This window comes from Aurantiacibacter sp. MUD61 (genome assembly GCF_027912455.1).
Taxonomy (GTDB): Bacteria; Pseudomonadota; Alphaproteobacteria; order Sphingomonadales; family Sphingomonadaceae; genus Alteraurantiacibacter.
Window position 1 is genome coordinate 1645707 of the sequence record NZ_CP115446.1, and the last position, 115343, is coordinate 1761049.

102 protein-coding genes (2 of these 102 cut by a window edge) are annotated in these 115343 nt (G+C 60.4%); 71 read left to right on the top strand and 31 right to left on the bottom strand.

What is annotated here, in order from left to right:
* From O2N64_RS07875 to O2N64_RS07890, 4 genes are all read left to right on the top strand, one after another.
* Positions 1 to 2653, top strand: partial view of a TonB-dependent receptor domain-containing protein gene (locus tag O2N64_RS07875; RefSeq protein WP_271077065.1) — the 3' portion only. Its footprint begins 932 nt before the window's first position; 2653 of the gene's 3585 nt are visible here — the last part of the coding sequence; its start codon lies off the left edge, out of view; the stop codon is at positions 2651 to 2653.
* A gap of 184 nt (positions 2654 to 2837) precedes the next feature.
* Complete coding sequence (locus O2N64_RS07880) at positions 2838 to 3623, top strand: SDR family NAD(P)-dependent oxidoreductase (RefSeq protein ID WP_271077066.1); 786 nt, start codon at positions 2838 to 2840, stop codon at positions 3621 to 3623.
* A 30-nt stretch (positions 3624 to 3653) separates the two neighbouring features.
* Positions 3654 to 4541, top strand: a complete 888-nt coding sequence (gene mtnP, locus O2N64_RS07885; protein ID WP_271077067.1) for an S-methyl-5'-thioadenosine phosphorylase — start codon at positions 3654 to 3656, stop codon at positions 4539 to 4541.
* 70 nt (positions 4542 to 4611) lie between these two features.
* A complete protein-coding gene (locus tag O2N64_RS07890) occupies positions 4612 to 5091 on the top strand; it encodes a MarR family winged helix-turn-helix transcriptional regulator (protein ID WP_271077068.1) in 480 nt (159 codons plus the stop codon).
* Between the two features lie 103 nt (positions 5092 to 5194).
* Here O2N64_RS07890 and O2N64_RS07895 read toward each other — a convergent pair whose 3' ends face one another.
* The 7 genes from O2N64_RS07895 to O2N64_RS07925 all read right to left on the bottom strand — a co-directional run bounded on the left by O2N64_RS07895 (position 5195) and on the right by O2N64_RS07925 (position 12606).
* Positions 5195 to 6220 carry a type II secretion system F family protein gene (locus O2N64_RS07895; RefSeq protein WP_271077069.1) on the bottom strand — a complete coding sequence of 342 codons (1026 nt, stop codon included), beginning with the start codon at positions 6218 to 6220 and terminating at the stop codon, positions 5195 to 5197.
* Positions 6221 to 6234: 14 nt separating this feature from the next.
* A complete protein-coding gene (locus O2N64_RS07900; RefSeq protein ID WP_271077070.1) occupies positions 6235 to 7206 on the bottom strand; it encodes a type II secretion system F family protein in 972 nt (323 codons plus the stop codon).
* Positions 7207 to 7279: 73 nt separating this feature from the next.
* The gene (locus O2N64_RS07905) at positions 7280 to 8581 is read right to left on the bottom strand and encodes a pilus assembly protein CpaE (RefSeq protein WP_271077071.1); all 1302 of its coding nucleotides are present in this window, start codon (positions 8579 to 8581) and stop codon (positions 7280 to 7282) included.
* A gap of 4 nt (positions 8582 to 8585) precedes the next feature.
* Positions 8586 to 9245, bottom strand: a complete 660-nt coding sequence (locus tag O2N64_RS07910; RefSeq protein WP_271077072.1) for a CpaD family pilus assembly protein — start codon at positions 9243 to 9245, stop codon at positions 8586 to 8588.
* Between the two features lie 5 nt (positions 9246 to 9250).
* Positions 9251 to 10840: a type II and III secretion system protein family protein gene (locus tag O2N64_RS07915; protein ID WP_271077073.1), complete on the bottom strand. Its 1590-nt coding sequence runs from the start codon at positions 10838 to 10840 to the stop codon at positions 9251 to 9253.
* Positions 10841 to 10908: 68 nt separating this feature from the next.
* Complete coding sequence (gene cpaB / locus O2N64_RS07920) at positions 10909 to 12012, bottom strand: Flp pilus assembly protein CpaB (RefSeq protein ID WP_271077074.1); 1104 nt, start codon at positions 12010 to 12012, stop codon at positions 10909 to 10911.
* A 75-nt stretch (positions 12013 to 12087) separates the two neighbouring features.
* On the bottom strand, positions 12088 to 12606 hold the full coding sequence (locus O2N64_RS07925) for an A24 family peptidase (protein ID WP_271077075.1): 519 nt from the start codon (positions 12604 to 12606) through the stop codon (positions 12088 to 12090).
* Between the two features lie 149 nt (positions 12607 to 12755).
* Here O2N64_RS07925 and O2N64_RS07930 point away from each other — a divergent pair, with 149 nt between their 5' ends.
* The 3 genes from O2N64_RS07930 (at position 12756) to O2N64_RS07940 (ending at position 15020) form a co-directional block, all read left to right on the top strand.
* The gene (locus O2N64_RS07930) at positions 12756 to 13664 is read left to right on the top strand and encodes an alpha/beta fold hydrolase (protein WP_271077076.1); all 909 of its coding nucleotides are present in this window, start codon (positions 12756 to 12758) and stop codon (positions 13662 to 13664) included.
* Positions 13661 to 14770, top strand: a complete 1110-nt coding sequence (locus O2N64_RS07935) for an NAD(P)/FAD-dependent oxidoreductase (protein ID WP_271077077.1) — start codon at positions 13661 to 13663, stop codon at positions 14768 to 14770. Before O2N64_RS07930 ends, O2N64_RS07935 begins: the two co-directional genes overlap by 4 nt.
* 73 nt (positions 14771 to 14843) lie before the next feature.
* Positions 14844 to 15020, top strand: a complete 177-nt coding sequence (locus O2N64_RS07940) for a YegP family protein (RefSeq protein ID WP_197922139.1) — start codon at positions 14844 to 14846, stop codon at positions 15018 to 15020.
* 72 nt (positions 15021 to 15092) lie between these two features.
* Here the strand turns inward: O2N64_RS07940 and rnhA are convergent, their stop codons facing one another.
* Genes rnhA through ispH form a run of 3 tightly spaced genes read right to left on the bottom strand, consistent with a single transcriptional unit; the run spans position 15093 to position 17469 of the window.
* Positions 15093 to 15533 (bottom strand): ribonuclease HI, encoded by a 441-nt coding sequence (gene rnhA, locus O2N64_RS07945; RefSeq protein WP_271077078.1) that lies wholly within the window; start codon positions 15531 to 15533, stop codon positions 15093 to 15095.
* Positions 15530 to 16486 carry a homoserine kinase gene (gene thrB, locus O2N64_RS07950; protein ID WP_271077079.1) on the bottom strand — a complete coding sequence of 319 codons (957 nt, stop codon included), beginning with the start codon at positions 16484 to 16486 and terminating at the stop codon, positions 15530 to 15532. The genes rnhA and thrB overlap by 4 nt, the downstream gene beginning before the upstream one ends.
* An 8-nt stretch (positions 16487 to 16494) precedes the next feature.
* Positions 16495 to 17469, bottom strand: coding sequence for a 4-hydroxy-3-methylbut-2-enyl diphosphate reductase (gene ispH, locus O2N64_RS07955; protein ID WP_271077080.1), 975 nt, complete (start codon positions 17467 to 17469; stop codon positions 16495 to 16497).
* Positions 17470 to 17601: 132 nt separating this feature from the next.
* On the opposite strand from ispH, the gene O2N64_RS07960 reads away from it, so the two are divergent.
* The 9 genes from O2N64_RS07960 to tatC all read left to right on the top strand — a co-directional run bounded on the left by O2N64_RS07960 (position 17602) and on the right by tatC (position 25085).
* Positions 17602 to 18252, top strand: a complete 651-nt coding sequence (locus tag O2N64_RS07960; protein WP_271077081.1) for a hypothetical protein — start codon at positions 17602 to 17604, stop codon at positions 18250 to 18252.
* 81 nt (positions 18253 to 18333) lie between these two features.
* Complete coding sequence (argS, locus tag O2N64_RS07965) at positions 18334 to 20082, top strand: arginine--tRNA ligase (RefSeq protein WP_271077082.1); 1749 nt, start codon at positions 18334 to 18336, stop codon at positions 20080 to 20082.
* Positions 20083 to 20085: 3 nt separating this feature from the next.
* A complete protein-coding gene (locus O2N64_RS07970; protein ID WP_271077083.1) occupies positions 20086 to 20784 on the top strand; it encodes an SPOR domain-containing protein in 699 nt (232 codons plus the stop codon).
* 100 nt (positions 20785 to 20884) lie between these two features.
* The gene (gene nagZ / locus O2N64_RS07975; RefSeq protein WP_271077084.1) at positions 20885 to 21904 is read left to right on the top strand and encodes a beta-N-acetylhexosaminidase; all 1020 of its coding nucleotides are present in this window, start codon (positions 20885 to 20887) and stop codon (positions 21902 to 21904) included.
* Entirely contained in the window at positions 21901 to 22725 is an 825-nt protein-coding gene (locus tag O2N64_RS07980) for a segregation and condensation protein A (RefSeq protein WP_271077085.1), read from the top strand. Before nagZ ends, O2N64_RS07980 begins: the two co-directional genes overlap by 4 nt.
* The gene (gene scpB, locus O2N64_RS07985; RefSeq protein WP_271077086.1) at positions 22722 to 23417 is read left to right on the top strand and encodes an SMC-Scp complex subunit ScpB; all 696 of its coding nucleotides are present in this window, start codon (positions 22722 to 22724) and stop codon (positions 23415 to 23417) included. The genes O2N64_RS07980 and scpB overlap by 4 nt, the downstream gene beginning before the upstream one ends.
* 32 nt (positions 23418 to 23449) lie before the next feature.
* Positions 23450 to 23695, top strand: coding sequence for a twin-arginine translocase TatA/TatE family subunit (gene tatA / locus O2N64_RS07990; protein WP_271077087.1), 246 nt, complete (start codon positions 23450 to 23452; stop codon positions 23693 to 23695).
* 34 nt (positions 23696 to 23729) lie between these two features.
* Positions 23730 to 24233 carry a Sec-independent protein translocase protein TatB gene (gene tatB, locus O2N64_RS07995; protein ID WP_271077088.1) on the top strand — a complete coding sequence of 168 codons (504 nt, stop codon included), beginning with the start codon at positions 23730 to 23732 and terminating at the stop codon, positions 24231 to 24233.
* A gap of 3 nt (positions 24234 to 24236) precedes the next feature.
* Positions 24237 to 25085 (top strand): twin-arginine translocase subunit TatC, encoded by an 849-nt coding sequence (tatC, locus tag O2N64_RS08000; protein WP_271077089.1) that lies wholly within the window; start codon positions 24237 to 24239, stop codon positions 25083 to 25085.
* A gap of 155 nt (positions 25086 to 25240) precedes the next feature.
* Here tatC and O2N64_RS08005 read toward each other — a convergent pair whose 3' ends face one another.
* Positions 25241 to 25480 carry a hypothetical protein gene (locus tag O2N64_RS08005; RefSeq protein ID WP_271077090.1) on the bottom strand — a complete coding sequence of 80 codons (240 nt, stop codon included), beginning with the start codon at positions 25478 to 25480 and terminating at the stop codon, positions 25241 to 25243.
* An 83-nt stretch (positions 25481 to 25563) separates the two neighbouring features.
* Positions 25564 to 27255 carry an amidohydrolase gene (locus tag O2N64_RS08010; RefSeq protein WP_271077091.1) on the bottom strand — a complete coding sequence of 564 codons (1692 nt, stop codon included), beginning with the start codon at positions 27253 to 27255 and terminating at the stop codon, positions 25564 to 25566.
* Positions 27256 to 27420: 165 nt separating this feature from the next.
* Between O2N64_RS08010 and O2N64_RS08015 the strand changes: the two genes are divergently transcribed.
* The 4 genes from O2N64_RS08015 to O2N64_RS08030 all read left to right on the top strand — a co-directional run bounded on the left by O2N64_RS08015 (position 27421) and on the right by O2N64_RS08030 (position 36062).
* Positions 27421 to 28641 (top strand): threonine ammonia-lyase, encoded by a 1221-nt coding sequence (locus O2N64_RS08015; protein WP_271077092.1) that lies wholly within the window; start codon positions 27421 to 27423, stop codon positions 28639 to 28641.
* Positions 28642 to 28844: 203 nt separating this feature from the next.
* Positions 28845 to 29696 (top strand): arginyltransferase, encoded by an 852-nt coding sequence (locus O2N64_RS08020; protein ID WP_271077093.1) that lies wholly within the window; start codon positions 28845 to 28847, stop codon positions 29694 to 29696.
* A 46-nt stretch (positions 29697 to 29742) separates the two neighbouring features.
* Complete coding sequence (locus O2N64_RS08025) at positions 29743 to 31842, top strand: autotransporter assembly complex protein TamA (RefSeq protein ID WP_271077094.1); 2100 nt, start codon at positions 29743 to 29745, stop codon at positions 31840 to 31842.
* Positions 31842 to 36062 (top strand): translocation/assembly module TamB domain-containing protein, encoded by a 4221-nt coding sequence (locus O2N64_RS08030; RefSeq protein ID WP_271077095.1) that lies wholly within the window; start codon positions 31842 to 31844, stop codon positions 36060 to 36062. The genes O2N64_RS08025 and O2N64_RS08030 overlap by 1 nt, the downstream gene beginning before the upstream one ends.
* Before the next feature lie 30 nt (positions 36063 to 36092).
* Here the strand turns inward: O2N64_RS08030 and O2N64_RS08035 are convergent, their stop codons facing one another.
* From O2N64_RS08035 to O2N64_RS08050, 4 genes are all read right to left on the bottom strand, one after another.
* Positions 36093 to 36659, bottom strand: a complete 567-nt coding sequence (locus O2N64_RS08035) for a fasciclin domain-containing protein (RefSeq protein ID WP_271077096.1) — start codon at positions 36657 to 36659, stop codon at positions 36093 to 36095.
* A gap of 11 nt (positions 36660 to 36670) precedes the next feature.
* A complete protein-coding gene (locus O2N64_RS08040; RefSeq protein WP_271077097.1) occupies positions 36671 to 37702 on the bottom strand; it encodes a hypothetical protein in 1032 nt (343 codons plus the stop codon).
* Positions 37703 to 37788: 86 nt separating this feature from the next.
* On the bottom strand, positions 37789 to 38409 hold the full coding sequence (locus tag O2N64_RS08045; RefSeq protein ID WP_271077098.1) for a lysozyme: 621 nt from the start codon (positions 38407 to 38409) through the stop codon (positions 37789 to 37791).
* 66 nt (positions 38410 to 38475) lie between these two features.
* On the bottom strand, positions 38476 to 39075 hold the full coding sequence (locus tag O2N64_RS08050) for a lysozyme inhibitor LprI family protein (protein ID WP_271077099.1): 600 nt from the start codon (positions 39073 to 39075) through the stop codon (positions 38476 to 38478).
* 180 nt (positions 39076 to 39255) lie between these two features.
* On the opposite strand from O2N64_RS08050, the gene O2N64_RS08055 reads away from it, so the two are divergent.
* From O2N64_RS08055 to O2N64_RS08065, 3 genes are read left to right on the top strand one after another with little or no spacing between them, the layout of a single operon-like run.
* Positions 39256 to 39465 (top strand): helix-turn-helix transcriptional regulator, encoded by a 210-nt coding sequence (locus tag O2N64_RS08055; RefSeq protein WP_271077100.1) that lies wholly within the window; start codon positions 39256 to 39258, stop codon positions 39463 to 39465.
* A complete protein-coding gene (locus O2N64_RS08060) occupies positions 39458 to 40117 on the top strand; it encodes a hypothetical protein (protein WP_271077101.1) in 660 nt (219 codons plus the stop codon). Before O2N64_RS08055 ends, O2N64_RS08060 begins: the two co-directional genes overlap by 8 nt.
* A 31-nt stretch (positions 40118 to 40148) precedes the next feature.
* The gene (locus O2N64_RS08065) at positions 40149 to 40907 is read left to right on the top strand and encodes a hypothetical protein (protein ID WP_271077102.1); all 759 of its coding nucleotides are present in this window, start codon (positions 40149 to 40151) and stop codon (positions 40905 to 40907) included.
* A gap of 92 nt (positions 40908 to 40999) precedes the next feature.
* Here O2N64_RS08065 and glnA read toward each other — a convergent pair whose 3' ends face one another.
* The 5 genes from glnA to O2N64_RS08090 form a co-directional block, all read right to left on the bottom strand.
* On the bottom strand, positions 41000 to 42409 hold the full coding sequence (gene glnA, locus O2N64_RS08070) for a type I glutamate--ammonia ligase (protein WP_271077103.1): 1410 nt from the start codon (positions 42407 to 42409) through the stop codon (positions 41000 to 41002).
* A gap of 56 nt (positions 42410 to 42465) precedes the next feature.
* Positions 42466 to 42804: a P-II family nitrogen regulator gene (locus O2N64_RS08075; protein ID WP_271077104.1), complete on the bottom strand. Its 339-nt coding sequence runs from the start codon at positions 42802 to 42804 to the stop codon at positions 42466 to 42468.
* A 255-nt stretch (positions 42805 to 43059) separates the two neighbouring features.
* The gene (gene argC, locus O2N64_RS08080; RefSeq protein ID WP_271077105.1) at positions 43060 to 43986 is read right to left on the bottom strand and encodes an N-acetyl-gamma-glutamyl-phosphate reductase; all 927 of its coding nucleotides are present in this window, start codon (positions 43984 to 43986) and stop codon (positions 43060 to 43062) included.
* Positions 43986 to 44354 carry an SH3 domain-containing protein gene (locus O2N64_RS08085; protein ID WP_271077106.1) on the bottom strand — a complete coding sequence of 123 codons (369 nt, stop codon included), beginning with the start codon at positions 44352 to 44354 and terminating at the stop codon, positions 43986 to 43988. The genes argC and O2N64_RS08085 overlap by 1 nt, the downstream gene beginning before the upstream one ends.
* 74 nt (positions 44355 to 44428) lie before the next feature.
* Positions 44429 to 45811, bottom strand: a complete 1383-nt coding sequence (locus tag O2N64_RS08090) for a leucyl aminopeptidase family protein (protein ID WP_271077107.1) — start codon at positions 45809 to 45811, stop codon at positions 44429 to 44431.
* Positions 45812 to 45856: 45 nt separating this feature from the next.
* Here O2N64_RS08090 and O2N64_RS08095 point away from each other — a divergent pair, with 45 nt between their 5' ends.
* The 25 genes from O2N64_RS08095 to O2N64_RS08215 all read left to right on the top strand — a co-directional run bounded on the left by O2N64_RS08095 (position 45857) and on the right by O2N64_RS08215 (position 79784).
* Positions 45857 to 46684: a DUF4163 domain-containing protein gene (locus O2N64_RS08095; protein ID WP_271077108.1), complete on the top strand. Its 828-nt coding sequence runs from the start codon at positions 45857 to 45859 to the stop codon at positions 46682 to 46684.
* A gap of 43 nt (positions 46685 to 46727) precedes the next feature.
* Positions 46728 to 47552, top strand: coding sequence for a type I methionyl aminopeptidase (gene map / locus O2N64_RS08100; RefSeq protein ID WP_271077109.1), 825 nt, complete (start codon positions 46728 to 46730; stop codon positions 47550 to 47552).
* A 62-nt stretch (positions 47553 to 47614) separates the two neighbouring features.
* Positions 47615 to 47983 carry a c-type cytochrome gene (locus O2N64_RS08105; RefSeq protein WP_271077110.1) on the top strand — a complete coding sequence of 123 codons (369 nt, stop codon included), beginning with the start codon at positions 47615 to 47617 and terminating at the stop codon, positions 47981 to 47983.
* Positions 47984 to 48242: 259 nt separating this feature from the next.
* A complete protein-coding gene (locus O2N64_RS08110) occupies positions 48243 to 48887 on the top strand; it encodes a M23 family metallopeptidase (protein WP_271077111.1) in 645 nt (214 codons plus the stop codon).
* A 54-nt stretch (positions 48888 to 48941) separates the two neighbouring features.
* Positions 48942 to 49754 carry a hypothetical protein gene (locus tag O2N64_RS08115; protein ID WP_271077112.1) on the top strand — a complete coding sequence of 271 codons (813 nt, stop codon included), beginning with the start codon at positions 48942 to 48944 and terminating at the stop codon, positions 49752 to 49754.
* 88 nt (positions 49755 to 49842) lie between these two features.
* On the top strand, positions 49843 to 50088 hold the full coding sequence (locus O2N64_RS08120; protein WP_271077113.1) for a hypothetical protein: 246 nt from the start codon (positions 49843 to 49845) through the stop codon (positions 50086 to 50088).
* Positions 50089 to 50542: 454 nt separating this feature from the next.
* Entirely contained in the window at positions 50543 to 50785 is a 243-nt protein-coding gene (locus O2N64_RS08125; protein ID WP_271077114.1) for a Flp family type IVb pilin, read from the top strand.
* A 94-nt stretch (positions 50786 to 50879) separates the two neighbouring features.
* Entirely contained in the window at positions 50880 to 51815 is a 936-nt protein-coding gene (gene cpaB, locus O2N64_RS08130) for a Flp pilus assembly protein CpaB (protein ID WP_271077115.1), read from the top strand.
* A gap of 2 nt (positions 51816 to 51817) precedes the next feature.
* Positions 51818 to 53230: a type II and III secretion system protein family protein gene (locus O2N64_RS08135; RefSeq protein ID WP_271077116.1), complete on the top strand. Its 1413-nt coding sequence runs from the start codon at positions 51818 to 51820 to the stop codon at positions 53228 to 53230.
* On the top strand, positions 53220 to 53501 hold the full coding sequence (locus tag O2N64_RS08140) for a hypothetical protein (protein ID WP_271077117.1): 282 nt from the start codon (positions 53220 to 53222) through the stop codon (positions 53499 to 53501). Before O2N64_RS08135 ends, O2N64_RS08140 begins: the two co-directional genes overlap by 11 nt.
* A gap of 18 nt (positions 53502 to 53519) precedes the next feature.
* Positions 53520 to 55166, top strand: a complete 1647-nt coding sequence (locus O2N64_RS08145; protein WP_271077118.1) for a TadE/TadG family type IV pilus assembly protein — start codon at positions 53520 to 53522, stop codon at positions 55164 to 55166.
* Positions 55163 to 55687 carry a TadE family protein gene (locus O2N64_RS08150; RefSeq protein ID WP_271077119.1) on the top strand — a complete coding sequence of 175 codons (525 nt, stop codon included), beginning with the start codon at positions 55163 to 55165 and terminating at the stop codon, positions 55685 to 55687. The genes O2N64_RS08145 and O2N64_RS08150 overlap by 4 nt, the downstream gene beginning before the upstream one ends.
* On the top strand, positions 55684 to 56301 hold the full coding sequence (locus O2N64_RS08155; protein WP_271077120.1) for a TadE/TadG family type IV pilus assembly protein: 618 nt from the start codon (positions 55684 to 55686) through the stop codon (positions 56299 to 56301). The genes O2N64_RS08150 and O2N64_RS08155 overlap by 4 nt, the downstream gene beginning before the upstream one ends.
* Positions 56302 to 56312: 11 nt before the next feature.
* Positions 56313 to 57497: an AAA family ATPase gene (locus tag O2N64_RS08160; RefSeq protein WP_271077121.1), complete on the top strand. Its 1185-nt coding sequence runs from the start codon at positions 56313 to 56315 to the stop codon at positions 57495 to 57497.
* Between the two features lie 149 nt (positions 57498 to 57646).
* Positions 57647 to 58912, top strand: a complete 1266-nt coding sequence (locus O2N64_RS08165; protein WP_442866751.1) for a CpaF family protein — start codon at positions 57647 to 57649, stop codon at positions 58910 to 58912.
* Between the two features lie 71 nt (positions 58913 to 58983).
* Positions 58984 to 59916, top strand: coding sequence for a type II secretion system F family protein (locus O2N64_RS08170; protein WP_271077123.1), 933 nt, complete (start codon positions 58984 to 58986; stop codon positions 59914 to 59916).
* A 46-nt stretch (positions 59917 to 59962) separates the two neighbouring features.
* Positions 59963 to 60892, top strand: coding sequence for a type II secretion system F family protein (locus O2N64_RS08175; protein WP_271077124.1), 930 nt, complete (start codon positions 59963 to 59965; stop codon positions 60890 to 60892).
* A gap of 251 nt (positions 60893 to 61143) precedes the next feature.
* A complete protein-coding gene (locus O2N64_RS08180) occupies positions 61144 to 61737 on the top strand; it encodes a tetratricopeptide repeat protein (protein ID WP_271077125.1) in 594 nt (197 codons plus the stop codon).
* Positions 61738 to 61744: 7 nt separating this feature from the next.
* Positions 61745 to 62194, top strand: coding sequence for an A24 family peptidase (locus O2N64_RS08185; RefSeq protein WP_271077126.1), 450 nt, complete (start codon positions 61745 to 61747; stop codon positions 62192 to 62194).
* Positions 62195 to 62610: 416 nt separating this feature from the next.
* The gene (locus O2N64_RS08190) at positions 62611 to 73182 is read left to right on the top strand and encodes a beta strand repeat-containing protein (RefSeq protein WP_271077127.1); all 10572 of its coding nucleotides are present in this window, start codon (positions 62611 to 62613) and stop codon (positions 73180 to 73182) included.
* 4 nt (positions 73183 to 73186) lie between these two features.
* Complete coding sequence (locus tag O2N64_RS08195; protein WP_271077128.1) at positions 73187 to 73936, top strand: OmpA family protein; 750 nt, start codon at positions 73187 to 73189, stop codon at positions 73934 to 73936.
* A gap of 14 nt (positions 73937 to 73950) precedes the next feature.
* On the top strand, positions 73951 to 75348 hold the full coding sequence (locus tag O2N64_RS08200; protein ID WP_271077129.1) for a TolC family outer membrane protein: 1398 nt from the start codon (positions 73951 to 73953) through the stop codon (positions 75346 to 75348).
* Between the two features lie 31 nt (positions 75349 to 75379).
* The gene (locus O2N64_RS08205) at positions 75380 to 77509 is read left to right on the top strand and encodes a type I secretion system permease/ATPase (RefSeq protein ID WP_271077130.1); all 2130 of its coding nucleotides are present in this window, start codon (positions 75380 to 75382) and stop codon (positions 77507 to 77509) included.
* A gap of 152 nt (positions 77510 to 77661) precedes the next feature.
* Positions 77662 to 78516, top strand: a complete 855-nt coding sequence (locus tag O2N64_RS08210; protein WP_271077131.1) for a cell wall hydrolase — start codon at positions 77662 to 77664, stop codon at positions 78514 to 78516.
* A complete protein-coding gene (locus O2N64_RS08215; RefSeq protein WP_271077132.1) occupies positions 78513 to 79784 on the top strand; it encodes an HlyD family type I secretion periplasmic adaptor subunit in 1272 nt (423 codons plus the stop codon). Before O2N64_RS08210 ends, O2N64_RS08215 begins: the two co-directional genes overlap by 4 nt.
* On the opposite strand, the gene O2N64_RS08220 is transcribed toward O2N64_RS08215, so the two are convergent.
* Complete coding sequence (locus tag O2N64_RS08220; protein WP_271077133.1) at positions 79730 to 80728, bottom strand: transglutaminase-like cysteine peptidase; 999 nt, start codon at positions 80726 to 80728, stop codon at positions 79730 to 79732. The two genes, O2N64_RS08215 and O2N64_RS08220, sit on opposite strands and share 55 nt — an antisense overlap.
* 119 nt (positions 80729 to 80847) lie before the next feature.
* Here O2N64_RS08220 and O2N64_RS08225 point away from each other — a divergent pair, with 119 nt between their 5' ends.
* On the top strand, positions 80848 to 81531 hold the full coding sequence (locus O2N64_RS08225) for a hypothetical protein (protein ID WP_271077134.1): 684 nt from the start codon (positions 80848 to 80850) through the stop codon (positions 81529 to 81531).
* Positions 81532 to 81567: 36 nt separating this feature from the next.
* Here O2N64_RS08225 and O2N64_RS08230 read toward each other — a convergent pair whose 3' ends face one another.
* The 3 genes from O2N64_RS08230 to ccmA are packed head-to-tail and all read right to left on the bottom strand — an operon-like array spanning position 81568 to position 84692.
* Complete coding sequence (locus O2N64_RS08230; protein WP_271077135.1) at positions 81568 to 83382, bottom strand: DUF885 domain-containing protein; 1815 nt, start codon at positions 83380 to 83382, stop codon at positions 81568 to 81570.
* A gap of 60 nt (positions 83383 to 83442) precedes the next feature.
* Positions 83443 to 84102: a heme exporter protein CcmB gene (locus tag O2N64_RS08235; protein WP_271077136.1), complete on the bottom strand. Its 660-nt coding sequence runs from the start codon at positions 84100 to 84102 to the stop codon at positions 83443 to 83445.
* Positions 84099 to 84692, bottom strand: coding sequence for a heme ABC exporter ATP-binding protein CcmA (gene ccmA / locus O2N64_RS08240; protein ID WP_271077137.1), 594 nt, complete (start codon positions 84690 to 84692; stop codon positions 84099 to 84101). Before ccmA ends, O2N64_RS08235 begins: the two co-directional genes overlap by 4 nt.
* A 52-nt stretch (positions 84693 to 84744) precedes the next feature.
* On the opposite strand from ccmA, the gene O2N64_RS08245 reads away from it, so the two are divergent.
* Positions 84745 to 85038 (top strand): 4a-hydroxytetrahydrobiopterin dehydratase, encoded by a 294-nt coding sequence (locus tag O2N64_RS08245; protein ID WP_271077138.1) that lies wholly within the window; start codon positions 84745 to 84747, stop codon positions 85036 to 85038.
* Between the two features lie 121 nt (positions 85039 to 85159).
* Here O2N64_RS08245 and O2N64_RS08250 read toward each other — a convergent pair whose 3' ends face one another.
* The 6 genes from O2N64_RS08250 to O2N64_RS08275 all read right to left on the bottom strand — a co-directional run bounded on the left by O2N64_RS08250 (position 85160) and on the right by O2N64_RS08275 (position 92867).
* The gene (locus O2N64_RS08250) at positions 85160 to 86749 is read right to left on the bottom strand and encodes an outer membrane protein assembly factor BamB family protein (RefSeq protein WP_271077139.1); all 1590 of its coding nucleotides are present in this window, start codon (positions 86747 to 86749) and stop codon (positions 85160 to 85162) included.
* 317 nt (positions 86750 to 87066) lie between these two features.
* Positions 87067 to 88110, bottom strand: a complete 1044-nt coding sequence (locus tag O2N64_RS08255; protein WP_271077140.1) for an NAD(P)-dependent alcohol dehydrogenase — start codon at positions 88108 to 88110, stop codon at positions 87067 to 87069.
* A gap of 275 nt (positions 88111 to 88385) precedes the next feature.
* On the bottom strand, positions 88386 to 89216 hold the full coding sequence (locus O2N64_RS08260; protein ID WP_271077141.1) for an SDR family oxidoreductase: 831 nt from the start codon (positions 89214 to 89216) through the stop codon (positions 88386 to 88388).
* A gap of 47 nt (positions 89217 to 89263) precedes the next feature.
* Positions 89264 to 90079: an SDR family oxidoreductase gene (locus O2N64_RS08265; RefSeq protein WP_271077142.1), complete on the bottom strand. Its 816-nt coding sequence runs from the start codon at positions 90077 to 90079 to the stop codon at positions 89264 to 89266.
* Between the two features lie 148 nt (positions 90080 to 90227).
* The gene (locus O2N64_RS08270; RefSeq protein ID WP_271077143.1) at positions 90228 to 92192 is read right to left on the bottom strand and encodes a S9 family peptidase; all 1965 of its coding nucleotides are present in this window, start codon (positions 92190 to 92192) and stop codon (positions 90228 to 90230) included.
* A gap of 57 nt (positions 92193 to 92249) precedes the next feature.
* Positions 92250 to 92867 (bottom strand): DNA-3-methyladenine glycosylase family protein, encoded by a 618-nt coding sequence (locus tag O2N64_RS08275; RefSeq protein WP_271077144.1) that lies wholly within the window; start codon positions 92865 to 92867, stop codon positions 92250 to 92252.
* Positions 92868 to 92942: 75 nt separating this feature from the next.
* Between O2N64_RS08275 and O2N64_RS08280 the strand changes: the two genes are divergently transcribed.
* The 21 genes from O2N64_RS08280 to O2N64_RS08380 all read left to right on the top strand — a co-directional run.
* Positions 92943 to 93260, top strand: a complete 318-nt coding sequence (locus tag O2N64_RS08280; protein ID WP_271077145.1) for a 2Fe-2S iron-sulfur cluster-binding protein — start codon at positions 92943 to 92945, stop codon at positions 93258 to 93260.
* Positions 93261 to 93323: 63 nt separating this feature from the next.
* Complete coding sequence (locus O2N64_RS08285) at positions 93324 to 94337, top strand: cysteine synthase A (protein ID WP_271077146.1); 1014 nt, start codon at positions 93324 to 93326, stop codon at positions 94335 to 94337.
* A gap of 18 nt (positions 94338 to 94355) precedes the next feature.
* Positions 94356 to 94721 (top strand): hypothetical protein, encoded by a 366-nt coding sequence (locus O2N64_RS08290; RefSeq protein WP_271077147.1) that lies wholly within the window; start codon positions 94356 to 94358, stop codon positions 94719 to 94721.
* On the top strand, positions 94705 to 95574 hold the full coding sequence (locus O2N64_RS08295) for an ABC transporter (RefSeq protein ID WP_271077148.1): 870 nt from the start codon (positions 94705 to 94707) through the stop codon (positions 95572 to 95574). Before O2N64_RS08290 ends, O2N64_RS08295 begins: the two co-directional genes overlap by 17 nt.
* A 196-nt stretch (positions 95575 to 95770) precedes the next feature.
* Entirely contained in the window at positions 95771 to 96280 is a 510-nt protein-coding gene (locus tag O2N64_RS08300) for a division/cell wall cluster transcriptional repressor MraZ (RefSeq protein WP_271077149.1), read from the top strand.
* Positions 96277 to 97227: a 16S rRNA (cytosine(1402)-N(4))-methyltransferase RsmH gene (gene rsmH / locus O2N64_RS08305; protein ID WP_271077150.1), complete on the top strand. Its 951-nt coding sequence runs from the start codon at positions 96277 to 96279 to the stop codon at positions 97225 to 97227. Before O2N64_RS08300 ends, rsmH begins: the two co-directional genes overlap by 4 nt.
* On the top strand, positions 97224 to 97748 hold the full coding sequence (locus O2N64_RS08310) for a hypothetical protein (protein ID WP_271077151.1): 525 nt from the start codon (positions 97224 to 97226) through the stop codon (positions 97746 to 97748). The genes rsmH and O2N64_RS08310 overlap by 4 nt, the downstream gene beginning before the upstream one ends.
* Positions 97745 to 99508: a peptidoglycan D,D-transpeptidase FtsI family protein gene (locus O2N64_RS08315; protein ID WP_271077152.1), complete on the top strand. Its 1764-nt coding sequence runs from the start codon at positions 97745 to 97747 to the stop codon at positions 99506 to 99508. The genes O2N64_RS08310 and O2N64_RS08315 overlap by 4 nt, the downstream gene beginning before the upstream one ends.
* Positions 99508 to 100980, top strand: coding sequence for a UDP-N-acetylmuramoyl-L-alanyl-D-glutamate--2,6-diaminopimelate ligase (locus O2N64_RS08320; RefSeq protein ID WP_271077153.1), 1473 nt, complete (start codon positions 99508 to 99510; stop codon positions 100978 to 100980). Before O2N64_RS08315 ends, O2N64_RS08320 begins: the two co-directional genes overlap by 1 nt.
* Positions 100977 to 102437: a UDP-N-acetylmuramoyl-tripeptide--D-alanyl-D-alanine ligase gene (locus tag O2N64_RS08325; RefSeq protein ID WP_271077154.1), complete on the top strand. Its 1461-nt coding sequence runs from the start codon at positions 100977 to 100979 to the stop codon at positions 102435 to 102437. The genes O2N64_RS08320 and O2N64_RS08325 overlap by 4 nt, the downstream gene beginning before the upstream one ends.
* Positions 102438 to 102449: 12 nt before the next feature.
* Positions 102450 to 103520, top strand: coding sequence for a phospho-N-acetylmuramoyl-pentapeptide-transferase (gene mraY, locus O2N64_RS08330; protein WP_271077155.1), 1071 nt, complete (start codon positions 102450 to 102452; stop codon positions 103518 to 103520).
* Positions 103517 to 104890, top strand: coding sequence for a UDP-N-acetylmuramoyl-L-alanine--D-glutamate ligase (gene murD / locus O2N64_RS08335; protein WP_271077156.1), 1374 nt, complete (start codon positions 103517 to 103519; stop codon positions 104888 to 104890). The genes mraY and murD overlap by 4 nt, the downstream gene beginning before the upstream one ends.
* Positions 104887 to 106119: an FtsW/RodA/SpoVE family cell cycle protein gene (locus O2N64_RS08340; RefSeq protein ID WP_442866725.1), complete on the top strand. Its 1233-nt coding sequence runs from the start codon at positions 104887 to 104889 to the stop codon at positions 106117 to 106119. Before murD ends, O2N64_RS08340 begins: the two co-directional genes overlap by 4 nt.
* Positions 106116 to 107312, top strand: a complete 1197-nt coding sequence (gene murG, locus O2N64_RS08345) for an undecaprenyldiphospho-muramoylpentapeptide beta-N-acetylglucosaminyltransferase (protein ID WP_271077157.1) — start codon at positions 106116 to 106118, stop codon at positions 107310 to 107312. Before O2N64_RS08340 ends, murG begins: the two co-directional genes overlap by 4 nt.
* Positions 107309 to 108745 carry a UDP-N-acetylmuramate--L-alanine ligase gene (gene murC, locus O2N64_RS08350; RefSeq protein ID WP_271077158.1) on the top strand — a complete coding sequence of 479 codons (1437 nt, stop codon included), beginning with the start codon at positions 107309 to 107311 and terminating at the stop codon, positions 108743 to 108745. The genes murG and murC overlap by 4 nt, the downstream gene beginning before the upstream one ends.
* Positions 108742 to 109707 carry a UDP-N-acetylmuramate dehydrogenase gene (murB, locus tag O2N64_RS08355; RefSeq protein ID WP_271077159.1) on the top strand — a complete coding sequence of 322 codons (966 nt, stop codon included), beginning with the start codon at positions 108742 to 108744 and terminating at the stop codon, positions 109705 to 109707. Before murC ends, murB begins: the two co-directional genes overlap by 4 nt.
* Entirely contained in the window at positions 109677 to 110663 is a 987-nt protein-coding gene (locus tag O2N64_RS08360; protein WP_271077160.1) for a D-alanine--D-alanine ligase, read from the top strand. The genes murB and O2N64_RS08360 overlap by 31 nt, the downstream gene beginning before the upstream one ends.
* A complete protein-coding gene (locus O2N64_RS08365; RefSeq protein WP_271077161.1) occupies positions 110663 to 111574 on the top strand; it encodes a cell division protein FtsQ/DivIB in 912 nt (303 codons plus the stop codon). Before O2N64_RS08360 ends, O2N64_RS08365 begins: the two co-directional genes overlap by 1 nt.
* On the top strand, positions 111574 to 112869 hold the full coding sequence (ftsA, locus tag O2N64_RS08370) for a cell division protein FtsA (RefSeq protein WP_271077162.1): 1296 nt from the start codon (positions 111574 to 111576) through the stop codon (positions 112867 to 112869). The genes O2N64_RS08365 and ftsA overlap by 1 nt, the downstream gene beginning before the upstream one ends.
* A 108-nt stretch (positions 112870 to 112977) precedes the next feature.
* The gene (ftsZ, locus tag O2N64_RS08375; protein ID WP_271077163.1) at positions 112978 to 114672 is read left to right on the top strand and encodes a cell division protein FtsZ; all 1695 of its coding nucleotides are present in this window, start codon (positions 112978 to 112980) and stop codon (positions 114670 to 114672) included.
* A 107-nt stretch (positions 114673 to 114779) separates the two neighbouring features.
* Positions 114780 to 115343, top strand: partial view of a tetratricopeptide repeat protein gene (locus tag O2N64_RS08380; protein ID WP_271077164.1) — the 5' portion only. The gene runs 1035 nt beyond the window's last position; only the first 564 of its 1599 coding nucleotides appear in the window; the start codon lies at positions 114780 to 114782; its stop codon lies beyond the right edge, outside the window.

A 115343-nucleotide genomic window follows, 5' to 3' on the forward strand; every position in this document is an offset into this window, starting at 1 on the left:
CTTTGGCGGTTCGGCATATTATGTCGGTCCCGGCAATGGAAACTATCCGGGCTTCCCGGACTTCCCGTTCGCTGACTCGTCCAACGCGTTCGGTATCGACCTGGATCGTGATGGCGACGGCATCCGCGACATCGATTTCTACGACTTCAATACCAATGGTACGAACCTCGATCGCACATTCATTCCAGAGCAGAAGCTCTACAACGTGATGGCGTTCGGTGAGTATACGTTCGAAGGCGACATGAACCTCACGCCGTTCTTCGAACTGCTGTACAGCCGTGCTGAAATCCAGTCGGACAACACCGGTTCGCCGACGATCTTCCCGTCCGTGCCGGATCTCAACCCGTTCAACCCGTGTAACATCGACACGAACCCGAACGGTGTTGACTGTCGCTTGCTGGACAACTTCCAGGCCGATAGCTTCGGCGACCTAAACGGGGCCGCTCCTGGTTCGTTCTTTGTCTACGCACCTCCGGGCGTGCCCTTTTCGCGTGGTAACTACGGCTTCTCGCTGCCGGTTGATGCCAGCGCGCAGATCCGCGGTGACCGTGGCAATACGGACGTAACGCAGGAGCAGTACCGCGGCGTGCTCGGCTTGCGCGGCGATCTGCCGTTCATTGGCGATAGCTGGACATTCGAAATTTCGGGTGTCTACTCGCGTTCGGAAGGTCTTTCGGTCCGTCGCGGTATCCGTGAAGACCGTCTGGCATATTCGCTTGGTATCGACCCGACTGCCGACTTCGACGGTGACGGCGTTGCCGACAACAATGGCGACGGCATCGCTGACGATTACGACAACGATTACGAAGTCTTCGGACAGCCAACGATCAACATCGGTGATTCGCGTGCGGGCTCGCCGAATGCGAACTTCGTCGGTAACGATCCGCGTTATATCGGCCCGTGCGGCACCTTGTCGAACCCCGATCTGGCTGCTCCGGACCTCGTCCAGGGCTGTGTGCCGGTCAACCTCTTCGCTGACAGCATCTTCCAGCTGCCGTTCGGCGATTTCGCGACCCAGGCAGAGCGCGACTACTTGTTCGGTGAGCGTGTTGTCGACACGACCTACGAACAGACCGTCATCTCGGCCTATGCAACCGGTGACCTCTTCCAGCTTCCGGCTGGTCCGCTGGGCGTTGTGGTCGGTGCCGAATATCGTCACGACAGCATCACGACGACACCGGATGACAGTGCGTTTAACGGCCTGTTCTTCGGCTTCTTCCGTGACTTCGGTACGAATGGTGGCAAGTACATCTTCGAAGCATTCGGCGAAGTGAATGTCCCGGTCTTCGAATCCGACACCTTTGGTGATCTGGAAGTGAATGCTGCGGGTCGTTTCAGTGAAGAAGAGTTCTACGGCTCGGCCTTCACTTACTCTGGCCGTGTTGGCTGGCGTCCTATCCCGCAGGTTCTCCTGAAAGCCACCTATGGTACGTCTTTCCGTGCTCCGAACCTGCGTGAGAACTTCCTCGGCGGTATCACTGGCTTTACCACGGTTACCGACCCGTGTGCGGTCCCAAGTGCTGCCTTCCGGCCTCTTGCTGACCCGGCCTCGGGCCGTGACGCTGGCTACCAGGAAGATCTCGACACGCGTGATCCGGCGCTACTGGCAATCTGCCGCGCAGAAGGCCGTGACCCGACCCGTGTCGGTATCAACAACTCCGGCACGAACGTCGTTCAGGGCAGCAGCATCGAAGTTGCTAACCAGGGTACGCTGGATCTTGATCCGGAAACCTCGACCTCGTTCACCGCAGGCGTCAGTGTTACCGAAAGCTTCGGCGATTTTGATCTGTCGTTCAACTTCAACTACTACTCGATCCAGGTTGAAGATTCGATCGTTGAATTGTCCGCTCAGTTCACCGTGAACGATTGCTACGACACGGCTGATCTGAATGTCCTGCCGGGAGAAGGTCTGCCGGCGAACTACAATCGCAGCATCTACTGTGACCAGCTCGTATACTCGGGTGGTCGTCAGCTGATCACGGAAGCCTTCCCGCTGTTCCTTAACCAGGATCAGGAAAAGGTCCGCGGTATCGATCTCAACGCGTCCCTCGGTTATGAAATCCCGATGGGTAACGATGTGCTCGATCTCGGCCTTTTCGTTCAGGCAAACCACCTGATCGAACGTAGCACGCTGTTCCTGAACGATGGTGAGGAAGACTTTGACGACTTCACCGGCGAGTTCGGCTTCCCTTCCTGGACGGGCCGCGCAACCGGTACTGTGGGTTATGGTCCGGTGACATTCACCTGGCAGACCCGCTGGATTGGTCGTACCGAGCAGCAGGCTTCGGGTATCGACCCGCTGAGCGATGCTTTCGGTTACAATCCTGAAGGCGAATTCATCGGCGTTATCGGCGATACCTGCCTTGGCGGCGGTTCGCGCGATGCCAATGGCGTGCCGAATGGCATCGTCGAAGGTGACGGCGTGTATTGCCGCGACGTTGGCTTCGCCGACGATTACTTCGTGCACACTGCCTCGATCCGTTACGACTTCAACGATGACATCACGCTGCGTCTTGGTGTGTCGAACGTGTTCGATACGCAGCCGCCGCGTGTTGATGGAACGGAAGTCTTCCAGATCAACAACGTGCCCCCGGGCAACGGTTACGACCTGAACGGCCGCGAGTTCTTCGGAACGCTGTCGGTTCGCTTCTGATCCGATCCGGATTGGCTTAGCCTAAGGAAAGGCCCCGCAACTTCGGTTGCGGGGCCTTTCTCTTTGCGCGCGACGCAAGGTACGTCGCTTTTGGGAAATACTGCGCCTTGACCAAAGCCGCATGCGCTCTAGGACCCGTCAGCACACAATGCGGTTTTGGACCGCACGCAAATGGGGAGCTGCCATGAAGATCGACAATTCCATCGCCGCCATCGTAACCGGAGCGGCATCCGGCCTTGGCGAAGCCACTGCGCGTGCGTTCGCTGCAAAGGGCGCGAAGGTCGCGATCTTCGATATGAATGCCGAGCGCGGTGAAGACGTCGCAAAAGAGCTCGGCGGCGTATTCTGCCACGCCGATGTAACTGATGAAGCTTCGCTCGATGCCGCTTTCGCCAAGGCGCGTGAGGCGCATGGCCAGGAGCGCATCCTGGTGAATTGCGCAGGTATTGCGCCTGTTGGCAAGATCGTGAAACGGGACCGCGAAACAGGGGCGCTGAGCCATCTGCCGCTCGGCAAATTTGCAGGCGCTATCAATATCAATCTGGTCGGCACATTCCTTTGCTGTGCTAAATCGGCCGAAGGTATGATGGCCCTCGATTCGCTGGACGATGACGGGGAGCGCGGCTGCATCGTCAACACCGCATCGGTCGCTGCCGAAGACGGTCAGATCGGTCAGATCGCCTACGCTGCATCGAAGGCGGGCGTGAAGGGCATGACGCTGCCGATGGCGCGCGACCTGATGGGCGAGGGCATTCGCGTAAACGCCATTCTCCCGGGTATTTTCGGGACACCCATGCTCGCCGGCCTGCCTGAGAAAGCGCAAGCTGCGCTCGCTGAAGTGGTACCTTTTCCGAAGCGACTGGGTGATCCGGCGGAATATGCCTCACTTGCCTGCTTCATGGCCGAAACCGGCTATTTCAATGGCGAATGCGTCCGCTTGGACGGCGCCATCAGAATGCCGCCGAAGTGAGCCGGTTCGGACACAGGAGGAAAGCGCAACATGGCTGATTGGCACATCGGAGTAATCGGGGGATCGGGCCTCTATGAACCCGGGGCGCTGGAAGATGCGCAGGAAATTGCGGTGAATTCCGCCTTCGGAGATCCATCAGGCCCAGTCACAACCGGCAAGATCGGCGGCGTGCAATTCACCTTCATTGCGCGGCACGGTGCAGGCCATCGCCTGTCTCCGACGCACGTGAACTACCGCGCCAATGTCGATGTGCTGAAGCGCTGCGGTGTCACCGACCTGCTCGCCATTTCAGCCATCGGCAGCCTCAAGGAAGACTTCGAGCCGGGACATTTCGTCGTGGTGGAGCAATTGCTCGACCGGACCGTCCAGCGCGAACGCAGCTTCTTCGGCGACGGTATCGTTGCCCATGTCCCGCTTGCCGACCCGGTTTGCCCGCGCATGTCCAAAATGGCGGCGTCGGCGGCGGACAAGGCCGGGGCCAACGTCCATGAGGGCGGTACCTATGTCGCGATTGAAGGGCCGCAATTTTCGACCCGCGCCGAAAGCCATATGTTTCGCGATTGGGGCGCCGATGTGATCGGCATGACCGCCATGCCCGAAGCACGCCTCGCCCGCGAGGCTGAGCTTCCCTATGCACTGGTCGGCATGGTCACAGATTATGATTGCTGGCGAGAGCCCGATGGCGATGTCGATGTCGCCGATATTATGGCGCTAATGACCACCAATGCGGAGAACGCGCGCGCCATGCTTGCCGAATTTGCGGCTGCTCTGCCGAAAACGCGAAAGGCCAGCCCAATCGACACCATGTTGGATACAGCGATCGTCACTCCGCGCGATCTATGGGATGTCGGCGCTGCAGCACGGCTCGATGCGGTCGCCGGGCGGCTTGTGAATCTGTTCGCCGAGCCGGAGGAGTAGGCGGGCACCAAAGCTTTTGCCACCGTGCATCTTGCCAAGCGCGCGAGAGATCACTTACAGGTAGTTGCTTATGCAACCAGCCAGCCTTCTCTCGCGCTTCCTGCCCTATCAATTGTCGCTGGCTTCCAACGCCGTCAGCGGCCGGATCGCGATGGAATATCGCCAGCGCTGGGGCCTCAGCATTCCTGAATGGCGCGTGATGGCGGTGCTGGGCGATGCCGGCGCTATGACCCAGCGTGACCTCACCAAACGCACGCTGATGGACAAGGTCGCGGTCAATCGTGCGTGCAAAGTGCTCGAAGAGCGCGAGCTGGCGCAGCGCGCGCCCAATGAGCAGGACGGCAGGTCGCATTTGCTTGAACTAACCGAAGGCGGAAAAGCGATGCATGCCGAAATCATGCCGCTGGCGCTGCAAATGGAAGCGAAGCTGTTCGAAGGCTTTTCCCAGGATGAGCTCGAGCTGTTCCGTGCCCTGTTGGAGCGGGCGCGCAGCATGGCAGAGGAAATGTCCGGCGAGGATCTTTCCAGAGGCAATTTCGGCCTGAAATAGAGCAGGGGTTGCCTCGGCCTCCATCGCAAAAACGAAGAAACCCCGCACGGCTCGCACCGGCGGGGTTCCCTCTTGCCCACTGCCCACAAGGGGCAGTGAAAGTTTAGTCGCTGCCCGGTCCGCCTCCGGAGAAGGCGTCGCCGATGGAACAGGCTGCCGGACCCAGGATCACGATGAACAGCACCGGCAGGATGAACAGGATCAGCGGCACTGTCATGATCGCAGGCAGACGCGCGGCCTTTTCTTCGGCACGCATCATGCGCTCGTTACGGAATTCAGCCGACAGGACGCGCAGGGCGGAGGCCAGCGGCGTACCGTAGCGTTCGGTCTGGATCATCGTCGTCACCACGCCGCGCACGGCATCGAGGTCCACACGGTAAGCGAGGTTCTCGAAAGCCTGACGGCGTTCGGTGAGGAAGGACAGCTCAATCGCGGTGAGGGCGAATTCGTCACCCAGTTCGGGATAGGCGCGGCCCAATTCGCGTGCGACGCGGTTGAATGCGGCGTCCACCGTCAGACCGGCCTCGGCGCAGATCACTAGCAAGTCGAGCGCGTCTGGCAGACCTTTCTGGATTTCCTTCGTACGCTTGGTCGCGATGTTCTTGAGGTATGTTTCAGGACCCTTGTAGCCCGCAATGACCAAGCCAGCGAAGGCCAGGAACCGCTTGGTGCTGCCCCAATCGGGGAAGGTATCCGTCCAGTAGAACAGAACGACGCCGAGCAGGCCGAGAACCACCGGCAGGACCATCCGCGCAAAGATGATGACCACTGCCATCTCCTTGTTGCGGAAGCCCGCCTGCGCCAGCTTCTGCTGGACATCCTTGACCTGGTCTTCCTGCAGGACTTTCATGCCCTGCAGCGTATCTTTCATCTTCTCGGTCGTGTCGGTCTTGCGCACCAGGCTCTGCCGCTTTTTGGCAGAATTGGTCAGCATGCCGGTCTTCAGTTCTGCGCGGCGATTGTTCAGCGCTTTGACGCGCTTCGCCATCGGGTCCTTCACGGTGACCGCAGCGTAGATTGCCATCATGGTGGCAATCGCAGCGATCCCGACGAGGATCGATCCGACCAGAATCACGTCCACTCCCAGAAGAGTGGGTCCGCTTGAAGGGGCGAGGCTCAAAAGGTTCATTCTATCCTCCTCCCTTAGATCTCGAAGTTGACCATCTTGGCCATGATAAAGGCGCCGATGCTCATCCAGACGAGGCCGAACAGGCCGGTGACGATCAGGCGCTCATCTTCAAAGAAGCCGCCGATATAGGTTGGGTTGATCCAGTAGATCATGCCGAACACGATGAAGGGCAGGGCACCCACGATATAGGCAGAGGCCTTCGATTCAGAGCTCATCGCCTTGATCTTCAGCTTCATCTGCGCGCGCTTGCGCAGCACATCTGCAAGGTTGGACAGCGTCTCTGCGAGGTTACCGCCCGTCTCGCGCTGGATAGCGAGCGTGATGACGAAGAACTGGAATTCAGCAGTGCCGAGTTTGTCTGACGCTTCCTGCAGCGATTCTTCCATGGTGCGGCCAATCTTGATCCGCTCCACCGTCTGGCGGAATTCCACACCCACCGGGCCGGGAACTTCCTGTCCGACGACACCAAGAGTTTCCGCAACGGGAAGGCCCGATCGAAGACCGCGCACCAGCAATTCGATGGCGTCCGGGAATTTGGCGTTGAAGGCATTCGTCCTGCGCTTGATGAAACTGCTGACGACCATATGCGGCAGACCAGCCCCCACGACGAGGCCAATGCCAAGCGAAATGGCAGCGGCGCCGGACCGCAGATACACGAGAGCGGTCACGACAACAGCGAGGCCAAGCGATGCATACATATATTGCTGCAGGGTCCAGCCCATGCCGGTGCGGTTCAGGCGAACTTGAAGCGCTTCGACGCGGGATCCCGAACCTGCAGCCTTGAACTGCTTGGGCTTGCGCGCGGCAATGGCTTTCTTGAGCTGGCCTTCAACCTTGTCGGTCGTGCTTTCAGAATGGCGATACCGCACCGCCTGAAGACGACGCTGGCTCTCCTTGCCCGGGGTTTTCCCGTTCATCAGGACATAGCCAAGGATCAGCAATCCCATCAGGCCACCGGCCACCAGCAGGAGTTGGATGATACTCATTGTCCGCCTTCTCTTTGCATAGATTCAAATAGGGAGTGCGGCGGAGCGGGTATAATGACCCGCTCCGTCACGATCACTCTGCAGCTTCGACGGCTTCGGCGCCCTTATCCTTTTTGGACATGCTGCCCAGGAAGGATTTCAGGTCAAACTTGCCGAGACCGCCCGATTTCTTGCCGCTCTCCTCAAGGCTTGCGCCATCATCATCGGCCACGCCGACGATGGTCTTGCCGATGTCGCGCATCGGGCCGACAGTCTTGGAAGACTTGTTGGCCTCGATGAAGGTCTGGCCGAGCTTTGCAGCATTGGCAGCGGCCTTCTGATCCATCGAAATCTGGAAGTTGATCTTCCGTTCGATGGACGCTTCGAAGTCAGCCTTGCTGATTTCGGCAGCGCCGTTCTGCATCTTGTTGCAGACGATCATCGGATGCGCGCCCGGAGCGTTCTGCTTCAGCCACGACAGGATGCGGATCGTATCGCGGGCAGAGGCCAGCGTCAGCTCGGTCACCAGTGTCACGACATTCACATCCGTCAGCAGATGCGGGAAGTTGATCAGCATGTTGCGCGGCAGATCGATCACCGTCATGTCGAAAGCCTGGCGGAATTCTTCCTCCAGCTGGAGGAAGGCCGTACCATCGGTCATCAGCGGCGAATTGATCGGCGCTTCTGCAGACATGATCGCTAGATTATCGTTCGCGCGGATCATGGCACGTTCGATGAACAGGCCGTCGATGCGGCTCGGATTCTCGATCGCATCGGTCAGGCCGCGGCCCGGCTCAAGGTCGAGCGCGAGGGCACCGGTGCCGAAATGCACGTCGAGATCGAGCAGCGCAGTCGAACGTTCGTGCTCGACCGAGAACAGCCATGCCAGCGAGGTGGCGAGAGTGGAGGCGCCAACGCCGCCACGCGTGCCGACCACGGCAGTCGAGACATGGGAATGTTCCTGTTCGCCTTCACCACCGCGCGGCGAAGAGAAGACCGCCTGAGCCTGCGTAAGCGAGTCGCGCAGCTGGCTGGCAGAAAGCGGCTTCAGCAGGTAATCGTGAATGCCGCTTGCCAGCAGGTCACGATACAGGCGAACGTCGTTCACCTGACCGACCGCAATCACCACCGTGCCGGGTTCGCAAACCTCGGCGAGGGCGTTGATGTCGTTGAGCGGATCACCGCTTTCGGACAGATCGACCATCAGGATCGCCGGGCTGGCCGAGATGGACAGGGACTGGATTGCGTTGCGCAGACCGCCCTTGTTGCACTTCTCGGGCTGCCAGCCCATCTCGATCACTACGGGGCGCAGCGCATCCAGAGCGCCATCGTCGCAGATGAAGGCAGAGAACGGCTCGCGGTTGCCGAGCGGTCCAGGTTTCCAACTTGCACTCATCAGATTAACCCCCTTCGGAAGAAACTTGCGGCAGCGAGGTGCCACCAGCGCCGGACGGAGCCGCTTCACGATACGCATCGATGGCGCGGTTCGAACGCATGATTACAGTGTCGCCGGTGCCGCTTTCGCCATCGAGCAGATGCTCAGGATTGGCGACCATGGCAGCGATATTGCTATTGACCGCGCAGCCGAAGCCAGCCGAGGTTTGATTGCCCTGTTCGATGCCGTACTGGTCACGCCAGATAGGGCAGCCAGGAACGCTGGCCATCGACCGGGTCACGACCACACGGACATTGCCGGGATTGACATAGCCATTGGTGACAGGCGCATCCGCGCTCACCAACAGGCCGAAGCGGCTTGCGACTGCAGCCACATCCTCAAGCACAGCAGGGCTGGCTGTCGGATCGTCGAGAGCAATCCGGTCACCGTAGCCAAGGTCGAGCGTTTCGAACCAGTCGGCAAGGCGTGCCTGCTCCGGCACCGAGAGACCGCTGCCGCCGCTGGCGAGGTCGAATGTGTAGTTCTGGCGCTCGACGACCGGCTGATTGACGCTGTAGAGCGACATGTTCTGCGGGCCTTCGTTCAGCGTTCCGCAGGCGGAAAGACCGACACCGAGCGAGAGTGCCACGGCTGTCGCGGCAAAGCGTTTGTTACGATTAATCATGGCGATCACTCTCCATCGTCGAAGCTGAAGCCGGGCAGAGCTGCCGCGGCGGACTGGGGCGCAGCTGCGCCGGGGTTCTCACCGCGGGCAACAGCTGTTCCGTTCTGGTCGATCAGGCTGAGGTCCGGACCGGTCGGCGAAGGGTTCGCCGGGCGCGGCATGGGACGTGTCTGGCCCGTCGTTCCATCGGTTTCCTGACCCATCATGACCTGCGCAGCTGCATCGGGAACGGCAAAGCCGTCGGTCGGCAGGCGGATGTCACGATCGTTCACCGGCTCAACAAGATACGGCGTCACAACGATCACCAGTTCGGTTTCACCGCGACGGAATTCCGTGGAGCGGAAGAGGTTGCCGATGATCGGCATGTCGCCAACGCCGGGAACCTGGTCGATGGTGTTCTGCGCATTATTCTGCATCAGGCCAGCGATCATGAAGCTCTCACCCGAGCCAAGCTCGATCGAGGTTTCTGCACGGCGGACGGTCAGGGCAGGGATCTGGAAGCCGTTGAGGACGACCGAGCCCTGCGTCGACAGCTCGGAGACTTCCGGGCGGACACGCATCGAAATGCGGCCATTGGAAAGCACCGTCGGCGTGTAGGACAGGCTGACACCGAAGCTGCGATACTGCACCGTGGTGGTGCCGAGGCCTTGGCTCAGCGGGATCGGGAATTCACCACCGGCAACAAATTCTGCCGTTTCACCCGAAAGCGCGACCAGTGTCGGTTCGGAGAGAGTGGTGACCAGCCCGCGGCGTTCGCCAAGGTCCAGCGCACCGAGCAGATCAAGGCCCAGGAACTGACCCATGCCGGCAATCGTGCCGCCGGGTGAGATCGGATTGATCGTCGTGCCCGTGGAGTCGATGAACTGCCCGGGGTTGTTCGGATCGGGGATGAGGCCGGTCGGCGTATTGCCCACACCCAGCGCATTCAGTCCGTCTCCGCCCTGGAAGAAGCCTTCGCGGCCCGTGCCGACACCGAACTGGAAGCCACCACCACTGTCGATCGAAGTGAGGTTTGCACCAATATTGCGCACCATCGAACGGCTGACTTCGGCAAAGCGAACACGCAGCATGACCTGCAGCGGCGTTGCCATACGCAGGCGGGAAATGACATTGGCGTCTGTGCCGACGAAAGCCTGCACCAGGCGCTCTGCCTCGGCGGCATCTTCAGGAGCCGCAACCGTGCCAGTCAGCAGCACAGTATTGGTACCCATCGTGGCAACCGAAACGTTTGCTTCCGGCATGGCGAGACCGAGCATCTGATCGATGCTGTCGATGTTGGAGCCCACACGGACATTGGCAGACCAGATGATGTCACCGGCAGCATTGCTCGCGTAAATCGTGGTCTCGCCGCCGGACAGGCCGAAGATATACAGCTGACGCTGCGACTTCACCTGCACATCGGCGATAGCGTTATTGGCAACAAAGATGTCGGCCATATTGCCGGGCACCGTCACCAGCTCGCCGCGACCGATCGACAGGACAAGATCCTGTGCCGGTGCAACTGACTGGGCCTGGGCCGGAGCGGCCGGCAGCATCGCAAGCGGCGCGAGCGCTACAGCGGCACTCATGACGGTCTTGAACAGACGGCTGGTCATAGTCTTGCCTTTCGGAGAATTTCCGTGGGAAATTGAGCGGTTAAGTTGTTTCGTCTGGGTCATGGCGTTCACCGCAGCGTCGACATGCCGACCGGAGCGACGCGGGCACCCTGGCCCATGGCTCCAGCCTGGCGATCAAGCAGGGCGCCTGCGCCGCGGTTGACCGGTTCAACAGTAGTGTTCTGGCCACGAGTCACGCGGACCGAGGGGCCCATCGGCACTGCCGGAGCCACTGCGCCGCCAGGTGCCGGTGCAGGCTGGGCATTGCCAGGCTGCGGAGCCGGAGCACGCGAGGGCACCGAGCTGCGCTGGAAGCGCGAGACATCGCCGCCGGTCTGGTACGTGCTGGCACCTTCACCCGGACGTGCGGAGGCAGAACGAAGCAGAGCTTCTTCTTCTTCCGGCGTTGCGTCATCCGGCAGATCGATGTCGCCCGAGGCGATAGCACGCTCAAGTTCAGTCTGGTTGTCAGCGATCGAACGCAGTGCCAGGCTGATCGTACCGATCGTCTGTGCAACCGCGATCTGTTCAGCAATGCGCGGGGTAACTTCCAGCGTCACCGTGCGGAAAGCGCGAACCACAGTGCGGCCATCTTCGGTCTGAGTGGTTTCGGTGGACTGGTCGGTCGCGAGAACGCGCAGATTGGTCAGAATGGTTTCTGCAGCCTGCAGCGCCTGTCCGCCGCCACCTTCGCCCGTAACGGTTTGCGTCAGCATCATGTCGACGCGGTCACCCGGGAACACGAAGCCTGCCACACCGGTACGTGCCGAAACCGGAACGGTCACAGCGCGCATGCCCGGGCCGAGCGCCGCAGCAAGGAAGCCGCGATCGCCAGGCGATACGAGCGAACCCTGCGTTACCGGCTCACCTGCGGTCATCGGATTGCGCACAACCGTACCCAGCAGCTGTTCCATGTCGGCTTCGCCGTCGATGAAATAGGCGTCCTGCACCAGTTCCTGCGGCCAGAGCTGGTAGCCCACGGCATCTGCAGTAATGATCGTGCCGACCGGCAGGCTGCGTTTCGCAACCAGCACTTTCGGGCCTTGCGGCTCGGGTTCGGCAGCTTCGACTTCAGGAGCCGCCGCGCCGGCGAACATGCTCCGGGCAGCAAGGGCCGTACCGATCGCAATGACCAGTGCCCCTACCAGCAAAATGAGCTTCTTCTTGTCCATGGTGCGTCACGCCCCCTTAGTTGGATCTCGGATTACGATTGCTGTCGGATAGACCGACAATGGTTAAAATGAGGTTCACCCCGCCACTCCTGCGGCTGCAGATGCGGGAAGATAAAAGGTGCCAATGGCCCACAGGCCGGCGAGTGCGATGGCCACGCCATAAGGAATGGCGAGCTTGTTTTTCTGGCGCTTCATCACGTGCCAGGCGCCGAACACCAGCGTCAGCACGCCGCCCAGCAGCGCCATCATGATGAGCAGCTTCGCGTACACGATAGGTGCGATCCAAAGTGCGAGCGCGGTGAGCAGCTTCACATCGCCGCCGCCCATTGCGCGCAGCGCGAACAGGATCGACAGGCCAGCAAAGGTCACGAGTGCGAGGGCGATCTGCATCACGACGCTGGTCGGTTCGAACCAGCCATCGCCAGACGGCAGAAAGCTCATGCCCGAAGCGAACCAGAACAATGGCGCGCCAAGAGCAATCGCCGCATTGAGCTTGTTCGCAATGCGGCGGCTTTTGAGATCGGTGATAGCTGCGATAATCAGCGCAATTGCCAATGCCGCAAGCAGTCCGTACTTGATTGGATCGTCTAGCATGAAGCCCCCAAATGTCCTTGGAGGCTGGTGCTAGCGCGCATGGCTTACCAAATAGTAACCAAGGGCAGGAGGTTGAAATTAGCCAAACCATAAGCGCCACGACCGCAGCATTCGATCGCAGGGCCATTCCGACCGATGCGCGTGAGGCCATGTGGCTGGCGCCGGACGGGCATGAGATTCGCCATATCGACTGGCCGGATCCGCCTGCCAATGTCGCCTCCAAGGGCGCGATGCTGTTCATGGCAGGGCGCGGCGATGCCTATGAAAAATATATCGAAAGCTTTGAGCACTGGCGTTTGCAGGGGTGGCGCGTCTCTGCCGCGGATTGGCGCGGGCAGGGCGGATCGGGGCGCCTCGGCAATGACAAGGCGACGGGCCATATCGACGATTTCGATCTGTGGGTGGAAGACCTTGCCGCTTTCTGGAGCACATGGGCGGCGCGGCATGATGGACCGCGCGTGCTGGCGGGCCATTCAATGGGCGGCCACCTGACTTTGCGCGCGGTAATCGACAAGGCCTTGTCTCCAAAGCCCGACGCTTTGATTCTCTCGGCGCCCATGCTTGACACCATGCCCGAGCACCTGCCGCTGCCGGTCAAGCGCGGTTTTGCCAGCATGATGGCGCGCATCGGCGATCCCAAGCGGCCGGCCTGGAAGATGAGTGAGAAGCCCGGTGCCAAGCCCGGAATGCGCAATACGCTGCTCACACATGACGAAGATCGCTATGCCGACGAATTGTGGTGGCGCGAAAATCGCCCCGAACTGGAGCTCGGCCCGGGCAGCTGGGGCTGGGTCAATGCCGCCTATGACAGCACCGCGAAAATCTTTGCCAAGGGCGCGCTCGAAGGTGTCGATCTGCCCGTATTCGTTATCGCGACAAAGGCTGACAAGCTTGTGAGCCCTGCCGCGATTCGCAGTGCCATTGCTCGCCTACCCGATGTCGATAACCTGATTTTCGGTTCCGAAGCGCGGCATGAGATCTTGCGCGAAGAAGACGCGGTGCGTGACCGCGCGCTGGCCGCCATCGATGGCTTCTTGGAGCGGAAGCTGACGGGATGACCGAGGTTTTCGATTTTGCCGTAATCGGTGCGGGCATGGCGGGGGCAAGCATTGCCGCCGAACTGGCTCCGCATGGTAGGGTGTTACTTGCCGAGGCAGAGGATCGTCCGGGGTACCACACCACTGGCCGGTCTGCGGCCTTTCGCGAGGAATGCTACGGTGGCCCGGATATCGTGCCCCTGACGCTCGCTTCCGGCCCCTATCTTCAGGATGGGGGTTTCCTGACGCCGCGCGGCGGACTTTATGTGGCGCGCACTGGGCAGGAAGAGGAGATCGAGAGCTTCCTCGAACGCTTCGCCGACGCCGGTGTGACGATCAGACGATTGAACCGCGCGGGGCTGGAGCAAATGCTGCCCGGAGTGCTTCCCGGATGGGATCATGCGCTCAGCCAGCCCAATTGCGCGGATATCGATGTGGGCGGCTTGCACCAACATTACCTTTCGCTGGCCCGCCAAGGCGATGTCGAATTGCGGACCCGCCATCGTCTGGTTTCGGCGGAACGCGATGGAGCGGAATGGCGGCTCGATTTCGGTACGACGGGCGAGGTGCGCGCGGCTGTGGTGATCAACGCCGCAGGAGCCTGGGCAGACAGTGTCGCGCAATTGTGCGGCGCGCGGCCGATCGGCATCCAGCCGCTGCGGCGGACAGTGGCGCAATTGCGCGTTAACCCGGCAGCGCCTGCCGACCTGCCTCTCACGCTCGATCTCTCGGGCGATTTTTATTTCCGCCCGGAAAGCGGGAAACTCTGGCTCAGTCCGCATGACGAAACGCCATCAGAGCCGTGCGATGCCGCGCCGGAAGAGATGGACATCGCGCTCGCGATCGATCGTTTCCAGAACGTAGTCGATTGGGAAATCGAGGCGGTAGAGCACAAATGGGCGGGTCTGCGCAGCTTCTCACCCGATCGCCTGCCGGTTTACGGCTTCGATCCCGTGGTGGATGGATTCTTCTGGTTCGCAGGCCAGGGCGGCTACGGCATCCAGACCGCGCCAGCCGCTGCGCGCCTCGGCGCACAATTGGCCAGCGGACAGGACCGGGATGCCATGACCGACGCTCTGGATGTAAAATTATACACGCCAGATCGCTTTGCCCTCCCGGTGGCCTAGCCAAGCGGTGTCAATTTGTTATGCTGCCGCCAGCTCAATTTGAAGATCATCACCACTAGAGGAGAGCATTTCCATGGCGCATCATTTCCAGATTTATAAGGACAAGGCTGGCGAATTCCGCGTTCGGTTCAAATACAATGACGAGATCATGTTCTCGACCGAAGGCTATTCGTCCAAGGCCAGCGCCAAGAACGCTATTGAATCGATCCAGAAGAACGGCCCCGGCGCCAAGATTGTCGACGAGAGCTGAGGCTTTCCAATAACTGATTTGAGAAAGGCCGGTCCCACGCGGGGCCGGCCTTTTTTTCATGCCTGAGCGAAGTTAGCCGCGACTGATCGCGTCAGCCGCATCGCTGGCGAGCTGGTCGACACGCTCGTTTTCCGGATGGCCGTTGTGGCCTTTCACCCATTGCCAGGTGATCTTGTGGGTGGATGCCACCTCAATAAGGTCGTGCCACAGATCGGCATTCTTCACCGGTTTTTTGCTGGCATTGATCCAGCCGCGCTTTTTCCAGCCGTGAACCCACTTTGTGATCCCGTCGATCAGATATTTGCTGTCTGTGTAGAGCGTTACTTCGCAGGGCTCGATGAGCGCACCCAGCGCCTTGATCGCCGCGGTCATCTCCATGCGGTTGTTGGTCGTTTCGGCTTCGGAGCCGACCAGCTCTTTCTCATGCCGACCCATGCGCAGCAATGCGCCCCAGCCGCCCGGACCGGGATTGCCCTTGCAGGCACCATCGGTGAAAATTTCGACATGTTTCATGCGAAGAGCCCTGCACCACTGCTCTGGTAGAATTGCAAGCGGCGGACGAAATCCATGGGATCCTTGCGGGTGACGAGAGCATCCGCCGGTGTGTCGATCCAATCCTGCGCCCGGCTGGAGATAAATCGCATACATGCGCCCTGCGCCAGAAGCGGCATGGCTGCTATTTCGGCATCGCCCAGTGCACGAACCGACTGGTATCCTGCGAGCAACGCCTCGCCGATATCAACATTATAGGTCTGCCCGACATCGGCAAAGCTCCAGGCCGCATGGGTCACCGCCAGATCGTAGGCCATCATATCCTCACAGGCGAAGTAGAAGTCGATAAGCCCGCTCACCTCGTCGCCCAGCATCAGCACATTGTCCGGGAACAGGTCCGAATGAATCACCGATCGCGGCAAATCCTGCGGCCAGTCCGCGGCAATCGATCGGGCCATTGGAAGCATGTCGGGCAGTTCTGAGTCGATGCTCGCCAACGCCTCTGCGCCGCATTGTTCGAGCACGTGCAGTGAAGTGCCAGGCCCCAGATCATTCGTCCGCCGCCCGGAATAATCGTCCGCAGCAAGGTGCAGGCGAGCGAGCACCGCGCCCACATTGTGCGCTTGTGAAGGGGTGGGATTGTCGATCGAAACACCCGGCAGGAATTCGATCAGCGCCACCGCCTTGCCATCTATCATGCGCGAGGCGGCGCCTGTCATATCGTGGATCGTGCGCGGAACGGGCAAGCCCTTGGCGGACAGATGATCGAGCAGCCCCAGGAAAAACGGCAGGTCAGCAACGTCGATGCGCCGCTCATACATGGTCAGGATGAAGCGGCTGGTCGTTGTTTCCACCAGCCAGTTGGAATTGGAAATGCCCTCGGCAATGCCTTTGGCCGAAACGAGCTCGCCCACATCGTAATGCGCGATCAGATCGCTCAGCGTTTCGGCAGAGAGCTGCGTGTAGACCGCCACGAAGCGGCCTATTCGGTCAGCTGGCGGGGCAGTTTGAAGACCATTTTTTCTTCGGTCGTCCGGACGGTCTCTTCCGTCACGTCCCGCATTTCACCCAGCTTGGCGATGACTTCACGAACGAGAACTTCCGGGGCCGAGGCGCCCGCTGTCACGCCGACTGTCTCGACATTTTCAAGCCATGCCGGGTCGATTTCGTCAGCCCGCTGGATAAGGTAGGATTTCGCGCCAATGCGCTCTGCCACTTCCACCAGCCGCAGCGAGTTGGAAGAGTTGGGCGCACCGATGACCAGCACCAGCTGGCAGTCGCCAGCAATCGCCTTGACGGATGCCTGCCGGTTTGACGTGGCATAGCAAATGTCTTCGGCGCGGGGAGCGACAATCTGCGGATAGCGCGCCTTCAGAGCCTCGATGACTTCTGCCGTATCGTCCACCGAAAGCGTGGTCTGTGTGAGAAAGGCGAGATCGTCTTCCTCTGTGAAGGTCAGCTTGGCGACATCGTCCACCGTTTCGACCAGCGTCATCCGGCCTTCGGGAACCTGTCCCATCGTGCCGATCACTTCGGGGTGGCCCTGATGGCCGATGAAGATGATGTGCTGGCCTTTTTCGATCTGCCGTTCAGCCTGGCGATGGACCTTGCTCACCAGCGGGCAGGTAGCGTCGAGATAGATCATCTCACGCCGCTCAGCCTCTGCCGGGACCGATTTGGGCACGCCATGCGCACTGAACACCACCGGCGCATCGTCCGGCACTTCGTCCAGTTCCTCGACAAAGATTGCACCTTTTTCGCGCAGGCCTTCGACCACATAGCGATTGTGCACAATCTCGTGCCGGACATAGACCGGCGCGCCATAGCGTTCGATGGAACGCTCGACGATTTCGATCGCACGATCCACCCCCGCGCAGAACCCGCGCGGCGCGGCGATCAAGACCGTAAGCGGCAATTTTTCCTCGCCGGAGCGATTTTCCTGAAAGGGGGCGTTCATACTGTCGGCTCTAGCGGTTGTCGGTGCCCCGCGAAAGGGCTAGGGGCACTTCTTTCGGAAAAGAGATTTCGTTTCTCTTTGCCCGATATTCAAGTCAGGCCATTGCCCGGCCGCCCAGGTTTAAGGACGTATATGCAGTTTCGCCCCGCCTTTTTCGCCGCCACCGCATCTGCAATGCTGCTCGCCGCCTGTTCGGGCGAGGGTGAGCTTGTCGTCGATCAGGGTGTCGGGATCACTGCCCTGCGTTCTGTTTGCCCGGCTGTGGGCGTGCCCAACTACACCGGCGATGTGACGCTGTTTACTTCGCCCGAAGCCCGTACCGCAGACGCGCTGGATGTGACTGCCACCATCACCAATGTGCAGAGCACCTGTGATGAAACGGGCGCGCAGGTGTACACTAATGCGACGTTCGATGTGGTCGCCCAGCGCCGCAACACCAGCGGCGCACGCACGGTGGAACTGCCGTTCTTTTCGACTGTGATGCGCGGTGGAAACTCGGTCGTTTCGAAGCGTGTCGGCACTGTCACGCTGACATTTGCCGATGGACAGGCCCGCGCCCAGACGACTGGTACGGCAGGCGCTTTCGTCGATCGTGCCTCAGCAACGCTTCCCGAAGACATTCGCGAGCGTATCACGCGCAGGCGGCGTGCTGGCGACCAGTCGGCTGCCGTCGATCCGCTGACCGAGCCGGAAGTCCGTGCAGCTGTCGCTCGCGCCACATTCGAGCTGCTGATCGGCTTCCAGCTCGACGATGCGCAGCTGGAATACAACGCGACTCGCTGATTACATCGCCTCCGTCACTAGGCGGAAGTAGGCGCAATCATAGCCTTCCCCCGTGCATGCAAAAAGGCTAACCGGCCCCGCATGTCTGAAACACACACTCTCTACGCCGCTTTTGCGGAAAAAATCGATGCGGTGCTCGCCGCGCTTGAGGCGGAAGGCACGCTGCCGCCCGATACGCCGCGCCACAATGTCAGCGTAGAGCCTCCGCGCGATCCGTCGCATGGCGATCTCGCCACAAACGCCGCCATGGTGTTGGCCAAGCAGGCGAAGACCAATCCGCGCGCACTTGCGGAAAAGATCGTCGAGCACCTCGACCGGGATCCGCTGATCGAAAGCGCTGAGATTGCTGGGCCAGGCTTCATCAATCTGCGGCTCGCCCCGACTGTGTGGCGAGAGGAAATCGCTGCAATTGCTGCGCTTGGCGCTGCCTATGGCAAATCGACCATGGGTCAGGGCAAGCGGGTGAATGTGGAGTATGTCTCCGCCAACCCCACCGGCCCCATGCATATGGGCCATTGCCGCGGCGCGGTGGTGGGCGATGCGCTCGCCAGCCTGCTTGAATATGCCGGGCATGAGGTAACGCGCGAATATTATGTGAACGATGCGGGCAGCCAGGTGGACACGCTCGCCCGTTCGGCACACCTGCGCTACCGCGAGGCGCTGGGCGAGGACATCGGCGAAATTCCCGAAGGCTATTACCCCGGCGCCTATCTCATTTCGGTCGGCGAGGATGCGAAATCCGAATTCGGCGATCGCTACCAGGCCGCCGATGAGGAAGAGTGGCTGCCTATTTTCCGTGCCTTTGCGGTCGAGCGGATGATGGACATGATCAAGTCCGACCTCGGCCAGCTTGGTATCGAGCACGATGTGTTCGCTTCCGAAGCTGCGCTGCAGGCGGCGAAAAAGCCCGAAGCCGCAGAGGCATGGCTGCGCGAGCATGACCTTGTCTATGACGGCGTGCTGGAAGCACCCAAAGGCAAGGCCCCGCCAGAGGATTGGGAGCCTGTCGAACTGCCGCTGTTCCGCTCCACCAAATATGGTGACGATCAGGACCGTCCGATCAAGAAGTCCGGCGGCAAATGGACCTATTTCGGCGCCGATCTCGCCTATCACATGCAAAAGGCCGAAAAGGCTGACGAGCTGATCGACATCTGGGGCGCAGATCACTCAGGTACGGTGAAGCGCATCAAGGCGGCCGTCGCGGCATTGTCCGAAGGGCAAGGCAAGCCCATCCCCTTCGATGTGAAGCTGGTGCAGATGGTGCAGTTGCTGCGCGATGGCGAACCTGCAAAAATGTCCAAGCGTTCGGGCAATTTCGTGACGATTGCCGACATGGTCGAGGAAGTCGGCAAGGACGTGGTTCGCTTCTCCATGCTCACTCGCAAACCCGAAGCGCAGATGGATTTCGATTTCGCCAAGGTGGTAGAGGCGTCGAAGGACAATCCGGTGTTCTACGTGCAATATGCCCACGCGCGCATTTGCTCTATCCTGCGCAAGGCGGATGAGCAGGGCATTGAGCCTTCCGGCTACTCACTGGAATTGCTGGGCGAAGACGACCTTGCACTGGTCAAGCAGGCCGCACAATTCCCGCGCGAAGTGGAAGCGGCAGCGCGCGCGCGCGAACCGCATCGTATCGCCTTCTATCTCTATGATCTCGCAGCTGCCTTCCACGCCTTCTGGAATCTGGGCAATGATGACGCCGAAAAGCGCATTATCGTGGCACAGAACGCTGATTTGTCTGCGGCAAGGCTGTTCTTGGCCGCGCAGATAGGGCAGGTAATTCGTAACGGTCTCGCGCTACTGGGGGTCGATGCCGTCGAGGAGTTGTAAACCATGACCTATCCGGGTGAGGAAAATGAGGAGCTGGACGAATCCTGGGAAGAGGAAGAGCAGCTTGCTCTTGCTGACGAGGATGAAGAGCTCCCCTGGCTCGAAGGGGATGATTACGAAGACGAGGGCGGTTTCGATTTCCGCCTGATCGGCATTGCGCTGATGGGTCTCGCCGTGGTTGCTGCTGCGCTGTTCGGCGTGTGGTGGTTCACCAAGGACACACCCGATGCGGAACTGGTCGCCGATGGCAGCACGATCGAAGCGCCCGAGGGCGCTTACAAGCAGCGCCCCGAAGATCCCGGTGGCCGCGAAGTCTCCGGTACGGGCGATCAGGCATTTGAAGTGGCCGAGGGCGAAAGCACACGCGGCCGTATCGATACAAGCGATGGCGGGGATAGCGATGCGCGCCCCAGCATCGATCGCGAGCAGAATGGCGAAACTGGCTCAAGCAGTGAAACCGAAGCCACGGGCGGTGCCTATGTCCAGATCGGCGCATTCGGCAGCCGCTCGGATGCGCAGACGGCATGGAGCAGCGCTTCGAACCGTTTCAGCGCGCTGTCAGGCCTGCGCTATCGTATCGTCGAAGCTGAAGTGAACGGCGCGGATGTTTTCCGCCTGCAAGCCGTCGCGTCAGACCGCGCCGCCGCCGACAGCGTATGCCGCTCGATCCGCGCATCGGGCGGGGATTGCTACGTCCGCTGATCTAAGCGGCACGGCAGATGCCGTTTATCCCGGCGTTTTCCCCTATGCGCTATGGTGAACGGCTTGCGTGACTGGCGCTTTTCAGGCGTAAACGGAGCATATGACGCCCGCGATTTTCAGCCTTTCCAGTCCTAAGCTGACCGATGCCGAACGCGCCTTTTTCAAAGAGGCTGATCCGGCGGGATACATCCTGTTCGGCCGAAATATTGAAACGCGCGAGCAGGTGCGGGCGCTGACCGATGATCTGCGCAGCATCCAGGGCCGGGAGAAGCTGCTGATCAGCGTGGATCAGGAAGGTGGCCGTGTGTCGCGGATGAAACCGCCCGAATGGCCCGCCTATCCGCCGCAAGGTGTCTTCGCGCAGCTGTATGAGGTCGCACCGGCCAGCGCGATCCAGGCCGCGCGCGCCAATGCGCAATTGCTGGCGATGGATTTGCACGAGGTCGGCATCACCGTCGATTACCTGCCGCTGCTCGATGTTCGCGTAGAGGGCGCACATGACGTGATTGGTGACCGCGCATTGGGAGCAGAGCCCATGCAAGTCGCCGCGCTGGGCCGCGCTGTGCTCGAAGGCCTGACGCGCGGCGGTGTGACGGGGTGCGTCAAGCATATGCCGGGGCATGGGCGGGCCATGGTGGACAGTCATAAAGACTTACCTGTCGTCGATGCCGGTGAAGCGGAACTGGATGTCGACATCGCTCCGTTCAAGCGCCTCGCCGATGCTCCCATCGCGATGAGTGCGCACATCCGATACACCACATGGGATAGAGACAATCCGGCGACTTTGTCCGAGAAGGTCATCAGCGAAATCATACGTAGCCGCATAGGATTCGATGGCCTGCTGTTGACCGATGACATCGACATGGAAGCGCTGGATGGCACTATCCCCGAACGCTCCGCCCGCGCCATTGCGGCGGGTTGCGATGTCGTGCTCAATTGCTGGGGCAAGATGGAGGACATGGAGGGCACGGTGAAAGCTCTGCCCGCCATGTCGGATGCGGCGCGCAAACGGCTGGATAGGGCGCTGGTGAATGCGGGTACACCGACTGATCCTGCCCCTCGCGAAGATTTGCTGAAATTGCGCGATGGCCTGCTTGATGCTGCAGGAGTGGCGGCATGAGCGCGGCTATCGAAGAGGGCGGTCTTGTCGAACGCGCTGATGAGATAGCCGACGATGGTGACGAGTGGCGGGGGATCGCCGCGCCGGGCACGGTCGATGAAAACGCGCTCTATCTGGAGCTCGATGGCTGGGAAGGTCCGCTCGACCTTCTGCTGGACCTTGCGCGGCGGCAAAAGGTCGACCTGAAATCCATTTCCATCCTCGCGCTTGTCGATCAATATATTCACTACATTGAGCAGGCTGAGGCGTTGAAACTGGAGATCGCAGCCGATTATCTGGTGATGGCCGCCTGGCTCGCTTACCTCAAATCCGCCCTTCTCCTGCCCAAGGAAGAGCAGGAAGATCCGTCTCCCGAAGAGCTGGCTCTCAGGCTGCAATTGCGGCTTCAGCGACTTGGCGCGATGCGCGAAGCTGGCGCTCGGCTGATGGCGCGAGACCGGCTGGGCCGCGATGTCTTTGCACGTGGGGCACCTGAAGGCCTCAAGATTCTGCGCAAGAATGCGTGGCAGTGCGACTGGTACCAGCTCGTCCGCGCCTATGGTCAGGTCAAGCTGCGCACCGAGCCTGTCGTCCATATGGTCGCCGAACGCCCTGTCATGACGCTCGACAGTGCGCTCAATCGTGTTTCCGCGATGCTGGGTGTCACCGTCGACTGGATGGAAATCCGCGCTTTCCTCCCGGGCGACGCCGAACCCCGGCTCAAGAAAAGCGCGCTTGCATCAAGCTTCGTCGCGGCGCTGGAGCTCGCGCGGCTGGGCAAGGCGGAGCTTCGCCAGGACAAGACGTTCGGCCCACTCCACCTGCGGCGGATGAAGGTATGAGCGAGAAACCATCCGATCTGGTCCGTGCGGTGGAAGCATGCCTTTTCGCGGCGGAAGAGCCGATGACGCGCGAGCAAATCTCCGCGCATCTGGGCGATGCGGATGTGAAGGATGCTCTCGCTACCCTGCAAGATATCTACAGTGATCGTGGCATCATCCTGGTCGAGCGGGGTAAGCGCTGGCAATTCCAGACCGCGCCCGATCTTGCCCATCTGCTGCGCCGAGAGAAGGAACAGGTCCGTCGCCTTTCCCGCGCGGCAACAGAAGTGCTTGCGATCATCGCCTATCACGAACCGGTCAGCCGCGCGGAGATCGAAGCGATCCGCGGGGTGCAGACCAGCGGCGGAACGCTAGATGTGCTGATGGAGGCTGGCTGGGTGCGCGCGGCAGGCAGGCGCGAGGTGCCGGGGCGTCCGGTGATCTATGCGACGACGCCGGATTTTCTCGGCCATTTCGGACTCGAAAGCCGCAAGGACTTGCCGGGACTCGCCGAATTGAAAGCGGCAGGACTGCTCGATCCGGTGGACGATGCCTATGATGACATGGTCGCCAAGAAGGAAGAGCAATTGGCCGCCGAACAGGCTGCCGACGCTGAGGAAGCGGCCGAAAATGATGAAATGAACGAAGAGTTTTCGGATGAAGACAGTGCGGAGGAAACTGCAGCGCTGGAAACTCCGGACGAAAAGGCTTAAGTTAAGGCCTCAATCCCAATCGAGGAAAAACCATGCAGCCAGGTATTTGGCAGATTCTGATCGTCGCAATTGTTGTTCTCGTCCTTTTCGGGCGCGGCCGCATTTCGGAAATGATGGGCGATTTCGGCAAGGGAATCAGCAGCTTCAAAAAGGGCATGAGTGAAGAGACGCGTGCGTCTTCTGAAAAGAGCCCGCAGATCGAGGCTCCGGCAGACAATGCACCCGCAGCTTCGGAAACCACCGAAACGACGCCGCAGAACGACAAGACTGCCGGCTAATCCCGGCCCCGCGCGGCTGGTGAGGGCCCTGTAGATGTTCGATATTGGTGCAGTAGAATTGCTGCTCATCTTCGTGGTGGCGGTCCTCGTCATCGGCAAGGATGACATGCCGCTCGCGCTGCGCACCGTTGGGCGCTGGGTGGGTAAATTGCGCAAGATGTCGGCCCAGTTCCGATCCGGTCTCGATTCCATGGTCCGTGAGGCCGAGCTCGAAGACATGGAAAAGCGCTGGAAAGAGCAGAATGAGCGGATCATGCGCGAGCATCCCGAGGGCACTCCCGCGGAAATGGAGCCCACCGGTGCTCATCCCGCAAAGCCGGTCGCTCCTCCCAAGCCTAAGCCGGAAGACGAACCGCGCGACAAGGCAACGGAATTGAAAATTATCGCCGAGAAGCAGCGCGCTGCGGCCGAAGAGGCGGAGCGTGCTGCGCGCGAAGCGGAGCTGGAAGCGCTGGAAGAGCAGTCGGCCAAGCAGGCAGAGCTGCCACTCGCGGCAGACGACAAGGCCCCCGCAGCGACCGAGAGCAAGGATAGCTAGCCGATGGCTCTCAAAGTCAGCGATCTCGACGAGACACAGGCGCCGTTGCTCGATCATCTGGTTGAGCTGCGCGGGCGGCTGTTCAAAGCGGTGATCGCGCTCGGCATTGCCTTTGGCGTCTGCTTCTATTTCGCTGACGAGATTTTCGGCTTCCTCGTCCGCCCGCTGACCAAGGCTTTCCCGGAAGGGCAGGGCCAGTTGATCTACACGCGGCTCTACGAGGCGTTCTTCGTCGAGATCAAAGTTGCGCTCTTCGCGGCGATCTTCGTTTCCTTCCCGATCATTGCCAACCAGCTATGGCGCTTTGTCGCGCCCGGCCTCTATGCGAAGGAAAAGAAGGCTTTCCTGCCGTTCCTGATCGCCACCCCGATTCTTTTCATCCTCGGCGGTTCGCTGGCCTATTATGTGGTCATGCCGCTGGCTTTCACCTGGTTCTTGGGATTCCAGGGGGATGCCGGTGGCCTGAACGCTCAGGCCCTTCCGGCAATGGGCGAATATCTCGATCTGGTGATGCGATTCATCCTCGCCTTCGGCGTAAGCTTCCTGCTGCCTGTCGTCCTGATGCTGTTGAATGCAGCGGGCCTTGTGACGCGCGAACAGCTTGTGGCGGGGCGCAAATATGTGATTGTCGCCGTATTTGCAGTGGCAGCGATCATCACGCCGCCCGATGTGATCTCCCAGCTGATGCTCGCTGCACCGCTCATCCTGCTGTTTGAAGGCTCGCTCATCCTGATGCGGATCAGCGAGAGAAAGCGACGGAAGGCGGCGGAAAAAGAGGCAGCGGAACAGGCGAAGGTCGAACCAATCGCTGCATCGGCAGAAGCCGCTGCAGCTTCGAAAAGCGAAGACTGAGCTGTTACACGACCCCTGAGTAGCGACGCCTGTAGCTACGCGTCCGCTCACCCGGCAATCAAATCTTGTACAAACCTCTCCGGCGCTTAGCACACGGAAAGCAGGCAAAAAAAGGGGGCCGCAGCCCCCTTTTTCAAATTCGCTTGTCGCAGGCCTTACGGGCTGGCGGGCAGCGTATCGTCGTCGTCACCAACACCGGTTGCGATGATGATGCCGAGAATGATGACAGCGAGTGCGCCAAGGCCGATAAGCAAGCCGGCACCATTGTCACCGAAACCGTCTTCGCTCTCTTCCACGGGAGCCGGCAGACGATCATAGGCTGCTTCCTGAGCCATCGCCGGTGTCGCAACCAGTGCGCCAGCAACGGCAGCGGACGTAATAAACTTCTTCATCATCGAGTTACTCACCCCAATTTTTTCGATTCACATGCTTGCATAACGTCTCATCTTGGGAAAGGCGAGACCAAATATGTAACTATTTATTCTCCCGGCCCTTCAATGACCGGCTGTTGCAAGTCCGCATCATAAACACGCTGACCGGCAATCCACGTTTCCAACACTCTGATATCGCGAATTTCTTGCGATCCCACTAACAAAGGGTCTGCGGACAGGAAAACGAAATCGGCGCGTTCGCCGGGGACAAGCCTGCCAAAGCGCCCTTCGGCGAAACCGGCATAGGCGGCATTGGCGGTGTAGGCGGCGAGTGCCTGTTCGCGGCTGATCGCCTCTTCCGCGCGCCAGCCGCCTTGCGGTGCGCCATCAGCATTCATGCGGGTCACAGCAACTGCCAGGCCAGCGAGCGGATCGACCGGCTCCACAGGCGCATCGGTGCCAAAAGCAAGTGTTCCGCCGACATCGAGGATGGAGTTCCAGGCATAAGCGCCGCCGAGCCGGTCATCCCCCAGCCGCGCTTCGGCCATGAACATATCGCTGGTCTGGTGGACCGGCTGCATGCTGGCGATGATTCCGTTCCGGCCAAACCGCGCAATGTCTTCCGGACTCACGATTTGCGCATGTTCGATACGCCAGCGGCGATCGCCCGTGTAATCCTCGGACAATTCCTCGATTGCGGTCAGCGCTTCCTGATTGGCCGCATCGCCAATCGCGTGAACGGCGACTTGGAAATTGTCGAGCGCTGCGCGGCTCATCAGGTTCCGCAATTGCGTGCCGTTGAGCAGCGGCAGGCCGCGATTGCCGTGATCGTCCTCGTAATCATCGAGCAGCAAGGCACCGCGAGAGCCGAGCGCGCCGTCGAGGTACAGCTTCACGCCATTGAGCCGCAGGCGATCTTCATAAAGCCATTCAGTCGGGCGCGGGCCGCCGATGAGCAGCATGGTGTCCACCGAATCGGCATAGGCCATGACGCGGATCTGCAACCATCCGGCATCGCCCGCACGGCGAATGGTCATCCAGTCTTCAACCGTCGTGCCCATGTCGGCCATCGCGGTGATGCCATAGCTCAGCAGCAGGTTCTGCGCATTGTAGAGCGCCATGTCCCGATCTTCGGGCAAAGGCGGGGGGATTTGTTCTGCGATCATCGGCATGGCAGCATCGACGAGCACCCCTGCAGGCGCGCGCGATCCAGCCAGGCGCTCTATACGTCCGCCTTCGGGATCGGTGCTGCGCGCGGTGACCCCGCCTGCTTCCAGCGCCATGGTGTTGGCCCAGCCCGCATGGCCGTCCACACGCTCCAGCCAGACCGGACGGTCAGAGACGACCGCATCAAGGTCCGCCGCGGTCGGAAAACGCCCGAGGCCCCACAGTTCCTGATTCCAGCCGCGACCGATAATCCAAGGGCGGTCCGGGTAGGCTGCGGCATAGGCTTCGATCCGGCCCAGGGCCTCGCTGAGCGAAGTCGTGCCGGAGAGATCCAGCACAAGCGTGCCGAGGCCAAGTCCCATCAGATGCGCGTGGCCATCGATAAAGCCAGGCACCACCACGCGGCCTTCGCCATCGACGCGGTAATCGATTTCTCGCGTTGGCCGGTCGCCGAAATCGAGCAACTCGGAAATTCGGCCGTCCTCGTCGATCACCATGCCGGTGAAGCGATCGATCGTGCCATCGCGCCCGATTGAAATACCATCGACATTGTCGATCCATGTGTCTGCCAGCACGGGCGTGGAGAAAGAGAAAAGCGCAGCACAGGTGGCCGCGATGCGGGCGAAATTCACGTTAGTTTACCTCCGGCAAATGACGGATACGAGCGCTGATCGCGCCCATCGCGGCAAGGGATGCCCGTTCCGCCAGCAAGACGCAATCGGGCAAGGCAAACTTTCCTGTCCCAAAGCAGCAATCCTATTTCCCTCGGGCGCACATTTGGCTAGGCCACGCGCCCCATGAGTGAGGGAAAACTGACGATCGCCGATGTCCGGGCTGCTGCAGAGCGCATTGAAGGCGCTGTCGTGCGCACGCCCACCATGCATTCGCAGACCCTGTCTGCCATTACCGGTGCGGAAATCTGGCTGAAGTTCGAGAACCAGCAGTTCACCGCAGCCTATAAGGAACGCGGGGCGCTCAATGCCCTGCTGCAGCTTACCGATGAGCAGCGCTCGCGCGGCGTAATTGCAGCGAGCGCAGGCAATCACTCGCAGGGGCTTTCCTACCACGGCAAGCGGCTCGGCGTTCCGGTGACCATCGTGATGCCGCGCACCACGCCAGTGGTGAAAGTCATGCAGACCGAAGCGGTCGGCGGGAATGTCGTTCTCGAAGGCGAGACTTTCGATGAAGCGAGCGCCCATGCGCGCAAGCTTGAAAAGGAACTGGGCCTCACTTTCGTCCATCCGTTCGACGATCCCAAAGTCGCGGCGGGGCAGGGCACGGTGGCGCTTGAATTGTTCGAGGATGCGCAGGAGCTCGATTGCATTGTCGTGCCGATTGGCGGGGGCGGCCTCATCTCGGGCATGGCCACGGTCGCCAAGGATCGCCAGCCGCCGGTCGAGGTGATCGGTGTAGAGGCGCAGCTCTTCCCGTCATCCTACAATGCCTACAAGGGCGAAGACCTTCCCTCCGGCGGCGATACGCTGGCAGAAGGCATCGCGGTGAAGGAGCCGGGCAAATTTACCCAGACCGTCATCGACCGGCTGGTGGACGACATCGTCCTGGTGGATGAGCCGCACCTGGAAGAGGCGGTCAGCCTGCTGCTGCAGATCGAGAAGACTGTGGTCGAAGGTGCAGGTGCAGCGGGACTCGCCGCAGTCCTCTCCTATCCGGAGCGCTTCAAAGGCAAGAAAATCGGTCTCGTGCTGTGCGGCGGCAATATCGACACGCGCCTGCTCGCCAATGTGCTGCTGCGCGATCTCGCACGGTCCGGACGCTTGGCGCGTTTGCAGATCACTTTGCAGGATCGCCCGGGCGCGCTTTTCCGCGTGATGCGCGAATTCGATGCGCACAATGTCAATATCATCGAGATTTACCACCAGCGGATTTTCACCAATCTGCCGGCCAAGGGTCTCGTCACCGATATCGAATGCGAAGCGCGCGACAAGGCGCAGCTTGATGCGCTGGTGCAGGCCCTGCGCGGCAAGGGCTACGAAGTGAGTTCGGTCGCCGTTAACTAAGAGCGCCGGTCATGCCTTGCTAAAAGACTGCCCCATTCCGGGCCGCTCCTTCGGGGCGCGCGGCAGCCTGTGGAAATAATTCCTGCAATCTGCGTTTTTTATGGTTAACATGATTCACAAGCGCCGCTCCGCGTGATTCAAGGGCGGGGTTGGTGCAGCAAATTTGTTTCGCGCCGCAAGTTTTGAAGGGATTATATCCACCCGTGACGGCCCCCGTTCGCTTTCCCCGCTTTTTCGTGACGAGCCCTGCGCCGTGCCCATACCTGCCGGGCAAGACGGAGCGAAAGGTGTTCACGGAGCTGAAGGGTGAGCATGCCGAGCAGCTGAACGATGCGCTGGGGCGGATCGGTTTCCGTCGCAGCCAGACGGTGGCTTATCGCCCGAGCTGCGCGGATTGCCGCGCTTGCGTGTCCGTCCGTGTGGCGGCTTTCGATTTCAAGCCTTCAAGCTCGCAGAAGCGCCTGCTGAAGCGCAATTCCGATCTGGCGACATCCGAATGCCGACCCTGGGCTACGCATGAACAGTTCGAATTGCTGCAGAAATATCTCGCCAATCGCCATCCAGGGGGCGGCATGGCGGCCATGGATGAGGTCGATTATGCCGATATGGTGGAGCACACCAGCGTTTCGAGTTTTGTTGTGGAATATCGGGAACCTGCTACCGACGGAGGCGTAGGACGTCTGGTGGCGGCCTGTCTGATGGATAGGCAGGGCGATGGACTTTCGATGATCTACAGCTTTTTCGACCCAGATCATGAGGGACGCAGCGGGCTTGGTACTTACGTCATTCTTGACCACATACGCCGCGCTGCGGAAACGGGCCTGCCTTACGTCTATCTCGGCTATTGGGTGGAGGGCTCTGACCGCATGCAATATAAGGTCCGCTTCCGTCCGCTCGAAAGGCTGGGACCGGATGGCTGGCGACGCATGTCGGAAGAAGAGCAGCGCGCACTTATCGAAGGGGTTACTTCCGGGGGCACTGAACGGACACCAGCGCCCGATGGCGGATCAAAAGACAACACTCCCGGCCTGCAAGCCGAATATAAGCTCGCCTGATTTCGCTTTTTCGCGGAAGCGCATTCGGTTCGCCGCGCTGGCGGCATTGTGCGCCTTCGCCGCGCAGCCGGCATTCGCACAGGACGTCCCGGATACCCGCGATCTGGATGAGCTGATTCCCGACGAAGCTGTCGCCGATCCGGAAGGCTGGGCGCAGCAAGGTATCCCGGAAGGCGATACGACAACGCCGGAGGATGAGGACTTCCGCCTCGATAGCGACGATCCGCTGTCCGAAATGCCGCTGGTGAGCATCCCGTGGCCCGATGGTTCCGGCATTCCCACGCTCGATCCCCTCGAGCCTGAAGAGCCGATCGAATTCGCGACTTTCGAAGAGGAAATCCCGCCGCTGGTCGAGGGAAGCGAAGAACGCATTTCGGATGAGCTGGTGCTCGTCTTTCCCAGCGACAACTCGCTCTTCCCGGAGCGTGAGGAATTCCTCGACCGTTTCAATGCGCTGTCCACCATCGAAGAGCTGGATGATGACGGAAACGTCGCTCGCCTTGCCGTTCAGGCGCGCAATGATGAAGAACTGCTCGGAAGATTGCTTCGCGTCTACGGCTATTTCGATGCGCAGGTGATCCGCAGCATTGGCCGCGTCGATGAAAGCGTGGATGCAGAGCTCGACATACCAGCCGCGCGTTTCGATATCCTGCCGGGCACGCGCTATCGCTTTGGCGAGATCGACCTCGGCAATCTCGCTGAGGCAGGCGACGCCTATCAATCGCTCCGCAGCGCCTTCGAAATCCAGACCGGCGATTTCATCTCGCTCGATACGATCGAGACGGAACAGCTCGATCTCGACGTTGCACTCGGCGAACAGGGCTTCCCCTTCGCCGCGATTGAAGAGCCGGAGTTGCTAGTCGATCATGCGCGTGAGGAAGGCGATCTGACCATGCCGGTGAAGCCCGGCGGTCAGTATAATTTCGGTGTCGTCACCAGCACGCTGCCTGATTTCCTCTCCGGCCGCCATCTCTCCCGCATCGCGCGCTGGGATGCGGGCGATCTGTATCAACGCAGCGATGAGGAGGACTTGCGCCGCGCCATCCTTGCTACGGGTCTGGTCGGCTCGGTCTCACTCACACCAGTGGTGGTGGAAGAACCCGCCAATGGCGAGCCGGGCCGCGTCAATATCGAAGCCGATATGACGCCTGCACCGCTGCGCACGCTGGCGGGCAATATCGGTTTCGGCACCGAAGAAGGCATCCGCATCGAGGGGTCGTGGGAGCACCGCAATCTGTTCCCGCCCGAAGGCCTGCTGCGCCTACGCGGTATTCTTGGAACCGAGGAACAGCTCGCCGGCATCACTTTCCAGAAAAACAATTTTCTGGGTCGTGATCGCATCCTGACGCTCGATGCCTTTGCGACCACGATCGACACCGATGCCTACGATGCCGAAACGGTCTCGCTGGTCGGACTGTATGAGCGGCGCTCCACCCTGTTGTTCCAGAAAGAGCTGTCGTGGGGCATCGGTTTCGAGCTTGTCGCAACCCGCGAAGCTGAAATCAGAGTAAAGGGCGAGAAGCGCGCAACAACCGACTATCTCGTCGCGGCCCTGCCCGGGTACGTGCAATTTGACACGTCGGACGATCTGCTCGATCCGACAGAAGGCTGGCGTCTGCGCGCTGCGGTCTCTCCAGAAGTCTCGCGGGTTTTCGAGACCAATTCGACATATCTGAACGTACAATTCGATCTCGCCAATTATCAGCCGGTGACCGAAGATGTTGTGCTCGCAGGCCGCGTCCGGCTGGGCACGATTGTCGGCGCACCGCTTGCCGCTATTGCCCCGTCGCGGCGCTTCTACGCTGGTGGCGGCGGGTCGGTACGCGGTTATGGTTTTAATGCCATCGGTCCGACCAATGCGCTGGGCACACCAAATGGCGGCCGCTCGCTGGTGGAGGCATCGGTGGAAGCGCGCGTACAGACACCGCTTCTCGATGGCGCGGTTTCGGTCGTGCCATTCGTCGATGCGGGCACGGTGTCGCGCAGCACCACGCCTGACTTCGACACGGTCCGCTTCGGGGCCGGTCTGGGTGTGCGCTACGACACGACTTTCGGCCCGCTGCGTCTGGACGTGGCGTTTCCGCTCAATCCAGGCCCGAATGATAATTGGGTCGCCGTCTATGTCGCGCTGGGGCAGGCCTTCTGATGGCGAGCGAAGTCGCAGGCACAGCGCCGGAGGAGGCAGCGCAGGACGCGTCTGAAAAGCGTACTGGCGTGCTGCACAAGACTTTGCGCGCGGTCGGGCTCGTGTTGCTCGGCCTGCTTATTCTGGTGCTGCTGTTTGTCGGCTTCCTGCATACGCCGCCGGGGCGGCAATTCATTGTCGATCAGATTTCCAAGGTCGCTCCGGCATCTGGTCTATCGGTCGAAGTCGGGGAAATCGACGGTTCGATCCTGTGGAGTTCCACACTCAAGGATGTCGAGCTGCGCGATGCCAATGACACGCTGTTCCTCGAAATCCCGGTGGTTGAGCTTAATTGGCGACCGCATCGCTGGTTCACCAGCGGGCTGGATATTCGCTATCTCGTTGCCCGCGATGCCACGCTTTACGCCGCGCCCGAACTAATACCCGGCGATCCTGATGCGCCAATCCTGCCCGATTTCGACATTCGCGTGGATCGGCTCCTGATTGAAGACCTGACCGTGGCCGAAGGGTTGCTGGGCGAGGAGCGCGAAATCCAATTTGCAGCGGAAGCCGATATTCGTGATGGCCGTGTGTTCCTCGATGCAGAGGGTGAATTCGGCGGGGCGGATGAATTCGCCGCCTTGATCAACGCCGAACCCGATGGCGACCAATTCGATATCGACGTGAATTGGCAGGCGCCGGCGGGCGGCTTCCTCGCGACTATGGTTGGCGCGGAAGAAGACCTGGCCGTCACGCTGGAAGGCGATGGCAGCTGGACGTCCTGGGAAGGTGACCTCCTTGCGCTGCAAGGCGGAGAGCCGCTGCTCGACTTCGATCTGTTCAACGAAGCTGGAACCTATCGCCTGAGCGGACGTGCGCGGCCTGGAAACTATCTCGAAGGCCTGCCCGCGCGTGCTATCGGCGAGACGGTTATGGTGAACCTCACCGGTACGCTGGAAGACAGCGTGGCTGACGGCGAATTGATGCTGCGCGCGCGCGGTTTCAACGCCGACGGCGCTGGCGCAATCGATCTGGCCGACAATGCGTTCGATGATTTCGCGCTTAATGTGCAATTGCTCGATGAAACCCTGTTTTCGCCCGATATCGCGCTTGAAGGCACCGAATTGGAGGCGACGCTCGACGGTCAGTTCCGCGACCTCTCGATCGACCATGTGCTGCGCGTCGCAAAGATTGACGCAGGCGGGACGCTGCTGACCGATGTCTTCCAGCGCGGCACGGCGAGTTATGACGGCACGCGCGTCACCGTTCCGCTCGATGCCGACATCGGGCGTGTGAACAGCGGCATCACCTGGGTCGATCCACGCCTCGTCAACGGCACGCTCGATGGTACGCTCGTTTATGCGGGCGGCGAATTGCTGTCTGATGATCTGGCGATTGATTTCCGCGGATTACAGGCGCGCCTTGGCCTCAACGCCAATCTGGAAAGCGGCATCACACAGGTCAACGGACCGGTTAACGTGGCTGATCTGACCTTCGACGGGATCGGCGTTCTGGATGCCGCAGCGCAGATCGACGTAACGCTGGGCGGCGGCGATCCGTGGCGCGTGAACGCCGATGTGCGCGGCCGCGCCGAAGAGCTGACCAATTCGACCATCGCCAATCTCGCTGGAGAAAATCTGCGCTTTGCGGGCGGTGTCTCGCTTGGCGGCGATGCGCCGATCAGGTTCCGCGATTTCAACGTCAACGCCAGCAAGTTGGACCTGACGCTCGACGGGCGAGTGGAGAACGGCACCACGACACTGGCGGGTTCGGGCCGCCAGGCAGACTATGGCCCCTTCACCGTCGAGGCGACCGTTGCCGAGGACGGCCCGCGCGCGGTGCTGGTGTTCGCCGATCCGCTGCCTGCGGCTGGCCTTGCCGATGTGCGGGTCGCGATTTCTCCCTCGGCTGACGGCTTCGACATCGAGACCGAAGGGCAGTCGATGCTCGGTGCCTTTGCGGGCAATTTCGGCCTGACGATCCCTGCGGATGGCGCGACCGTGCTCGATATTGCGCAGCTGGATGTGGCCTCGACGCGTATTGCCGGTCAGCTCGAACTGCGAGACGGCGGGGCGGTGGGCGACCTAAACCTCTCACGCGGCGGTGTGGATGGAATGATCGCTCTCTCAACACCGGATGGTGTGCAGGCCTTTGACGTCGACTTGCAGCTTCGCAATGCGCGCTTCGGCGGCGATACGGCGCTCTCTATCGCGCGCGGCGAGATCGACGCAAGCGGCAGGCTGGATGACGGCAATACAACCATCCGCGGCAGAGCGACCGCACAGGGCCTCTCCTATGGCGGCATTTTCATCGGGCGCTTGGCGGCCAATGCCAGCGTGGTGAACGGCAATGGGCAATTCGATGCAGCGATTGCCGGCCGGCGCGGCAGTCAGTTCGAACTGCTGATCAATGGCCGCACCTCGCCCGAGCAGATCGCGGTGGCGGTCGACGGCTCTTACGAGAATCGCGACATTTCGATGCCGCGCCGGGCCGTCCTTAATCGTATGGATGATGGCGGCTGGCAGCTAGAGCGTTCGCAGATATCCTTCGGCGATGGCTATGTGATTGCAAATGGCAGTTTTGGCGGAGAGAGCGCTCCGCAAGGCCGCCTGGCTCTGACCGATATGCCGCTGCAGGTGTCCGACGTGTTCCTCGGCGAACTGGGCGTGGGTGGCACGATTTCGGGCGTCATTGACTTTGAAGCGGGCGAGAATGGTTTGCCCACCGGTGAAGCACGCCTGATGATTTCTGACCTGACGCGGGCTAGCACGCTGATCATTTCGAACCCGCTCGATATCGCGCTGGTTGGCGATCTCTCGGAAAGCCTCGCGCAGGTTCGCGCGGTGATTTCCGATGACGGCTCGGCCGATGGACGCTTGCAGGCGCGCATCGCCAATCTGCCGCAAAGCGGGGCTTTGAACGAGCGCCTGTATGCAGGCGACCTGTTCGGGCAGTTCCGCTTCGAAGGCTCGGCAGCGTCCCTTTGGCGGCTTGCGGCGATTGAGCTGCTCGATGTGACGGGCCGCGTCGATGTGGCTGCCGACATACGCGGCACGCTCGGCAATCCGCGTATTGCCGGCTCGATCGCGGGCGACAATTTGCGGGTGCGCAGTCCGCTGACCGGCACTGACATCACCGATGTGACCGCGCGCGGCAGTTTCGATGGATCGCGCTTCAACCTCACCCGCTTTGTCGGCACCGCGACCAATGGCGGAACAGTCAGCGGAAGCGGCTTCATCGACCTGTCGGGCATCACTGCCACGCGCGGGCCAAGCATGGATATCCGCCTTGCCGCACAGAATGCGGAGATCCTCGATCTCGCCAATATGGGCGCGACTGTGACGGGACCACTGCGGATTGTCTCAAACGGGATTGGCGGTACGATCGCGGGTCGTCTTCGCGCGAACGAGGCGCGCTGGCGGCTTGGCGCGACGAGTGAAGCTCTGGCAGAGCTCCCACGCGTCAACATTACCGAGATCAACCAGCCCGACGATATTGCGCCGCGCGCTCTCGACACATCGCCGTGGCGCTACCTCATCGACGTCACCGCGCCGGGCGGGATCAAGGTCGATGGCCTCGGCCTCGATAGCGAATGGCGTTCGAGCGGGCTGCGCATCCGCGGGACGACCGATGATCCGCGCGTGGGCGGTGAAGTCAGCATTGTGCCGCGTCAGGGCTTCTACTCCTTCGCCGGTACGCGCTTTGAGATCACCCGCGGCAATATCGACTTTGACGAGAACGTGCCGATCGATCCGCGGATCGACCTGGTTGCCGAGACCGAGGTCACCGGCCTGTCTGTCGAAGTGAACGTGCAGGGCAATGCCAGCCAGCCCGAAATCACCTTCTCCTCCACGCCGGCCCTGCCCGAAGAGGAGCTGCTCGCGCGGCTGCTGTTTGGCGGTTCGGTCACCTCGCTCTCCGCCACCGACGCGCTGCAATTGGGTGCCGCTGTAGCGAGCCTGCGGGGCGGGTCGGGCATGGGTCCGATCAACCAGCTGCGCGATGCCATCGGCCTTGATCGCCTGCGCATTGTACCGGCAGATGCGGCGCTCGATCGCGGGACGGCCATTGCACTCGGCAAGAACTTCGGTCGCCGCTTCTATGTCGAGATCATTACCGATGGCGCGGGCTATTCCGCTACCAATGCCGAGTTCCGCATCACCAATTGGCTGAACCTATTGGCAACGGTGAGCACCGTCGGGCGACAGAGCGTGGCGGCGGAGATCAGGCGGGACTACTAAGCAGTAGTGCCCGCCGGATAAACGACGGCATTATTCGCCGGGTGTAAGGTCTTTCAGAACGGTATCGATTGGGACAACAACGCCATTCGCGCCGAGCATTTCGGAGTCGATTGCGCTCCCTTCGCCGCCGCTTTCACCCGCGACGGTGACCGTGTCACCATCCATGGCAAAAGTCAGAGTTCCGCTGCCCATGGTCGCCATTTCGACAGGTCCGCCATTGGCTTCGATAGCATTGGCGATGTCGTCAGGCGTCAGATAGCCGGGCACCACATGTTCGCGCAGCACGGCGATCAGCGCGGCCTGCGCTTCGTCTCCCGTGAACTCCTCGCCCAGCGAACCGAGCGCGTCGTCAGTAGGCGCGAAGACGGTGTAGTGCGGCGCTCCATCAAAAGTGGCGGATAGCCCCGCGTCCTGCAGCAGCCCGTTGACAGTGGAGAGCTCTCCGCTGCCCGATATCATCGCCGCGACAGTTTGAGTCCCCGGTTCCCCGTTGGCCTCGTCGGTCCCATCGGCAGCGCTTTCTCCGCAAGCGGCGAGCATCAGCGTGCAGCCGAGCACTGCGGCGAGCGAAGTGCGTGTTCGTTTAGCGATTGTCATATATGCGCCCCTTAAATCAGCAATTCGATGGCTGCGGCGACCAGCCGCGTTTCGGGATCGACCTGATAGACATAGCCATCATTGTAGCGATACCACCGGTCCGGTCCGTCGCGATATTGGTCGCGATAGCCATAGGGCACGTTGTAGACATCGTATCCGCGCGGCATCGGGCTGCCGACGGTGAACTCGTCCCCGGTCAGCAAGGCTGCGATGGACGTGATCGCTGCCGTTTCCGGATCGAGGCGATAGGCGACGTTATCGGCATAGCGATAGCTGTCTCCCAGCCCGTAATAGCGCGAGGTATAGCGCGGCACTTCGCGGTAGCCGTAGTCTGACGGCCATACGTTGCCGATTCTCAGTGCGCCGCCCAGAAGCGGGATGTAGCCCGATACGCGGTCGCCATTGTATTGCAACAGGAAGCCATCGTCGTAGAAGTAGCTGCCGCCGCCGTAGGGCAGGCCCCACCAATTGGGCGAGTAGCGCGAATAGCGGTCATAGCGATTGCTCAGCTGACGCGCCTGGCCCGGAGGCAGGCAGCCATTGCGTTTGCGTGCAAGTCCCGGAGGGCAGCCGTTGACGAGGCCGGTCTCACGGTACAGCACCCGGTCAATCAGCCCGCCACCGCCGCGCGTATCGAGGCGGATGTCGAGCCCGTCGTTGCGGTTGCCGTTTCCATTGCCGTTGCCGTTACCATTCCCGCGGATCACAGCCTGTCCGTTGCCGCGGCCGTTGCCGCGATCGATCATCGGTGGGCCGCCGCGATTGCCATTGCCCGCGCCGTTGCCACGGTCATTGCTGCCGCCACGATTGGCATTGCCATTGCCGGGATTGCCACGTTGGGCGACACGGTCATTCCCGCCGCCGCGATTGCCGCGCTGGGCATTGCCACCGCCATTCCCGGGGTTACCACGCTCAACCTGAGCGGGCGGTCCACCGCCGCCGCGGTTGCCATTCCCGTTTCCATTGCCATTGCCCTGACCCTGAGCAAGCGCCGGAGTGGCGGCGAGGGCGAGAGCTGATACTGCTGCAAGTGCAAGCTTCATGAGAGTTCTCCTATTGGCCATTGCAACGGTGCAGCCTCCAAGCCGGTTCCCACGATGCGCTCGGCTGAACGCATGTCGCCATCGCCTCAACCATCGCGATAGAGCTGCGCTTCGGCAGCACGGCGGCGTGCGAGCCCTTTCAGAACGCGCCCTCCGGCATAGCACCAGCGATCGAACTCGCGCGCGGCACCGGCATAGTCACCCGCCCGGTGTTTGCGGGTGAGCGTCGCCTTGCCGATGGCGCCTGTGTTGTAGTGGAAGCTGACCAGAGCATCGAACTGGGCCTGCGTTGTCGGCGCATCGCCCAGTGCCTGCGCGACCTCTTTGGCATAGCGTGCCAGGTCCTCCTCCAGCCGCGCATCGCATTGCGCCTGCGTCCACACCGTCCCGCGCGCAATGCGTCCACCATGGAAGCGATCCGCACCCGTCGCGCCCCAGCCAATCGTCCACGGATCGCCGCCCGTGCCGGGATCTGGATAGGCCTCGATCAACCCGTCATCGCGAACTCTCGCGCAGCCTTCGAACCCTTTGATCAGCGCGATGCCTTCGGCGCCTATGGGGAAGGGGGGTGTGACAGGTGTGACAGTGTCCTGAAAGCAATCTTTTTCGCCGTCCAGCACGCAGTCGATCGCGTCGACTTCGCTCTGCCGAAAAGGGCGCTCGAGCATGCGCCGGATGAAGTCGAAGATCGGTTTACGGTCAGTCATTCGGGCCTCCGTAGAATACACAAGGCCAATCAACTGATTTACAGGCAAGTTTGTAGGAAAGCGTTATTACAAAGCGGCCTCTTCGGCGATCTGCAGCTTGAGTTCATCAATGCGCTGCTCCGTGATCTCTATACTTCTCGCAAGGCCAAGGAGAGGAGCTCCCGAACCTCCGCTCCAAAGCGATGCGGTGAATGAAGTTTCACATTCCCGATAACGCACCCAAGCTTTTTGAGACTTTTCAAAGAAATCAAAGCGCTCTGGATTCATACTATGAGTGAATTCCGAGATGACTAGCGCAAGCTCTGCATTCAATTTTTCAAATCGCATTCCCGCTTCAAGCTTCATCCCCACGGTTGTATTGTAGAAGTCAGTGGTTTTTTCGGCTTCATCCAACAATCCACTGATGGGTTCTCTATTAGCAATCGCATCTGCGATAGCCGGGGTGACCGAAAGCTTTCCAGACCGAATTCCTTCGCGGATCCTCACGGCTTCTTCCATTGAAAGCCCTTCCTCACGAAGCACTTTGTGTAGACCAACTACCGTCATTAGACCCTGAACGTCTTCGGTATCCTTCGCTTTGGTCGTCCAACGTTTAATGAGCCATCCAACGCCAGCTAGCGCTGCGCCAAAAAGCACGAGAAAAAATTCATGAAATAGATGGGTCATGGTCCCTCACAATAATTCAGTCGCTGGTTCGATAAGCCAGTTGCCAAAGACTAAGAAGCTGCCTCACCATACTTGCGCCAATTGAATCGCGATATGTCAACAGCCGCTTCTGTAAAGAGTTCTTGACTGTAAAGACCTCTTGTCAGTAAAGAGCTCTTTACAGGCAGAGAAGGTGATTCGGTGAACAACCGCGTGAAGCATTTCCGGGAAGGGCAGGGCTGGAGCCAGGGCGAACTGGCGAAGCGGCTCGGCGTTTCCCGGCAGACCATCAATGCGGTCGAAACCGACAAATATGACCCCTCGCTGCCGCTGGCGCTGCGCATGGCAAAGCTGTTCGCCGTGAGCGTGCCGGAGATCTTTATCGATGACTGGGAACCGGAAAATGACTGAAGTTGATCACGACGCAGCGGAAAAGAAGCGCAAGCTCAAGAAGACTGCATTCGCGTTGAGCATGGGAGCCCTAACAGGATTTCTTGGAGCGATGGCGGTGTTGCGGATCATGGACTCCGAGGACTTTGCCGGCGCCAGCCAATCGGTCGAGATTGCCTCGCTGGTCGGGATGCTGTTTTTGGTGATCGGGCTCATGGTCGGGCTGGGTACGCTCAATCCCAAGGCCGGCGCAAAGGTCCTCAATGTAGAAGATGAAGAAGAGCTGCGCGAACAGCGCCAGCAATTGCTCTATTCATCAGTCGCCATGGCTCTGGCCGGTATCGCGCTGATCGTGGTCGCCCATGCCGGAAGCACGGGCACGATCGATCCCGCTATCGCGCTTGGTACCTATGTCGTGTGCAGCGTGATTTCCGTTTTCGTCTCGTTCAAGTCGCGGCAGCATTCCGATGAGTTGATGCGTGCCGTCAGCACCGAAACCGCGTCGCTTTCGTTTTATCTGGTCGTGTTGATCGGCGGTACCTGGGCGCTGCTCGCGCACCTGCAATATGTCGCCGGCCCAGCGCCGCTTGACTGGCTGACGATGTTCTGGAGCCTGATGCTGCTCGCCGCCTTCATGGTGATTGGGAAACGCGGCATGATGACGATGCGTTGACAGGCTAACGCGCTCGCAACAGGCTCTGTTCATGGGATTCTTCTATACAAGACCACCGATTTCGCAGGACGAATATGATTGGCTGATTGCCTGTTTCGCTTGGCTGAGACGCGTTCTGGACGATGCCGAGATAAGACCGGAGTTCGTAACTCCGAGCCATCCCCGATTGCGCGAGGCGAAGACCGCCAGCGAACTTTTCGCAGGTGTACAATCCCTTATGGGTATGAAGCAGTGGGATTGTCGTCTGGAGCAGGTCGAGGTCGATGACAGCTATGACCCAGCTCACCATCTCGTACCGGAGGGCGGGAGTGCGTGCGGCACATTCTCGATCGAGAATGGTCGGGCGGTTATTCGATATAGCTCTGCCATGCTACGCAATCCTGATGCCCTGGCGGCGACTTTCTCGCATGAGCTATGTCATTATCTCTTGGTAAATGCTGGAGATCCGCCGGGTGGTCCCGACCTGATGGAGCATTCGACCGATTGTGCTGCGGCATACTGCGGATTCGGAATTATGCTCGCAAATTCGGCACGTCAATTTGAGCAATGGAGCGACGGGACGATGTCCGGCTGGCGCGCGTCAACTGCGGGCTATCTGTCCGAGCAAGCCCTTGTCACTGCGGCGGCTATTTTCGCGCGTATCCATGGACAGGATCCTACCGAGGCTAGGCTGGCTCTAAAGCCTTACCTGCAGAAGGACTTTGCGAAAGCTTATAAAGCTACCGGTCAGATTGACGATTGGGCGAAGCATCTTGCCGCGGTGGATTTGTTGGAGTGGACCTACAGTTAGCGGGTAAAGGAAAAGGGCCGCCCGGTTTCCCGGACGGCCCTTTTGTTTGCCCTACCGCTTCGCTGCTTGAGGGCAGCGGACGGTGGTCGTCTTTAGGACGAGTAATACATGTCGAATTCGACCGGGCTCGGCGTGGTTTCGAAGCGCAGTACGTCTTCCCACTTCAGATCCATGTAGGCATCGATCTGGTCCTTGGTGAACACGTCTCCCTTCAGCAGGAATTCGTGGTCGTCGCGCAAGGCGAGCAGGGCTTCGCGCAAGCTGCCACAGACGGTCGGAACATCGGCGAGCTCTGCCGGGGGCAGGTCGTAGAGGTTCTTGTCCATGGCATCGCCCGGGTGGATCTTGTTTTCGATCCCGTCGAGGCCGGCCATCAGCAGCGCCGAAAAGGCGAGGTAGGGGTTGGCCAGCGGATCGGGGAAGCGGAATTCAACACGCTTTGCTTTCTCGCCCGAGCCATAGGGAATACGGCAGGAAGCCGAGCGGTTGCGCGCCGAATAGGCGAGCAGCACCGGTGCTTCAAAGCCCGGGACCAGACGCTTGTAGCTGTTGGTGGTCGGGTTGGTGAAAGCGTTCAGCGCCTTGGCGTGCTTGATCACACCGCCGATGTAGTGGAGGCAGGTTTCCGACAGGCCGGCATATTCATTGCCTGCGAAGGTCGGATTGCCATCCTTCCAGATCGACATGTGGGTGTGCATGCCCGAGCCGTTATCGTCCTTGATCGGCTTGGGCATGAAAGTCGCGGTCTTGCCGTAGGCGTGGGCGACCTGATGCACGACGTACTTGTAAATCTGCACGCGGTCGGCGGTCTGCGTCAGCGTGCCGAAGGTGATGCCAAGCTCGTGCTGGGCAGCGGCCACTTCGTGATGGTGCTTGTCCATCGGCAGGCCCATTTCCATCATGGTCGAAACCATTTCGGCGCGGATATCCATTGCGCTGTCGACCGGTGCGACGGGGAAATAGCCGCCCTTGGCACGCGGGCGGTGGCCCATGTTGCCGCCTTCGATTTCGGTGGCGCCGTTGGTCGGAAGCTCGATATCGTCGATCTGGTAGCCCGAACCGGCATAGCCGTCTTCGAAGCGGACATCGTCGAACATGAAAAACTCAGGTTCGGGGCCGACATAGATCGTGTCACCGATGCCGGTGGACTTGAGATAGGATTCGGCGCGCTTGGCGGTCGAACGCGGGTCACGCGAGTAGAGCTCGCCATTGCTCGGCTCGACGATGTCGCAGAAGAGCACCATCATCGGCGTGGCGCTGAACGGATCGACATAGACGCTGTCGAGATCCGGCTTCAGGATCATGTCGCTTTCGTTGATCGTCTTCCAGCCTTCGATAGAGGACCCATCGAACATCATGCCTTCTTCGAGCATGTCTTCATCGACGACGCTGGCGCACATCGACAGGTGCTGCCACTTGCCCTTGGGATCGGTGAAGCGGACATCCACCCACTCGATTTCCTCGTCAGTGATCTGCTTCACGATATCAGCTGCAGTTGCCATTATTCCATGTCCTCCAAGACGTAGTTTGTTTGTGTTTTTGCGGGAATGCGTAAGCGTTAGAGCGCGGCGTCATCCTGTTCGCCGGTGCGAATGCGGATGGCGGTGGCGATGTCGGAGACGAAGATCTTGCCATCGCCGATGCGGCCGGTTTGTGCGGCTCCGGCAATCGCCTCGACCACCTGGTCCGCCAGCGTGTCCGGCACGACGATCTCCAGTTTCACCTTGGGCAGGAAGTCGACCACATATTCGGCACCGCGATACAGTTCCGTATGGCCCTTCTGGCGCCCGAAACCCTTGGCTTCGGTAACGGTGATGCCCGATACGCCGACTTCGTGCAGCGCATCTTTCACCTCATCCAGTTTAAAGGGTTTGATGATGGCTTCGATCTTCTTCACGCAGCGCCCCTATGCTCTGGCCCGTCATTGTCCGTTGTTAAGCGGATAAGTACCGGGCGTGGTTCCCGCCTGGCATTACCCGCTCGAAAGAGTTCAAGAATCGTGCCAGACTCGTCGCGCGCGAGCGTAACCAATCGCCTCCCCGGGCGAAAGGGTGCTTAAGTCTCGTGTCGCCTTCGGGGGAACGCGTAACTGGTGAATTTTGAGGCATGACTGCCCAAATGCTGGGCAGTGTTTGCGCAAGAGTTGAGCGGCTTAGATACGCAGTCCGGCGAGCTCGTCACAGCCCGACATCAGATTGAGCGATTGCACTGCAGCACCCGCCGCGCCTTTGCCCAGATTATCGAGCCGCGCAATCAGCCGAACGGCTTCGCCTTCCTTGTCGGAAAAGACCCACAGATCGACGCGGTCAGACGGTTCCTGCTCACGGCGCAGGATCAGCTCATCGGGATTGTCCTCATGCACTTTGATCAACGGCGCATCGGCATAATAGCGCGTCAATTCATCGCGCAGTTTCTGCGGCGTGGCAGCAGAGCGCATGGCGGCGACATGCACGGGTACTTCCACCAGCATTCCGCGGAAAGCGGGGATCACGGCGGGTGAGAACACCGGCTCGTGCTCCAGCCCGGCCTTGCTCTTCATTTCAGCCAGATGTTTGTGACCGAGCGCGAGGCCATATGCGCGGTAGGCAATGTCGCCCTCTTCCTCGAAACGGGCGATCAGGCTTTTGCCTCCGCCCGAAAAGCCGGAAATGCCATTGACCGTATAGGGCCAATCGCGCGGCAGCAGCTTGGAACGGATCAGCGGCGCGATCAGCGCGAGGAAGCCCGTGGGATAGCAACCGGGGTTGGCCACCCGCTTGGCATTTACGACGGCATTTTTGCCAACGAGCTCAGGAAAACCGTAAATCCAGCCCGGCGCGCCGCGATGCGCTGAAGAGGCGTCGATTACCCGCGTGCCGCTATCCTCATCGAGCATGGCGACAGCTTCGACCGAAGCTTCGTCCGGCAGGCAGAGAATGGCGAAATCGGCATAGTTCAGCGCCGTGCGGCGGCAGGCCGAATCTTTGCGCTCGGCTTCGCTCAGCCGGACCAGATCGAATTCCTCGCGGTCTTCCAGCCGGTCCGCGATTTCGAGACCGGTGGTGCCAGCCGCGCCATCGATGAAGACCGTCTGCGCCATTATTCCACCGTTTCCAGCAGGTCTGAGCGGATGTAGCCCACCGGACCTTCTACCGAGAGGCAACCCCAGGCCCATTGGCCAGCCACATCGAGCACTTCAAAACTGTCGCCTTCCATCAGCACGCAAATCTCTTCGGCATCATCATCGGCAGCCGCGCGCAACGAAGCGCCGCCGGGCATGACAGCACGCGGCTGGGGCACGGCATAATGTGGCACGAAATGTTTTCCGGCGAGCGCGATATGCGCGAGGTCTCCGCGCAGCGGAACACTGCGCGGATCAGGACGCGCAACTGCTCCTGAAAGCGTGAAGGGTCCCTGTGCGTGACTCGCTTCGGTGCTGGCGCCGGTGGATGCTTCGTTCTGGCTCAATGCCGTTCCTGCTTCGCGTTGCAACTGGAAAGAGCGCGCTTAGACGCGCACGCCCTTTGGCACAAGAGACGGGCTTAACCGTAGCGCCCGCGCAGCATGTGGAAGGCTGCGCGCAGCCCCAGCGCCGCACCGCCCTTGGCGCGGCCGGGTTTTGCCGTGGGCCGCCATGCGAAAGTATCGAAATGCGCCCAGTCCAGTCCGTCATCGACAAATTTGTTGAGGAAGCTCGCCGCAACGCTCGCACCGGCAAAGCCGTTGCTGTGCGAATTGTCCGTGTCGGCGATCTGTGACTTCAGATAGTCGGCATAGGGGTCCCAAAGGGGCAGGCGCCAAGGCTCGTCATCATGATCGCGGCCTGCGGCAATCAACTGCTCAGCTGTCTGGTCGCGCCGGGTAAAGAGGGCGGGCAGGTCAGGCCCCACGGCCACCCGTGCTGCGCCTGTCAGCGTGGCGAAATCGATGATCAGTTCCGGTTCCTGCTCGCTGGCCAGCGCCAGGGCATCGCCAAGGATTAGGCGTCCTTCGGCATCGGTGTTGCTGATTTCTACCGTCAGGCCCTTGCGGCTATTGAGGACGTCTCCGGGTCGGAAAGCATTTCCGGCCACGGCGTTCTCGACTGCAGGCACGATGCAGTGCAGTCGGACCTTGAGGCCTGCCTTCATGATCAGTTCCGAGAGGGCGAGTGCATGCGCGCCGCCGCCCATATCCTTTTTCATGAGCAGCATGCCGCGGCCCGTTTTCATCGAGAGACCGCCCGAATCGAAGCACACGCCTTTGCCGACGATCGCGATTTCCGGATCACCTTTATCGCCCCAGGTGAAATGGATGAGGCGCGGCGCATGGTTGCGCGCCGCCGCCCGGCCCACCGCGTGAACCATCGGATAGCCCGTTTCCAGGGCATCGCCCCGGATCACTTCCAGATCAGCCTTGTGATCCTTTGCAATGCGTTCGGCTTCGGCTTCCAGTGCGGCAGGGCCCATGTCCTCTGCTGGCGTATTGACCAGATCGGCCACCAGCGCGCTCGCCTGCGCTTCGGCAACGCACAGGTCGATCTTGGCGACATCCTCTGTCAGCAGGACCCGCGGGCCTTCCGCATCGTCATTCTTGTGATAGCGAGTGAATTCATATTGCGCGGTCTGCCATCCGAACATGGCAGGGCCGGGCTGACGGCCTGCGACGCGGTAAGTCCCTTCGGGCAGGACTTCGGCAAGTTTGGCGAGGCACCAGCTGGAAAGCTCCGCCGGATCGGCCACGCCGCCCACTGCAAACCAGCTCTCTCCGTCTGGCACGATACCCACTTCATATCCGCCGCCTTTGAACTTTTGCGCCGTAAGTGCAGTGCGTTGCGGGCCGGATAGGCCTTTGGCGAATTCGTCAAAGCTGTCTGTGTTGACGAGATGGATCGCGATGGCTTCCTGCCCGCGATCCGGCTGGATCAGGTCTGTCGCTATAGTCATGCAATATCGCTTGCCGTTTTCGTGATGGTTTGGAAAGAGGCGTGTGTGGTCACACAAAGAATCACATGGTTGGTTGTTCCGGCCCTGCTGCTGGCGGGGTGCGATGTCTTATCGGGCAGAGGCGGAGCTACGCCCCCCGAAACGGATGCGCCAACGGGTGAAAACGATACGCCCGATCCGTCCCTGCCCGTGCCTGTCGGCGGAGCGCGGCAGGTGTCCGAACAGACCGATACCTTCCTGTTCGATTATTCCTACCCCCAGGAAGCAGGCGAGATACCCGCGCTTTCACGCTGGCTCGATGCGCGGCTCGATGACAAGCGCCAGCGGCTTGCGAGGGAAGCGGCTAGAGGCAGCGCGGATGCGCGCAGCAATGGCTTTCCTTTCAATTCCTATTCCAGCGAAACCGCCTGGGAAGTGGTTGCTGACCTTCCCAATTGGCTGAGCATGTCGGCCAATCTCAGCACTTATGAAGGCGGCGCGCATCCCAACTATGGCTTCGATACGATCGTTTGGGACAAGCAAAGCGACGAGGCGGTGGAACCGATCGCTTTCTTCACTTCTGCAGAGGCGCTGGATGAGGCGCTTGGAGACCGGCTTTGCGAAGCTCTGAATGCCGAGCGTGAGCGGCGGCGCGGTATCCCGGTCGATCCGCAATCGGGTGACAGTTTCGACACTTGCGTGATGCCAGATGAAACCAATCTGCTGCTCGGCTCCACCAATGGCGCGTATTTCAACCGCATCGGTATCCAGATCGCGCCTTATCTTGCCGGACCTTATGCCGAAGGCTCATACGAGTTCACTTTCGAAGTGGATGACCAGATCCGTGCCATCGTGCGGCCGAACTATGCAGGCGCTTTCGGAGCACAGGAATAGGTCTGGCTCGCAATCTCGGCGTAGATCGCCTACATAGCCGCGCATGACGCAATATCAGCACGTAACCGAAGACATGTCCGTCTACCGTGACGGCACAATCAAGCTGCACGGACCGGAAGGTTTTGAGGGCATGCGCAAGGCAGGCCGTTTGGCCGCCGAAATCCTCGATGAACTGACCAACCGGGTCGAGCCGGGCGTTACCACAGACGAGCTGGACCGCGTGGTTCGCGAAATGACGCTGGACGGCGGCGCGGTTCCGGCAACGCTCGGCTATCGCGGCTATACGCACAGCTGCTGCATCTCGATCAACCATGTGGTCTGCCACGGCATCCCGTCGGACAAGCGCCTGAAGGATGGCGATATCGTCAATATCGATGTCACCCCGCTGCTCGATGGCTGGCACGGCGATACCAGCCGCATGTTCTTCGTCGGAGAGCCGGCGCTGAAAGCGAAAAAGCTGGTCGATGTGACCTATGAGTGCCTGATGGAAGGCATCGCGCAGGTGCGGCCCGGCGCGCGGCTGGGCGATATCGGTGCTGCGATCCAGAAAATGGCAGAGCGCCATCGCTACGGCGTGGTGCGCGATTTCTGCGGCCATGGCCTTGGCCGCCTGTTTCACGATGCGCCCGAAGTGGTCCATGCCGCACGCGCTGGCACAGGGCCGGAACTGAAAGCGGGCATGTTCATGACGATCGAACCGATGATCAATCTCGGCCGCCCGCATGTGAAACTGCTCAATGACGGGTGGACTGCGGTGACTCGCGACAAATCGCTCTCCGCCCAGTTTGAGCATTCCATCGGCATCACCGAGGACGGGGCAGAAATCTTCACCACTTCGCCGAAGGGCCTGCACAAGCCCCCTTATTGATCTGGCGCAAAGACGGCAGGGCCGTTACCCTCCATTGTGCTGGCAATTGGGAGGGTCGGATTATGAAAGTTTCGCATTTCCTTGTGGCTTCGGCGGGGGTAGCGCTGGCGGCGTGCCAGCCATCGAGCGGGCAGGAAACTGCCGCCGTCAGCGCGCAGCCGATGCATTCGGAGGGGCACGCGCTGGCGCAGGCAGCCTGTGCCGGATGCCATTCGATCGAGCCGGTGGGCCTGTCTCCCAATCCGCAAGCGCCCGAATGGCCGGTGATCGCCAATACGCGCGGGCTAACGCGCGAGACGCTCACCAATTGGCTCGTCGAGGCGCATAATTACCCCGAGCAGATGGACTTCTATCTGGAAGATGACGAAGTCGAGCAGCTCGTCGACTACATGCTCACGCTGCAATCGGACGATTACCATCCGCCGTATTAGCACGCTCATGTGACCTATCGGTCGGCCTGGCATCGCGGCGATGTTCCGAAAAATTCTTATAAAGAAATGCCGAGCCGACATTTTGCGACAAAACCGCGAAACATAGTTGTTCTCTGGAACTCTATTAAATCTCCGAGGCTGAAGCCAGTCTTGTCATCTGCTTGACTTTGGTGGGAAAGAAGTGAAATCTTAACCATCAAGGGCAAATTGTTGGGGGGCAACAATGGCATCGGCGAAGCATTTGGTTTGCGTGGGGGTTTTGGCGTCCGCATTGCTGCCTGCCCAGCTTGCGGCCCAAGCACTCCACACTACTGCGGAATTCATCCCATTCGAGGAGGTTGCGGCGGCTGCGGAAGCCCCGAATACCGCAGGTGAGACCATCGCCGAACCGAACCGGGGCATTCAGATCGGTTTTGAAACGATCGCGGGTGAGCCGCGATATGCCAGCCGGTCGGACTCGGAGGGCGGGGCTGCGATTGTCCGGTTCTCCGCGACCCGTCCGCGCAGCGGGTCTTTCGCTGCCGAATTGCCGGATAGGCTGCCTCTCGCCTCATCGCGCATCACTAGCCCATATGGCCTCAGGCGAAATCCGGTATCGGGACAGATGGCGCGGCACAGCGGTGTCGATCTGGCAGCGGCCACCGGCACGCCTGTGCATTCGACGGCCGATGGAACGGTGGTCTTCTCCGGCTGGGCGGGAAATTACGGCCTGCTGGTCACTGTGGCGCATGACGGCGGAATGCAGACGCGATACGCGCACCTGTCCGCCATATCGGTCCAGAGAGGCGACGAGGTGAGTGGCGGACAAATGCTCGGCAGATCGGGCTCGACGGGCCGTTCGACCGGCCCCCATCTGCATTATGAAGTTCGTATAGACGGCCGAGCGGTCAATCCTGTCCGTTGAGACCATCATGAATTCGCCCGGTATTACAGCGCGTGGCTTAATAGTGTGCCGAAGATGAGTAGTACGCAGGATCAGTCGTCCGTCTACGTTATCAAGTCGGAAGAACTCGTCGCACTGAACTATCTCCCCCGAAATTGCCCGTCTCCGGTTTCCATCGAGTGGATCGATCGCGGCACCAACCGTAATCTGTCGCCCACGCGGCGTGGCGAGCTTATAAGGACGTATCATCGGCCCAGCCCATCACCGGGTATTATGAAGCTCAGGGAAGCTGCGGGTATTCGCGTGACTTTCCATTCCGAACACGATCGCTTCAGCTTCGCCAGTTTGCTGCTTGCGGCCAAGGAACGCGCGAAAGCCGACCAGGACCGCTACCTGACGGGCATATTCGCTTCCATTGGCGAAGCGGAGAAAGCGACCCGGCATCTGGCAGAAGCTGGCGTGGCGGAAGAACGCGTGGCGATGATGTGGCATGCAAACCGCTTCATGGACAGCGAGTTTGAAGCGCCCGTGGGACATCGCCGCCGCAAAGTGCTTGCAGGCGTATCGGGCGGAGGTCTGGCAGCTGCCGCAGTGGGCACCGCGATCCTCTTGCTTCCCGGTGTGGGCCCCGTCACCGTTACCGGAGCGGTGCTGGCGTCGACCTATTCCGCGATGGCGACGACCAGCGGAATCATCGGTGCAACCGGGGCAGCCCTCGCGACCATGTTGACCGACAAGGATGTCGAAGAAGTCGCGGTCAATCATCTGGAAGAACAATTGCGGCGAGGCCACATCTTTGTGTCGGTCGACCACTCAGCCTGCGACATTCCGAAAGAAGAGATCGTTGAAGCGTTGGAAACTTCGGGCGGCAGGATCATTGAACAATAGGGAGGGCAACACGGAGTTGAACCGCAATGCCCCGGCCCGATCCTGGACCGATAACTGAATATTCACCAATAACCGCGATAACATCGGCATGACAGACAAGCGTGCCAATATTATCCGCTGGTTCTTGCGTTCTGCAGCCCTTTTACTTGCCCTGAATGAAATCAGGGGAATTATCCTAGCTGCTCCCGTATTCTACGCGATGTACCAGGCGGGTGGATCGTGGATGGCGATCTGGCTGGGCGTAAGCTCGCTGCTCGGCATTGCAGCGTCTGTCATCATTCCCCTCTTCGTGATCAAAAAGGTGGAAGCGCGGCTGGATCCCGTGAAGGCATAAGCGGGTTCATCTCAAGCATCTTCATTTGTATAAATGCGACAAAGGTGTCGCATTCTTACAAGTATTTGGCCTTTTCTCAGCGACTTTTCCGCGCTTCGCGAATCGAGCTGATCACTATTCAAATCTCATGAGTGATTCGTTTTGACGACACAAAATTGCGTTTCAGAACGACACGGTTTTCAGTCTTGGTTAAAAACTCATTAACCATATGCGCCCCATTTCCGCATCATAAGATGTTGGAAAATAGACTTATTTAAAAAGTGCTTAAAGTTCTGTTGACGATAGATTACGCTAAGCAGACCATTAAAGGCGTCTCGGGGGGCGAGATTAGACGCTGAGATTGAAAGAATATTTCATTCTCGGGTCTCAGCGACGACTTCGACCTCAGACATAGTGGTGATCCGGAAATAGAGGCCGGACCCGATGTTTTGATAAAGACGAAGTGAGACCTACTATGAAAACCTTTCTGAAAACTTTCCTTGCTGACGAATCCGGTGCTTCGGCTGCCGAATACGCTCTGATCATCGCCGTTGTTGGCGTTGGCATTGGTGCTGCTGCACTGGTTCTGGGCGACAACGTCGAGCAGGCTGTCGGTGACGCTGCCAACGATGTTGCTGATTGCAACAGCACGACTGCTGGCACTCCCTACAGCGAAGATGCTGGTGGCACGGAATATACCTCCGCAACCACCTGCTAAATTGCTGAAGTGTGTCCCCCGGCGAGCGAAGGTTCGCTGGGGGATCACTTTTCGAATCTCGTAATTTGGGACGCAATTATTTCAGGGGGCACATATGGGGGGGCGCAATCTCGCAATTCTAGCGATTGCAGTCGTACTAGGCATTATCGCCGTCATCATGGCGAACGCCTGGTTCTCCGGTGTTGAAGAACGCCAGGAACGTATCGCCGAAGAACAGCAATTGACCCGTGTCGTGGTGGCCACGCAGCCGCTCGAATTCGGAACCGCTCTCACGCTCGAAAACCTGCGTATGCAGAATTTCCCCGCGGCATCTGTGCCTGCGGGTGCTTTTATGTCCGTTGAAGAAGCGATGCAGGGAGGGCGTGTTGCCCTTCGCCCGATCGTTCCGGGCGAGCCCATTCTTGCAGACAAGGTCAGCGGTGCGGGCGGCAGAGCCGTTCTGTCCGCTCTCCTGCCCGATGGCATGCGTGCCGTCTCCATACCCGTCACAGCCGAGACCGGTGTTTCCGGTTTCGTGCGCCCTGGCGACATCGTCGACATCATGCTGACCCGCCAGATCCCGGGGCTGGGTGCCACGCCGTCTGACCAGATGACCGATATCATCATGGAAGGCGTGCAGGTGCTAGCCATCGATCAGGTGGCAACGCAGGTCGAAGGGTCTGAAAATCCCCGTGTCGGCCGCACCGCGGTGGTGCAGGTCGATCAATATGGCGCGCAGAAACTGGTCCTCGCCAACCGGCTCGGTCTTCTTACGCTCGCTCTGCGCAACGTCGAAAACCAGGAGCCGGGACCGTTGCTGACAGTCACGTCGCGCGATCTGGGCGATCCGAGTATCTATCTTGCCGGGCAGCGCACGCCGCCGCCGACGTCAAGCCCGCCACCCGTCATTTACGCGCCGCCGGCCTTTGCTCCGCAGCCCGCGCGCCCTGCTCCGCAATCGGGACCGCCGCCTGTCACCGGGCCAAGCATGTCCATCATCCGCGGAACGGAATCCACTGATTATCCCGTTGACCGACTGGGGGGGAGGTAACAATGGTGCGTCTTCGATTTTTGCTCGCCTTCATGTGCGCAGCGGTGACATTCGCCGCGCAGCCAGCCCAGGCGCAATTCCAAAGCGATTTCGGCTTGCATGCCGGTGAATTGATCGTCCCGATCAACAAAAGCCAGGTCGTCACGACGGCAGAGATCATCGATCGGGCGATGATCGGCAATTCCGAAATTGCCGATGTGCTGCCCATTTCGGACCGGTCCATTTACGTGCTCGGCAAGAATCTGGGCACGACCAGCCTGACGCTTTATGATCGCAACAACCGTGTGATCGCAGTCCTTGATGTGTCTGTGGGCCCCGATGTCGATGGCATGCGTCGCCAGCTGGAAAACCTGATGCCGGGACAAGAAATCGATGTGAGCCTTTCCAATGGCTCGATCGTGCTTTCGGGATCTGTGAATGACGCGGGCGCTGCGGACCAGGCTGCGCGCCTCGCAACTGCTTACGCCGGTGACAATGTCATCAATCTCCTCACCATGGGATCGAGCCAGCAGGTCATGTTGGAAGTCCGCTTCGCGGAGGTGAACCGCACCGTTGGCGAACAGCTGGGTGTTGGCGGCTTCGGCGTCGACAATGACGGTGACTTTTTCGGTGCCACCGGCGATGGCGCGGGGATCCTGCCCAATCCTAATGGCGGCTCTACGCCCGTCATAGGCTCGATCACCGATGCTTTCGGAGTGTTCGGGGCGCTCTTCGAATTGGGTGACATCAGTATCGAAGCCTATCTCGATACGCTGGAGCGCAACGGCATGTCTCGCACGCTTGCGGAGCCGACTCTGGTCGCGCTTTCGGGTGAAAGCGCGTCCTTCCTCGCAGGCGGTGAATTCCCCGTCCCGGTCTCGCAATCCAATGGAACGGGTGAGGGCGGCAATGCCATTACCGTGCTGTTCAAGCCTTTCGGTGTGAGCCTTGCCTTCACGCCGACCGTGCTCGGCAATCAGGTGATCAATCTGGTTGTGGAGCCCGAAGTGAGCTCGATCGACCCCAGCGCCTCGGTGACGGTGAATGGTCTGACCGTTCCCGGTCTGCAGACACGCCGTGCTCGTACGACGCTGGAAGTTCGCGATGGTGAGAGTTTCGCCATTGCCGGCCTGCTGCGCGACGAAACGCAGGTGAGCACCAACCAGCTCCCGCTGCTGGGATCGCTGCCGATCATCGGCTCGCTCTTCCGCTCTACGGATTACCAGCGCGGGGAAACCGAATTGCTGATCGTGGTCACGCCTCGGCTGGTGCAGCCGATCAGGCCCGATCAGGTGCGCCTGCCCACAGATCGCATACCGGCGCCTTCGGTGCCCGATGCGCTGCTGAACGGCGATATCTACCAGCCGCAGGACCTACCGCCAGCCGTCCCTTACGCGGGCGAAGCGGATAGCGAAGGAGATGATTATGAATATTAAGATCGCATCCACGGCGGCAATCGCGGCACTTTGTGTCTCTGGCTGTGCCAGCACATACAGTGTCAGCGAAGGCGAGATTGATCCGGACGATTTCGGAGAAGCGAACCGGCAAACCTATGCCGCAATGATCGTCAATCCCGATCCGGTTTACACAGAGCCGCTTGAATCGACCGCGGAAGCTGCTGCGGACGCAGTCGAGCGTGTGCGGGAACGCCGAGTGGAAGAGTCGCGGGCAGAGGACACCACCAGCGCCCCTGGCGGCGGTGGCTGACAATAGCTGATCATGACGATGCGATCCGCCTTTATTCGGGATGAAAGTGGAGCAATCGCTGCGACCTATGCGATTGCGATCACCGGTCTGATTATCGTTGCCGGTGCCGCATTCGATTATAATCGGGTCATGGCGCTCGACTCAGAACTGCAGTCCGCTGCAGATCAGGCGGCCTTGGCCGGGGTGACCCAGCTGGACGAGGCGGATGGCGCCTGCGCCCGTGCGGGGAACGCCGCAGTCTCCCTGGTCAGCGGCATTTCGCTGATGTCCAATGATGGCGACGGAAATACGATTACCGTCAACTCGGGCGATACCATCACGGTGACGGAGGATGCCTGCGCATCCTTTACCGGCATCGTGTTCTACGAAGACGAAGACCGTTCACGTATCGCGACGACCGACGAGGATGCCAAATTCATCCAGGTATCCGTCGATCAGCGCGCCGCGCGATATGCCTTCACCTCAATCGGTTCGCTTTTCGCCAATGATGCGGGCGGAACTGCCATGGCAGGCCTCGGCTCCGCTGTTTGCGAAGTCCCTCCGCTCATGGTGTGTAATCCTTCTCCGGGGACGACCCTTTCGACGCGTGTCGGCTGGGGTATTCAGGCGACTGGACACGGAAATACGCGCGACGGGGGCACGAATGGAGGCGGTACCGGCGGCACCACGGTATCTACCTGGGCTCCTGGCGATTTTGGTTTCCTAGAGGTCGGGGCAGGACAGAACTCCGATCTGCTGAGAGCACTCGCTTTCGATGAGGTTCCGCTCGATTGCGCTCCTGCAGGAGGCACGGTGCCCGAAACCGGAAATCCCCAATCGCTTTACGACGCGGTAAACACGCGTTTCGATGTCTTCGATTTTTCCGCAGGTGCCGGCACGCCTCTTGCTCCGTGTTTCAGCGGTAACTGCCCTTCGGCGACCAATGTGGTCAAAGACCTCGCCTATAGTGCCCCGTCCGGACAAGGTCAGGGTGGTGGCGCCGGGCCTGCGTGCGGGTTTGCCAATGGCGTTGGGCAGTCAGGCTGGAGGCTTCCGCCCGAAGCAAACCGCTTCAGACCAAAAGCCTCCGGCAGCATCCCCAATCCTGCGACTGTACAATCGCATGATGGGCTGCTCTCCGACATCACCGCCATGGGGCATCCGCGCGATCTCTGTCACTACACGAGTTTCGGATTACAATGCGGAAACGATCCGAATAACAGGTTCGGTAACGGCACCTGGGCGCGCTACGATTATTTCCAGCGCAATCACGGCACTCTTCCGCCAGCCACAAATATAACCCGCTATGAAACCTATCTCTGGGAGCTTGGCCTCAAAACCTATCCCGGCTTTGCAGGCAGCCTGCCCAACACCGGAGGGAACGGCCAGCGCGGTGCTCCCATTTGCACCCCGTCATATGGCGGCGTGCCGGACGCGAACCGCCGTGTCTTGCAGATCGCCGTGGTCGATAATTGTTCGGAGTTGCAGGGTGCATCGACGGCTGTCGACATCGGCGAGTGGATCGAAGTGTTTCTTGTAGAGCCCACGATCGATGGGCGCGGAAACGGCGCACTCCGGGATTCCATTTACGTTGAAATCATCGGCCCCGCATCGCTCGGCAGCGGCTCCGGGGTGGGTAACACCCTGCAGTCCTTCCGCAGGGATAAGGCTTATCTGGTGGAATGATGGGACTCCCGGTCACGCCTTTCCTGAAGAACACGCGGGCCGCGGCGGCTGCGGAGTTTGCGCTGATCCTGCCCATGGCCTTTGCCCTGGTCTTCACGACCATGGAAGCGGGCTATTACTTCCAGACCGAGCACAAGGCGATCAAATATGTGCGGGAGGGCTCGCGCTTTGCGGCCCGTCAGAATTTCGCTTTTTTCGACTGCAGCGGCACGGGAGCGTTCAACAATTCGGCAAACAACGCTGCAACCGTTTTGGGCCGTATCCAGAATGTGACGCTGACCGGACAGGTTTCAGGCGGTTCGGCCCGAATTGCAGATTGGGAAGCAACCGACATCAACGTCTCCGTCCAATGCGATGAAGACTTCGCAACCGGGCTCTACGCCGGAACAACGGACAGCAAGGCGCCGGTGGTCACGGTTTCAACCCGCTTCTCCTACACACCCATCGTGGGCCGGCTCGGCTTCGATGTAAGCGATATCGATGTTGTGGCGGTCGCAGAATCTCCGGTGGCCGGCATATGAGAAGGCTGCGCAAATTCCTACTTGATGATCGGGCTGGATCGGCGGCGGAATTCGCCCTCGTTCTCCCAGCCTTTCTGGCTCTCTTGCTCGGTTCCATCGATGTCGGCCGGTACATGTGGAATGTCGGGCAGCTGGAAAAGGCAACGATGATGGGTGCGCGCTACGCCGTCGTCACCGACATGATCCCCAGCGATCTGTACTCGTACAGCTATGCGATCGATGGCGGGATCCCGCAGGGAGAGGTCGTTCCTCTGGCCAGCTTTCCAGGCATCAGCTGCACTTCGGATGGCGGCGCGGTGGCCTGTGCCTGTCCGGACGGAGCCTGCCCCTTCCCGAACAGCAATATCGATCAGACAGCATTCAATCGCATCGTCGCCCGCATGAACATGGTCTATGGGGGAATCTCTCCGGACAATGTGCGCGTCGATTACGCCTGGTCCGGCCTTGGATATGCAGGGGATCCCAACGGCTCGGATGTCGATCCTATCGTCACCGTGTCCCTCGAAAACATGCCTTTCCGACCACTCATTTTTGCCAGTTTACGCGACACTCAGCTCCCCGGAACAAGCCATTCGCTGACCATGGAAGATGGTCGGGGCGAGCGCGGATTTTAGGCTGAGACACCATGAAGAATATGCTCGAACTTTCAAAGGAAGCTATGGTCGGTAAAGCGCTTAATTCCGTCGTGATCGCTGACCAGAAGTGGATCGATCAGATCGAGGATGATGAGTCCGATCTCATTGCTTCGCTGCAATTCATCCCTTGCGATGCGCGATCCTCAATCGAGGCATCACGGCTGGGGCAGCCGGACATCGTGGTGCTCGAAGTTGACGGGGGTGAGCCTGCAACCATCGATCGCGTCGCAGAGATGCAGCGGCGCTATCCCAATGCCTCTATTATTGCTGCGGTTGCCAGTGCGGACCTGAAGGTGATGCGCGCATTGCTGCGCTACGACGTGTCCGACGCGGTCGCGTTGCCTTTCGACACGAAGGAGCTGACCGCAGAAATATGTAATATCGCTGCCAGACGAGCGGAGCCAAAGAAAGAAACCCTGGCGCCGACCGTGGCAATCACTGGTGCGCTGGCTCGCAGTGGCGCCACTTCCATTCTCATTCACCTGGCGGACGTTCTGGCTGCGTCTATGGAGAAAACGCCGCGCATCTGCCTGATAGATCTCGATATCCAAAGTGGCCAACTCTCATCCTATACGGGTGTAGAAGTGACACGCTCGGTCGCAGATCTGCTCGAAGCAGGGGAACGGCTGGATGGAGAGATGGTCCGCAACGTCTCAAGCCAGTTTCGCGACAATATCCGGATTATCTCGGCGCCTGGCGAAATTTTCCCCATGGAACAGTTGGGCGTCGACCAAATACTGCGCATTGTCTCCCTCGCTCGCAGCCAGTTCGACCTTGTCTTGATCGATTTGCCCGCTGTGTGGACCAATTGGTCTTTGTCTCTCGCAACGGAGGCCAGCAGCCTCGTGTTGGTGATCGAGCAAACACTGCCACATTTGCGACAGACACGGCGGTGCCTTGATCTGTTCAGGGAAGTCGGACTTGATACCAGCCGGATCAGCCTGGTGGTCAATCGTGCGAAGAAAAGCCGCTTTGCCAACATTTCTGTCCAGGATGTGGCGGACACACTGGGCGTGGATGTTGCTGCGGCGATACGCGAAGACAGAGGCGCCTTGAGCGAGGCCCTGGACCAGGGGATGCTCGTCTATGATGGATCGAACCGCAATCCCTTCGGCGAAGGCGTCAGGGAATTTGCGCATCTTCTCCGTGACTCGATCTGGAGGGCTGACATATGAAATGGTCCCTTAAAAAATCGTCGGCGGAGTCCGATACGATTGTGCGTGAGCAGGAAGATGACCCGGACGGAGACCCGGTCGCTCCAGCCGTGACGCGAGAAACCGAGGAGACGAGCGCGACTGCCAGTTCTTTCTCCAGCGAAAACAAAATGCTCGAGCTGAAGGTTTCCATCCACCGGGCCTTGCTCGACCGGATCAATCTCAGCTCGCTCGACAAGATTTCCCGGGACGAGCTGAAAAGTGGCATTGGCGATATCGTTGCCGAGCTGCTGATTGAAGAAAACGAAATCCTCAACCGGGGTGAAAGGGATGCTCTCGTTGAGGAAATCCTCGACGAATTGTTCGGCCTTGGCCCCCTGGAGCCGCTGCTCGCCGATGAAGACGTCACGGATATTCTTGTGAATGGCCCGAAAGACGTTTTTGTAGAGCGGTTCGGCATCCTCGAGCGTACGCGCACGGAATTCAAGGATGAACGCCATTTGATGCGCATCATCCAGAAGATCGTTAGCGCAGTTGGGCGGCGAATTGATGAAAGTTCGCCATTTGTCGATGCCCGCCTTGCCGATGGCTCTCGCGTAAACGCCATCATCGCTCCGCTGGCGGTGGACGGTTCGCTTCTTTCGATCCGCAAATTTGCGAAGAAGCGGATCGGCATCGATCGCCTGATTGAACTCGGATCAATGCCCGAAGCCATGGCGCAAGTTCTGTCAGCCGTCGTTCGATCGAAACGCAATGTCCTGATTTCAGGCGGTACAGGTTCAGGCAAGACCACAATGTTGAACGCGATGTCGGCGTTCATCGACACCCGCGAACGCATTGTCACGATCGAAGATAGCGCCGAATTGCAGCTTCAACAGGAACACGTTGGCCGACTGGAAACGCGTCCGCCCAATATCGAAGGGCGCGGTGAAGTAACCCAGCGGGACCTCGTGAAGAACGCACTGCGCATGCGCCCGGATCGGATTATCGTCGGCGAGGTTCGTGCCGGTGAAGCCTTCGATATGTTGCAGGCCATGAACACCGGCCACGATGGATCCATGACGACAATTCACGCCAATAGCGCCCGCGATTCACTTTCGCGCCTTGAACAGATGATCGGGATGAGCGGCATCGACATTACGTCCAAATCAAGCCGCGCCCAAATCGCTTCTGCAATCAACGTTGTATTGCAGGTGGGACGGTTGTCCGACGGGCGCCGCAAAGTGCTCAGTCTTTCGGAAATCACAGGCATGGAAGGCGATGTCGTCACCATGCAGGACATCTTCCTATTCAAAATTCGGGATCGCCTCGAAGACGGAACGGTGGTCGGTGATTTCGAAGCAACCGGCATCCGGCCCAAGTTCCTCGAGCATGCGAAAGCGGCAGGCATCGATCTTCCGGCCGAGCTTTTCCGGCCCGATCTGAGGATTGAGTGATCATGGTTGACCTGCTGATACGTCTCGCCCTGCTGCTCGCAATCTTTGCGTCGATCTTTCTGATCAGCCAATTGGCGCTGAACTTCATGTGGTCCCAGGGTGCGCACGCGCGGGCCGTGAACAAGCGTTTGTCCTTTATCAAACGGGGACTTGAGCGAGAGCAGGTCATGGCCCTGCTGCGCAAGAACCAGCCACGCGAACTTTCCGGCGTACCGTCGGCTCTTCGAGGGCCAGTGATGGCACTGCAAAGAACGGTCGCCGGTTCGGGGATTTCATTCGGCTTTACGCAGATCTGCTTCGGTATGGGCCTGCTAACGCTGATCGTATTGGCCCTCATCTTTCTGGTCGTGGCCCTGTCCGACATAGCGGCATCTGCCGGAACATTCCTGATGGCTATCACCGTATCGGTGTGCATCGGCATCGTTCTTCCCGTCATGGTTCTGTCGTTCATGGCGACACGCCGCCGCCGCCGGGTGGAAGAACAATTCCCGATTGCACTGGATGTCTTCGTCAGGGCCCTTAAGGCAGGCCATCCCATTGCCTCGGCTTTGCAAATCCTCACGCAGGAGATGGAAGACCCGATCGGCAGCGAATTCGGACTGGTCTCGGACGAAGTCTCCTACGGGGCGGAGCTGACAGACGCGCTCGCCGAAATGGCTGAACGGTGGGATCTGGACGATATCAGGATGTTTGTCGTTTCATTGACGGTGCAGAACGAAACCGGCGGCAATCTGGCAGAAATCCTGGAAAACCTGTCGGACGTTATCCGGGCACGCGCATCCCTCTTCCTGAAGGTCCGCGCACTCAGCTCCGAAGGCCGGATGACGGGCTGGCTTTTGACCGCCTTGCCCATTCTGGCTTTCGTCGGAATGTTCATGGTCAATCCGGAGTTTTATCTCAGCGTCGCCTCGGAAAGCATGTTCACCTTCGGATTTGTCGGGCTCATGGTCATGTACGCGCTCGGCTTCATCATGATCCGCAGGATGATCGATATTAAGGTCTGAAACGATGGAACAACTCCTTTCAAGCACATTCCTGCGTATCGCGCTTTTGATCGGCGTATTCGTTGCCGTCGTGGTCTTGAGCTTCGTCGTGATGATTTTCATCAACCGCAAATCTGCGGTGCGGGGCGAACTGCAGAAAATCCAGGGTGAAACCCTTGCCAGCAGCAATGTCACCGCGTCCTATGCTGAGAAGAAGACGTCGGCGTGGAATAAGATCGTCGACGCTGTGGAACGCACTGGTCTGCAACTAGGCGACACTGATAATGTCCGTTTGCGCCAGCGATTGATCGCTGCCGGTTACCCATCGCCTGCTGCGCCGAGAATTTATACATTCATCAGGTTTGCGCTAGTGTTCGTTCTTCCGGGACTGTTCCTGCTGATGGCCCTGACCAGGCCAGAGCCGCCTGGATTCTTGAGCCTTTATATCATCGGATCGATACTCGGCGTGATGGGGCTTATGCTTCCCTCCCTGCTTTTGCAGGCCAAAGCCGATCGCAGGAGAGAGGAAATCGTGAATGGGTTTCCCGACGCCCTCGATCTCATGCTCGTCTGCATGGAGGCAGGCCTGGGTGTCGAGTCAGCGCTTGATCGCGTAGCGAGGGAAATGGCCAATTCGCACCCTCTGGTGGCCACGCTGCTGGGTACCGCGGTTATGCAACTGCGCGCCGGATCGACCAGAGAGGCTGCCTTTCGCAGGATGGCGGACGCAGCTGGCGTGGACGAAATCAGAAGCTTCACGACCCTGCTTGTCCAATCGGACAAGCTGGGCACTTCGGTCTCATCCACTCTCCGGGTGTATGCCGAGGAAATGCGAGAGAAACGGCGGATGCGGGCGGAGGAAAAAGCTCACCGTCTTCCGGTTCTCATTTCAATTCCACTCGTCGTATTCATGCTCCCCACAATGATCGGGGTGATCATGCTTCCGGCATCCATCCGTATGGTGCGCGACGTCTTTCCGATCATGGCAGGGGGATAGGTTCAATGGGCAATTCCAAAGGTTTATTCTTGGCTGTAACAGCCGTTGCATTGGCGGGCTGCCAGGGCTTTCCGGGACTCGCGCGCCATTCAGCAGAACCCCTTGAGACCAGCGCTGACGCCACAAGCTACTTCGTGCAGTTGATAGAAGACGGCCGCCGCCACTTGCGCGCGAACCGGCCAACGCGGGCAATCACATCCTTCCGTCAGGCATCGTACCACCCGTTATATGCTGGGGCTGCGTACAATGGCATGGCGGTCGGTTACGAAATGATGGGGCGCAGCGATGTTGCTCGTCGTTACTTTCTCGCGGCGATCGAAGCTGATCCTGCAGACCCGCGCTTTCACCGCAATCTTGCGAGGCTCGATGGCACGGCGACCGGCACCGCTTTCGCAGAAGTGGAGCAACAGCCGGAGCCGGCACTAGCTGGCGACGCGGAGGCCCTGGAGGTAACCGTAGCGGATCTCGCTGTGACGCAGAGCGTCGATAGTGCTGAACCTCTTCCCACACGGCTGCAAAGAGTGTCCTCGCGTGAGGTGATGATCGCATCGCGTGACGAATGGGGGCCACGCCTGGTCGCAGGGCAGGCAGAGCGCCCTGCTGTCTTTCACATCGACCAGAGAGGGCGGACAAACCCGGTCGTAAATGCCGAACGAGAACGCAACTACCCCGTGCAATTCGCCGTAGCAGCCATCGCGGAACAGTCCGATGCAGCTGACCGTCCTGCGGAGGATGAATCGCAATTCCAGACTTCGGAAGGAAGAGTATTCGTCCGTGTAAGCGGGGAACTACAGCGCCGGACAGTTTCGACCTATCCGATTTCTTTCAATCTCGGCCGAAACTGATCCATACATGCCCGCCGCCGCAGTATTGGGGCTGTTTTGCCTCTTCGCCCTTCTTGCCGCGGGCTCGGATCTCTGGCGAAGGAGAATCCCCAACTGGTTAAGCGCAGTAACCTCGTTGACGGGGCTGGGTCTCTCAGCTCTGGACATGATGCCGGGTGGCTTTCTTTCTCAGGCAGCGCACATGGCAGTCTCGCTGGTTGCCGGAATGGTGCTTTTCAAATTCGGGCTTTGGGGCGGCGGGGATGCGAAAATCTATAGCGCTTTGGCAGCGTGGTTTCCCCTGAGCCAGGCGCTCGATCTGCTTTTGGCGACAGCTCTGGCCGGATTTGTTCTGGTCGCGATCTCTTGGGTCGTCGCAATGCTGCGCCACAAGCGGGAGCTGCTGGGGAGTTTGCCCTACGGAGTTGCAATCGGGGCTGGCGGGGTAGCGACCATGGCTTTGGCCGGGAGTTATTGAAAGCGCAGGACAAGCTCAAAACCTCCCCACTTGGGAGCGCCCGCTCAGCAGTTGTCGTGATCAAAAGTTACATACGCTTATATTATAATTTCTAGACCCAAGAGTGAAGATCTCCGAGTCGCTTGAATTTCTCGGGTGTCGGCGTGAAATCCCAGCGGTTTCCAAAGTCCAGTTTTGATCAATGTCAATAACTGTAAATTGGCGCATCGTGAAAATAAAATTGCTTTTTATCAGTGGGTTGTGCGCACGCATCGGTAAGGCTGCCGCGTCTTTCCGTGTCACTCTAGGTCAGGTTAGTTAATTTACTTGAAACTGTTCTTTTTAACTGGTTTCCTCAGATAGTTAATTTTCGGGTAACCGTCGGTTTGACCGTCGATTGCGCCGAGCAGCCGCATTGATGCGGCCTGGGGGGAATTATGAGCGAAAGAAACCTTGATCGCGACGCGGCAGATGGCTTTGATGATGTCGAACCCGCAGAAATGGCGTTCGACTTCGGTTCGGATGACAATGCGTTAGCGCCCGAAGCAGAGCAGCAGCAATCTGCGGGCGTCGGGCCTCAGGCAATCAATCCGGTCGTCATCCCCGATGGCACGACTATCGAACGGCTCGAGGTTGAAGGCGATGATCTGATCATCGTTCTGGCTGACGGAAACCGGATCGTGGTTCCGGACGGTGCGATCAACGTGCCCCAAATCATCGCTCAGGGCGCGGTTATTCCTCCGCAGAACGTTGCCGCCCTACTGATCGGAAACGAAGCCGAGCCTGCAGCGGGCGCTCCCCAGAGTTCCGGAGGCAATTTCCTCGTCGACCCCCGTGACCTGCAGGACGCTTTCGATCTGGGCGATCTCTTGCCCTACACAGAACTGTCACGGCTTCTGGTCCAGGAGGAGGAAGTCATTCCTGCTCCCTTGGACGATGACGAACCGGAGGTCGTTATCGAGACGCCGGACAATCCGGTCGGTGTTGAGAATGCAATTGCCACAGTTCTCGAAGAGGGGCTTCCGGCGCGCGGCGAGCCCAGTGAGCCTGAAGGCACGGATGAAGCAGGCTCTGGAGAGACTACCGCCGGCACAATCGTTTTTAGTTCACCTGACGGTGTCTCTGCTATCCTGATTAACGATGTCGAGATTACGGCCGTCGGCCAAACCTTCACCTCGCCTTACGGAACGCTCACCATCACCAGTATCAATCTCGCTTCTGGCGAGATCGGGTTCAGCTACACACTCGAAGACAATTCTCTCGGTGTCGAAGCCGATGGCTTCTTCGTTGCCACAATTGTGGACACGGATGGCGATGAAGCGAGCGCGACGCTGCAGATCAATATTGTCGATGACGGGCCGATTGGCGTGGACGACAGTGCCACCGTGCCTGGGGGTTCGCATGACCCGATCAGCGGCAACGTGCTCGCCAATGACATCTCGGGGGCGGATGACTTCCCTGTCGGTGAAGGTGTTACAGGCTTCTCCAACGCGGGTGGCAGTGCTGCGCCTGGCGAAACGTTGGTCGGAACCTACGGCGAGCTGACAATCAACGAAGATGGCAGCTATACCTATGTCCGGAATCTGGATTCCGGTGGCGGTGTCGAAGAAGATTTCACTTACGAGATTGTCGATCAAGATGGCAGCGTGTCATCGGCAGTTCTGACTATCTCGATCGAAGATGCCCCTCCAGGGATCACTTTCATTCCGGAAACGGGCGAAGGGACTCTTGTCGCTGAAGGTGGCTTGCCTCCGCGCGGCGATGAACCTGTCGGTACCGGCGAAGGTGCCGATGCCGTGCCCGACAATAACAGCGACTCGAGCGAGGAAACCTCGGCGACTGTCACATTCAGTTCGCCCGACGGTCTGGGTGGTATCACGATCGACGGCGTCGAATTGGATATCGACAACCTGCCCCAGACAATTGTGTCGGACGATACAGGCACGCTTGTAATCACCGATCTCGTTTTTGACCCTGCGACGGGTCTCGGCTCCTTCACCTACGTCTATACGCTGGCCGACAACACTTCGGGTGACGATACGAGCGTATCCTTCGAAATCGTTGTGCGCGACCTCGATGGCGACACCGATGCCGGCGACCTGGTTATCGACATTCAGGATGACGAACCGGAAGCGGCGGATGATTTCGGCCCTGAGGATGTGGTTGAAGATGCACCGATTACAGTCAATGTCATCGACAATGATGTCGTTGGCGCTGACGACGTTCAGGATGACGATATCGCTTTGGTCGAAGGCTCGCTGCAAGGTGCGGGGTCGGTGGTTTACAATGGCGATGGTACCTTCACCTACACTCCGGTCCCGGGGGAAGAAGGCACGGTTACATTCGATTATTCCATCACCGATACCGACGGCGATGAAAGCACGGCGACGGTTACGATCGTGCTGGCGGATGACAGCACGCCGACGGTGACGGTAACCGATGGCGAGGTTGACGAGGCAGCGCTTGGCAGTGGGTCTGACCCATCGAGCGATGCGGAGAGCGATACCGGCACGTTTACGATCACGACCGGCAATGACACGCTGGCAGCGACCGGCGGGTTGGTGATCGAGGACAAGGACGGCAACCTTGTCGATGTGACCGCAGGCGGCGTGGTGCAGGGCACGTACGGCGTTCTGACGGTGAGCGAGAACGCAGGGGTTTACAGCTGGAGCTATACGCTCAGCGGCAATACGACCGATCATCCCGATGACACGAGCACAGGCACCGCTGAAGGGATTACCGACAGCTTCAATGTGACGGTGACCGACAGCGATGGCGACAGCGCGGGCGATGTGCTCGATGTGGCGGTGCTCGATGATGGTCCGACGGCGGCAGACGATGCGCTGACGCAGTCTCCGGAGAACGCGCCGATCGTGGGCGATGTGAAAGCGGACAATGGCAATGGTGTCGATGTCGAGGGCGCGGACCAGGCCGGGGTGTATGCCTATAATGGCGATATCGCCAATGGCATGGCAGCGGCGACGGGCACGCTGGACTTCGATCCTGATGGCACGTTCACCTATACGCCGGGAACGGGCGAAGAGGGGACGATCACGTTCACCTATACGCTGACCGATACCGACGGCGATGAAAGCACGGCGACGGTTACGATCGTGCTGGCGGATGACAGCACGCCGACGGTGACGGTAACCGATGGCGAGGTTGACGAGGCAGCGCTTGGCAGTGGGTCTGACCCATCGAGCGATGCGGAGAGCGATACCGGCACGTTTACGATCACGACCGGCAATGACACGCTGGCAGCGACCGGCGGGTTGGTGATCGAGGACAAGGACGGCAACCTTGTCGATGTGACCGCAGGCGGCGTGGTGCAGGGCACGTACGGCGTTCTGACGGTGAGCGAGAACGCAGGGGTTTACAGCTGGAGCTATACGCTCAGCGGCAATACGACCGATCATCCCGATGACACGAGCACAGGCACCGCTGAAGGGATTACCGACAGCTTCAATGTGACGGTGACCGACAGCGATGGCGACAGCGCGGGCGATGTGCTCGATGTGGCGGTGCTCGATGATGGTCCGACGGCGGCAGACGATGCGCTGACGCAGTCTCCGGAGAACGCGCCGATCGTGGGCGATGTGAAAGCGGACAATGGCAATGGTGTCGATGTCGAGGGCGCGGACCAGGCCGGGGTGTATGCCTATAATGGCGATATCGCCAATGGCATGGCAGCGGCGACGGGCACGCTGGACTTCGATCCTGATGGCACGTTCACCTATACGCCGGGAACGGGCGAAGAGGGGACGATCACGTTCACCTATACGCTGACCGATACCGACGGCGATGAAAGCACGGCGACGGTTACGATCGTGCTGGCGGATGACAGCACGCCGACGGTGACGGTAACCGATGGCGAGGTTGACGAGGCAGCGCTTGGCAGTGGGTCTGACCCATCGAGCGATGCGGAGAGCGATACCGGCACGTTTACGATCACGACCGGCAATGACACGCTGGCAGCGACCGGCGGGTTGGTGATCGAGGACAAGGACGGCAACCTTGTCGATGTGACCGCAGGCGGCGTGGTGCAGGGCACGTACGGCGTTCTGACGGTGAGCGAGAACGCAGGGGTTTACAGCTGGAGCTATACGCTCAGCGGCAATACGACCGATCATCCCGATGACACGAGCACAGGCACCGCTGAAGGGATTACCGACAGCTTCAATGTGACGGTGACCGACAGCGATGGCGACAGCGCGGGCGATGTGCTCGATGTGGCGGTGCTCGATGATGGTCCGACGGCGGCAGACGATGCGCTGACGCAGTCTCCGGAGAACGCGCCGATCGTGGGCGATGTGAAAGCGGACAATGGCAATGGTGTCGATGTCGAGGGCGCGGACCAGGCCGGGGTGTATGCCTATAATGGCGATATCGCCAATGGCATGGCAGCGGCGACGGGCACGCTGGACTTCGATCCTGATGGCACGTTCACCTATACGCCGGGAACGGGCGAAGAGGGGACGATCACGTTCACCTATACGCTGACCGATACCGACGGCGATGAAAGCACGGCGACGGTTACGATCGTGCTGGCGGATGACAGCACGCCGACGGTGACGGTAACCGATGGCGAGGTTGACGAGGCAGCGCTTGGCAGTGGGTCTGACCCATCGAGCGATGCGGAGAGCGATACCGGCACGTTTACGATCACGACCGGCAATGACACGCTGGCAGCGACCGGCGGGTTGGTGATCGAGGACAAGGACGGCAACCTTGTCGATGTGACCGCAGGCGGCGTGGTGCAGGGCACGTACGGCGTTCTGACGGTGAGCGAGAACGCAGGGGTTTACAGCTGGAGCTATACGCTCAGCGGCAATACGACCGATCATCCCGATGACACGAGCACAGGCACCGCTGAAGGGATTACCGACAGCTTCAATGTGACGGTGACCGACAGCGATGGCGACAGCGCGGGCGATGTGCTCGATGTGGCGGTGCTCGATGATGGTCCGACGGCGGCAGACGATGCGCTGACGCAGTCTCCGGAGAACGCGCCGATCGTGGGCGATGTGAAAGCGGACAATGGCAATGGTGTCGATGTCGAGGGCGCGGACCAGGCCGGGGTGTATGCCTATAATGGCGATATCGCCAATGGCATGGCAGCGGCGACGGGCACGCTGGACTTCGATCCTGATGGCACGTTCACCTATACGCCGGGAACGGGCGAAGAGGGGACGATCACGTTCACCTATACGCTGACCGATACCGACGGCGATGAAAGCACGGCGACGGTTACGATCGTGCTGGCGGATGACAGCACGCCGACGGTGACGGTAACCGATGGCGAGGTTGACGAGGCAGCGCTTGGCAGTGGGTCTGACCCATCGAGCGATGCGGAGAGCGATACCGGCACGTTTACGATCACGACCGGCAATGACACGCTGGCAGCGACCGGCGGGTTGGTGATCGAGGACAAGGACGGCAACCTTGTCGATGTGACCGCAGGCGGCGTGGTGCAGGGCACGTACGGCGTTCTGACGGTGAGCGAGAACGCAGGGGTTTACAGCTGGAGCTATACGCTCAGCGGCAATACGACCGATCATCCCGATGACACGAGCACAGGCACCGCTGAAGGGATTACCGACAGCTTCAATGTGACGGTGACCGACAGCGATGGCGACAGCGCGGGCGATGTGCTCGATGTGGCGGTGCTCGATGATGGTCCGACGGCGGCAGACGATGCGCTGACGCAGTCTCCGGAGAACGCGCCGATCGTGGGCGATGTGAAAGCGGACAATGGCAATGGTGTCGATGTCGAGGGCGCGGACCAGGCCGGGGTGTATGCCTATAATGGCGATATCGCCAATGGCATGGCAGCGGCGACGGGCACGCTGGACTTCGATCCTGATGGCACGTTCACCTATACGCCGGGAACGGGCGAAGAGGGGACGATCACGTTCACCTATACGCTGACCGATACCGACGGCGATGAAAGCACGGCGACGGTTACGATCGTGCTGGCGGATGACAGCACGCCGACGGTGACGGTAACCGATGGCGAGGTTGACGAGGCAGCGCTTGGCAGTGGGTCTGACCCATCGAGCGATGCGGAGAGCGATACCGGCACGTTTACGATCACGACCGGCAATGACACGCTGGCAGCGACCGGCGGGTTGGTGATCGAGGACAAGGACGGCAACCTTGTCGATGTGACCGCAGGCGGCGTGGTGCAGGGCACGTACGGCGTTCTGACGGTGAGCGAGAACGCAGGGGTTTACAGCTGGAGCTATACGCTCAGCGGCAATACGACCGATCATCCCGATGACACGAGCACAGGCACCGCTGAAGGGATTACCGACAGCTTCAATGTGACGGTGACCGACAGCGATGGCGACAGCGCGGGCGATGTGCTCGATGTGGCGGTGCTCGATGATGGTCCGACGGCGGCAGACGATGCGCTGACGCAGTCTCCGGAGAACGCGCCGATCGTGGGCGATGTGAAAGCGGACAATGGCAATGGTGTCGATGTCGAGGGCGCGGACCAGGCCGGGGTGTATGCCTATAATGGCGATATCGCCAATGGCATGGCAGCGGCGACGGGCACGCTGGACTTCGATCCTGATGGCACGTTCACCTATACGCCGGGAACGGGCGAAGAGGGGACGATCACGTTCACCTATACGCTGACCGATACCGACGGCGATGAAAGCACGGCGACGGTTACGATCGTGCTGGCGGATGACAGCACGCCGACGGTGACGGTAACCGATGGCGAGGTTGACGAGGCAGCGCTTGGCAGTGGGTCTGACCCATCGAGCGATGCGGAGAGCGATACCGGCACGTTTACGATCACGACCGGCAATGACACGCTGGCAGCGACCGGCGGGTTGGTGATCGAGGACAAGGACGGCAACCTTGTCGATGTGACCGCAGGCGGCGTGGTGCAGGGCACGTACGGCGTTCTGACGGTGAGCGAGAACGCAGGGGTTTACAGCTGGAGCTATACGCTCAGCGGCAATACGACCGATCATCCCGATGACACGAGCACAGGCACCGCTGAAGGGATTACCGACAGCTTCAATGTGACGGTGACCGACAGCGATGGCGACAGCGCGGGCGATGTGCTCGATGTGGCGGTGCTCGATGATGGTCCGACGGCGGCAGACGATGCGCTGACGCAGTCTCCGGAGAACGCGCCGATCGTGGGCGATGTGAAAGCGGACAATGGCAATGGTGTCGATGTCGAGGGCGCGGACCAGGCCGGGGTGTATGCCTATAATGGCGATATCGCCAATGGCATGGCAGCGGCGACGGGCACGCTGGACTTCGATCCTGATGGCACGTTCACCTATACGCCGGGAACGGGCGAAGAGGGGACGATCACGTTCACCTATACGCTGACCGATACCGACGGCGATGAAAGCACGGCGACGGTTACGATCGTGCTGGCGGATGACAGCACGCCGACGGTGACGGTAACCGATGGCGAGGTTGACGAGGCAGCGCTTGGCAGTGGGTCTGACCCATCGAGCGATGCGGAGAGCGATACCGGCACGTTTACGATCACGACCGGCAATGACACGCTGGCAGCGACCGGCGGGTTGGTGATCGAGGACAAGGACGGCAACCTTGTCGATGTGACCGCAGGCGGCGTGGTGCAGGGCACGTACGGCGTTCTGACGGTGAGCGAGAACGCAGGGGTTTACAGCTGGAGCTATACGCTCAGCGGCAATACGACCGATCATCCCGATGACACGAGCACAGGCACCGCTGAAGGGATTACCGACAGCTTCAATGTGACGGTGACCGACAGCGATGGCGACAGCGCGGGCGATGTGCTCGATGTGGCGGTGCTCGATGATGGTCCGACGGCGGCAGACGATGCGCTGACGCAGTCTCCGGAGAACGCGCCGATCGTGGGCGATGTGAAAGCGGACAATGGCAATGGTGTCGATGTCGAGGGCGCGGACCAGGCCGGGGTGTATGCCTATAATGGCGATATCGCCAATGGCATGGCAGCGGCGACGGGCACGCTGGACTTCGATCCTGATGGCACGTTCACCTATACGCCGGGAACGGGCGAAGAGGGGACGATCACGTTCACCTATACGCTGACCGATACCGACGGCGATGAAAGCACGGCGACGGTTACGATCGTGCTGGCGGATGACAGCACGCCGACGGTGACGGTAACCGATGGCGAGGTTGACGAGGCAGCGCTTGGCAGTGGGTCTGACCCATCGAGCGATGCGGAGAGCGATACCGGCACGTTTACGATCACGACCGGCAATGACACGCTGGCAGCGACCGGCGGGTTGGTGATCGAGGACAAGGACGGCAACCTTGTCGATGTGACCGCAGGCGGCGTGGTGCAGGGCACGTACGGCGTTCTGACGGTGAGCGAGAACGCAGGGGTTTACAGCTGGAGCTATACGCTCAGCGGCAATACGACCGATCATCCCGATGACACGAGCACAGGCACCGCTGAAGGGATTACCGACAGCTTCAATGTGACGGTGACCGACAGCGATGGCGACAGCGCGGGCGATGTGCTCGATGTGGCGGTGCTCGATGATGGTCCTGATGTGATCGTTAATGCCTCTGGAGCGACCGTTGATCTTGACGAGACCCAAAATACGAGCCTGGTCTCTTTCATTGACACTGGCACCATTGCAAAAGGTGATGATCCTGATGTGGGCGGCACCGGTGCAATTTCCGTCGACTCGAGTAACTCATCGATCATCAGCTGGGTCGCTGTGCCCGGAGCCGATGGGAACTCAGGCCTTACCTTCGGTCTTACTGTCCTCAATGCGGCATCGGGACTTTCGGTGACAGATGGCAGCCCAATCAACCTCGAACTGCTCGACAGCGGAGTGGTCGTCGGCGTGGTTCAAGGCGGAGTTTATGACGGCCAGGCCGCATTCGCGATTTCGCTGAACCCCACAACAGGTATCGTCACCACCGAGCAGTATCTCTCGCTGAACCATCCCGATGCCAGCGATCCGGACGATGTCATCGACCTGGATGACGGAACCCTTGGCGTTGTTGCGACGATCGTCGATGGAGATGGCGATACAGCGACCTCTGCACCTGCAGATATATCGGCGAATATCAATTTCAGCGATGACGGCCCTACAGCAGTCGTCGCGGACGCGCTCACAGGGACCAATCTTGCCGCGACTTATGTCGCCGACCTCGATAGCGATGACAACGTCGACAACAATTTCGGAGCCGACGGTGGCCGTGTGATTTTCACTCAGGCAACCATCACATCGCTTGAAAGCCAAGGGCTGACTTCCGGGCTTGTCGATCTCGAATATGCGCTATCGAGCGATGGAACGCAGATTTTCGCAACCAAGTCCGGCAGCGGAGATCCGGTGTTCACGATCACGCTTGATCCCGATGGGGTAAACGAGGACCAATACGTCCTTGAACTGGACGCTCCGATCGATGCGCTGCAGACGATCGACTTTAACGGCGGGGGTTATAACTTCGTAGGCGGTAACGGATCTTGGGCGGGTTTCAACCAGCCGGGCACGGCCAATAGCCAGGATGTGCTGCTTACCCCTACACAGGGGAACAATGTCGACAGCAGCACAGTCAACACAAATGCCAATGAAGGTGGTATCGGGTCCGGGAACTCTGTCGGTTCGGGAGAAGCGATGCGGGTCGACTTTGTCATAGACCTTTCTGGAACGCCGAAAAACGGCGCCGACTATGCGATCCCTGCTAACCAGGATCACAGCTTCACCGGACATTATGATGTCAATGGCGCATCGGCATTGTTCACTGCAATCAGCGGCAACCCTCCGACCAGCACGGTTGAGCTGCGCGCCTATGATGACACCGACAATGACAATGACGTGGGCGACGGTGCGCCGGTAGACATCAGCGCCGTTGTCATTGAATTCAATGGTGACAGTCAGGTCATTACGACTGCCGGTGTTCACACCGTTGGCGGCCAGAACTTCACAGTTGCCTTCAATGGGGACTCCGCCACGGTCAGCGGGGTGGTCTCCGACACGCGGATTGGCGGTATCAGCGACACGCCGTACAATAGCATCGAGTTCCACTGGGCTGGCGGGCAGACTTTCAAAATCGGCGATTTCAATACGATTGCCATCACCAATGATCCTGTCACTTTCAACGTTCCGATCTCGGTCATCGACAATGACGACGATGTGGTGAGCTCCGGAACGCTTGATATCACTCTCAACCCGTCGGTGACGCCGATTGTGCTGGATCTGGATGGCGGAGGAAACGCTTACTCCAGCCTCGATGCGGGCATCGCCTATGATTACAACGGGGACGGGGCGAAAACCCAGACCGCGTGGATTGCAGCAGGCAGCGCCATCCTTGCATTCGACGCGAATGGCGATGGATATGTGACCGACGCTTCCGAATTCGTTTTCGGCGGCAATGGCCAGACCGATCTGGAGGCCGTGGCAGCACGCTTTGATACAGATGGCGATGGTATGCTGACGCAAGCCGATGACGCGTTTGAAAGCTTCGGCATCTGGCTCGACAGCGATCTGGATGCGGAGCACGATGCAGGCGAGTTCGTATCGCTTTCCGATGCCGGCATCTCCAGCATTGAACTGGTGAGCAACAATCTGATTTCGGTGGAAGCGGATGGCGATGTAGTTGAATTCGGTACGGCCAGCTTCACCATGTCGGATGGCACGACTGGGGCGGTGTCCGATGCGGCTTTCGCGACTGGAAGTGAGATCGACATGGCCTCGATGGACGCTTTGCTCCAGCTGGCCGAACAAAATGCAGCTTCTACGCAGGATCTGCCCGTAACTGCAGTGAAAGCCGAGATCCTTGCCGACATTGGTTCGGAAGATGAATTGGAGGCTTTGATCGATCAATTCGCCCCGAATTCGCTATCCGAGGATTCCGCGCCGATTATGGCTGGAGGCGAAGCCGCAATTGCACCCGGCGGTGCAGAAGAATTGCTGAGCGGTTCGCTAATGCAGTTTGCGAGTTTCAGCGAACTGGCTCCGCACAATAATAATACGCTGGACGAAGGTATGGTTAACGTTGTAGCTTAATTTCTTGACGAAATTGGAGCGTGGAGGGGGTATGCGCTTATTAAATCTTGTTTCGCAGTCTGTTGCTCTGGGTGTTGTGTCACTCAGTTCGGCAGCTTTCGCCCAGGATGGCGATCTGGAATCAATGCTAGCGCTCAGCGATGCGGGCCTCGTCGAGGAACTTGACCGGCGGTATCAGGCCGGTCTGGCCATGACGCTCGACGACGCCGTTATCAGCGCTGATGATCCCCGCTATTTGTGGGCGCTCGAGACCAAGGTGCAGTGCGGAATTGCGCTCGGTTTCATGGAGTCATCGACTCGTGACCGCACCAGTATCGGTAATTGCGATCATGCCTTTCGCCAGATGACGGTGGTGGCCGAAAGGCCTGCGCCTGCTGCCCGTGTTATCGCAGCACCGCCCGCAAGACGTCCCGAGGCATGCGATGATGACATTGTCGGCCTTATCTTCTTCGAATTCGATTCAGCCGAGCTGTCGGCAGATGCAAGCCAATCGGTGCAGTCCGTCGTCTCCAACATCAACGAATGTGGATGGAATTCCCTGACCGTGGTCGGGCACACCGATCAGTCCGGGACAAACCAATACAATCAGGTGCTTTCTGAAGAGAGGGCGGAAGCTGTCACGAACGCGCTCCGCAGCCGCGGGGCGACTCTGCCTATTAATACCCGGGCGGAGGGTGAGAGTAATCCGCGCGTCGTTTTGCCTGACGGTACGCGATCACCGCAAAACCGTCGCGTCGAAATCAGCGGCCGATAAGGGGGGAAGCCAAGATGACCAAGATTTGGAAAGCTGCCATGCCTTTGCTGATGGTGTCGGTTGCGCCGGCGGCATTCGCACAGGACGAGGCCGAGCCGGTAGAGATGATCGCGGCAGTAGAAACTGCCCTGCGATCCAACCCCGAAATCATCCAGGCCCAGATGAACACCGAAGCCATTCAGTTCGAGCGGGAACAGGCTCAGGGCCAATTCTTGCCGACTGTCGACTTGGAGGCGTCGGCAGGCTTCCGGCGTCTGGAAAACAATACACGAAGCGCGCTCGGCATCGCTGACGATTGGCTGAATCCGCTCGAAGCATCGGTGACTGCGGATTGGACCATTTTCGATTTCGGGCGCCGGCGCGGTGAACTGCACAGGCAGGCCGCCCGAGTGGATGGGGCTTCGCTGCGCGTTGTCGAACGCTCCGAATTCGTCGCCCTTCAGGTGGCCCGGGAATATCTGAACGTGTTGTTGCAGGAGCGGATCGTCGCAGCTGCGGCTGACAATGTGAGGTTCCACGAGCTCATGGTGACCAATCTTGCCGAAGGCGTCGATCAAGGCTCCATCAGCGTTGCAGATCGCCAGCAGGCAGAAGAGCGCCTGCAATCGGCGATCGTGCTCCAGACCGAGGCGGAGCAAGGTCTGCGTAATGCGCAGATCAGTCTTCGCCGGCTTACGGGGCTGGATATCTACGAAGTTCTCCTGCCGCCCGATTTGAGCGCTAATCTCCCCCGCAGTGAAGAAGAAGCCATCGGGCTAGCCAGGACCAATAATCCGCTGGTCCGCGAAGCGCAGGCGGATGTCGACGCCGCGCATGCCATGGTGGATGCAGCAGAAGGCGAGCTCTACCCACGCATCGGTGTGGATGTGCGCGGCCGGATTGGCGAAGATATCGATGGTTTCCGCGGCGAAACCAACGATGTGCAAGCGCGTGTCTATCTCCGCTGGAATATCTTCAATGGCGGCATCTATCGATCGCAGGTTCAGGAAATGGTTCGCCGCGCGAGCGAGGCCCGCTATGCTTTGCATGACCGCGTTCGCCAAGCGGAAGAGGATGTTTCCACGGCATGGAACGCATTGGAAACGCAGGGCCGTGTCGGAGAAGCTCTCGAGCGGCAGTCTGCGGTCAGTGACGATCTGTTGCTGTCCTATCGTAGCCAGTTCAATATCGGTCGGCGCTCACTTCTCGACGTGCTCGACGCGCAGAACACGCGCTTCAATACGCAGGTGAGAAGGGAAACCTCCCGCTTTTCCGAACTCTTCGCCGAATACCAGGTGCTCGCTGCAACCAACCAATTGCTCGAAGCGCTTGGCCTGGAACCCGGAGCGGGGGCCAACATGCAGGAAAGGGAGCGCTTTGATTACGGTCCCTCGGCCCCTGCCGAATTGCAGCGCCGCCGATATCCTCGATAGGCCGCGCGGAAAATTTGTGAGCTGATCAAAAGTGGAGACTGAAAATAGCAGGCAAACGGATGATCAAGATCCGCTGATCTTCGCGATTGGAAAATTGGCGAAGCATTTCGGTCTAGCGAGCGGAAGCGAGCTATTCGACATGCTTCCCCGAACGTCGGACGGCCGCCTGCCATTTCACCAACTTGGTGCCGCGCTCGAAGCGTCCGGCATGCTATATGAGCAGGCCAGTCTCAAAAGGCTATCATCCAGGCCGGAACATTACCCGGCGGTCATTCGAACAGAGACGGACGGCGCACTGGCTCTAATCGAAATCGCCGATGATGAAGTGCTGGTCTGGAGGCCCGACAGCAGCGAGGCACGGTGGGAGAAACGCCGGGAACTCAACGAAGAGTTTACCGGGGACTTTACCAGCGTCATGGGTGATCCGTCGCGGGTTCGCGAAGGGCAGGACCTGGTGCGTTCGACATCGCGCGGGCACTGGTTCTGGTCTGAACTGCGCCGCGCCCGGGCGGGTTTCAAGACACCTTTGGTCGCATCTTTCCTGATCAATCTGCTCGCGCTCGCGCTCCCGCTTTTCACGATGAATGTGTATGATCGGATTTTGCCGAATGAAGCGGAGGCGTCACTCTGGGTGCTTGCGCTGGGGGTTCTGCTTGCCTTTTCGCTTGAATTCGCTCTGCGCACCGCGCGCACCAATGTGGTCGATGAAGTCGGGCGAAGGCTCGATCTTCGGCTTTCCGAGAAAATCTTCGCGAGGATACTGTCGATACCGCTCAGTGCTCGCAAGGGGAGCACAGGCGCGCTTGCGGCAAAGGTGAATGAGTACGCTCTCGTCCGCGACTTCTTCGCTTCGACGACTGTCATGCTCATGGTCGACCTGTGTTTCATGGTCCTGTTCGTGGCCGTCATCGCCTATATCGCCGGATGGCTAGCGCTTGTGCCGATCGTGGCCATGATCCTGATGGCCATTGCCGGCTATGTCCTGCAGCGTGAAGTGGTCGAAGCTGCGCGTGATGCGCAAAGCGACCATGGTTTGCAGCAGACGATGCTGGTCGAGGCCATGGCGGGCATGGAAACGCTGAAATCCGTCAGCGGAGAAAGATCCATGCTTGGGCGCTGGGGCGGCCTTGCGGAGATGAGCGCGAGCTCTCAGGCCCGCCTCAAAAAGATCAATTCCACTGCTGTCTCGCTGGCATCGACCTTTCAGCAGATATGTTCCGTTTCGCTCATCGTGGGTGGCTATTACCTTTTTGTGAGCGGCGAAATTTCCATGGGCGCGATTATTGCGATCGTCATGCTCGCTTCCCGGTCGCTGGCCCCCGCCGGACAGATTGCATTCCTGATAACGCGCGGCAGACAAGCTCGAGAAGCCCTGTCGTCGATCGAGGCCATATTCGATGAGGATGACGAGAGACGGCATGGTTCCATGTCGTTCCCCGTGCAAAAGTCAGGGCGCGAAATCACCCTCGACCGGGTGAGCTTTACCTATCCCGAAGGCTCTGTCGCCGCGCTCAATCAGGTCAGCTTGCGTTTCGAACCGGGCGAGCGGGTGGCCATCATCGGGCGCGTCGCCTCCGGCAAATCGACGCTGGGCCGTGTCCTGTGCGGCCTGTACCAGCCGACCGAAGGTGCAGTCCGCGTCGATGGCACCGACGCCCGCCAATATCGCCCGCAGGTGCTGAGAAGAGCTCTTCGCTTCGTCGGGCAGGATGCCGACCTTTTCACCGGAAGCATTAGGGACAATCTCGCGATTGGAAATCCCGGCACAAGCGACGAAGCAATCATGGAAGCGCTGGCGGCGAGCGGGGCCGATCAATTCCTGTCCCGCGATGCTGTGGGGTTCGAACGTCAGGTCGGGGAACACGGCCGAATGTTGTCAGGCGGCCAACGTGCATTTCTTGCGCTTTCGCGGGCCTTTGCCAGCCCATTCGAGCTCTTATTCCTCGATGAACCAACAGGAGCAATGGATAGCCGCACCGAGGCAATCTTCGTTGAACGATTGAAAGCCACATTGCTTCAGAACCAGACACTTGTCGTTTCGACGCACCGTCCCGCGCTTTTTGCGCTATGCTCACGCATCGTGGTCATGGACCAGGGACAGGTAGTCGCTGACGGATCGAAAGAAGAGATTCTTTCGGCCAGGCAGGGAGAGGTCAAATGAGGGGATTTGCCGAAACAAGAGCATTCGTAAGCCGCCTCGGCAACCGGTCCGGGGTTCGTTTGCTAGCGTGTGCTACCTTCCTCGCCCTTCTTGCCTCTCCTGCAATAACCTCGGATCCCTCTGCTTCCGCCGCTCTTGCTTCACCGAATTTGATGATGGCGCCGGAGCACACTGCTGCACTGGCATCGACACTGGATGAAAACGCTGCGGTCATTGATTACGGCTCCAGCGCTCAGGATCGTAATGCCGCAATACCCTTCCTTGCCGAAGCGCCGTCGGCTCTGGCTGGCTTCTCGGCAGGGAGCCGAAACGATCCGCGCTTTGCCAATGCCCATCGGTGCCTGACCCAGGCGATCTACTATGAAGCGGCGACCGAACCGGTGGTTGGCCAGCGCGCGGTTGCGCAGGTCGTCCTGAACAGGGTTCGCCATCCCGCCTTTCCGTCGACCGTCTGCGGGGTCGTGTACGAGGGTTGGGACAGGCCGGTTTGCCAGTTCAGTTTCGTTTGCGATGGATCGCTGGCGCGCCAGCCGATCGCGCGCCTGTGGGAGCGATCCCAGCAATTGGCGAGCGATGCGCTCACGGGCCATGTCGAGACTTCCGTGGGTTCCGCAACGCATTACCACGCTGATTATGTCCTGCCGCGCTGGGCCTTCACGCTCGGCAAGATCGAGCAGATCGGCGTTCACATATTCTACCGCTTCCCCGGCCGCGTGGGACTGCCGGCAAGCTTCACCGCGAATTGGCGAGGGCGCGAATGGATACCGCCAGTTAGGCGCACGATGCTCGCACGCAATGACGAGATACTGCCGGCAGACGACGGATCTGTTGCCCCAATCAACGCGTTGGAGCCTGACCCGACGGATCGGCGCGCCCCGAATGACGTTGGCGGTCGATTGGATACCACAACCGAGTGGCGGCTCGAGATACCGATGCCCGGCGAAACGTCTTCAAGCCTGGACCAGGCGAGGGCTTCGCACGAAGCTGCCGATGAGGGTTCGCGATGAGCCAGAGCTTTCTCAATCGCGTGAGGGAAGCGGACCCTTCCTCCAGGCTGATCGCGATTTGCGGATTGGGCATTGCCATCTTCGTGCTTTGGGCCAGCTTCGCGGAAATCGACGAGGTTACACGAGGGTCCGGCCGTGTCATTCCCTCGAGCCAGGCGCAATTGGTCCAGCCAGCAGAGCCGGCAGTGATTGCGGAAATTCTCGTCAGAAGTGGTCAGACGGTGGAAGAAGGCCAGCTGCTCGTGCGTCTGGACGATACGCTTGCCGATTCAGAACTGGGCCGTTTGGTGGCTGAGAATGAAAGGCTATCAGCACGGGCCAATCGCCTGAACGTGGAAGCTGGCGGAGCGCAGGAAGATTGCGGCGCCGGTACGATCTGCGCTGAAGAGCGCAGGTTGCGAGATGTCAGGCTCGCCAATGCCGGTAGCCGCGAGGCAGGTCTGGCCGCAGCTGTTGAACAGCGCAGGCGAGAGTATCAGGAAGCGCAGGCCACTGTGGCCTCACTTGAAGACAGCGTGCGCCTTGCCCAGGAGCAGGTCGACATGCTTGAGCCGCTCGCTGCACAGGGCATCGTACCGCAGACGGAATTCCTCACAGCTCAGCGGGAATTGGTGGATGTGCGCGGGCGCCTAGCTGCCGCGCGCCAGGCGAGTGGACGGGCAGCAGCTGCAATCAATGAAGCCCAGGCCAATCTGCGCTCGGTGCGTCTCGAATTTCGCCAACAGGCGCTCAACGAACGCAGTGAAGTGGAAACACGCATCGCGGTAAACGAAGAAACGATCCGCGGGGCAGAGGCCCGGCGCGACCGCAATGAATTGCGGTCTCCCGCCTCCGGAATCGTAAACGATGTGCAGATCAACACGGTGGGCGGATTTGTCGGTGCGGGTGAAATGATCATGCAAGTCGTCCCGATCGGCGATCGCCTTCTGGTCGAGGCCAGAGTAAGCCCGCGCGATATTGGCTTTGTCACCGTCGGAGACCGGGCAAATGTGAAGATCACCGCTTTCGATTTTTCCATATTCGGAGGGCTGGAAGGCGAGGTGATGGAGATTTCGGCGGACAGTATCTTCGATGATGCGACGCAGGAAACCTATTACCGGGTAATCATCCAGACGAACGATAGCGTGATCGATCACAACGGACAGCAATTCCCGATCGTACCCGGCATGGTTGCCGAGGCGGAAATCATCACCGGACGCAGGAGCGTCCTGTCTTACCTGTTCAAGCCGATTTCGCGCGGATTGGATGTCGCATTGACCGAAAGGTGAACCCGGTTCGCCTGCTCATTTGTCTGAAGAGCGGAGTGAATCCAGGTCGCCGTTGCACCATGCGTTATCGTTGCGCGATAATCGTATGATTGATCTGCTGGCAGCATCGCATCGGTCGAATTGTCCAGCATATAGAAGCCATCCGCCATCCTGATGATGAGAACAGCGTGGTCGGCGCCGCGCACCATGTCATATGCGAGGGTCAGGTACATGTCCTCGACATCGAAACCGCTGGCGGCAAGCAAATGATACTTCAGGATCGCAAAGTCCTCGCAGTCACCCTGACCTAAAGCCAAAGTCTGGTCGGCATCCGCCCAGTAGTCTGACTGACCATAAAGGCTGATATCATCGACATGCTCGATGTTACCGTTGACCCAGCGATTGATTTCCGCCGCGGCCGTGAACTGGTCTTCCGTGGCGGAGCCGAGGATTTGCATCGGCTCATCACTACGGATGGGTGCTGCGGCAACCCTGGACCATTCATCGGATGACGGCGTGAAGCCTATGGGAATTCGTGATGTGCCGAGGAAATCGTCCGAAATAGCGGGCGTGTCCACAACACTTGTTGCGAAGGAGGGGGCCTCCGCGAGCCACGGCGCCGATAGCTCGCAACTCAGATCATTCGTGGTCGCTGTTGCGGGGGCTAATTCGACAGGAGCAGCCGCTCCAGACTGCTGTGACCTGATTTGCTCGAGTGCGCTTACCTGATTGCCCAGGATTGCGCTGGATTTCGATCCGTCGAGGCTCGCTGCTGGTGCCAGAATATCGGCGCCTGTCGCGGAATATGGGCAGAAGGGCACGACCGGGATCGAGAAGGAGATCGGCAGCGCGGCTGCGACTGGGCTCGCCTGCGCGGGCGCGGCCACTATGCTCAAGGCAACGCCAAGCCCACAGGCCATTGGCCTGACGCTTTTAGGCAGGAGTTGGTTGAGCGCAGTGGTCATTCCACCGCTTCTGACCGGTCACCCCATACAATTTCGTCTAGTGTTAGGGTTAACGCCGCGATAACCAGCCGTCAGGCGCGCAGTTTGGTTCCAAAATTCAATGTTCTGTGCTAATCGGCTTGGCAGGGGGCAAGTTGATGCAGGCTAGAGGAATATGGTTTCCGGCGCTTTTCGGTGTTGGCTTTGCCACACTGGCCGCCGTGCCATTTCTATTCCAGGGCCATTCTTCCATATTCTGGTCGACGGCCAACTACCTTTACGAAATTGATGGTTACCCGATTTCTTTTCCGCTCCCGGAAAAGACGGCTTCATATAGCAGCGCCGCGAGCCGTATTTCCGCCTTGAGGGACGGCATGGAAGCCACCGATGATGAGATACTCGCATCGGCTGAAACCCCTTTGCTTCTCAGCGATAATATTCGGGAGAACGTTGAGACTGGTCTGGCTGAGGAAGATCGCGTGAAGGACCAGGTCGCAACCGACATCGCGGTTTTCTCGATAGCAGGTGGTCACGACGTGATGGCCCTCAATTTCGACCTTGCGGCCGAGCAGCGCCAATCGGGAAGACCCAGCTTTACCAAGGATCTTTACGTTGGCAGGCAAGTTGCCGGTGCGGTCGATTTTCAGATCGATGGACTGGGCAGAATTCTGGTCGCGGTGGAGCAGCTGGATCCCCAGTTACAGGATCGTGTGAATACGAGTGGGGATAGGCAGGATCGGCCGCTCACCCTGGACGAACTCAGAATCGCCGGGCTGGACCTGAGATATGACCCGCTGAGGGATGCCTTCGTTTTAAACGATTAGGCAAGCAGCGCCCCGCTTAGCCGAAAGCATTCAAGCCTAATTCGCAAGCTCCGCTTCCTGCGCAGCGATCCATGCTCCGATCTGAGTTTCCAGCACGCTGAGTGGCATGGAGCCTTCGCGCAGGATCTCGTCATGGAACAGCGCGACGTCGAAGTCGTCGCCCAGTCTTTCCTCGGCATCGGCGCGCAAGTCTGCGATCACCAGCTGCCCGGTCTTGTAAGCGAGCGCCTGCCCCGGCCACACGATGTAGCGATCGACTTCGCGGACGGAGGGATCGCCAACGGTCTCCTCCATATATTCCTGCGCCTCTTCGCGGCTCCAGCCTTGGTGGTGGATGCCCGTATCGACCACCAGCCGCGCGGCGCGAAACAATTCGCTCGATAGCGCGCCGAGGACGCCGATGGGGTTCTCCTCGTAAAGGCCCATGTCCTCGGCAATGGTTTCCACATAAAGGCCCCAGCCTTCCGAATAGGCGGAGAAGGGCAGGAATCGGCGGACGAGGGGCAGGTCTGTCTCCTGCTGCAGCGCGATCTGGTAATGATGCCCGGGGATCGTCTCGTGATAGACCAGGCTGGGATAGGAAATGTCGCCATAGCGGGAAGGATCGGCGAGATTGATATTGAACACGCCAGGGCGCGAGCCATCGGCTGCGGGGCGTGAATAGCTGTTGGGCGCGCTCGCCTGTGCGCTGACAGGCACCGGGATTGTCTCCACCGGGGCTTCCGGGAAGCGGGTGAAATAGGGTTCGGTAATGCGCCGCGCATCATCGACCATCTGCTCGGTCCGTGCGAGCAGGGCTTCTGCGCCTTCCTCGCTGTTGGGATAGCCGTAGAGGCCTTCCTGATAGGCGGCAGCCATCCGTTCTTCGAAAGTGCCTTCGGTGAACCCTAGCGCAGTCAGCCGGCGATCCATTTCGCCCCTGATCCGCGCCACTTCCTCAAGGCCGCGCTGGTGCACCGCTTCGGGATCGATGTCGGTTGTGGTCCAGCGACGGGCGAGGGCAATATACTGCTCTTCGCCATCGGGCAGTCCAAGGATGCCGACATTCTCGGTGCGCGCATGGTCACGGTGGCCGCGCAAGGCATCCTGCATCGAACGATAGGCCGGATAGAAGCCATCGGTAATCGCGGCCAGGGCGCGCGCCCGGAGCGCTTCAGCTTCATCCTCCGCAATATCTTCGGGCATATCGGCCACAAGACGCAGATACATCGGATGCTGGTCGGGAGCGGGTTCGAGAACCGCGTCGATATCGGCAATCACATTGTCGATGATGATCTGCGGCGGCAGAACGCCCCGCGCGGCCTCGGCTTCAAACAGCGCTTCCCTTTCCGCGACGACATCACCGACCTGTTCCATCCGCTGCACCCAAGCCTCTGCCATGAAAGGCGAGTTCAGCTGGTGCGTCCGCAGGAACAGGCGGGGCAGGTCCTGCACCCAGAACTGATCGACGACATAAGGGGAGCCATTGAGGCCGGTCTCATCGACGGCGATGCTGGCCGAGAGATAGGCGAGCCAGATATCGAGCGAGAGCTGCTGGTCTTCAGGCAGGCTGGCGCGGTCCAGTGCGCTCGCCTGTTCGTAGAACCGGCGCGACATGGCCTGCGCCTGGGCAAACCGCTCGGCCCCTTGCGAAGTGAGCCGGGCGTAGGGCGAATCCGGTCCGCCGGGCGGGATGATGCCGAGCGAGGAAATGGTTTCAGGATCTTCGGCAAGCAGCGCCAGCATTTGCATCGCCATCATCCGGTCAACTTCGCCTTCGGGAAGCTGCATGTCCTGCGCTTCCACCGGTGTCGGCTGGATAGTGGTAATCGCTGTCGTTGCCGCGAGTGCGGCCAAGGCAAGACGAAGCATAACGTTTTCTCCCCGGTTCCTCTGATGCGAAGGTTACGCCGCAAAATCAGCGAGGTAAAGCTAGCTTTCGCGACTGGCGCGGATGGCGGCTCCGCCTGCGAAAGGCGCCATCGCCACGAGCGCGAGACTGATTGCGCCGGTGAGGGCCAATCCGCCTTCGCCCCCGGTGGATAGCGAGCCCGCGCCGAAGATCAGCAAGGGCACTGCGAGCGGGATCACGAGCAGTCCGGACAGCGCTGCATTGCCTTTGATGCCGACCGTAACGCTCGCGATGATAATGCCGATGGCGGCAAGGCCGGGCGTTCCCGCCAGCAGGCCCAGCAGCACAACATGCAGAGTTGCGTTGTCGATTCCGACGAGCGCGCTCGCAGGCAGCGCGGCGAGCATGATGAAGGGGCCGAAGCTGAGCCAATGGGCAAGCAGGCGCACGGCCACGACCACTTCCTCTGCAATGCCGCGCAAGGCCCATTGGTCGAAGAAGCCGCTCTCCACGTCGGGCGCGAGCAGCCGGTCGAGCGGGAGGATCGCAGCGAGCAATGCGGCGACCCAGATCACCCCGCCGCCCGTCGCTCCGAGCAGCGCAGCATCGGGGCCAACGGCAAAGGGGTAGAGCATCGCCACGGCGAGGAAGAACAGCAGCGGCAGGAGCGAATTGCCTTTGGCCGAACCAGGCAACAGCGCGGCTAGGTCACGCTTCAGCAAGGTAGCAATCGTGCTCACGCCGGCTCCGGCTTCGGCTCGAAATCGGGGAGGGCAAGCGTTTGCATTCCGGACACGGCAATAGCCTGATGGCTGGCAATGAGCGCGATGCCGCCCGCCGCCACATGCTCGGCAACCAATTGCTCGACCAATGCGACGGCCTGCGTATCGAGGCCGTTCAGTGGCTCATCGAGCAACCAGATCGGTGCACTCTGGCCGAGCAGCCGTGCGATGGCGGCCCGCTTGCGCTGTCCAGTGGACAAATATCGCACCGGCACTTCCAACAGGTCTGCCAGACCAAGGCGCGCCAGATCGCGATCGGCAGCCCCATCCAAGGCGCGCCAGAAAGCGAGGGACTTTCCCAGCGGCAAATGTTCATCGAGAGCGAGAGACTGGTCCAGCAGCGCCATGCTGCCCGAATTCTCCACCGTGCCCACGAAGGGTCGAAGTAGCCCGGCGAGAATGCGGATCAGGCTGGACTTGCCCGTGCCATTCGGCCCCGTCACATGGCATGCCTCGCCGCCCGCCAGCTCCAGCGAAAGGCCGGTAAACAGCAACCGCTCGCCGCGGCGGCACGCCAGATCATTTGCGGCTAGTCGGCACATTTCCATCGCCCTATGCGTTAGGGCAAGAGATGCGAAACGCGCAAGAAAAGGAATGACGATGTCTGTTGCCAAATTGACCGAAGCCGAAGCGAAAGACGCGATGAAAAGCCTCAACGGCTGGGAATTCGACCGGGATGGCGACGCGATCAAACGCACCTTCGAATTCGGCGATTTTGTGGAAGCCTGGGGATTCATGAGCCGCGTCGCGATCCTCGCTGAAAAGCAGGATCACCACCCCGAATGGTTCAACGTCTACAACACAGTCGAAATTACCCTCACCACGCATGACGCCGACGGTCTGAGCGAGCGGGATATGCAGCTGGCCAAGGACATCGACGCGCTGTTGGCATGACCGTTATCGACCCTAGTTTCAGACGTTAGCGTCCCGACCTAGGTTACCCTAAGGCGAAAACGGTTTGCGGGGCTCGTGAACTCGCAGCCCGTTGAGCGGGAACATCGCCGGAAAGGGGGCCTCAGTTCAATCGGTATGCCGTAAGCTTCGCATCGAACGGCACATTTGTCGTCAACAGCAGATTATCTGGCGTTAGCGTCAATCTGCCGCCAGTGTCCGCTTCCCAAACAATCGGGTGTTCAGGATCTTCTATGTCGATTGCCCAAGTCTTTGATGCCGACGAAGCAAACGCAAGATTTTCCGTGACAATAACGTTTCCCACGAGAGGATCCTCCCCAAACTGATTGGGAGTCTCGGGTAGCCGCGTCGACCAAAGAACAGAACCGTCGGCGGCGTTTATCGCCGAAAGCACTCTAGCGTCCTGACGGACAGCATAGATAATGCCATCCCGCAAGGCAAAAGCCGTCGAATACTGAGCCGTTGTTCGCCATAAAATATTCAGATTCTCTAGGGAGATAGCGATCAATTGGTTGCTTCCTAAAAAGCGTTTGTCACCTGAAAACAGGAGCAGTCGCCCTTCACCATCGGGTACCGTCGCTGCCTCATAATCGAGGCCAACTTCAAATGCCGGGTCTGCTACAGTCGCAGTGAGAGTGCCCGTAGCCTTGTCAAGCACCTCAAGCACCGAGCCGCGATAATTGTAGATGGAGTTTTCGTCATATGAGAGAACTTGGCCACCCCAAATCCCGAAATTATCGCTGAAACTCCTCCAAAGCGTCGTTCCCGCCGCTGCATCGAAAGACCAGGTTTGGCCACCTTGGTCGCCGCCAGAGAAGTATATGCGTTCGCCTTCTATTGAAGGTTGTTCAAAATCGACGAACTGAACTTCAAAGGCAAGCAAGTCACGAAAACTCAGATTCTCGCGGTTAAGCACCCAGATGCCATCCTGCCCGCCCAACTCGGTCGCGGCAAAGTGCAGACCATTGCCTGACAAACTTGGTCCACTGATATGAAACTGATCTCCAAAATCGAAAGTATCAATGATCGATCCGTCTGCGCTATCGAACGCGATGACCCGCGCTGTCCCGTCGTAAGCGCTGCCGCCGTTTCGGGCAAAGGTGGTGTATACTATTCCTTCCGTTGCCGCCGATGGACGAACACGGCCGTCTGGGAAAGTATCAGTATAGTCCCATGCAAAAGCAAATCTGTCCGGATCATACCGGACTGGAACGTAGCCCGTATGGTCGGCGTCACGCTGGAACTGTTCCCAATCATTAAGGTTGAAATCGAAGGAAACGGTATATGTGCGGGTTGAGCCTGGATAGACGGTCGAACAACTGCTGGACGTGCATAAACGAAAGGTGATCCGAGCTTCGCCTTCTTGTGCAGGGAGGAAGCGGCGGCTGGTTATATTGACAGAGAAAGCGTTCCCCGATTGAGTAACTTCGTTGGCCAGTTCGAATTGGTCGCCGTCAATCTGTATATCCGCAACAATTGGATCATTTGATGAACCGGTGAACGTGGCATTGAAGCCTAAGGTCGCGACGTCACCTTCTGCGACCGTTACGGAGCCCGAATTTTCCGACAGGCTTACGTTGAGAGTGGGTGTAACCGCGCCGCTGGGCGGTGGAGCAGATGAACTGCCGCCTCCGCCGCACGACGAGAGTCCCATCAGACCCACGCCACATACTACCCCCGCAATCCGCTTCATTTCGCACCCTCGCCTTTCCTGTCATTCATCGGACGATTGCGTCGAAAGTCACGAGCAGTCAAGCAGTTATGGAGGCAATGCGTTGCTTAGCCTTGTTGCTGTGTCAAACGCGTCCATGCCTAATTACAGCCTGTTCGAACACCCATTGCGAGGCCGCTAGCTACGGTCCGGAATTCTCAAAAAGCAACGTTCGCTTTAGCTCAGTCGAGATTTGGAAACAGACCTTCCGCTTTCCACCCAGCTTCTGTCCAAACTTATTAGCGGTGCGCTGCCAGCAAGCGGACCAGCCACTAACGACCCCGGGCGCGTTCAGCGTGTCACGATGAGGCGATGTCGATCACGTAGCGATGTGGCATGTCACCGGCGGCGAGGGTATCCCAAGCCTTGGCGATCTCGCTTCCCTTTATCACCTCAATGTCCGGTGTGACCCCATGTTCAGCACAGAAATCGAGCATTTCCTGCGTTTCATTCACTCCGCCGATCATGGTGCCAGCGACTGCCCGGTTACCGAAGATCAGTGTTCCGCCAGAAACTTCCGGTATAGGCTCCGGCGCACCGACAAGCACCAGCGTCCCGTAGGGGCGCAGCAGCGGTGTATAGCTATCGACCGAGTGGCCGACTGGTATGGTGTCGAGGATCAGGTGAAACCTTCCGGCAGCAGCACCCATCGCTTCTTCGTCTGTCGAAACGAGAAGCTCAGACGCACCAGCAGCCTTGGCGGCGGCCTCTTTGTCATTGGAGCGGGAGATTACTGTGACTTCGGCTCCCAGGGCTTTCGCTAACTTGACCGCCATATTACCGAGGCCGCCCATGCCGATCACGGCAACCTTTTGACCCTCTTTGACCCCCCAGCGCTTAAGCGGAGAGTAGGTCGTTATCCCGGCACAAAGTAGCGGGGCCGCGTGAGCCATATCGAGAGCATCCGGCACTCTGCATACAAATTCCTGACGCACAACGATGTGATCCGAGTAACCGCCCTGGCTGATGCCGCCATGCCGATCAGGCACGCCGTATGTGAACGTTGATCCTTCAACGCAGAACTGCTCCTCGCCGCCATCGCAAAATTCGCAATTTTGGCAGCTATCGACCATGCATCCGACTGCTACCCGGTCACCTTTGGCAAATGAAGAAACAGCACTGCCGACCTCTTCGACCACCCCGACAATCTCATGCCCCGGGATCATGGGATAGTGACTCATCCCCCAATCGTCATGCGCGAAGTGGAGGTCACTATGGCAGATGCCGCAATGGCTGATCGTGATCCGGACATCTTCCGGCTTCAGGTCGCGGCGTTCGCAGGTAATCTGGTGAATCGCGTCGGTAGGGCTTTCGACACCCCAGCCATTTGCAGTCGTCGGCATAATCGCACTCCCCCCTGAATTAACATGCGCTCTCTGGATGTGTTAGCAGGCTTCTGTCGATTTCCATAACGTCATCGATCGGCCTGAACTCGAGGCCATCGGAATGACAAGGTTCTTTGCAGAAGTGGATTAAGCCTGGCAGAAAAGGCCGTATTTCGGCAACCGTCGTCCATCAGGCGAACCTGCCCTTCTTAAACGCACATTCCTGCAAGAAATTCAGCGTCAGATTTCCGCCAAATCTACTGCCATTCGAATACTTGGGCGGCTGCTGAGCGCTAACTTTCAGCGGGGCGGCCTTCGCTTTCCTCATGCGCTTGTGCCAGGGTCTTGGCGCGTTTGCGCAATGTGCCGGGAAACCACTTGCCGACAAAGCCCATCTTGCGCGCGGTTTTGCCGACGAGGGTGTGCACCTTGTCGCCATGCACCGCGTCCCAGGCTTCCTGCGCGACTTGCTCGACCGGAGTGAATTCCAGGCCCGCTTTCATGACGCTGTCGCGGATCGGCGTGTTGCGGCTGCGGTTGGGCGGGTTCTGCAGCAGCGGCGTGTCGATGAAGCTGGGCATGATCGAGCGGGCCTTGATCCCCAGATGCGCCCATTCGGCATCGAGGCTTTCGGTCATGGAGCGCACGCCAGCCTTGGTCGCGCCATACACGCTCTGGTTCGCCATGCCGTAAATCGCTGCCGCGCTGGCGGTGTTGAGGAGGCATGATCCGGGTGCTGCCGCCTTGAGGTACGGGAACGCGGCCTTCGCGCCGTAGAACATCGCGCGCAGGTTTACGTCGAGCAGAAGGTCGAGCTCTTCATGCGTGACCTCGGTCAGCGGGCCGCCCGATGGCAAGCCGGCATTGTTGGCGAGGACATCAAGCCGCCCGCCGGTGTGCTGCGTGAAAGCGGACAACGCCTCGTCCCACGCAGCGCGGTCCGTCACATCGAATTTGTAAGTGTGGCATTGGCCGTCGGGAAGCAGCGCTCTGGTCTCATCCATTCCCTGCTGGTTGCGGTCGGAAATGCCGACGAGCCAGCCTTGTGCTGCGAAATGCTGCGCCATCGCGCGGCCGATCCCGCTGCCGCCGCCGGTGATGAAAATGCTCTTTTGTGTGGCCATTTCTGCCTCTCCCTTGACCGTCGCTATCATGCGATTGGAAGGGCTGGTCAACCCATGGGTTTTAGACCCTTGAGCGCCAGTTCGCGCGATTTGTTGCGGATGTATGATGGCATCCAGCGCGCCGCAGTAGCGATCTTCTTGGCAGTTGCGCCAATGGGATTGTGCAGTCTGTCGCCATGCACCGCGCGCCAGAAAGTCTCGGCCACATCTTCCACGGGTGTGAACTCAAGGCCCGCCGCCTGTACGCGGTCGCGGATCGGGGTGTTGTCGCCATGATGGCTCGATTGCGCGAGCAAAGGCGTGTCGATGAAGCTGGGCATCACATCGGTCACGCGGATGCCGTCTGCCGCCCATTCGACATCGAGGCTCTCGGTGATCGCGCGCACGCCGAATTTGCTGGCGCAATAGACGGTCATGCCCGCCTGCCCGTAAAGGCCCGCGGCACTGCAAGTGCTCACCAGGCAGGAGCCGGGTGCAGCCTCTTTCAAAAAGGGATAGGCGGCACGCGCGCCGTAGATGACGCCGTTGAGATTGATCGCGAGCGTGCGGTCGATCTCCTCGGTCGTCAGATCCGCCAAATCGCCGCCCAGCGGTACGCCCGCATTGTTGGCAAGGCAATCGATCCGCCCGCCACAAGCCTCATGAAATTCCTTGAGCGCGCGCTCCCACTGCTCGGGCTCGCGCACGTCGAGCATGTGCGAAGACCATGTGCCTTCGGGCAGTAATGCGCTGGTCTGAGCCATGCCATCTTCGCTGATATCGGCGAGGCCGACGAACCATCCACCGCGCGAAAACCGCTGCGCAATAGCGCGCCCGATGCCCGATCCGCCTCCGGTGATGAGTATGCTTTTGTAGTCAGTCATGAGAGCGTGACTGGCGGCTGTTTACATTAATGTCAATTCCCACGTCCGTTCGTCCTGAGCTTGTCGGAAGCGAAGCTGGCCAAACGGTCAACGGCGAGCAGAAAACGCCCTTCGACAAGCTCAGGACGAACGGAGCGGTGCAGCTCCTTTACAGCCCCACATGCTCCTTGCCGGTGCGGATTTCGGCGGTCGAGGCTTCCAGTACATCGCCCACCGGCTCGGCGCGCCCGCCCAGCACTTCGGCGAGGAAATTCTCCGCAATCGCATTGAAAGCGATGTTGTTTTCCGGCCGGGCGAAGCCGTGGCCTTCATCGGGAAAGAGCACATAGGTGACGGGCACTCCGTCGCGCTCCATGGCTTCCACGATCTGGTCGCTTTCCGCCTGCTTCACACGCGGATCGTTCGCGCCCTGGCCGATCAGCAGCGGCTTGGTGATTTCGTTCGCCTTGTAGAGCGGGGAAATCGACTTCAGGAATTCGACACCTTCGGGCGTAGTGGGGTCACCCATGCGCTCGTGAAATTGTTTCACCATCGGCTCCCAATAGGGCGGGATCGTCTCCAGCAGCGTTTCGAGATTGGACGGGCCGACGATGTCGACGCCGCAGGCGAAGACATCGGGCGTAAAGGTCAGGCCGACCAGCGTGGCGTAGCCGCCATAGGAGCCGCCCATAATGGCCACCTTGTCGCGCTCGGCAATGCCCTGTTCGATCGCCCATTCGACCGCGTCGATGAGGTCGTCGTGCATTTTGCCCGACCATTCCTTATCGCCGGCCGAGATGAAACTTTTGCCGAAGCCGGTGGAGCCGCGGAAATTGACGCTCAGCACCGCATAGCCGCGATTGGCGAGCCATTGATGCGCGCGGTTATAGCCATAGCCATCGCGCGCCCACGGGCCGCCATGGACCAGCAACACCATCGCGACCGGCGCTTGCGGAATGCCGGTCGCGTCCGGGTCAGATTGCGGGGGCAGGGTGAGGTAGCTTGGCAGGGTCAGCCCGTCGCGGGCTTTGATTTCACGCGCGTGCATGGTCTGGAGCGGTGCGCCTTCGAGTTCCGGCTTGGTCACGTAGAATTGCGTCAGCGTTTCGGTATCGCGATCGAACAGATAGCTGGCGATCGGGCCGGTCAGCGGGTCGTTCCACACCAGCCAACGGCGATCGTCATCGGTGCGCGATTGGACGCCGAAATCACCGTCCAGCCGCTCACGCAGCCAGGCAAAGGCCGAGCCGATGTCCGGATCGATCGCGTGATGTTCGGTGCGAAGGTACGTAACGCTATAGGCTTGCACTACGCCGGTCTTGGCATGGCGCATGGTGCCGCCGATATCCGCCTTGTCGTGTTCGGCGATCAGCGTGCGCTCGCCTGTGGCGGTATCTTCGGCAAATAGCGCGGCCGTGTCGCGGCCACGGCTGTCGAGCCAATACAGGACGCTGCCATCGGTCGTGTAGCCCGCCATACCGGTGGTAAGAGCATCGTCCAGCCCGGTGGTCTCGCGCGGTTCTTCCGCCACAACGCCATTTACGATCTCATGCATGTCCGTGCCGCCCGCAGCATTCTGGCGCACGGCCCAGCGCAGGGTGAGGCTGTCATCCGCTTCGAATCCGGCCCATTCATTGTTCTCGAACACCAGCTCCAGCTCACCCGTGTTCAGATTGAGCAGGTGGACATCGTGAAAGCGCGGATCGCGATTGTTGAGGCCGATCAGGATCTTGTCGCGAATGGTCTCGGACCCGCCGACGACCTGCACGCGCGTGTCCTCGAAGGGAGTGAGGCATTTCTCCTCAGCACCTTCCTCCGCCGTGACGGGAACGGTGTAGAGCAGGAAGTTCTCATCGCCTTCCTTGTCGCGGATGTAAAGCAGGCTCTGGCTATCGGGCGCCCAGAAATATTGCGGGATCGGGCGGTCCTTGGCGCTGGTCATGCGGCGCGGATTGTCGGGATCGTCTGCCGGGGCCATGAAGACATTCATCACGCCTTCCCAAGGGGCCATCCAGCTGACCCACTTGCCATCGGGGCTGATCTTGCCTCCGGCGCGGGAGGGATTTCCAAACAGGTCATCACGGCTGATGAGCCTGGTGGAAGATACGCGGTCAGCGGCGGTGGAATTTGTCATGTAAGCTCCCGGTTGGTCCCGATGGGGGAGGTAGGGAGCCGCAGGCGTGTTGCCAACCTAAAGCGCCGGATTGTTGTAGCAATGCCAGGTGAAGATCGCCGTCGCGCCGCGGTGGGGTCGCCACGGTTCGGCGAGGGCGCGGGTGGCTTTTTCGTCTGGGCGCTCTTCCAGCCCGAGAATTTTGCCGATGCCTGCCATCACCGCTAGGTCTCCAGCGGGCCAGATGTCGGGGCGACCCTCGGCAAACAGCAGGTAGATCTCAGCCGACCACCGGCCGATGCCCTTGATCTTCGTGAGTTCTGCGATCGCCTCTTCATCGTCTGCGGGGAGATTGTCGAAATTGACCTCTTCCGCGCTGACGAGCTCGCAGAGAGACCGGGCATAGCCCTGCTTCTGCCGCGATAGTCCGCAGGCGCGCAGCGTGTCGAAATCGCGTTCAACCAAGCAGGCAGGCGTGAAGTCTTCGCCCAGCTCCGCTTCGAGCTTGTTCCACATGCTGGAGGCGGCAGCGACGCTCACCTGCTGGCCCACGATGGTGCGCAGCAGCGTCTTGTAGCCAGTCTCCCGGATGCGCGGCTCAGGGTAGCCCGCTTTCGCCAGCGCATCGGCAATCGCCGGTTCGCGGCGTGCCACTTCGTCCAGCGCGGTTTTGATCTGAGCGGCGGTCAGCCCCATCCTTTGTCCATCCTTGCCAAGTGCAGCGCGATTGCCTAGCTCCGCCTCGCCCCAAGAGAGAGGAATTGCAAGCCCATGCCCAAGCTTACCGTCGTCAACCGCGCAGGCGAGGAATCCACAATCGAGGTCGATGACGGCCTGACGGTAATGGAAGCGATCCGCGACAATGGCTTTGACGAGCTGCTGGCACTGTGCGGCGGCTGCTGTTCCTGCGCGACCTGCCATGTACATGTCGATCCCGCGTTCAAGGACAAGCTGCCGGACATGGGCGAGGACGAGGACGACCTTCTCGATTCCAGCGATCACCGCGATGACAATTCGCGCCTGTCCTGCCAGATCCCATTCACGGGTGAGCTGGACGGTTTGAAAGTGACGATCGCCGAAGAGGATTAAGTTTAGCCACCTCAAGAACCAATCGCGTTGCGCATTCGCGGCGTGAGGCCTAACTCATCTGCCATGATGAACGCACCCGTCCGTACCGATACTCTCGACCTCATCGGCAATACGCCGCTCGTCCTGCTTTCCGGCCCGAGCGAGGCGGCGGGATGCGAAATCTGGGGCAAGTGCGAATTTGCCAATCCGGGCGCATCGGTCAAGGACCGCGCGGCGCTGTGGATCGTGCGCGATGCAGAGGCGCGCGGCGAACTGAAGCCGGGCGGCACGGTCGTCGAAGGAACGGCAGGCAACACCGGCATTGGCATCGCGCTTGTCGCCAATGCGCTCGGCTATAAGACGATCATCGTCATGCCCGACAATCAGTCGCGCGAGAAAATGGACACGCTGCGCGCATTGGGCGCAGAGCTGGTTACCGTGCCGCCGACCAAATTCGCCGACCCCAATCATTTCGTCCACACCAGTCGCCGTATTGCAGAAGACATGGACAATGCGATCTGGGCCAACCAGTTCGACAATGTCGCCAACCGTCGCGCTCATATCGAGGGCACAGCGCCCGAAATCTGGGAGCAGCTAGAGGGCCGCGTCGATGGCTTCACATGCGCTGTCGGCACGGGCGGCACGCTCGCGGGCGTCGGCATGGGGCTGAAGGAAAAGGACGAAAACGTCCGCATCGCGCTCACCGACCCGCATGGCGCGGCGCTGTATAATTACTACGCGGAAGGCGAGCTGAAGTCGGAAGGCTCATCCGTGGCTGAGGGTATCGGGCAGGGCCGCATCACCGCCAATCTGGAAGATGCGCCGGTCGACACGCAGTTTCGCATTTCCGACGAAGAGGGGCTCGACTGGGTCGCCCGCCTGCTGCGCGAGGAGGGGCTGTGCCTCGGCCTATCGAGCGGCATCAATGTGGCAGGTGCAGTCGCGCTTGGTCGCCAGCTTGTGGCGGATGGGCGCACAAACCCGCGTGTTGCGACGATCCTATGCGACAGCGGCTTTCGTTATCTCTCAACGCTCTACAATGCCGATTGGCTGCGCAAGAAAGACCTGCCCGTTTTCGACTGGCTAGGTTCATCTTGAACGGTTAGACTGCCCGCCATGGCATTCGACCCACATGAAATGATGCGCGAACACGAGGCGGACAACGCGCCTTACGTGCCGCTAGGCGGGACGCGTGCGGAACGTGTGCAACGTTTGCAGGTGGGCCTGTTTGGCATCGTCGCCATGGTCTTGTTGATCGGGCTTGCCGATATCGTTATCAGCCGGGCGCAGCAGACCGAAGCGATAACCGTGCCCGATGCAGCGCCGACGGTGGAGCCGACCGAAACCGCCGCGCCCCGCGATCCGCTGTCCGACGCGGGCGTGGTGCCGGAGCTTCCGGCTGAGCCGACGCCGACCACGAGCGCCTCGCCATCGCCTCCGCCGACCGAAGATCTCCCGCCGTCCAATGCGCAGCTGCAATAGACTACTCGCGGTACTGGCGCTGCTGCTGAGCGCGCCTGTTGCTGCGCAGGAGCCTGCGATCACGCAGGCCGATCCGGCGCGTCCGCAACTGGCGTTGATGGGCACCATCCCGATTTATTGGGGGGAGGCCGATGGCATGGGCGATCTGATCCGCGGTGAGGCGCATGCGCATTGGGCGCGCGACGTGATCGAAGAGCATGCCCAGCCCATTCCGCTCGATTACCTGACGCCTGAAGCACTTGCGCCTTTCAATATGCTGCTGATGGCCCAGCCGCGCGGACTGACGGCTGAAGAAAATGTCGCGCTGGATGCATGGGTGCGCGGAGGCGGACGGCTTCTGCTTTTCGCCGATCCGATGATGACGGGCGAAAGCCGGTTTCACATCGGCGACAGGAGGCGGCCGCAGGATGTGGCGCTGCTCTCGCCTATTCTCACCCATTGGGGACTCGAACTCTGGCTCGATGATACGCAAGACGAAGGCCTCTATCACATTGATCCCAACGGCGATCCTATCCCAGTCAATATGGCGGGCACCTGGCGCAGTGTTGGCGAGGCGCGCGATTGCGTCATCGAGCAGGACGATCTGCTGGCACGATGCGCGATAGGCGGGGGCGAAGTCCTGCTCGTGGCCGATGCTGCTCTGCTCGATATCATGGGCCCGTATGACGGTGCGACCACCGCATTTGATCGACTCCTGACTCAGGCATTTCCCGATTTTGGGGACCAGGCGGGAAATGACGGTCAAAATGCTGCGACACAGACGGAGTCGCCGGAATTATCCAGCAATTCCAATTGCCACGCCGGTGACGCTAACCATGAGTGTGCGCAAATAGGCGAGGAAGATTCATCATAAAATCAAGTATTTGCACTCTTCTCCCACAATTTCCCGTAATTTCCCCTTCCATCCCGCGTTAACCCGCGTTATTCCGTGATTCTATCGGACAACAAGCCCGTAATGCGCCTCTGCCAGAGGTCGTTCGGTCGTGCTTGCGCGCGGCTGGATGCGGGGAAGATTTGTCCGATGGGGAATGAAATTAGGGGAATGGGACGTGTCGCAGCAGACGGCAGGATACAGAGGAGAGGGCTTTTCGCTTCGCGGCGAAAAGGATCGCTTCGTCCTGCCTCCCATGTTCCGCAAGACGTTCGAGGCACTGGGCGATGACCGCGTTCTCTGCGTCACCACGCACCACAAATATCCCTGCCTGACCGCTTTCGGCCATTCGAGCATCGACAAATTCGAAGAGATCCTCAATCGCGAGGAAGACAATGCCGTGCGTCGCGATCTCGATTTTGATCGGGATGAGCGCGAGATGCAGCTCTATTCGCACCACGAAGTGCCCTTCGATGGCAGCGGCCGCTTCATTCTGCCCCCGCGCTACTGCAAGGTCGGCGGGATTTCGGACAATATCTGCTTCATCGGCGGCGGCACTTTCATCACCCTCTGGGATCTTGACCGGCTGGGCGAGATGGGCGGCAGCTGGGCGCTGCGGCATGAGCTGTTCGTCGCAGAAGCCGAAGACGCGCGCGCCAAGGCCGCGGCAAAGGCGGCGCGCAAATGAGCCAGTCTGCACCCCATGTCCCCGTTCTGCTCGATGAAGTGATCGAAGCGCTCGACCCGCAACCCGGCGATGTGATTATCGACGCGACGTTCGGTGCCGGAGGCTACACCCGCGCGATCCTTGAACGCGGCGCGACTGTCCATGCCTTCGACCGCGACCCTGACGCGATTGCAGCTGGACAGAAATGGCCGGAGACTGAAGGCGATGCCCCGCGCCTGGTCCTGCACCCGCGCCGTTTCTCCGAAATGGTCGAAAGCATGGCCGAGGCTGGCATTTCCGAGGTCGATGGCATCGCGATGGATATTGGCGTGTCTTCCATGCAGCTCGATCAGGCCGAGCGCGGCTTTGCCTTCAGCAGCAATGGCCCGCTCGACATGACGATGAGCCAGTCCGGCCCGAACGCTGCCGACTTCGTCAACGAAGCGGATGAGAAAGACATCGCCGACGTGCTCTATCGTTATGGCGAAGAGCGCCAGTCGCGCCGGGTTGCCCGCGCCATCGTGGCCGCGCGTCCGCTCACCACAACTGGTGAGCTGGCCGAAGTGGTGCGCAAGGCGCTGCGCTATCGCGCCGGCGACAAGAAAGACCCAGCGACCCGCAGTTTCCAGGCCATCCGCATCCATGTGAATGGCGAGCTGGACGAACTCGAACAGGGGCTGAGCGCCGCTGAAACGCTGCTGAAAGAAGGCGGGCGGCTCGCAGTCGTCTCTTTTCACTCGCTTGAGGACCGTATCGTGAAGAGCTTCTTCCGCGATGCCGCGAATATGAACCCCCGCGGCTCGCGTCACCTGCCCGAAGCGCGAACAACACCCCTCCCGCGCTTCGGGCAACTGACCAAGGCTATTCGCCCGTCCGCCGCCGAGATCGACCGCAATCCGCGCGCCAGATCCTCCACTTTGCGCGCGGGCACACGCACTGCCGCACCAGCAAGGGAGCACGCCGCATGACCGCACCAAGTCGTATTCGCCGCATTGGCTGGTTTGCTGCGCTGGGGATCTGCGTGGCGCTCTATGCCATGCTGCATATCAAGGTCACTTCCGTCCACGCCGATGTCGTGCGTGCCGAGCAGCAGATCGTGCAACTGGAAGAGCAGAAGTTGCTTCTCGAAACTGAGCTGCTGACCCGCGCCAATCAGGTGCAACTGGCAGCGTGGAACCGGGTGGACTTCGGCTTTCAGGCACCTGCCGCCGACCAGTTTATCGACGGGCCGCGCCAGCTTGCATCCTTCGGCGCTCCGCCCAGCGTCGATGCGCCTGCGCCCATTCGCCTTGCCGGAATGCGCTCTGTCGAGGACGTGCCGGAATTCCCGCAGATCGTTTCGCCCCTGACGGGCCGCCCGATCGAAGCCAATCTTCTGGAAGAAGAGCCTGAGGATGATGGACGCCTCGCCGTCACCGTCGCGCCCGGGCCGCTGCGCATGCCGATTGCCGGTGTGAACGGCGCAGTTGCGGAGGCCACCATCCGGTGACAAGTTTTGCCGCGCCGCACACCATCATTGCTCGCTCCGCTGGGCAGATCGATCACCGCCGCCGTTCGCTGCTGATCGCGCGCCTGCGCATTCTGCTGGTTGTTGCGGTGTTCGTGCTGGTGGCGGCGGTTGCGCTGCTCAAGCTTGCCTATATCGGCGTCGCCGAGCCGGGATCGTCGCGGCAGAGCATGGCTGATCAACTGCTGCCCCCACGCGGTGAGATTACTGACCGCAATGGCGTGCCACTGGCGCGCGCCTTCCCGGCCTATGCGCTGTGGTTCAATCCTGACGCGATGAGCGAAGGCGGCGATGGCGGGCCACCGCTGATCGGCGAACCTGCTGAAATCGCACAGGAACTGCGCGATATCTTCCCCGATCTCGATGTGCAGGAAGTCACCGAAATGCTCGCCTCGGGTGAGCGCGGCTACATCCGTCGGCGCATCCTTCCCGAAGATGCGAACCGCGTACGCGCTCTGGGTGAGCTGGCGCTCGAACTGCCGCAGGAAGAAGATCGCCACTATCCGCAAGGATCGATGGCCGCCCACGTGCTGGGCTATGTCGGCGCCGATGGCCACGGCCGCGTGGGCATGGAAGAGGTGCTGGACGAGCAATTGCTCGATCCCTCGCGCCGCGACCAGTCGGTTGCACTCAGCATCGACATGCGCGCGCAGGGTGCGCTGGAGGACGAACTTCGCCGCGGCATGCTGTCGGTGAACGCCATGGGCGCTGCGGGCATTGTGCTGGATGTCGACACCGGCGAAGTGCTTGCGCTCGCTTCGCTGCCGGAATTCGATCCCAATGCGGTTCAGGCATCGGACGTGCAGGTGACACAGGAACAGCACGAACGCGGCATCACTGCACCGGCCTTCAATCGCGTGACCAACCAGGTTTACGAGTTGGGCTCGACATTCAAGCCGCTGACCGTGGCGGCCGCAATCGACAGCGGGTCGATCACCAACATCGGCCGCCGTTACAGCGCCACACCCTATCAGGTGCAGGGCGCAACGATCCGCGATCTGCACAGTTACGGCGAGACGCTCAACGCGCCGGAAATGCTGATCCATTCCTCCAACGTCGTTACCGGCCACATCGTTGACGAAATGGGAGCCGACACGCTTCGCCAATATATGGTGGAGCTGGGCATGAACGAGCGACCCTATATCGAACTGCCCGCACGTGGTTTCCCGCTCTGGCAGTCTGGCGAATGGTCACGCATCCGCGGCGTTACCGTCGGCTATGGTCACGGCATTTCCGTAACCCCGCTGCATCTGGCGAGCGCCTATGCGGCCATGGTCAATGGCGGCATCTGGCGTCCTGCAACGCTCCACCGCCTCGGCCCGGGAGAAGCACCACGCGGTCGCCGCGTGTTCAAAGCCAGCACGAGCGCGCGCATGAACCAGTTGCTGCGCATGATCGCGGTCTATGGCACTGGGCGCAACGCCGATGCTCCGGGCTTTCGCGTCGGCGGCAAGACGGGCAGTGCGGAAAAGCCGGGTGCAGGCGGCTATCGCCAGACCACGCTGGTATCGACTTTCGCCGCTGCATTCCCGATGGATGACCCGCGCTATGTCGTGATCGTGATGCTGGATGAGCCGCAGGGCACAGTGGCGAGCTCTTACCAGCGTACCGCCGCCTGGAACGCCGCGCCTATTGTTGGCCGATTGGTCCCGCGCATCGGTCCGCAATTGGGCGTTTATCCCGATGCCGACCGCGACATCGACCTGTCGGACCTGCGACCTCTGGTGGGAGACACCGACTGATGCGCCTTTCCGATCTCGCCAGCGCCGCTGGAGTGGACGCAGCCGAAGCCGGTGATACAGCCATCACCGGCTTTGCCATTGATAACCGCAAAGTCGCGCCCGGCAATGTGTTCGGCGCGTTTCAGGGTAGTGTAGTCAATGGTGAGGATTTCATTCCCGCCGCGATTTCTGCCGGTGCGATCGCCGTGGTCGCCCGGCCAGAAGCGACAGTCGAAGGCGCGCTGCACATCGCCAGCGACAATCCGCGCAAGCTCTTCGCAGACCTCGCGGCGCTCTATTTCCGCCCCACGCCCGAAACGGTTGTCGCTGTCACAGGCACTAACGGCAAGACGTCCTGCGTCGAAATGACGCGGCAGATCTGGCGCATGTGCGGGGAACGCGCTGCCAGCATCGGGACGCTGGGAGTGACGACGCCGGACGAGAGCGTCTCAACCGGCCTCACCACGCCTGACATCGTGACCTTTCTTGGCAACAACACCGGTCTTGCGCGCGAAGGCGTGACGCATGTCGCCTATGAAGCGTCCAGCCATGGTCTCAGCCAGTACCGCAATGAAGGCCTGCCGGTAAAAGCTGGCGCCTTCACCAATCTGAGCCGAGATCACCTCGATTATCACAAGGATATGGAGGACTATTTCGCGGCCAAGATGCGGCTGTTCGCCGAAGTGGTGGATGCCGATGGCGCGGCGGTAATCTGGGCGGATGACGAATGGTCCGACCGCGCGATTGCTGTCGCCAAAGAGCGGGGCCTTAGTGTCTTCACCGTGGGTGAGAAGGGCGAGGATATTCGCCTGACTTCGCGCAGCGCAACTCCGCTGGGACAGGAGCTGACGCTCGAGCACGATGGGCAGGAACGGACGTTCCGCCTGCCGCTGATTGGGGCATATCAGGTGGCCAATGCACTAACGTCCGCGGGCCTCGCACTCGCGACGGGTAGCGATCCGGCGCAGGTCTTCGACGCAGTGTCTCGCCTGCAACCCGTTCGCGGACGGTTGGAGCGAGCCGTCATCAGCCAGAGCGGCGCGCCGGTCTATATCGATTATGCCCACACGCCCGATGCGCTGAGCGCCGCGATTGCTGCGCTCCGCCCGCATGTCACCGGCCGCCTCATCACCGTGTTCGGTGCAGGCGGGGACCGGGACAAGGGCAAACGCGCGCTGATGGGCGCTGCTGCTGTGGATGGTTCGGATCTGGTGATTGTCACCGACGACAATCCGCGTGGAGAGGACCCGGATACGATCCGGGCCGAAGTCCTGAGCGGAGCAAAGGGTGCACGCGATGTCGCCGGCAGGCGTGCCGCCATCGCCGAAGCCATCGCCGAAGCGGGCCAGGACGATATCGTTCTGGTCGCGGGCAAGGGACACGAACAGGGACAGATCGTGGGATCGGGAGAGAATATGCGGGTTTTACCGTTCGATGATGTGACCGTAGCGCGTGAATGCGCCGCGGCTCTGGCAGCTGGGGGTGATCAGTGAGCGCGCTCGCCAAAACCTTGCGCTGGCCGCGCCCTGCGCGCGACGAGCTGCGCCTTGCCCTGTGGTCATCTGCAGAAATTGCCGATGCTACAGGCGGGACCGCTTATGGTGAATTTCAGGTTAGCGGTGTCGAAATGGATAGCCGCGATGTGCAATCGGGTGACCTTTTCGTCGCGCTGAAAGGCGAGGCGATGGACGGCCACCGCTTCCTAGATGCGGCGTTCACCAACGGAGCGGCTGCGGCGATCGTCGACCGCCCGGTCGATTATCCGCACGTTCTGGTGAAGGACACTAACGCTGCGCTCCATGCTCTCGCAGCGGCAGCGCGCAATCGGGCGAAGGCGCGCATCGTTGGCGTAACCGGATCTGTCGGCAAGACCGGCGTCAAGGAAGCGATCTTCACCGCGCTAGAGCGCACCAGTCGTGGTGCAGCGCATCGCTCGGTGCGCAGCTACAACAACCACGTCGGCGTGCCACTCAGCCTGTCGCGCATGCCCTCGCGCAGCAAATATGGCGTGTTCGAGATGGGCATGAACCATGCCGAGGAAATTCGCGGCCTCACCACGCAGGTGCGCCCCCATGTCGCCGTCATCACCACCATCGCGCCCGCACACATCGAAAATCTTGGCAGCATGGAGGCGATTGCCGATGCGAAGGCAGAGATTTTCGACGGTCTGGTCGAAGGAGGCACGGCGGTAATCCCGGCAGACAGCCCGCATTTCGAGCAGCTGCGCGATGCGGCGGCAGAGCAGGGCGCAAAAGTCCTTTCTTTCGGTCGCGGCGCCAATGCCGACATGCGCCTTCTCGACCACGTGCCCGATGAGGCGACGGGCGGCGCGCTGGTGACGGCTGCCATGGGTGAAATCCGCCTGTGCTTCACTGTTGCCGAGCCAGGTGAACATTGGATCGACAATTCGCTCTGCGTGATGGCAGCAGTCTATGCGGCAGGCGGCGATCTGGGGGCAGCAGGTCTCGCCCTTGCAGAAATGGGCGGATTGAAGGGCCGGGGAGCGCGCCAGCGCGTGCCGGTGCCCGGCGGCCATGCGCTGATCATCGATGAAAGCTACAATGCCAATCCCGCCAGCATGCGCGCCACGCTTTCGCAGCTCGGCCAGACCCCGGCATCGCGCCGCGTGGCTGTGCTCGGCAGCATGAAGGAATTGGGCGATTTCGGCCCGCAATTTCACGCCCAGCTGGCCCAGCCGGTGGCAGAGGCGAATGTCGATTACGCAATTCTCGTTGGCCCCGAGATGGTGGCCCTTGCACGGGAAATGGGGAAACTGCCCCGCGATACGCTTGGCAATCCCTTCCGCTTTGCCCATTGCGAAAATGCGGGCGAAGCTATCGCGGCGCTACAGGAATTCGGCCTTGCCGGCGGGGACGCCGTCCTGGTCAAGGGATCGAACTCCGTAGGGCTATCGCGCGTGGTCGATCATTTTGCCGCGAGGAAAGGCTGACGCCCCGAACCCATGTTCTATTTTCTGGCCGAACTTCTGAACTTCGAGGGCGTGTTGAACCTCGTTCGCTACCAGACTTTTCGTGCTGGCGCGGCGATGATGACGGCGCTTTTCATCGGCCTCATCATCGGCCCCAAATTCATCAACATGCTGCGCGTGCGCCAAGGCAAAGGCCAGCCGATCCGCAGCGACGGCCCGCAGACGCATCTTGCCAAGGTCGGCACGCCGACGATGGGCGGGCTGATGATCCTTATCGCGCTGACGATTGCGATGCTTCTGTGGATGGACCTTTCCAGCCCCTTCGTCTGGGCCTGCCTTGCAGTGACCATGGGCTTCGGCCTCATTGGTTTCCTTGACGATTATGACAAGGTGACCAAGCGCAGCCACAAAGGTGTTTCGGGCAAGGTGCGCCTGCTAGCCGAATTCATCGTGGCAGGCGTCGCCAGCTATCTGATCGTCAGCGAGATCAGCACCGATCTCTACGTGCCGTTCTTCTCCGAAGTGCAGATACCTCTCGGCCCGTTTTATTACGTGTTTGCCGCCGTGGTGATTGTGGGCGCTGGGAACGCCGTGAATTTGACCGACGGGCTGGATGGCCTTGCCACCATGCCGGTGGTGATCGCAGCGGGCGCGTTTTTGCTCATCTGCTACCTCGTCGGCCGCGTCGACTTTTCGGAATATCTGGGCATTCCCCATGTGCCGGGAGCAGGTGAGCTGGCCATTCTGTGTGCGGCCATCATGGGGGCGGGACTTGCCTTCCTATGGTACAACGCGCCGCCAGCAGCGGTCTTCATGGGCGACACCGGATCGCTTGCCTTGGGCGGAGCGCTGGGCGCGATTGCCGTTGCCAGCCATCACGAGATCGTCCTCGCCATCATCGGCGGCCTGTTCGTCCTCGAAGCAGTCAGCGTGATCGTGCAGGTCTTCTGGTTCAAGCGGACCGGCAAGCGCATCTTCCGCATGGCCCCCATCCACCACCATTTTGAACAGCTCGGCTGGAGCGAGAGCAAGGTCGTGATCCGCTTCTGGATCATCGCCATCGTGCTCGCCGTGATCGGGCTTGCGACGCTGAAGCTGCGATGATCACAGCAGAGGCCTTCCGCGGCAAACGCTATCACGTGCTGGGACTGGCGCGATCGGGCATGGCCACGGTCGAAAGCCTGCTGGCGAGCGGCGCAGAGGTGACCGTGTGGGATCGCCGTGCAGAGCCGAAGCGTCAGCTGGAAGGCCGCGCGAACATCGGGGACCCGCTCGAAATCGATCTGACCGGTTTTGATGCGATCGTGGTTTCGCCGGGTGTCCCGCTCAATACCCATCCGCTGGCCGAGCGCGCGAAGGCGGCGGGCGTACCTATCATCGGCGATATCGAGCTGTTCGCGCTCGCCCGTTCAGAACTGCCGCCGCACAAGGTTGTTGGCATCACGGGCACCAATGGCAAGTCGACCACCACCGCGCTGGTCCACCATTTACTGAAGACTGCCGGTATGGCGACGACGATGGGTGGCAATATCGGCCTGCCTATCCTCGCGCAGGAGCCTCTCCCGGAAGGCGGTGTCTATGTGTTGGAGCTGTCGAGCTACCAGATCGATCTGACCCGATCGCTCGCATGCGAAGCGGCTGCGCTGCTTAATATCACGCCCGACCATCTCGATCGCTATGATGGCTTTGCCGATTATGCTTTTGCGAAGGGGCGGCTGTTCACCATGCAGGGCAGTGGCCAATTCGCGGTGTTCGGCTGCGCCGATGCGCCGACGCGGGCGATCCAGTCTGCCGAAGCCGAGCGGAGGCCCGAAGGTCAGGCGCGCTGCGTCGATCCGTCGCGCTGGGCCGATCAGCAAGATAACTGGCCGAGCCTGCAGGGACCGCACAATCTGCAGAACGCGGCAATTGCCGCCCAATTGTGCACCGCCATGGGATTGAACGCAGAGCAGATTGAAGATGGCCTCCGCAGCTTCCCCGGTCTGCCACACCGCATGGAGCGGGTCGCGATTTGCGACGATGTGCTGTTCGTGAACGATTCCAAGGCGACCAATCCTGCGTCCACAGCGCCCGCGCTTGCGGCCTTTCCGCCGGAGGACGAGGAAAAGCGCATCCACTGGATCTGCGGTGGTCTCGCGAAGGAAGACAATCTCGATGATTGCGCGCCTTTCTTCGGCCACGTCGCGCGAGCTTACACCATTGGTGAAGCGGGCCCGATGTTCGCCGATCTGCTGGAAGGCCAGATGCCGGTCGATCGCTGCGAAATGCTGCCAGAGGCGGTGCGCCGCGCGGTCGAAAACGCGCGCGCCAATGATGTGGTGATGCTGAGCCCTGCCTGCGCGAGCTTCGATCAGTTTCGCGATTACGAGGTGCGGGGCGAGATGTTCAAAGAGGCAGTGGCCGAAATCGCGTGCGGAGGCGACCGCGCGGCTTGCGGTCTCGAAGCAGGCAATGAATGGGGCACCGCAGCATGACGACGCGCCCCATCTTCATTCCCCGCCCGGGCGAGCGCAGGCCCAGCTTCCCTGGCCAGCCGCGCATGAAGACCGACTGGAAGCGCGAGCTGCGCATCTGGTGGCGCGAAGTCGATCGCTGGCTGTTGTTCTTCATCGCGCTGCTGATGCTGATTGGCACGCTGTCCGTTGCGGCTGCCTCTCCGGCGAGTGCAAACCGACTTTCCACCGCAGAAGCGCAGCTGCCCGATCTCTATTTCTTCTGGGCGCATATCCGCATGCAGGTGCTGGGTCTGTGCGTGCTGATCGGCACTTCGCTCATGCCGCTCAAATTCCTGCGACGCGGCGCAATCGCGCTCGGCTGCGCAATGTTGTTTGCCATGGTGCTGGTTCCCTTCGTGGGCACGGAAATCAATGGCGCGCGGCGCTGGCTGAACGTCGGCATGAGCCTGCAGCCGAGTGAATTTCTGAAGCCCGCCTTTGCCATCATGCTCGCATGGATCCTCAGCTGGAAACTTCGGGACGACAAGCTTCCGGTCATCGGCGTCTCGGGCGCTCTGGTGGGATTGATCGTCATTCTGCTGATGGCACAGCCCAACCTCGGCGGCGCAATCCTGTTTGTCGGCACATGGTTTGTCATGGTGATGCTGGCGGGCCTCCCGCTCCAGCGGATCGGCATGCTGACCGGCGCGGGCATCGCAGGGATGATCGCGGCCTATCTGTTCTACGACAATGCGCGCCACCGCATCGACGCCTTCCTTGGTGGGCCGACGGCATTCGATCACGTCGATCTCGCCAGCCGCACGCTGAATTCCGGCGGGTGGACCGGCACTGGCTTCTGGCTCGGCGACAACAAGATGCGCCTGCCGGAAGCGCATACCGACTATATTTTCTCCGTCATCGGTGAGGAACTGGGTCTGCTCGTCTGCGGCATCGTCGTGTTGCTGTATCTCGCCATCGTGCTGCGCGTGCTGATCCGCATGGTCGAGGAAGACCGGCTGTTCATCATCCTCGCGGCCAGCGGGCTGACGGCGATGTTCGGCGGGCAGGCTTTCATCAATATCCTCGTCAATTTGCAGCTGTTTCCCTCCAAGGGCATGACGCTGCCGCTGATCAGCTATGGCGGGTCGTCTACGCTCGCAATCTGCTTCACCGTGGGACTGCTGCTGGCGGTGACTCGCCGCAATCCCTATCTCGCGCGAGAACCTTTCGACTGGAAAGGTTCGATTGAGAAAGAGGGTGACACATGACGGCATCATCGCGTCATTTCGTATTGGCAGCAGGCGGCACTGGCGGGCATCTGACGCCCGCTTTCGCGCTGGCGCATGAGCTGGAGCGGCGTGGGCACCATGTCGCTCTGATCACCGATGAGCGCGGGGCGGCGATCCCCGGCAAGCCCGATTTCCTCACCGCTCATGTCCTGCCCGCAGGGCGCTTTGGTAAGAACCCCCTGCGCTGGCCAAAGGCGATTGCGGCCGTGCAAAAGGGTAAGGCCATGTCACGCCGCCTGTTTGAAAGCTTCGGACCCAGCGCGGTGATCGGCTTTGGCGGCTATCCTGCCATGCCTGCCCTGTTCGGGGCACAGGCGATGAACATTCCTACTGTCATTCACGAACAGAACGCCGTGCTTGGCCGCGTCAATCGCCTGATGGCGGGCCGGGTTGATGCCATCGCAACCGCCTATCCCGAAGTCGATCGGCTGAAAGACAAGCACGCAGACAAGGTCCACCTCGTCGGCAATCCGGTACGACCCGGCGTGCTTTCTCTGCGCGAAGAGCCGTTTCCCGCCTTTACCGAGGACGGCCTGTTCCGGGTGCTGGTCACCGGTGGCAGCCAGGGCGCGCGGGTGCTTTCCGAAGTCGTGCCCGATGGCCTCTCCATGCTTCCCACCGCACTGCGCAGCCGATTGCAGGTGACGCAGCAATGCCGCCCGGAAGATCTGGAAGCCGTGCGCGAGCGCTATGCCAATCACGGCATTCCTGCAGAGCTTGCGACCTACTTCGAGGATATGGCGGCAACGCTCGCGGACGCGCATCTCTTCATTGGCCGCGCGGGTGCATCGACCATTGCCGAACTCACCGCAGTCGGTCGCCCCGCGATACTGGTCCCGCTGCCGATTGCGACAGACGATCACCAAGCCGCCAACACGCGCGAAATCGTGAAGGCAGGCGGTGCACGCTCCATTCGTCAGACCAAGTTCGAAGCGAAAGAGCTCGCCAAGCAAATCCAGGCCATGGCGCAGCGGCCAGATACGCTGGCGACTGCCGCACATGCCGCCTGGAATTGCGGCAGGCCCAAGGCTGCCAGCGATCTTGCTGATCTCGTCGAAGGCTTCGGCGGCGCAGACATGATGGATGTCATCCGCGTGGGCGAAAACAATGCGCGCGGCGCATCGCAGGGTGTCGAGGCCGGACAAGGTGCGGCACGGGAGCGCCCGGAATGAAGGCGGTCAGCACCGATATCGGGACTATCCATTTCGTCGGCATTGGCGGCATCGGCATGTCCGGCATTGCCGAAGTGATGCACAATCTCGGCTACACAGTGCAGGGTAGTGATCTGAACGAAAGCCCGCGCGTCGAGGCATTGCGCGAGGCCGGCATTACCGTGCACATCGGCCACGATGCAGCGAACCTCGGCGACGCCGCCGTCGTGGTGACCTCCACCGCAGTCAAGCGCACCAATCCGGAAGTTGCCGCTGCGCTCGAAAACCGCGTGCCCGTGGTGCGCCGCGCGGAAATGCTTGCAGAGCTGATGCGCCTGAAACAGACGGTCGCCGTCGCCGGTACGCATGGCAAGACGACCACGACCAGCATGGTCGCAGCATTGCTCGACGCAGGCGGTGTCGATCCGACCGTCATCAATGGCGGCATTATCGAAAGCTATGGTTCCAACGCGCGGCTGGGTGACAGCGACTGGATGGTCGTCGAAGCCGATGAAAGCGATGGTAGCTTCCTGCGCCTCGACGGCACGATTGCCGTCGTCACCAATATCGATCCCGAGCATCTCGACCATTACGGCAGTTTCGATGCGGTGAAGGATGCCTTCGTCCAGTTCATCGAGAATGTGCCCTTCTACGGCGCGGCAGTGCTGTGCCTCGATCACGATGAAGTGCGAAACGTCATCGCCAAGGTCCGCGACCGGCGGGTCATTACCTACGGCTTCTCCGCCCATGCCGATGTGCGGGCGGAAAATGTCCAGCCCGATGGCGGCGTAACGCGCTTCGATGTCGTGCAGACTGATCGTGATGGCGTGGAAACCCGCGTCGAGAATATCGAATTGCCGATGCCCGGCCGCCACAACGTCCAGAATGCCTGCGCGGCCATCGCCGTGGCGCTCGAAATGGGCTGCGCGCCCGATGCCATTCGCACCGGTTTCTCGCGATTTGGCGGAGTGAAGCGCCGCTTCAGCCATGTCGGAGATATAGCGCTGGAAGGCGGCACAACGGCTCGCGTGATCGACGATTATGCGCATCACCCGGTAGAAATCCGCGCAGTGCTTTCCGCAGCCAAGGATGCAGCAGCAGGGCGCGTAGTCGCAGTCGCCCAGCCGCACCGCTACACGCGCCTGCGCGATTTGCTGGAAGATTTTCAGAGTGCTTTCGCCGATGCAGACCTGATTTACGCAGCGCCTGTCTATCCAGCAGGTGAGGACCCGATCCCCGGTGTGGACGAACACGCGCTCGTTTCCGGCCTCAAGGCGCGTGGCCATCGCCATGCCGAAGCTGTGGATGGTCCTGCCGATCTTGCGGAAAAACTCAATGCGGTGCTTGCGCCCGGCGACATGGTGGTGTGCCTCGGCGCAGGCGACATCACCAAATGGGCAGCCGGCCTTGCCACCGCTGTCGCCAATTTCCGGGCCGGGGAGAATGGCGCATGAGCAATGGGTTGCAGATGGGTGAAAACCGCTGGGTCAGCGGCGCTCCGGGTGGCGGCGAAGAGACTGGCGGGCACGGTATCGTGCCGGTCGAAGTCGAGGGCGACCTCAAAAAGGATGCGCCGCTCGCCAAGCTCGTCTGGTTCAAGAGCGGCGGCAAGGCCGACTGGCTGTTCGAGCCTGCCAATCTTGAAGACCTCACCAATTTCCTCTCCGCGCTGGAGCCGGGCACGCCGGTGATGGCGCTGGGCCTCGGCTCCAATCTCATCATCCGCGACGGCGGCGTTCCGGGAGTGGTCGTGCGACTGGGCAAGCCGTTTTCGACCGTAGAAGTGAAGCGCGACAATGTGATCGAATGCGGCGGCGGTGCGCCGGGCATTCTGGTTGCGTCGGCTGCGCGCGATGCAGGTATTGCGGGGCTGGAATTCCTACGCGGTATTCCCGGCACGGTCGGCGGTTTCGTGCGCATGAACGGCGGCGCATATGGACGCGAAGTGGCCGATATCCTTGTCGATTGCGACGTGGTCATGCCCAATGGCGCTTTCCTGACGCTGCCCGTCGGCGATCTCGAATACAGCTATCGCCACTCGCGCCTGACCGAAGGCACCATCGTAGTGGCCGCCCGCTTCAAGGGCGAACCCGGCGACCCTGAGGTAATCGGCGCAGAAATGGACCGCATCGCCGAAGAGCGCGAGAATTCGCAGCCTTTGCGCACCAAGACCGGCGGATCGACTTTCAAGAACCCTCCCGGCACCAGCGCATGGAAGCTCGTCGACGAAGCCGGATGCCGCGGTCTTAAAATGGGCGGAGCGCAGGTGAGCGAGAAACACACCAATTTCTTGATCAATACCGGCGATGCGACAAGCTCCGACATCGAAGGGCTAGGCGAAGAAGTGCGCCGCCGCGTGAGCGAGAAGACGGGCGTGGCGCTCGAATGGGAAATCAAGCGGGTGGGGCGGCCGTGAGCTTACTCTCCCCCCTCCACATCCTCGTCCTGATGGGCGGCTGGGCGAATGAGCGCGAGGTTTCGCTCATGTCCGGCAATGGCGTGGCCGATGCGCTGGAAAGTGCGGGGCACCGTGTGACGCGGCTCGATATGGACCGCGATGTTGCCGCGAAGATCCGCGAAACTGCGCCCGATGTGGTGTTCAACGCGCTGCACGGCGTCCCGGGAGAGGACGGCACGGTGCAGGGAATGCTCGATCTGATGGGTATTCTCTATACCCATTCGGGCCTCGCGACGTCGGTTGTCGCGATCGACAAAGAATTGACGAAGCAGGCGCTGGTGCCGCACGGCATTCCGATGCCGGGCGGGCGGATCGTCAAATCGGCTGACCTGTTCGAAAGCGATCCTATCGCGCGGCCGTATGTCCTGAAGCCGGTGAATGAAGGCTCCTCGGTCGGCGTCGCTATCGTCACAGAGGATAGCCCTTACGGCAATCCGATTGCGCGCGATGCGAAGGGGCCGTGGCAGGATTTCGAAAGCTTGCTGGCAGAACCATACATTCGCGGGCGCGAGCTGACGGCGGCGGTGATCGATACGGCAGACGGTGTGCAATCGCTTGGCGTGACCGAGCTGATTATCGATACCGGCTTCTACGATTTCGAACACAAATATACCGACGGCAAGACGACCCATGTTTTCCCCGCCGACATTCCGGACAATATCGCCGCCCTGTGTCGCCGCTATGCCGAACGCGCGCATAAGGTGCTCGGATGCCACGGCACCAGCCGCACCGATTTCCGCTGGGATGACGAGCAGGGCGAGGACGGCCTGTTCGTGCTGGAAACCAACACCCAGCCGGGCATGACGCCGCTCAGCCTCGTGCCGGAGCAGGCCAGGTATTGCGACATCGATTATCCGACATTGTGCGAGATGATCGTCGAGGACGCGCTGCGGCGCGCCGGGAAGCTTTCCTGATGGCGCGCACGGTCACACGGAAAGCGAAAGGCGTTAGGCGGCAGGCGCGTGCCCAGGGCACCAGCCGCAAGGTCCGCTCCGCGCGGAGCAAGGGCCAGTCGATTATCGGCCGCGCGCTTTCCATGCTGCCCTTCACCGAAGAGCAGCTCCACAAGGCTTTCACCGTGATGATCCTCGGCGGTGCGCTCGCCGCAGCAATTTTCATCGCGAACATTTCCGGCGCGACCGCTGTCGCATCGGACCGCATCGCGCATATTGCGTCGAACGCCGGCTATGAAGTGCAGCACATCCAGCCCAACGGTATCGAGCGGATGAATGTGCAGACGGTGTATGAGCGCGCTCTCGGCCAGCAGAACCTCGCGATGACGCAAGTCGATCTGGCGGGATTGCGTGAGGAACTGGTCGAGCTTCCCTGGGTGCGCGATGCCCGCGTTTCGCGACAGCTTCCCGATACTCTGGTGATCGACATCATCGAGCGTGAGCCGCATGCCGTTCTCCAGCGGCCGGACCGGCTGATGCTGATCGACGAAACCGGTGTCGAGCTGGAGCCGATCAGCCGCTCCGCCGCGTCGGAATATCTCCTTATCGCCGGACCGGGCGCGCAAGACCGGGTGGAAGATTTGACCGCACTGCTCGACTCCGCGCCCGCGCTGCAAAGCCAGATCAAGGCTGCCGAATGGATCGGCAATCGCCGCTGGGACCTGACTTTCGTCACGGATCAGGAACTGGCTTTGCCTGAAGGCGAGGACCGCGCCGCCGCCGCGCTGATCAGCTTTGCCCAGGCCGACGGCGTGCATCGCCTGATCGGCGGGCAGGCAGCAAGTTTCGACATGCGCAATGCGCCGCGCATGTACATGAATATTCCGGGGCGTTCGGAGCAGGAAGAATTGGCCATGGAGGGGGATAGCTGATGGCAGGGCAGCAGCATGTCGCGCGGATTATCGGTGCGATCAATATCGGCAGTTTCCGCATTTCCGCCATGATCGCGGCGATCACCGAAAGTGGTGAGATGCAGGTGCTGGGCAGCGGCCATCGCGCCAGCCAGGGCATCAATCGCGGCTATGTCGTCGATATGGCGGCAGCCACCTATGCCGTGCGCGATGCGCTGGAGCGGGCCGAAAAGCTCGCCGGGACGAGCGTAGACTCTGTGTGGATCGGTTGTTCGGGTGCAGGCCTGCAAAGCGAAATCCGCCCGATCGAGCTCGGCATCGGCGGTCGCCGGATCGAGGAAGAGGATATCGAGGCGCTGCTGATGGCTGCGCGCGATACCATCCAACCCGATGGTCGCAGCGTCCTACACGCGCAGCCGGCCTGCTATTTCCTCGATGGTGCACATGGCGTCGCCAATCCGAAAGATTTGCATGCAGAGCGGCTGGGGGTCGATGTGCATGTGATGCTCGCCGATGGCGCGCCTATCCGCAATGTCACCGAAGCGGTTCAGAATGCGCATTTGGATGTCGAAGGCGTCGTCGCCTCTCCGCTCGCCACGGGATATGCCTGCCTTACCGCTGAAGAGCGCGATCTTGGTGTGGCCATGGTCGAATTCGGCGGCGAGGTGACCAATGTCTCGGTCTATGCAGGCGGCATGCTGGTTGGCCTCACCGCCATTCCGCGCGGCTCGAACGACATCACCGATGCCATCGCCAGCGCCTTTTCCATCAGACGCTTTCAGGCCGAACGGCTCAAATGTGTGAATGGTTCGGCTATCGCAAGCCCGCATGATCACCGCGAAATGATTTCGGTCACTGCTCCGGGCGAGGAAGGGCGCGGCCCTGTTGCGCGCGGCGCGGATGATCGCAATCAGGTGCCTCGTGCCGAATTGATCGCCGTCATCACGGGCGAGCTCGACCAGCTGATGCGTGAAGTCGGCAATGCCCTCGATTCCATGGGTTTTACCGGCGGCAAGAGCGGATCGAGCGCGCGGCAGGTGGTCCTGACCGGCGGCGGCGCTGAACTTGCCGGCCTTGCCGACTATGCACAAAGCGTACTTGGCGTGCCCGCCCGGATCGGAAAGCCCGTGTCGCTTCGCGGTCTGCCAGAGGCGCATTCGGCGCCCGGTTTTGCCACGCTTGCGGGCCTTGTGCTCTATGCGGCGGAGGATCCGGTGGACATTCGCTCCATCGGTTCACGCTTCACCCAAACCAGCTCTTTCGGCCCCGTGGCAACGCTGATGCGTGTATGGGGAGCGATGAAAGAGTATTTTTGATACTATGCAGAGCTGTGGAAACAATTCAGTGCCTTCTCTGCCTGAGAATCGCTTTGTGGCAAGGTCGCATCCGAAGGAAATCAAACCTCTCCCTGGGGGAATTTTAAGATGAGCATCAATATCGGCCCGCCTTCTGTAGAAGAACTGCGCCCGCGCATTACCGTAATCGGTGTGGGCGGGGCGGGCGGCAACGCCATCGCCAACATGATCGAGTCCGAAATCGAAGGCGTCGATTTCATCGTGGCCAACACCGATGCGCAGGCGCTGAACACGTCTTCGGCAGAGCATCGCATCCAGCTTGGCCCGGACATCACGCAGGGTCTTGGCGCTGGCTCCCGTCCGGAAGTCGGACGCGCGGCGGCAGAAGAAACGACCGAGGAAATCGAACGCGCTCTCGAAGGCGTGAACATGGTTTTCATCGCTGCCGGCATGGGCGGCGGCACTGGAACGGGCGCAGCGCCTGTCATCGCCAAGGTGGCGCGCGACAAGGGCATCCTGACCGTTGGCGTCGTGACCAAGCCGTTCCTGTTCGAAGGCACGCGCCGCATGCGCAGTGCCGAAAGCGGGATCGAAGAACTGCAGAAGAATGTCGACACGCTGATCGTCATTCCCAACCAGAACCTGTTCCTCGTCGCCAAGGCGGAAACCACCTTCAAGGAAGCCTTCCTGCTGGCCGACGAAGTGCTGCAGCAGGGCGTGCGCTCCATCACCGATCTGATGGTGATGCCGGGCCTCATCAATCTCGACTTTGCCGATGTGCGCTCTGTCATGGGCGAAATGGGCAAGGCCATGATGGGAACGGGCGAGGGCGAAGGCGACAACCGTGCGCTGGAAGCTGCCGAACGCGCCATCGCCAACCCGCTGCTCGACGGTGTGTCGATGCAGGGCGCGAAGGGCGTCATCATCTCGATCATCGGCGGCGAAGATATGAAGCTGCTCGAAGTCGATGAAGCGGCGAACCACATCCGCGAACTGGTCGATGCCGAAGCGAACATCATCTGGGGCAGCGCCTTCAATCCGGAGCTGGATGGCAAGATCCGCGTCTCCGTGGTCGCCACCGGCATCGAACAAGGTGCCGATGGTTCGGTGGAGCCTGCGCGCTCCGTCGACCTTTCTGCTTCCCGCGGTCCGGGCCGTCCGGCCATCCCCATCCCCTCCGACAATTCGATGGATGATGATGAGGACGATGCGCTCGATCTCGGCGCGATGGATGAGCCTGAAGAAGAGCCGGAAGCGCCGCAGCCCGACCCCATCCCCGAACCCGCTGAAGACAGTAATTTCGGGGCGACTGAGCCTGAAGGTTACACTTCCGAGGATGAGTCGGGCGACGATATGCTCGATCTGACGGACGAGTCCGAAGAGCCTGCCGAGCCAGCAATTCCGACCGGAATGGGCGAAGGTGATGCGGCTGAACCGGCTGATGAAATGGCCGACAATGGCAATGACAGTGGCTCAGGTGAAGACGAGCTTCTTCTCGATGCAACTCGTCTGGCAGAGGCTGACGAAGATGTGCAGCCTGCTCCGGCGGGTGGTCGCCGCGCACGCATGTTGGGCGCTGCTGCTGCGAGTGAAGGTGAAGAGAGCGCCAGTGCCGCAGATGACTCTGCAGGCAGCGATCCCGCGCCTGCTGCCGAAACTCCGCCACCACCGCCATCTGGCGGCGGCAGCACGCTGTTCGAACGCATGGCCAATCTTTCGCGTCAGGGCTCATCGAGCGATGAAGAGGAAGATGAAGACGAGGACGATGATAGCGGCAGCGCCATGCGCATTCCGCGCTTCCTCGGCAGGCAGAACAATCAGTAATCGCTTTGCGGAATTGAACCGGGAGCAGCACGGATAATCGTGCCGAGAGCACGGTCCGCTCACTTCGGGCTTTCCGCCAGGGGTCAAATATGGTTAGGGCGCGGTCGATGATCCGATCGCGCCTTTTCCTTTGCCAGCTGACGATTCCCGCTTTTGTGGCGGCTTTTCCGCTGCTTGCGGCCTCTTCTGCCCAAGCGCAGGAAGTTGTACAGAGCTTGCCCGATCCCGCGCAGGCGGAGCTTGCGGCAGCGATGCAGAGATTGTCTCGCAATCCCGAAAACATGCGCGCCTTGCTCGATGCGGGGAATGCCTCGCTGCAGCTTGGCGATTTCTCTGGAGCGCTTGGCTTCTTCAATCGCGCGCAGCGGATCGATCCCAATGACGGCGAAATGCTGGCAGGCCTTGGCCAGGTCGCTGTGCGAAGGGGTGAAGGCGCGATTGCAGTGCAATTGTTCGCCAATGCGGAGGCTGCCGGCGAGAACATGCGCCGCCATGCAGCAGCGCGCGGGTTGGCCTACGATCTGGTTGGTAACAACGCCCGCGCGCAGAGATATTATCGTCAGGCGCTGGCTCGCGAGGAGAGCAATGACGTGATCCGCCGCCTCGCGCTCAGCTATGCGATTTCGGGCGATGCCGAGGCTTCGGATGCAACGCTGCTGCCACTCCTCCAG

Bases quoted from the DNA above. Each gene is read 5' to 3' on its own strand.
- O2N64_RS07980 (WP_271077085.1), top strand. From the start codon at position 21,901: ATGAGCGCGGCTATCGAAGAGGGCGGTCTTGTCGAACGCGCTGATGAG.
- O2N64_RS08155 (WP_271077120.1), top strand. From the start codon at position 55,684: ATGAGAAGGCTGCGCAAATTCCTACTTGATGATCGGGCTGGATCGGCG.
- O2N64_RS07935 (WP_271077077.1), top strand. From the start codon at position 13,661: ATGACCGAGGTTTTCGATTTTGCCGTAATCGGTGCGGGCATGGCGGGG.
- O2N64_RS08340 (WP_442866725.1), top strand. From the start codon at position 104,887: ATGACGACGCGCCCCATCTTCATTCCCCGCCCGGGCGAGCGCAGGCCC.
- O2N64_RS08115 (WP_271077112.1), top strand. From the start codon at position 48,942: ATGAGTAGTACGCAGGATCAGTCGTCCGTCTACGTTATCAAGTCGGAA.
- cpaB (WP_271077115.1), top strand. From the start codon at position 50,880: ATGGGGGGGCGCAATCTCGCAATTCTAGCGATTGCAGTCGTACTAGGC.
- O2N64_RS08120 (WP_271077113.1), top strand. From the start codon at position 49,843: ATGACAGACAAGCGTGCCAATATTATCCGCTGGTTCTTGCGTTCTGCA.
- rnhA (WP_271077078.1), bottom strand. From the start codon at position 15,533: ATGAAACATGTCGAAATTTTCACCGATGGTGCCTGCAAGGGCAATCCC.
- argC (WP_271077105.1), bottom strand. From the start codon at position 43,986: ATGGCGCAGACGGTCTTCATCGATGGCGCGGCTGGCACCACCGGTCTC.
- O2N64_RS08165 (WP_442866751.1), top strand. From the start codon at position 57,647: ATGCTCGAGCTGAAGGTTTCCATCCACCGGGCCTTGCTCGACCGGATC.
- O2N64_RS07905 (WP_271077071.1), bottom strand. From the start codon at position 8,581: ATGAGTGCAAGTTGGAAACCTGGACCGCTCGGCAACCGCGAGCCGTTC.
- O2N64_RS08150 (WP_271077119.1), top strand. From the start codon at position 55,163: ATGATGGGACTCCCGGTCACGCCTTTCCTGAAGAACACGCGGGCCGCG.
- O2N64_RS08200 (WP_271077129.1), top strand. From the start codon at position 73,951: ATGACCAAGATTTGGAAAGCTGCCATGCCTTTGCTGATGGTGTCGGTT.
- O2N64_RS08035 (WP_271077096.1), bottom strand. From the start codon at position 36,659: ATGACAATCGCTAAACGAACACGCACTTCGCTCGCCGCAGTGCTCGGC.
- O2N64_RS08145 (WP_271077118.1), top strand. From the start codon at position 53,520: ATGCGATCCGCCTTTATTCGGGATGAAAGTGGAGCAATCGCTGCGACC.
- O2N64_RS08320 (WP_271077153.1), top strand. From the start codon at position 99,508: ATGCGCCTTTCCGATCTCGCCAGCGCCGCTGGAGTGGACGCAGCCGAA.
- O2N64_RS08160 (WP_271077121.1), top strand. From the start codon at position 56,313: ATGAAGAATATGCTCGAACTTTCAAAGGAAGCTATGGTCGGTAAAGCG.
- O2N64_RS08105 (WP_271077110.1), top strand. From the start codon at position 47,615: ATGAAAGTTTCGCATTTCCTTGTGGCTTCGGCGGGGGTAGCGCTGGCG.
- tatB (WP_271077088.1), top strand. From the start codon at position 23,730: ATGTTCGATATTGGTGCAGTAGAATTGCTGCTCATCTTCGTGGTGGCG.
- tatC (WP_271077089.1), top strand. From the start codon at position 24,237: ATGGCTCTCAAAGTCAGCGATCTCGACGAGACACAGGCGCCGTTGCTC.
- O2N64_RS07900 (WP_271077070.1), bottom strand. From the start codon at position 7,206: ATGAGTATCATCCAACTCCTGCTGGTGGCCGGTGGCCTGATGGGATTG.
- O2N64_RS08220 (WP_271077133.1), bottom strand. From the start codon at position 80,728: ATGACCACTGCGCTCAACCAACTCCTGCCTAAAAGCGTCAGGCCAATG.
- argS (WP_271077082.1), top strand. From the start codon at position 18,334: ATGTCTGAAACACACACTCTCTACGCCGCTTTTGCGGAAAAAATCGAT.
- O2N64_RS07915 (WP_271077073.1), bottom strand. From the start codon at position 10,840: ATGACCAGCCGTCTGTTCAAGACCGTCATGAGTGCCGCTGTAGCGCTC.
- O2N64_RS08060 (WP_271077101.1), top strand. From the start codon at position 39,458: ATGACTGAAGTTGATCACGACGCAGCGGAAAAGAAGCGCAAGCTCAAG.
- O2N64_RS07910 (WP_271077072.1), bottom strand. From the start codon at position 9,245: ATGATTAATCGTAACAAACGCTTTGCCGCGACAGCCGTGGCACTCTCG.
- O2N64_RS08030 (WP_271077095.1), top strand. From the start codon at position 31,842: ATGGCGAGCGAAGTCGCAGGCACAGCGCCGGAGGAGGCAGCGCAGGAC.
- O2N64_RS08360 (WP_271077160.1), top strand. From the start codon at position 109,677: ATGGGAAATCAAGCGGGTGGGGCGGCCGTGAGCTTACTCTCCCCCCTC.
- O2N64_RS08005 (WP_271077090.1), bottom strand. From the start codon at position 25,480: ATGATGAAGAAGTTTATTACGTCCGCTGCCGTTGCTGGCGCACTGGTT.
- O2N64_RS08260 (WP_271077141.1), bottom strand. From the start codon at position 89,216: ATGGCCACACAAAAGAGCATTTTCATCACCGGCGGCGGCAGCGGGATC.
- rsmH (WP_271077150.1), top strand. From the start codon at position 96,277: ATGAGCCAGTCTGCACCCCATGTCCCCGTTCTGCTCGATGAAGTGATC.
- tatA (WP_271077087.1), top strand. From the start codon at position 23,450: ATGCAGCCAGGTATTTGGCAGATTCTGATCGTCGCAATTGTTGTTCTC.
- O2N64_RS07960 (WP_271077081.1), top strand. From the start codon at position 17,602: ATGCAGTTTCGCCCCGCCTTTTTCGCCGCCACCGCATCTGCAATGCTG.
- O2N64_RS07930 (WP_271077076.1), top strand. From the start codon at position 12,756: ATGTGGCTGGCGCCGGACGGGCATGAGATTCGCCATATCGACTGGCCG.
- O2N64_RS08050 (WP_271077099.1), bottom strand. From the start codon at position 39,075: ATGACCCATCTATTTCATGAATTTTTTCTCGTGCTTTTTGGCGCAGCG.
- murG (WP_271077157.1), top strand. From the start codon at position 106,116: ATGACGGCATCATCGCGTCATTTCGTATTGGCAGCAGGCGGCACTGGC.
- O2N64_RS08295 (WP_271077148.1), top strand. From the start codon at position 94,705: ATGCGCAGCTGCAATAGACTACTCGCGGTACTGGCGCTGCTGCTGAGC.
- O2N64_RS08065 (WP_271077102.1), top strand. From the start codon at position 40,149: ATGGGATTCTTCTATACAAGACCACCGATTTCGCAGGACGAATATGAT.
- O2N64_RS08135 (WP_271077116.1), top strand. From the start codon at position 51,818: ATGGTGCGTCTTCGATTTTTGCTCGCCTTCATGTGCGCAGCGGTGACA.
- O2N64_RS08215 (WP_271077132.1), top strand. From the start codon at position 78,513: ATGAGCCAGAGCTTTCTCAATCGCGTGAGGGAAGCGGACCCTTCCTCC.
- O2N64_RS07940 (WP_197922139.1), top strand. From the start codon at position 14,844: ATGGCGCATCATTTCCAGATTTATAAGGACAAGGCTGGCGAATTCCGC.
- ispH (WP_271077080.1), bottom strand. From the start codon at position 17,469: ATGAACGCCCCCTTTCAGGAAAATCGCTCCGGCGAGGAAAAATTGCCG.
- O2N64_RS07970 (WP_271077083.1), top strand. From the start codon at position 20,086: ATGACCTATCCGGGTGAGGAAAATGAGGAGCTGGACGAATCCTGGGAA.
- O2N64_RS08190 (WP_271077127.1), top strand. From the start codon at position 62,611: ATGAGCGAAAGAAACCTTGATCGCGACGCGGCAGATGGCTTTGATGAT.
- O2N64_RS08250 (WP_271077139.1), bottom strand. From the start codon at position 86,749: ATGAAGCGGATTGCGGGGGTAGTATGTGGCGTGGGTCTGATGGGACTC.
- mraY (WP_271077155.1), top strand. From the start codon at position 102,450: ATGTTCTATTTTCTGGCCGAACTTCTGAACTTCGAGGGCGTGTTGAAC.
- O2N64_RS08245 (WP_271077138.1), top strand. From the start codon at position 84,745: ATGTCTGTTGCCAAATTGACCGAAGCCGAAGCGAAAGACGCGATGAAA.
- O2N64_RS07890 (WP_271077068.1), top strand. From the start codon at position 4,612: ATGCAACCAGCCAGCCTTCTCTCGCGCTTCCTGCCCTATCAATTGTCG.
- O2N64_RS07925 (WP_271077075.1), bottom strand. From the start codon at position 12,606: ATGCTAGACGATCCAATCAAGTACGGACTGCTTGCGGCATTGGCAATT.
- O2N64_RS08255 (WP_271077140.1), bottom strand. From the start codon at position 88,110: ATGCCGACGACTGCAAATGGCTGGGGTGTCGAAAGCCCTACCGACGCG.
- O2N64_RS08285 (WP_271077146.1), top strand. From the start codon at position 93,324: ATGATGAACGCACCCGTCCGTACCGATACTCTCGACCTCATCGGCAAT.
- O2N64_RS08365 (WP_271077161.1), top strand. From the start codon at position 110,663: ATGGCGCGCACGGTCACACGGAAAGCGAAAGGCGTTAGGCGGCAGGCG.
- mtnP (WP_271077067.1), top strand. From the start codon at position 3,654: ATGGCTGATTGGCACATCGGAGTAATCGGGGGATCGGGCCTCTATGAA.
- O2N64_RS08090 (WP_271077107.1), bottom strand. From the start codon at position 45,811: ATGACTATAGCGACAGACCTGATCCAGCCGGATCGCGGGCAGGAAGCC.
- murD (WP_271077156.1), top strand. From the start codon at position 103,517: ATGATCACAGCAGAGGCCTTCCGCGGCAAACGCTATCACGTGCTGGGA.
- murC (WP_271077158.1), top strand. From the start codon at position 107,309: ATGAAGGCGGTCAGCACCGATATCGGGACTATCCATTTCGTCGGCATT.
- O2N64_RS08140 (WP_271077117.1), top strand. From the start codon at position 53,220: ATGAATATTAAGATCGCATCCACGGCGGCAATCGCGGCACTTTGTGTC.
- map (WP_271077109.1), top strand. From the start codon at position 46,728: ATGACGCAATATCAGCACGTAACCGAAGACATGTCCGTCTACCGTGAC.
- O2N64_RS08270 (WP_271077143.1), bottom strand. From the start codon at position 92,192: ATGACAAATTCCACCGCCGCTGACCGCGTATCTTCCACCAGGCTCATC.
- scpB (WP_271077086.1), top strand. From the start codon at position 22,722: ATGAGCGAGAAACCATCCGATCTGGTCCGTGCGGTGGAAGCATGCCTT.
- O2N64_RS08040 (WP_271077097.1), bottom strand. From the start codon at position 37,702: ATGAAGCTTGCACTTGCAGCAGTATCAGCTCTCGCCCTCGCCGCCACT.
- ftsZ (WP_271077163.1), top strand. From the start codon at position 112,978: ATGAGCATCAATATCGGCCCGCCTTCTGTAGAAGAACTGCGCCCGCGC.
- ftsA (WP_271077162.1), top strand. From the start codon at position 111,574: ATGGCAGGGCAGCAGCATGTCGCGCGGATTATCGGTGCGATCAATATC.
- O2N64_RS07895 (WP_271077069.1), bottom strand. From the start codon at position 6,220: ATGAACCTTTTGAGCCTCGCCCCTTCAAGCGGACCCACTCTTCTGGGA.
- O2N64_RS08125 (WP_271077114.1), top strand. From the start codon at position 50,543: ATGAAAACCTTTCTGAAAACTTTCCTTGCTGACGAATCCGGTGCTTCG.
- glnA (WP_271077103.1), bottom strand. From the start codon at position 42,409: ATGGCAACTGCAGCTGATATCGTGAAGCAGATCACTGACGAGGAAATC.
- nagZ (WP_271077084.1), top strand. From the start codon at position 20,885: ATGACGCCCGCGATTTTCAGCCTTTCCAGTCCTAAGCTGACCGATGCC.
- O2N64_RS08045 (WP_271077098.1), bottom strand. From the start codon at position 38,409: ATGACTGACCGTAAACCGATCTTCGACTTCATCCGGCGCATGCTCGAG.
- O2N64_RS08290 (WP_271077147.1), top strand. From the start codon at position 94,356: ATGGCATTCGACCCACATGAAATGATGCGCGAACACGAGGCGGACAAC.
- O2N64_RS08265 (WP_271077142.1), bottom strand. From the start codon at position 90,079: ATGACTGACTACAAAAGCATACTCATCACCGGAGGCGGATCGGGCATC.
- O2N64_RS08185 (WP_271077126.1), top strand. From the start codon at position 61,745: ATGCCCGCCGCCGCAGTATTGGGGCTGTTTTGCCTCTTCGCCCTTCTT.
- murB (WP_271077159.1), top strand. From the start codon at position 108,742: ATGAGCAATGGGTTGCAGATGGGTGAAAACCGCTGGGTCAGCGGCGCT.
- O2N64_RS08280 (WP_271077145.1), top strand. From the start codon at position 92,943: ATGCCCAAGCTTACCGTCGTCAACCGCGCAGGCGAGGAATCCACAATC.
- cpaB (WP_271077074.1), bottom strand. From the start codon at position 12,012: ATGGACAAGAAGAAGCTCATTTTGCTGGTAGGGGCACTGGTCATTGCG.
- O2N64_RS08275 (WP_271077144.1), bottom strand. From the start codon at position 92,867: ATGGGGCTGACCGCCGCTCAGATCAAAACCGCGCTGGACGAAGTGGCA.
- ccmA (WP_271077137.1), bottom strand. From the start codon at position 84,692: ATGGAAATGTGCCGACTAGCCGCAAATGATCTGGCGTGCCGCCGCGGC.
- O2N64_RS07880 (WP_271077066.1), top strand. From the start codon at position 2,838: ATGAAGATCGACAATTCCATCGCCGCCATCGTAACCGGAGCGGCATCC.
- O2N64_RS08015 (WP_271077092.1), top strand. From the start codon at position 27,421: ATGAGTGAGGGAAAACTGACGATCGCCGATGTCCGGGCTGCTGCAGAG.
- O2N64_RS08180 (WP_271077125.1), top strand. From the start codon at position 61,144: ATGGCGGTCGGTTACGAAATGATGGGGCGCAGCGATGTTGCTCGTCGT.
- O2N64_RS08310 (WP_271077151.1), top strand. From the start codon at position 97,224: ATGACCGCACCAAGTCGTATTCGCCGCATTGGCTGGTTTGCTGCGCTG.
- O2N64_RS08210 (WP_271077131.1), top strand. From the start codon at position 77,662: ATGATGGCGCCGGAGCACACTGCTGCACTGGCATCGACACTGGATGAA.
- O2N64_RS08230 (WP_271077135.1), bottom strand. From the start codon at position 83,382: ATGCTTCGTCTTGCCTTGGCCGCACTCGCGGCAACGACAGCGATTACC.